Annotated in this window: 78 protein-coding genes and 3 pseudogenes; 41 read left to right on the top strand and 40 right to left on the bottom strand. The window is 70.7% G+C overall.

The window, feature by feature from the left end; translation table 11 throughout:
• Nucleotides 1-113 precede the first annotated feature (113 nt).
• Both ACWDA7_RS16515 and ACWDA7_RS16520 read right to left on the bottom strand, forming a co-directional pair.
• Nucleotides 114-1,117 (bottom strand): annotated as a pseudogene (locus tag ACWDA7_RS16515) (IS5 family transposase).
• A gap of 73 nt (nt 1,118-1,190) precedes the next feature.
• On the bottom strand, nt 1,191-1,724 hold the full coding sequence (locus tag ACWDA7_RS16520) for a PadR family transcriptional regulator (protein WP_450604920.1): 534 nt from the start codon (nt 1,722-1,724) through the stop codon (nt 1,191-1,193).
• A 106-nt stretch (nt 1,725-1,830) separates the two neighbouring features.
• On the opposite strand from ACWDA7_RS16520, the gene ACWDA7_RS16525 reads away from it, so the two are divergent.
• Entirely contained in the window at nt 1,831-2,586 is a 756-nt protein-coding gene (locus ACWDA7_RS16525; RefSeq protein WP_450604922.1) for an alpha/beta fold hydrolase, read from the top strand.
• A 3-nt stretch (nt 2,587-2,589) separates the two neighbouring features.
• Here the strand turns inward: ACWDA7_RS16525 and ACWDA7_RS16530 are convergent, their stop codons facing one another.
• Nucleotides 2,590-3,189 carry a class I SAM-dependent methyltransferase gene (locus ACWDA7_RS16530; protein WP_450604924.1) on the bottom strand — a complete coding sequence of 200 codons (600 nt, stop codon included), beginning with the start codon at nt 3,187-3,189 and terminating at the stop codon, nt 2,590-2,592.
• Nucleotides 3,190-3,341: 152 nt separating this feature from the next.
• On the opposite strand from ACWDA7_RS16530, the gene ACWDA7_RS16535 reads away from it, so the two are divergent.
• From ACWDA7_RS16535 to ACWDA7_RS16555, 5 genes are all read left to right on the top strand, one after another.
• Nucleotides 3,342-4,115: an MHYT domain-containing protein gene (locus tag ACWDA7_RS16535; RefSeq protein ID WP_450604926.1), complete on the top strand. Its 774-nt coding sequence runs from the start codon at nt 3,342-3,344 to the stop codon at nt 4,113-4,115.
• A 47-nt stretch (nt 4,116-4,162) separates the two neighbouring features.
• On the top strand, nt 4,163-6,691 hold the full coding sequence (locus tag ACWDA7_RS16540) for a sensor histidine kinase (protein ID WP_450604928.1): 2,529 nt from the start codon (nt 4,163-4,165) through the stop codon (nt 6,689-6,691).
• Nucleotides 6,688-7,125 (top strand): roadblock/LC7 domain-containing protein, encoded by a 438-nt coding sequence (locus ACWDA7_RS16545; protein WP_450604930.1) that lies wholly within the window; start codon nt 6,688-6,690, stop codon nt 7,123-7,125. The genes ACWDA7_RS16540 and ACWDA7_RS16545 overlap by 4 nt, the downstream gene beginning before the upstream one ends.
• A 19-nt stretch (nt 7,126-7,144) precedes the next feature.
• Entirely contained in the window at nt 7,145-7,558 is a 414-nt protein-coding gene (locus tag ACWDA7_RS16550; protein WP_450604931.1) for a DUF742 domain-containing protein, read from the top strand.
• 195 nt (nt 7,559-7,753) lie between these two features.
• Nucleotides 7,754-8,359, top strand: a complete 606-nt coding sequence (locus ACWDA7_RS16555) for a GTP-binding protein (protein WP_450604932.1) — start codon at nt 7,754-7,756, stop codon at nt 8,357-8,359.
• Nucleotides 8,360-8,363: 4 nt separating this feature from the next.
• On the opposite strand, the gene ACWDA7_RS16560 is transcribed toward ACWDA7_RS16555, so the two are convergent.
• Complete coding sequence (locus tag ACWDA7_RS16560; RefSeq protein WP_450604933.1) at nt 8,364-8,792, bottom strand: PPOX class F420-dependent oxidoreductase; 429 nt, start codon at nt 8,790-8,792, stop codon at nt 8,364-8,366.
• A 94-nt stretch (nt 8,793-8,886) separates the two neighbouring features.
• On the opposite strand from ACWDA7_RS16560, the gene ACWDA7_RS16565 reads away from it, so the two are divergent.
• Both ACWDA7_RS16565 and ACWDA7_RS16570 read left to right on the top strand, forming a co-directional pair.
• Nucleotides 8,887-9,300, top strand: a complete 414-nt coding sequence (locus ACWDA7_RS16565) for a roadblock/LC7 domain-containing protein (RefSeq protein WP_450604934.1) — start codon at nt 8,887-8,889, stop codon at nt 9,298-9,300.
• Between the two features lie 191 nt (nt 9,301-9,491).
• Nucleotides 9,492-10,433 (top strand): DUF6397 family protein, encoded by a 942-nt coding sequence (locus ACWDA7_RS16570; protein WP_450604935.1) that lies wholly within the window; start codon nt 9,492-9,494, stop codon nt 10,431-10,433.
• A gap of 45 nt (nt 10,434-10,478) precedes the next feature.
• On the opposite strand, the gene ACWDA7_RS16575 is transcribed toward ACWDA7_RS16570, so the two are convergent.
• Nucleotides 10,479-11,351 carry an acyl-CoA thioesterase gene (locus ACWDA7_RS16575; RefSeq protein ID WP_450604936.1) on the bottom strand — a complete coding sequence of 291 codons (873 nt, stop codon included), beginning with the start codon at nt 11,349-11,351 and terminating at the stop codon, nt 10,479-10,481.
• 19 nt (nt 11,352-11,370) lie between these two features.
• On the bottom strand, nt 11,371-13,884 hold the full coding sequence (locus ACWDA7_RS16580; protein WP_450604938.1) for a DUF3516 domain-containing protein: 2,514 nt from the start codon (nt 13,882-13,884) through the stop codon (nt 11,371-11,373).
• A gap of 145 nt (nt 13,885-14,029) precedes the next feature.
• Here ACWDA7_RS16580 and ACWDA7_RS16585 point away from each other — a divergent pair, with 145 nt between their 5' ends.
• Entirely contained in the window at nt 14,030-14,824 is a 795-nt protein-coding gene (locus tag ACWDA7_RS16585; RefSeq protein ID WP_450604940.1) for a metal-dependent hydrolase, read from the top strand.
• 20 nt (nt 14,825-14,844) lie between these two features.
• Here the strand turns inward: ACWDA7_RS16585 and ACWDA7_RS16590 are convergent, their stop codons facing one another.
• The 4 genes from ACWDA7_RS16590 to ACWDA7_RS16605 all read right to left on the bottom strand — a co-directional run bounded on the left by ACWDA7_RS16590 (nt 14,845) and on the right by ACWDA7_RS16605 (nt 19,595).
• Nucleotides 14,845-15,120, bottom strand: coding sequence for a type B 50S ribosomal protein L31 (locus tag ACWDA7_RS16590; RefSeq protein WP_450604941.1), 276 nt, complete (start codon nt 15,118-15,120; stop codon nt 14,845-14,847).
• Between the two features lie 35 nt (nt 15,121-15,155).
• Nucleotides 15,156-15,626, bottom strand: a complete 471-nt coding sequence (locus ACWDA7_RS16595) for a DUF5709 domain-containing protein (RefSeq protein ID WP_359402523.1) — start codon at nt 15,624-15,626, stop codon at nt 15,156-15,158.
• A 262-nt stretch (nt 15,627-15,888) separates the two neighbouring features.
• On the bottom strand, nt 15,889-17,703 hold the full coding sequence (locus tag ACWDA7_RS16600) for an ABC transporter ATP-binding protein (RefSeq protein WP_450604945.1): 1,815 nt from the start codon (nt 17,701-17,703) through the stop codon (nt 15,889-15,891).
• The gene (locus ACWDA7_RS16605; RefSeq protein WP_450604946.1) at nt 17,700-19,595 is read right to left on the bottom strand and encodes an ABC transporter transmembrane domain-containing protein; all 1,896 of its coding nucleotides are present in this window, start codon (nt 19,593-19,595) and stop codon (nt 17,700-17,702) included. The genes ACWDA7_RS16600 and ACWDA7_RS16605 overlap by 4 nt, the downstream gene beginning before the upstream one ends.
• Nucleotides 19,596-19,900: 305 nt before the next feature.
• Between ACWDA7_RS16605 and ACWDA7_RS16610 the strand changes: the two genes are divergently transcribed.
• Complete coding sequence (locus ACWDA7_RS16610) at nt 19,901-20,605, top strand: hypothetical protein (protein ID WP_450604947.1); 705 nt, start codon at nt 19,901-19,903, stop codon at nt 20,603-20,605.
• A gap of 50 nt (nt 20,606-20,655) precedes the next feature.
• Nucleotides 20,656-21,024: pseudogene (locus ACWDA7_RS16615) on the top strand (peptide-N4-asparagine amidase); the annotation flags it as partial.
• Between the two features lie 69 nt (nt 21,025-21,093).
• Here ACWDA7_RS16615 and ACWDA7_RS16620 read toward each other — a convergent pair.
• Nucleotides 21,094-21,564 (bottom strand): MarR family winged helix-turn-helix transcriptional regulator, encoded by a 471-nt coding sequence (locus ACWDA7_RS16620; protein WP_450604949.1) that lies wholly within the window; start codon nt 21,562-21,564, stop codon nt 21,094-21,096.
• A gap of 139 nt (nt 21,565-21,703) precedes the next feature.
• On the opposite strand from ACWDA7_RS16620, the gene ACWDA7_RS16625 reads away from it, so the two are divergent.
• Both ACWDA7_RS16625 and mltG read left to right on the top strand, forming a co-directional pair.
• Complete coding sequence (locus ACWDA7_RS16625; protein WP_450604951.1) at nt 21,704-23,506, top strand: ABC transporter ATP-binding protein; 1,803 nt, start codon at nt 21,704-21,706, stop codon at nt 23,504-23,506.
• A 43-nt stretch (nt 23,507-23,549) separates the two neighbouring features.
• Nucleotides 23,550-24,389: an endolytic transglycosylase MltG gene (mltG, locus tag ACWDA7_RS16630; RefSeq protein ID WP_450604952.1), complete on the top strand. Its 840-nt coding sequence runs from the start codon at nt 23,550-23,552 to the stop codon at nt 24,387-24,389.
• Nucleotides 24,390-24,452: 63 nt separating this feature from the next.
• Here the strand turns inward: mltG and ACWDA7_RS16635 are convergent, their stop codons facing one another.
• Nucleotides 24,453-25,544 carry an NAD(P)-binding domain-containing protein gene (locus ACWDA7_RS16635; RefSeq protein WP_450604953.1) on the bottom strand — a complete coding sequence of 364 codons (1,092 nt, stop codon included), beginning with the start codon at nt 25,542-25,544 and terminating at the stop codon, nt 24,453-24,455.
• Nucleotides 25,545-25,727: 183 nt separating this feature from the next.
• Here ACWDA7_RS16635 and ACWDA7_RS16640 point away from each other — a divergent pair, with 183 nt between their 5' ends.
• Entirely contained in the window at nt 25,728-26,150 is a 423-nt protein-coding gene (locus ACWDA7_RS16640; RefSeq protein WP_450604954.1) for a secondary thiamine-phosphate synthase enzyme YjbQ, read from the top strand.
• Nucleotides 26,151-26,189: 39 nt separating this feature from the next.
• Here ACWDA7_RS16640 and ACWDA7_RS16645 read toward each other — a convergent pair whose 3' ends face one another.
• Nucleotides 26,190-26,930 (bottom strand): class I SAM-dependent DNA methyltransferase, encoded by a 741-nt coding sequence (locus tag ACWDA7_RS16645; RefSeq protein ID WP_450604955.1) that lies wholly within the window; start codon nt 26,928-26,930, stop codon nt 26,190-26,192.
• Between the two features lie 389 nt (nt 26,931-27,319).
• Here ACWDA7_RS16645 and qcrB point away from each other — a divergent pair, with 389 nt between their 5' ends.
• Complete coding sequence (qcrB, locus tag ACWDA7_RS16650) at nt 27,320-28,828, top strand: cytochrome bc1 complex cytochrome b subunit (RefSeq protein WP_450605038.1); 1,509 nt, start codon at nt 27,320-27,322, stop codon at nt 28,826-28,828.
• Here qcrB and ctaF read toward each other — a convergent pair.
• Together ctaF and ctaD are read right to left on the bottom strand one after the other, a co-directional pair.
• Nucleotides 28,758-29,147, bottom strand: a complete 390-nt coding sequence (ctaF, locus tag ACWDA7_RS16655) for an aa3-type cytochrome oxidase subunit IV (protein ID WP_359402493.1) — start codon at nt 29,145-29,147, stop codon at nt 28,758-28,760. The two genes, qcrB and ctaF, sit on opposite strands and share 71 nt — an antisense overlap.
• Nucleotides 29,144-30,817, bottom strand: a complete 1,674-nt coding sequence (gene ctaD, locus ACWDA7_RS16660) for an aa3-type cytochrome oxidase subunit I (protein WP_450604957.1) — start codon at nt 30,815-30,817, stop codon at nt 29,144-29,146. The genes ctaF and ctaD overlap by 4 nt, the downstream gene beginning before the upstream one ends.
• A 360-nt stretch (nt 30,818-31,177) precedes the next feature.
• Between ctaD and ACWDA7_RS16665 the strand changes: the two genes are divergently transcribed.
• Entirely contained in the window at nt 31,178-31,525 is a 348-nt protein-coding gene (locus ACWDA7_RS16665) for a DUF6479 family protein (RefSeq protein WP_450604958.1), read from the top strand.
• A 110-nt stretch (nt 31,526-31,635) separates the two neighbouring features.
• Here ACWDA7_RS16665 and ACWDA7_RS16670 read toward each other — a convergent pair whose 3' ends face one another.
• Nucleotides 31,636-32,049 (bottom strand): DUF5997 family protein, encoded by a 414-nt coding sequence (locus ACWDA7_RS16670; protein WP_359402484.1) that lies wholly within the window; start codon nt 32,047-32,049, stop codon nt 31,636-31,638.
• Between the two features lie 58 nt (nt 32,050-32,107).
• On the opposite strand from ACWDA7_RS16670, the gene ACWDA7_RS16675 reads away from it, so the two are divergent.
• Nucleotides 32,108-32,869 carry a LysR family substrate-binding domain-containing protein gene (locus ACWDA7_RS16675; RefSeq protein ID WP_450604960.1) on the top strand — a complete coding sequence of 254 codons (762 nt, stop codon included), beginning with the start codon at nt 32,108-32,110 and terminating at the stop codon, nt 32,867-32,869.
• A gap of 119 nt (nt 32,870-32,988) precedes the next feature.
• On the opposite strand, the gene ACWDA7_RS16680 is transcribed toward ACWDA7_RS16675, so the two are convergent.
• Nucleotides 32,989-33,687: an HAD family hydrolase gene (locus ACWDA7_RS16680; RefSeq protein WP_450604962.1), complete on the bottom strand. Its 699-nt coding sequence runs from the start codon at nt 33,685-33,687 to the stop codon at nt 32,989-32,991.
• A 67-nt stretch (nt 33,688-33,754) separates the two neighbouring features.
• Nucleotides 33,755-34,231, bottom strand: a complete 477-nt coding sequence (locus ACWDA7_RS16685) for an Lrp/AsnC family transcriptional regulator (protein ID WP_450604963.1) — start codon at nt 34,229-34,231, stop codon at nt 33,755-33,757.
• A 242-nt stretch (nt 34,232-34,473) separates the two neighbouring features.
• Here ACWDA7_RS16685 and ACWDA7_RS16690 point away from each other — a divergent pair, with 242 nt between their 5' ends.
• Together ACWDA7_RS16690 and ACWDA7_RS16695 are read left to right on the top strand one after the other, a co-directional pair.
• Nucleotides 34,474-35,961, top strand: a complete 1,488-nt coding sequence (locus ACWDA7_RS16690; RefSeq protein ID WP_450604965.1) for an FUSC family protein — start codon at nt 34,474-34,476, stop codon at nt 35,959-35,961.
• A gap of 86 nt (nt 35,962-36,047) precedes the next feature.
• Nucleotides 36,048-37,073 carry a lactonase family protein gene (locus ACWDA7_RS16695; RefSeq protein ID WP_450604966.1) on the top strand — a complete coding sequence of 342 codons (1,026 nt, stop codon included), beginning with the start codon at nt 36,048-36,050 and terminating at the stop codon, nt 37,071-37,073.
• 160 nt (nt 37,074-37,233) lie between these two features.
• Here ACWDA7_RS16695 and ACWDA7_RS16700 read toward each other — a convergent pair whose 3' ends face one another.
• The 3 genes from ACWDA7_RS16700 to ACWDA7_RS16710 all read right to left on the bottom strand — a co-directional run bounded on the left by ACWDA7_RS16700 (nt 37,234) and on the right by ACWDA7_RS16710 (nt 41,275).
• Entirely contained in the window at nt 37,234-38,157 is a 924-nt protein-coding gene (locus tag ACWDA7_RS16700) for a sirohydrochlorin chelatase (RefSeq protein ID WP_450604968.1), read from the bottom strand.
• Between the two features lie 1,168 nt (nt 38,158-39,325).
• Nucleotides 39,326-40,003 carry a uracil-DNA glycosylase gene (locus tag ACWDA7_RS16705; protein ID WP_450604969.1) on the bottom strand — a complete coding sequence of 226 codons (678 nt, stop codon included), beginning with the start codon at nt 40,001-40,003 and terminating at the stop codon, nt 39,326-39,328.
• Between the two features lie 186 nt (nt 40,004-40,189).
• A complete protein-coding gene (locus ACWDA7_RS16710) occupies nt 40,190-41,275 on the bottom strand; it encodes a WD40/YVTN/BNR-like repeat-containing protein (protein WP_450604970.1) in 1,086 nt (361 codons plus the stop codon).
• A gap of 285 nt (nt 41,276-41,560) precedes the next feature.
• Here ACWDA7_RS16710 and ACWDA7_RS16715 point away from each other — a divergent pair, with 285 nt between their 5' ends.
• Complete coding sequence (locus ACWDA7_RS16715) at nt 41,561-42,160, top strand: Rv1733c family protein (protein ID WP_450604971.1); 600 nt, start codon at nt 41,561-41,563, stop codon at nt 42,158-42,160.
• 159 nt (nt 42,161-42,319) lie between these two features.
• Here the strand turns inward: ACWDA7_RS16715 and ACWDA7_RS16720 are convergent, their stop codons facing one another.
• Together ACWDA7_RS16720 and ACWDA7_RS16725 are read right to left on the bottom strand one after the other, a co-directional pair.
• Entirely contained in the window at nt 42,320-43,705 is a 1,386-nt protein-coding gene (locus ACWDA7_RS16720) for a nucleobase:cation symporter-2 family protein (protein WP_450604973.1), read from the bottom strand.
• Nucleotides 43,706-43,795: 90 nt separating this feature from the next.
• Entirely contained in the window at nt 43,796-45,160 is a 1,365-nt protein-coding gene (locus ACWDA7_RS16725) for an FAD-dependent oxidoreductase (RefSeq protein WP_450604975.1), read from the bottom strand.
• A 167-nt stretch (nt 45,161-45,327) separates the two neighbouring features.
• Here ACWDA7_RS16725 and ACWDA7_RS16730 point away from each other — a divergent pair, with 167 nt between their 5' ends.
• On the top strand, nt 45,328-45,846 hold the full coding sequence (locus tag ACWDA7_RS16730) for a DUF6214 family protein (RefSeq protein ID WP_450604977.1): 519 nt from the start codon (nt 45,328-45,330) through the stop codon (nt 45,844-45,846).
• Between the two features lie 47 nt (nt 45,847-45,893).
• Here ACWDA7_RS16730 and ACWDA7_RS16735 read toward each other — a convergent pair whose 3' ends face one another.
• Complete coding sequence (locus ACWDA7_RS16735; protein WP_450604979.1) at nt 45,894-46,577, bottom strand: TetR/AcrR family transcriptional regulator; 684 nt, start codon at nt 46,575-46,577, stop codon at nt 45,894-45,896.
• Nucleotides 46,578-46,708: 131 nt separating this feature from the next.
• The gene (locus ACWDA7_RS16740) at nt 46,709-47,401 is read right to left on the bottom strand and encodes an NAD(P)-dependent oxidoreductase (protein WP_450604981.1); all 693 of its coding nucleotides are present in this window, start codon (nt 47,399-47,401) and stop codon (nt 46,709-46,711) included.
• Nucleotides 47,402-47,471: 70 nt separating this feature from the next.
• Between ACWDA7_RS16740 and ACWDA7_RS16745 the strand changes: the two genes are divergently transcribed.
• Both ACWDA7_RS16745 and ACWDA7_RS16750 read left to right on the top strand, forming a co-directional pair.
• Nucleotides 47,472-48,134, top strand: coding sequence for a TetR/AcrR family transcriptional regulator (locus ACWDA7_RS16745; RefSeq protein WP_450604983.1), 663 nt, complete (start codon nt 47,472-47,474; stop codon nt 48,132-48,134).
• 5 nt (nt 48,135-48,139) lie between these two features.
• Entirely contained in the window at nt 48,140-48,385 is a 246-nt protein-coding gene (locus ACWDA7_RS16750) for a DUF2630 family protein (RefSeq protein ID WP_359402547.1), read from the top strand.
• A gap of 13 nt (nt 48,386-48,398) precedes the next feature.
• Here ACWDA7_RS16750 and ACWDA7_RS16755 read toward each other — a convergent pair whose 3' ends face one another.
• From ACWDA7_RS16755 to ACWDA7_RS16770, 4 genes are all read right to left on the bottom strand, one after another.
• Nucleotides 48,399-49,097: an HAD family hydrolase gene (locus ACWDA7_RS16755; protein ID WP_450604984.1), complete on the bottom strand. Its 699-nt coding sequence runs from the start codon at nt 49,095-49,097 to the stop codon at nt 48,399-48,401.
• A gap of 33 nt (nt 49,098-49,130) precedes the next feature.
• Nucleotides 49,131-49,838, bottom strand: a complete 708-nt coding sequence (locus ACWDA7_RS16760; RefSeq protein ID WP_450604986.1) for a phosphatase PAP2 family protein — start codon at nt 49,836-49,838, stop codon at nt 49,131-49,133.
• 71 nt (nt 49,839-49,909) lie between these two features.
• Nucleotides 49,910-50,845, bottom strand: coding sequence for a M56 family metallopeptidase (locus ACWDA7_RS16765; RefSeq protein WP_450604988.1), 936 nt, complete (start codon nt 50,843-50,845; stop codon nt 49,910-49,912).
• 227 nt (nt 50,846-51,072) lie between these two features.
• Complete coding sequence (locus tag ACWDA7_RS16770; protein WP_450604990.1) at nt 51,073-51,618, bottom strand: DUF5134 domain-containing protein; 546 nt, start codon at nt 51,616-51,618, stop codon at nt 51,073-51,075.
• A gap of 170 nt (nt 51,619-51,788) precedes the next feature.
• Between ACWDA7_RS16770 and ACWDA7_RS16775 the strand changes: the two genes are divergently transcribed.
• Nucleotides 51,789-53,426, top strand: coding sequence for an FUSC family protein (locus ACWDA7_RS16775; RefSeq protein ID WP_450604992.1), 1,638 nt, complete (start codon nt 51,789-51,791; stop codon nt 53,424-53,426).
• Nucleotides 53,423-54,022 (top strand): MarR family winged helix-turn-helix transcriptional regulator, encoded by a 600-nt coding sequence (locus tag ACWDA7_RS16780; RefSeq protein WP_450604994.1) that lies wholly within the window; start codon nt 53,423-53,425, stop codon nt 54,020-54,022. The genes ACWDA7_RS16775 and ACWDA7_RS16780 overlap by 4 nt, the downstream gene beginning before the upstream one ends.
• Before the next feature lie 31 nt (nt 54,023-54,053).
• Here the strand turns inward: ACWDA7_RS16780 and ACWDA7_RS16785 are convergent, their stop codons facing one another.
• Together ACWDA7_RS16785 and ACWDA7_RS16790 are read right to left on the bottom strand one after the other, a co-directional pair.
• Nucleotides 54,054-54,824 (bottom strand): VOC family protein, encoded by a 771-nt coding sequence (locus tag ACWDA7_RS16785; RefSeq protein ID WP_450604996.1) that lies wholly within the window; start codon nt 54,822-54,824, stop codon nt 54,054-54,056.
• 60 nt (nt 54,825-54,884) lie between these two features.
• Nucleotides 54,885-55,277, bottom strand: a complete 393-nt coding sequence (locus ACWDA7_RS16790) for a VOC family protein (RefSeq protein ID WP_450604998.1) — start codon at nt 55,275-55,277, stop codon at nt 54,885-54,887.
• Between the two features lie 72 nt (nt 55,278-55,349).
• Here ACWDA7_RS16790 and ACWDA7_RS16795 point away from each other — a divergent pair, with 72 nt between their 5' ends.
• Nucleotides 55,350-55,910, top strand: a complete 561-nt coding sequence (locus ACWDA7_RS16795) for a GNAT family N-acetyltransferase (protein ID WP_450604999.1) — start codon at nt 55,350-55,352, stop codon at nt 55,908-55,910.
• A gap of 27 nt (nt 55,911-55,937) precedes the next feature.
• On the opposite strand, the gene ACWDA7_RS16800 is transcribed toward ACWDA7_RS16795, so the two are convergent.
• The gene (locus tag ACWDA7_RS16800) at nt 55,938-56,621 is read right to left on the bottom strand and encodes a glycerophosphodiester phosphodiesterase (protein ID WP_450605001.1); all 684 of its coding nucleotides are present in this window, start codon (nt 56,619-56,621) and stop codon (nt 55,938-55,940) included.
• 500 nt (nt 56,622-57,121) lie between these two features.
• On the opposite strand from ACWDA7_RS16800, the gene ACWDA7_RS16805 reads away from it, so the two are divergent.
• The 5 genes from ACWDA7_RS16805 (at nt 57,122) to ACWDA7_RS16825 (ending at nt 61,758) form a co-directional block, all read left to right on the top strand.
• Nucleotides 57,122-58,519, top strand: coding sequence for a DUF6421 family protein (locus ACWDA7_RS16805; protein WP_450605003.1), 1,398 nt, complete (start codon nt 57,122-57,124; stop codon nt 58,517-58,519).
• A 35-nt stretch (nt 58,520-58,554) separates the two neighbouring features.
• On the top strand, nt 58,555-59,307 hold the full coding sequence (locus ACWDA7_RS16810) for an SDR family NAD(P)-dependent oxidoreductase (protein WP_450605040.1): 753 nt from the start codon (nt 58,555-58,557) through the stop codon (nt 59,305-59,307).
• Entirely contained in the window at nt 59,304-60,374 is a 1,071-nt protein-coding gene (locus ACWDA7_RS16815; RefSeq protein ID WP_450605005.1) for a threonine aldolase family protein, read from the top strand. The genes ACWDA7_RS16810 and ACWDA7_RS16815 overlap by 4 nt, the downstream gene beginning before the upstream one ends.
• Before the next feature lie 89 nt (nt 60,375-60,463).
• Entirely contained in the window at nt 60,464-61,057 is a 594-nt protein-coding gene (locus ACWDA7_RS16820; RefSeq protein WP_450605007.1) for a transglutaminase domain-containing protein, read from the top strand.
• A gap of 8 nt (nt 61,058-61,065) precedes the next feature.
• The gene (locus ACWDA7_RS16825; protein ID WP_450605009.1) at nt 61,066-61,758 is read left to right on the top strand and encodes a B3/B4 domain-containing protein; all 693 of its coding nucleotides are present in this window, start codon (nt 61,066-61,068) and stop codon (nt 61,756-61,758) included.
• Between the two features lie 6 nt (nt 61,759-61,764).
• Here the strand turns inward: ACWDA7_RS16825 and ACWDA7_RS16830 are convergent, their stop codons facing one another.
• Nucleotides 61,765-62,493 (bottom strand): lysophospholipid acyltransferase family protein, encoded by a 729-nt coding sequence (locus tag ACWDA7_RS16830; protein ID WP_450605011.1) that lies wholly within the window; start codon nt 62,491-62,493, stop codon nt 61,765-61,767.
• A gap of 201 nt (nt 62,494-62,694) precedes the next feature.
• On the bottom strand, nt 62,695-63,111 hold the full coding sequence (locus ACWDA7_RS16835; protein ID WP_450605013.1) for a DUF4395 domain-containing protein: 417 nt from the start codon (nt 63,109-63,111) through the stop codon (nt 62,695-62,697).
• Between the two features lie 75 nt (nt 63,112-63,186).
• Between ACWDA7_RS16835 and ACWDA7_RS16840 the strand changes: the two genes are divergently transcribed.
• The 4 genes from ACWDA7_RS16840 (at nt 63,187) to ACWDA7_RS16855 (ending at nt 66,562) form a co-directional block, all read left to right on the top strand.
• Nucleotides 63,187-63,600, top strand: a complete 414-nt coding sequence (locus tag ACWDA7_RS16840; protein WP_450605042.1) for a TlpA family protein disulfide reductase — start codon at nt 63,187-63,189, stop codon at nt 63,598-63,600.
• Nucleotides 63,601-63,919: 319 nt separating this feature from the next.
• Entirely contained in the window at nt 63,920-64,429 is a 510-nt protein-coding gene (locus tag ACWDA7_RS16845) for a flavin reductase family protein (protein ID WP_450605015.1), read from the top strand.
• 328 nt (nt 64,430-64,757) lie between these two features.
• Nucleotides 64,758-65,543, top strand: coding sequence for an electron transfer flavoprotein subunit beta/FixA family protein (locus ACWDA7_RS16850; RefSeq protein ID WP_450605017.1), 786 nt, complete (start codon nt 64,758-64,760; stop codon nt 65,541-65,543).
• A 56-nt stretch (nt 65,544-65,599) separates the two neighbouring features.
• On the top strand, nt 65,600-66,562 hold the full coding sequence (locus ACWDA7_RS16855; protein ID WP_450605019.1) for an electron transfer flavoprotein subunit alpha/FixB family protein: 963 nt from the start codon (nt 65,600-65,602) through the stop codon (nt 66,560-66,562).
• 55 nt (nt 66,563-66,617) lie between these two features.
• On the opposite strand, the gene ACWDA7_RS16860 is transcribed toward ACWDA7_RS16855, so the two are convergent.
• On the bottom strand, nt 66,618-67,523 hold the full coding sequence (locus tag ACWDA7_RS16860) for an endonuclease/exonuclease/phosphatase family protein (RefSeq protein WP_450605021.1): 906 nt from the start codon (nt 67,521-67,523) through the stop codon (nt 66,618-66,620).
• A 218-nt stretch (nt 67,524-67,741) separates the two neighbouring features.
• Between ACWDA7_RS16860 and ACWDA7_RS16865 the strand changes: the two genes are divergently transcribed.
• Entirely contained in the window at nt 67,742-69,046 is a 1,305-nt protein-coding gene (locus ACWDA7_RS16865) for a DUF6986 family protein (protein WP_450605023.1), read from the top strand.
• A gap of 239 nt (nt 69,047-69,285) precedes the next feature.
• Here ACWDA7_RS16865 and ACWDA7_RS16870 read toward each other — a convergent pair whose 3' ends face one another.
• Nucleotides 69,286-70,350 (bottom strand): LacI family DNA-binding transcriptional regulator, encoded by a 1,065-nt coding sequence (locus tag ACWDA7_RS16870; protein WP_450605044.1) that lies wholly within the window; start codon nt 70,348-70,350, stop codon nt 69,286-69,288.
• A 221-nt stretch (nt 70,351-70,571) separates the two neighbouring features.
• On the opposite strand from ACWDA7_RS16870, the gene ACWDA7_RS16875 reads away from it, so the two are divergent.
• Nucleotides 70,572-71,531: an ROK family protein gene (locus ACWDA7_RS16875; protein WP_450605025.1), complete on the top strand. Its 960-nt coding sequence runs from the start codon at nt 70,572-70,574 to the stop codon at nt 71,529-71,531.
• A 316-nt stretch (nt 71,532-71,847) separates the two neighbouring features.
• On the opposite strand, the gene ACWDA7_RS16880 is transcribed toward ACWDA7_RS16875, so the two are convergent.
• Nucleotides 71,848-73,389, bottom strand: a complete 1,542-nt coding sequence (locus tag ACWDA7_RS16880) for an NPCBM/NEW2 domain-containing protein (protein ID WP_450605027.1) — start codon at nt 73,387-73,389, stop codon at nt 71,848-71,850.
• Between the two features lie 170 nt (nt 73,390-73,559).
• Nucleotides 73,560-74,195 (bottom strand): annotated as a pseudogene (locus tag ACWDA7_RS16885) (glycoside hydrolase family 27 protein); the annotation flags it as partial.
• Nucleotides 74,196-74,622: 427 nt separating this feature from the next.
• Here ACWDA7_RS16885 and ACWDA7_RS16890 point away from each other — a divergent pair.
• A complete protein-coding gene (locus ACWDA7_RS16890; protein ID WP_359396557.1) occupies nt 74,623-74,817 on the top strand; it encodes a hypothetical protein in 195 nt (64 codons plus the stop codon).
• A gap of 151 nt (nt 74,818-74,968) precedes the next feature.
• On the top strand, nt 74,969-76,009 hold the full coding sequence (locus ACWDA7_RS16895; RefSeq protein WP_450605029.1) for an NUDIX hydrolase: 1,041 nt from the start codon (nt 74,969-74,971) through the stop codon (nt 76,007-76,009).
• A gap of 206 nt (nt 76,010-76,215) precedes the next feature.
• Here ACWDA7_RS16895 and ACWDA7_RS16900 read toward each other — a convergent pair whose 3' ends face one another.
• The gene (locus ACWDA7_RS16900; RefSeq protein ID WP_450605030.1) at nt 76,216-77,571 is read right to left on the bottom strand and encodes a M20/M25/M40 family metallo-hydrolase; all 1,356 of its coding nucleotides are present in this window, start codon (nt 77,569-77,571) and stop codon (nt 76,216-76,218) included.
• A 183-nt stretch (nt 77,572-77,754) separates the two neighbouring features.
• Here ACWDA7_RS16900 and ACWDA7_RS16905 point away from each other — a divergent pair, with 183 nt between their 5' ends.
• Complete coding sequence (locus tag ACWDA7_RS16905; protein WP_450605032.1) at nt 77,755-78,987, top strand: geranylgeranyl reductase family protein; 1,233 nt, start codon at nt 77,755-77,757, stop codon at nt 78,985-78,987.
• Nucleotides 78,988-78,999: 12 nt separating this feature from the next.
• Here ACWDA7_RS16905 and ACWDA7_RS16910 read toward each other — a convergent pair whose 3' ends face one another.
• Entirely contained in the window at nt 79,000-79,449 is a 450-nt protein-coding gene (locus tag ACWDA7_RS16910; RefSeq protein WP_450605034.1) for a nitroreductase family deazaflavin-dependent oxidoreductase, read from the bottom strand.
• A 341-nt stretch (nt 79,450-79,790) separates the two neighbouring features.
• Here ACWDA7_RS16910 and ACWDA7_RS16915 point away from each other — a divergent pair, with 341 nt between their 5' ends.
• Nucleotides 79,791-80,483 carry a TetR/AcrR family transcriptional regulator gene (locus ACWDA7_RS16915; RefSeq protein ID WP_450605036.1) on the top strand — a complete coding sequence of 231 codons (693 nt, stop codon included), beginning with the start codon at nt 79,791-79,793 and terminating at the stop codon, nt 80,481-80,483.
• The last annotated feature ends 277 nt before the right edge of the window (nt 80,484-80,760 follow it).

Below are 80,760 nucleotides of genomic sequence, written 5' to 3' on the forward strand. Positions count from 1 at the left end.
CTGGTCATGGTGGAGACGTCTCAGCCAGACCCGGGCCCGCAGCAGCCACTACAAACGCCGAGGCCACATCCTGCAACTGTGATTGCAGTACTAGGGCGCGTATTGAGTCGTGATCAATAGGTGGTCCGGGTGAGGTCTTTGATCCAGATCATCGAGGCGCGCAGGTGGAGGCCGGCGAGGTAGCTGTGCGGGGTCTTGTCATAGCGCGTGGCGATGCCTCGCCAGGCCTTGAGCTTGTTGATCAGCCGCTCGACGGTGTTCCGCTCCTTGTAGAGGTCTGCGTCGTGGCCGACGGGCCGGCCACCCCTGGAGCCCTTCTTCTTCCGGTTGGCGGCCTGGTCCTTCTTCTCCGGGATGACTGCCTTGATGCGGCGTTTCCGCAGGTGGGCCCGGTTGCCACGGGACGAGTAGGCCTTGTCCCCAGCAACCGCGTCAGGGCGGGTGCGGGGGCGGCCGACGGGCCCGCGGACCCGTATCTTCTTGAGCACGGGGATGAACTGCGGGCTGTCCGCGGCCTGTCCCGCGGTGAGGACGAACGCCAGCGGGCGGCACTTTCGGTCGGCGGCGAGGTGGACCTTGCTGGTCTGCCCGCCCCTCGACCGGCCGAGCAGGGCGGCCTTCAGCCGGAGTTTCCGCCGACGCCGGATGCGTCGTCGTTCTTCCCGCTCGGGATCGACTTCGACGTGCTGCCCGGTTTGTTCGTCGCAGCCGCCCCCTTTGACCTGGCCTTCTCCTCCTCGGTAGCGGCCTTCTCCAGAGCGGTGACAACGTCCTGGCCCAGGTGCATCCCGGCAGCGTCGTGGTGTGCCCGCGCAGTAGTGGAGTCGATGCTGACCAGAGACAGGTCCACCTCACCCCGCTTTGCGGCTTCCGCGATCAGGCCCTCCAGCAGGGCCTCGAAGACGCCTGCATCGCGCCACTGCCGGAAGCGGTTGTGGACGGTCGACCAGGCACCGAACTCCTGCGGCATCTCCCGCCACTGCCCGCCCGTCTTGAACCGCCAGATCACGCCCTCGAACTGTTGTCGCAGCCGCTCGGGGTACGGGCCGTACTGGCCGATCGGCAGGTACGGCCCGATGAACTCCCACTCTGCATCCGTCAGTTGCACTCGCGTCACACAAGACGGTCTATCGGTTCAGGCCTCGCCACAAGGCCGATTCCCACAGATTGATCACAACCGGATACGCGCCCTAGCCCCCTGTTTCCTCGAGCGAGTCGAGCGTCGCGCGCAGCCACGTCAGTTCGGCCCTGCTGGTGGCCCGCGCGATGGTGAGGATGCCGCGCCGGAAGGGGTCGTCCACCTCCTCGGCGCGCAGCGGGCGATCGCCCTCGTAGAAGAAGCTCGTGGGCTGCTGGAGGAAGGCGAGCCTGCGCCGCAGCACGGCTGCCTGTGCCGCCGGGTCCTGCAGGTGCCTGAGGAAGGCCAGCACCGTGAACCAGCGGTTCTCGTCGGTGATGTCGCGTTGCGCGGGTTCCGCGAGCCTGCGGCGCAGTTCCTCCCGGCCCTCGTCGGTGAGGGTCAGGACATGCCGCGGAGCCGCCACCGAGCCGGGCTGGGTGGTCCGTGCCAGCAGTCCCGCCTTCTCCAGCCGCTTGATCGCGGGGTACAGCGTGCTTTCCGCGACGGGCCGCACATGCCCGGTCAACGCGGTGATGCGTTTGCGCAGCTCATAGCCGTGCAGCGGAGCGTTGTGGAGAAAGCCGAGGATGGCGAGATCCAGCATGCGTGCATTCTGTCCTACGGGCGTGGTACATCGGCTTCGCAATACATCGTATCCGAGGTATCTTCCTGGGCAAGAGGACGGCGGCGAGAGCGCGAAGGGGAGGCCGATGAGGCAGGCGGAGTTCGACGGCAGCGGAAGCGCGATCCGCTGGACGGAGACGCCCGGGGCCGAACCCGCGCGTGTCTACGTGCACGGACTGGGTGCGTCCTCGGCGGTCTACAACGCACACATAGCGGCACGGCCCGAACTCGCGGGTCGCCGTACTCTCTTCGTCGACCTGCCCGGGCACGGCATCAGTGACCGCCCCGCGGCCTTCGGCTACACGCTGGAGGACCATGCCGACGCGCTGGCCGTCGCACTGGACGCGGCGGCGGTGACCGGGGTCGAAGTCGTCGCGCACAGCATGGGTGGCTCCGTGGCCATCGTGCTGGGCCACCGGCGACCCGACCTCGTCTCACGGCTGGTACTCGTCGAGGCCAACCTCGATCCCGACCCGCCGGTCGGCTCCGGCAGCAGCGGTATCGCCACATACACGGAGGAGGAGTACGTAGAAAACGGTGGCCACGCGCGCGTGCTCGAGAAGGTCGGTCCCGACTGGGCCGCCACCATGCGACTCGCCGACCCGCGCGCCCTCCACCGCACGGCGACACACCTCGTGCGGGGCACGAACCCCACGATGCGCCGCCTGCTCGAGGCGATCACGGTCGACCGGGTCTATCTCCAGGGCGAGCTGAGCGGTGAACTGGAGGGCAGGGAAGGCCTGGAGGCCGCGGGCGTGCGCGTGGTGACCGTGCCGGGCGCGGGCCATAACGTCATGTTCGACAACCCGGACGCGTTCGCGGCCGAAGTCGCTGGGGGGTGAGACTCAGACCTCGCGGACGGCCAAGGCGAGAAATCGCGCGTCCTCGTCGGCGTAGGACGTCATCCGCCAGCCGGAACCGGCCAGCACTGGGCCGAGATTGGGCTCGGCGCGCAGATCGTCGGGGGTGATCTGCCGGCCCTGCCGGGCCGCGAGGGCGGCCCGGCCGATGGGATGGAACAGCGCGAGAAGTCCGCCGGGCCGTACCACGCGCGCCAACTCCCGCAGGTTCTCGGCAGGGTGGGGGAGATGTGCGATCAGGCCCGCTGCGAAGACCGCGTCGAGGGACTCCGTGCGGAGGGGCAGCGTCGCCACGTCGGCGAGCAGCAACACGCCGTCACGGTTCCTTCCCGCCCGCACAGCGGCCTCGAGCATCGCCGGGGTCAGATCGGCCCCCAGGACCACCCCGGAGCGCCCCACGGCCGCACGCAGCGGCGTGAGGGCCCGCCCTGTTCCGCAGCCCGCGTCGAGCACGTGGTCGCCCTCGCGCAGCCCGAGAGCGTCCACAGCGGCGGCGTATGCCGGGCCGTCGTCGGGAAACCGGGTGTCCCAGTCGGCTGCGCGCGCCCCGAAGAACTCCTGAACGTGCGTGTGGTCATCGCTCATGCTTCGCATGATCCCTCACCTCCACGAACGACGCCGCAGTGCACATGTTCGAGCGTGACGTGATCCTTCCTAGTTCTTTCTGTGTCAGATTCCAACAGCTTTCGAACTGCGCGTCCGTCGCGCGCCCCCGTCGCGACTAGCGTCCCGGAGCCATGGGACACCTGGACCACGCCGCGTTCGGCTGGCTTACCCCCGTGCTGTCGTATGTGATGGCGTGCATAGGCGCCGCCCTCGGGCTGCGCTGTACGGTCCGCGCGCTGGGCACCACGGGCAGATCGCGTCGCAACTGGCTCATCACCGGGGCCTCGGCGATCGGCACCGGTATCTGGACCATGCACTTCGTTGCCATGCTCGGCTTCGGCGTCTCCGGAACCGAGATCCGCTACGACGTGCCACTGACCATCCTGAGCCTGCTGGTCGTCATGGTCATGGTCGGCGCCGGCGTCTTCGCCGTCGGCTACGGCAGGGACCGCGCCAGGGCGCTCGTCCTCGGCGGGCTGACGACCGGCCTCGGCGTCGCGAGCATGCACTACCTCGGTATGGCGGCACTGCGGCTGCACGGGGCGGTGCGCTACGACCCTATGTTCGTCGGGGTCTCCGTCCTGATCGCCGTGGTCGCGGCGACGGCGGCCCTGTGGGCGGGACTGAACATCAAGTCGCCCGTCGCGGTCACCGTCGCCTCGCTCGTCATGGGCGCGGCGGTCAGCAGCATGCACTACACCGGGATGTTGGCGGTGAGCGTTCACGTCGCGCCGTCCGGCGCGGCCCTGCCCGGGGCCACGGCGATGCAGTTCATCTTCCCCCTCGCCGTCGGCCTCGGGTCCTACCTGTTCCTGACCTCGGCATTCGTCGCGCTGTCGCCGACCGTCGGCGAACGGGAGGCGTTTGCTTCGGCCCAGCGACCCGTCGAGAGTGTGGCCCGCTGACCGCGGGCCCGGACGTCACGACCCGACATCTTCCGAGCGAGGAGTCCATGCGAACACCCCGTAGGACCCCCGGGGCCGGCGCCGAGTCGCCGTCCAGGCCGCAGGTCCGCGGTCGCCGGGCGCACGCCGCCCGCCCGGCCGGCGAGCGAACCGATATCGACGAGATCGGCAGCACCGAGCCCGCCCCACCCTTGCGGGCGAGAGGGTGGCGCATACGCCCGCGCACCGTCAGGGCCAAGGTCGTCTGCCTTCTGATGGTGCCCGTGGTCTCCCTGCTCGCCCTCTGGGCGTACGCCACCGTCAGTACCGCTCAGGACATCGCAGGGCTGCGTCAGTTGCAGCGCGTGGAGTCCACCGTGCGTGCCCCGGTCGCCGACGCCGTGGCCGCCCTCCAGACCGAACGCGCGGCCGCTGTGCGCTATGCGACCGACCCGGGGGCCGAGCAGGCGGACGACTTGAGGACACTGGCCGGACGCACCGACCGGGCCGTGTCCAAGCTGCGGCTGGGCGATCATCTCACCGTCGCCGATGGCACCGATCTGCCCGGCAACGTCCCCGGCCGCCTCGAAGCATTCGTCACTGGGGCCGAAGGCCTGCGGTCACTGCGCGACGACGTGCTCGCCCGCCGGGTTGGTTGGGACGAGACGTACGCCCAGTACACCAGGGCGATCGCCGCGGCCTTCGTAGTGGACGGCGCGCTGTCCGGGGTGCAGGACGCCGACCTCGGCTCCGACGCGCGCGTGCTGCTCGAGTTCTCACGCGCGGGAGAGTCGCTCGCCCAGGAGGACACGGTCCTCTCCAGCGCCCGCCTAGCAGGCACCCTCGACGGCGAGCGCCTGAGACTGTTCACCGGCGCCGTTGACACTCGCCGCGCCCTGACCGCGTCCGCCGTAGCCGATCTGCGCGGTTCTCAACAGGCCGCCTGGCAGCGGCTCGCGAAGGACACCGCGTACGCCGACATCGGCGCCGTCGAGGACAGGGTGCTGGGCGGCCGGCCCGGTGCTCAGGCCGTCCGCTCCGCCCCGGCCGTCACCTGGAACCCGGCACACGCGCGTGTGCAGGACGGTATGCGGGCCATCGAGGCGGACGCCGGCCGTGGCGTCGCGCACCGGGCCGATGCCTTCACCCGCGTCGTGCTCACCCCCGCCGGCGCCGCTGTCCTCCTGGGCCTGGCCGCCGTCGCCGCATCCCTCGTCATCTCCGTGCGCATCGGACGCGGACTGGTCGTCGAACTGGTCAGCCTGCGCAACAGCGCCCTGGAGATCGCCCGTCACAAACTCCCGCAGGCCATGCGAAAGCTGCGTGCCGGGGAGGAGATCGACGTCGACTCCGAGGCACCTCTCGGGCCGCCGGCCGAGGACGAGGCCGGACAGGTCGCCGAGGCTCTGAGCACGGTGCATCAGGCCGCCCTGCACGCCGCTGTCGAACGTGCGGAACTCGTCAGCGGAATCTCCGGGGTGTTCGTCAATCTGGCCCGGCGCAGCCAGGTCCTGGTACACCGGCAGCTGAACCTGCTCGACAGCATGGAGCGCCGTTCCGACGACCCGAACCAGCTGAGCGACCTCTTCCGGCTCGACCACCTCACCACGCGCATGCGCCGCCACGCGGAGAGCCTGATCATCCTCTCCGGAGCCGCACCCGGCCGTGCCTGGCGCACGCCCGTGTCGCTGACCAACGTCGTACGCGCAGCGGTCTCCGAGGTCGAGGACTACGCGCGCGTGGAGGTACGGCAACTCCCCGAGGCCTTGGTGATCGGCGCCGCGGTCGCCGACCTCACCCACCTCCTCGCCGAACTCATCGAGAACGCCGCGCAGTTCTCGCCGCCGCACACGCGCGTGCGTGTCAGCGGAGAACCGGTCGGCAACGGCTATGCCGTGGAGGTCGAGGATCGCGGCCTCGGCATGGGCAGGGAGACCCTCGCCGACGCCAACCGGCGCATCGAGCAGTCCGAGGTACTCGACCTGTGCGACAGCGACCGGCTCGGCCTCTTCGTGGTCAGCAGGCTCGCCTCCAGGCACGGCGTCAAGGTGCACCTGCAGACCTCCCCTTACGGCGGCACGACCGTGGTCGTCCTCCTGCCGACGGCTCTGTTGCACACCAGCGCGGAGGAACGTCCACCTCGGACGGCGGAGGCCGAACGGCACGAAACCCACGAGTACGCGCGCGTGGCCGCGGCCGCGGAAGGCAAGGAGCCCGTGGAGCAGACCGCGGAACGGCTCGCGCCTGCCGGGTCGGCTCCCGCCGGGACTCATGCGTCCGCCGACGCCTCGGCAGAGGGCCCGCCGTCGGTGGTCACCACGCTGAGGCTGCACCGCCCCGCGGACGACTCGGAGGGATCCGAGAGCCTGCCCCGGCGCGTACGGCAGGCGAACCTGGCCCCCCAACTGCGGGCTGAGCGCCCGCAGGAGCCTGCGACGGGCACCCCGGGCCCGGCGCGCGACGACAAACGCACCCCCGAACTGGTAAGGGACCGTATGGCGGCATACCGCGACGGCTGGACACGTGGTGGTGGCCGCGCCCCTGGCAGCGCGACGGGGCCCGTCGGCGACAGCAGCGAAGAAGGAGACCTCACGTGATCCAGGACCCGAGCATGAGGACCGCCCAGCGGTCGGGGGAACTCGATTGGTTGCTGGACGACTTGGTGGTACGTGTGAGCGAAGTGCGGCACGCCGTGGTGCTGTCCAACGACGGCCTTGCCGTGGGCGCGTCGACCGACATCAGCCGAGAGGACGCCGAGCACCTGGCGGCGGTCGCCTCCGGCTTCCACAGTCTCGCCAAGGGCGTGGGCCGCCACTTCGGTGTCGGCGGGGTGCGACAGACCATGGTCGAGATGGACGACGGATTCCTGTTCGTGGCGGCCGCCGGCGACGGGTCCTGCCTCGCGCTCCTCACGGCTGTCACGGCTGACATCGGCCTGGTGGCCTACGAGATGGCCCGCTTGGTGAAGCGCGTGGGTGAGCACCTCTACACCCCGCCCCGTGTGGGCGCGCGTCCGCCGGCCGCCGGTTGAGAGCCGGAGGCGGTTGCGGATGACCGAGGAACCGACAGGCGCGCCGTACTTGCCGGGCGGCCGGTGGTATGATCAGGAAGCGGGCCCGCTGGTCCGCCCCTATGCGATGACGGGTGGCCGCACCAGACCGGGCCCCAGCGGGGTCCGGTTCGACCTGATCGCACTCGTCTCGCTCCAGACTGGCGCGCCGAACGCGGACGACGACACCTCCCTGGGCCCGGAACACCTCGCTCTCATCGACCTGTGCCGTATCGAGACGCAGTCCGTCGCCGAACTCTCCGCAGGCGCCGACCTGCCCGTCGGCGTCGTCCGCGTGCTCCTGGGCGATCTTCTGGAACTGGGCTGTGTGACGGTCAGCCGCCCCGTACCCCCGGCTCAACTGCCCGACGAACGGATTCTGCGCGAAGTCATCGAGGGACTGAGGGCGCTTTAGGCGATGGACCGGAACCAACGTCAGCCGGACTCGCGCCAAGTTGTGCGCCCGTTCAGGTATCGAACGGGCGAGAGGTGCTCAGATCGGGCAACTAACGATCCAACTCCTGGGAGAGCGACGGAAGTTGCCATGATGCTGACTCCGCACGGATGTACCGATGTCGACCGTTGCCGGCACTCCCGAGAGAAGTGATCGATGGTCTCCGAGCACTCCGACGCCTCCGCGGACGAGACGACCGCCCTGGCGTTGAAGATACTTGTCGCCGGCGGATTCGGCGTGGGCAAGACCACCTTGGTGGGCGCGGTCAGTGAGATCAGGCCGCTGCGCACCGAGGAACTGCTCAGCGAAGCGGGCCAGTCCGTGGACGACATCGACGGCGTGGACCAGAAGGTCACGACGACCGTCGCCATGGACTTCGGGCGTATCACCATCCGGTCCGGTCTCTCGCTCTACCTCTTCGGCACGCCCGGCCAGGACCGATTCTGGTTCCTGTGGGACGAGCTCTCGCAGGGAGCCCTCGGTGCGGTCGTCCTGGCGGACACCCGACGGCTCGAGGACTGCTTCCCTGCCGTGGACTATTTCGAGCACCGGCACATCCCGTTCGTGGTGGCCGTCAACTGCTTCGTGGGCGCCCGCACCTACGGCGCCCACGATGTGTCGCGCGCCCTCGACCTCGACCAGGGCACACCTGTGGTGCTGTGCGACGCACGGGACCGCGACTCCGGCAAGGAGGTGCTGATCCGTCTGGTCGAGTACGCCGGGCGCATGCACACCGCCCGGCTGCTCGACTCCGTGAGCTGACGCGCTAATCGGCGACGGACGAGAAGGCCAGCACCGTCTCGATCCGCACCCGGACGAGGAGTTCCCCTGGGACGCCGTTGCGGGCGCCGAACTCCTCGGCCCGCTCCTCGCCCATGTACCGGGCGCCGATCCGGGCAGCCCAGAGCCGCAGCTCGTCGAGGTCCTCCGACAGCTCCGCCCGTCCTTGCAGTACGACGAAGTCGAACGGAGGCCGGTCGTCGTCCACGCACAGGGCGACGCGGCCGTCCCTGGCCAGATTCCGGCCCTTCACGGTCTCCTTCCCGGTGTTGAAGACCAGGTCGCCCCTGTCCAGCAGGAACCAGATCGGCGCCACATGCGGACTGCCGTCGGCCCGGACGGTGGAGAGCTTCGCGGTGCGGGTGCCGTGCGAGACGAAGGCTCGCCATTCCTCGTCGGTCATCTTGTGTGCCATGCCTCCATCCTGCTTGCCGGGAAGGCGGCAGTGGGGAAGGCTGGCTGATCGGATCCTCCGGCCAGGAGGAACGACGTCACGGGGAGAGAGGACCATGGCGCAGAACACCGAGCTCGGCTGGCTCCTGGACGACCTGACCGAGCGCGTGGACCACATACGGCACGCATTGGTGCTGTCCAATGACGGACTGGTGACCGGAGCTAGCACGGGGCTGCGGCGCGAGGACGCGGAGCACCTCGCGGCGGTCTCGTCCGGGCTGCAGAGCCTGGCCAAGGGCTCGGGCCGCCACTTCGGTGCCGGCCAGGCGCGTCAGACGATGATCGAATTCGACGATGCGATCCTGTTCGTCACCGCGGCCGGTTCGGGCAGCTGCCTGTGCGTGCTCAGTGCCGCGGAGGCCGACATCGGCCAGATCGGGTACGAGATGACACTGCTCGTGAACCGGGTCGGGGAGCACCTCGCCGTGGAGTCGCGGGACCGGGAGCGCACGCCGACCGTGGACCTGTGACAGTGAGGCGCACAAGCCTCCTGGATCTCCCGACGTGAGGCCCAGGCCCTCGCGGATGGTCCTCTGACCTGCGGAAACGGTGGCCGCGAGAGTTATCCACAGGTAGAAACCGGGATCCGGCGATCCGGCTACGGTTTTTCCGAGGCGGGCGTAGACCACGCTCGCAAGGGACTCCACGGGGGAGAACTGCCATGTCCGGGAAGACCATGACGTCCACCGTCGCCGACGCCACCGACAGCGCCGCAGCATCCGCGTCGCGGCGCAGGTCGCTCGCTCTGAACGGTGCCGCACGAGAACTGGACCTGAGGCGCGGGGAGTTCGATCTCGCGGTACAACTCGGGTATGTGCGGACCGTCTCCGGGGAGCTGGGAGGGGGACGCCGTGTCAAGCGTGCGGAGATCGATCGCGTGCGGCGCGAAGCCGGTTTCCCCGAGGCGCTGCGGGAGCGGGTCAAGGTGCTGGGCACTCGGGACGGAGCGGCCCTGATGGGGGTGACACCGGCCAGGTTCACCCGGTTCGCACGTCTTGGCTTGGTGGTTCCCGTCAAGTGGTATCTGAACCGCTACCGCGCGGTGGTCTGGCTGTACTTGGCCGAGGAGCTCAAGCAGTTCGCATCGGGCGAGGCGAACGCGAACCTGCTCACCGGCCGGACGCCGGAAGGGCTGCGCGACCAACTGGAGGCGGGCCTGGATCTGCGCCCCAGGAACTGGCGAGGGCGCCACCTCGGATTCCAGCTGCGTCAGTTGGAGGATCCATGGGCGAGGGCCGCAGTGGTGGCATCCCTTCTCGATCGGGCACGGGTGGAGGAGGTCGTCCGTGATCCGTACGAGCGGGCCGAGCTGTATCGCCTCCGGCCCGCGCGACCCGTGCAGGGCCCGCCCGACTCGCCTGCGGTCCGGGTCACCGCGCGGATCATGACGGCAGAGGATCCCGATGAGATCGGATGGCTCCTGGCCGATTTGGGACTGGCCCTCATCGAGGCGCGCGGGTACCGGCCCGCGCCGGGGCCATTGTCGGTGGGCCCGGACGAAGGTCCATCCGGGAGTCCGGCCGGCTCTCAGGAGCCGCAGCCCCAGCAGGAGCCGACACCGTCACGAGGCATGTTCGGGTGGCTGCGGCGCAGAAACCCGTGACCGGCGCGGCATCCGGGCAGTGACCCGGATGCCGGGCGCCCTGCGTCAGCGCTGGAGACTGCGGAACAGTCCCTCCTGGACGACCGAGACGAGCAGACGTCCCTCGATGTCGTAGATGCGGCCCCGGGCGAGGCCGCGGCCACCCACCGCGATCGGCGACTCCTGGTCGTAAAGGAACCACTCGTCCGCGCGGAACGGCCGGTGGAACCACATGGCGTGATCCAGCGACGCCATGTCGAAGCCGCGCGGTCCCCACAGCGGCTCCACGGGGATGCGGACGGCGTCCAGGAGTGTCATGTCGCTCGCGTAGGTGAGAGCGCAGGTGTGCACCAAGGGGTCGTCCCCCAACGGGCCCACGGCGCGCATCCATACGGCGCTGCGCGGCTCGGCGTCCTTGATCTCCTCGGCGCTCCAGCGCAGCCGGTCCACGTAACGGATGTCGAAAGGCTGACGCCGCGCCATCCGCTCCAGGGCATCGGGCAGTGCACCGAGGTGTTCCTCGACCTCCTGCGCCACCGTCGGCAGGGTTTCGGGGTTCGGAACCTTGCGGGCCGGAGGCAACTGGTGATCGAAGCTCCCCTCTTCAGGCTTGTGGAAGGAAGCGGTCAGATTGAAGATCGTGCGGCCTCGTTGTACGGCCGTGACCCGCCGGGTCGTGAAGGACCTTCCGTCACGCACCCGTTCGACCTGGTACACGATGGGCATTCCGGGGATGCCGGGGCGCAGGAAGTACGCGTGCAGCGAGTGCACCGGCCGTTCGCCGTCCGTGGTCCGGCCGGCGGCGACCAGCGCCTGCCCGGCCACCTGGCCGCCGAAGACCCGCTGCAGGGACTCCTGCGGGCTGCGGCCACGGAAGATGTTGACCTCGATCTGCTCCAGGTCGAGCAGATCGACAAGCCTCTCGGCTGGGTTCGTCATGAAAGCGTTTCTCCTGTGCTCACAGCTGGCCGACGTCGGTGACCCGGACGACGGCGCGGCCCTCCGCATCGGAGGCCGCAAGGTCGATCTCGGCACTGATGCCCCAGTCGTGGTCGCCGTTGGGGTCGGCGAAGGCCTGCCGGACGCGCCACAGCCCGTTCTGCGGCTCCTCCTCGATCATCAGCAGCTTCGGGCCGCGAGCGTCAGGGCCGGTGCCGAGCTCCTCGTACTCGTCCCAGTACTTATCCATCGCGGTGCCCCACGCATCGGCGTCCCAACCGGCCTCGGCGTCCATCTCGCCCAGTTCCTCGACCTGGTCGAGGGCGGCGAGTTCCACCCGGCGGAACATGGCGTTGCGGACCAGGACGCGGAAGGCGCGGGCGTTCGCGGTGACGGGCTTGACCTCGTCGGCCTTTTCCTGCGCCTCCTCGGCCGTCAGCTCCTCCGGGTTGGCCAGCTGCTCCCACTCGTCCAGCAGGCTGGAGTCGACCTGGCGCACCATCTCGCCGAGCCAGGCGATCAGGTCCTCCAGGTCTTCCGACTTCAGGTCGTCCGGGACCGTGTGATCGAGGGCCTTGTAGGCGCTGGCCAGGTAGCGCAGCACGATGCCCTCGGTGCGGGCGAGTTCGTAGTAGGAGACGAACTCCGTGAAGGAGAGCGCCCGTTCGTACATGTCACGGATGACCGCCTTCGGCGACAGCGGATGGTCGCCCACCCACGGGTGGCTCTTGCGGTAGGTGTTGTACGCCTGGAAGAGCAACTCCTCGAGCGGCTTGGGGTACGTGACGTCCTGGAGCCGCTCCATGCGCTCCTCGTACTCGAGGCCGTCCGCCTTCATCGCCGCCACGGCCTCGCCGCGCGCCTTGTTCTGCTGGGCGGCCAGGATCTGGCGCGGGTCGTCCAGTGTGGACTCGACGACCGAGACCATGTCGAGGGCGTAGGAGGGGGACTCCGGGTCGAGGAGTTCGAATGCGGCCAGTGCGAACGTCGACAGCGGCTGGTTGAGCGCGAAGTCCTGCTGAAGATCGACGGTGAGGCGCACGATGCGGCCGGTGGGGTCCGGCTCGTCGAGCTTCTCGACGATCCCGCCGTCCAGCAGCGAGCGGTAGATCGCGATCGCGCGCCGGATGTGCCGCAACTGCTGCTTGCGCGGCTCGTGGTTGTCCTCCAGCAGATGACGCATCGCCTCGAAGGCGTTCCCCGGCCGGGCGATCACAGACAGCAGCATTGTGTGGGTGACCCGGAAGCGGGAGGTGAGCGGCTCGGGCTCGGCGGCGATCAGCTTCTCGAAGGTGTTCTCCGTCCAGCCGACGAAGCCCTCCGGTGCCTTCTTGCGCACCACCTTGCGGCGCTTCTTCGGGTCGTCGCCGGCCTTGGCGAGCGCCTTCTCGTTCTCGATGACGTGCTCGGGCGCCTGCGCCACGACCAAGCCCGCCGTGTCGAAACCCGCGCGTCCCGCGCGGCCCGCGATCTGGTGGAACTCCCGGGCGCGCAGCGTGCGTACCCGGTTGCCGTCGTACTTGGTCAGTGCCGTGAACAGCACGGTGCGGATGGGAACGTTGACGCCGACGCCCAGTGTGTCCGTGCCGCAGATCACCTTCAGCAGGCCTGCCTGGGCCAGCTTCTCCACCAGACGCCGGTACTTGGGGAGCATGCCGGCGTGATGGACGCCGATGCCGTGCCGTACGTAGCGGGAGAGGTTGCGGCCGAACTTGGTGGTGAAGCGGAAATTGCCAATCAGTGCGGCGATCTCGTCCTTCTCCTCACGCGAGCACATGTTGATGCTCATCAGCGCCTGCGCCCGCTCCACGGCCTGGGCCTGCGTGAAGTGCACGATGTAGACCGGGGCCTGGCGGGAGTCCAGGAGGTCGGTGAGCGTATCGGTGAGGGGGGTGAACCGGTACTCGTAGGAGAGCGGTACCGGACGGGTCGCCGAGCGGACCACCGCGGTCGGGCGTCCGGTGCGGCGGGTCAGGTCCTTCTCGAACATCGAGACATCGCCGAGCGTCGCCGACATCAGGATGAACTGCGCCTGAGGCAGTTCCAGGATCGGGATCTGCCACGCCCAGCCGCGGTCGCCCTCGGCGTAGAAGTGGAACTCGTCCATGACGACCTGGCCGACGTCGGCCTGCCTGCCGTCGCGCAGCGCGATGGACGCGAGAACCTCGGCTGTGCAGCAGATCACAGGGGCGTCCGCGTTGACGGAGGCGTCGCCGGTCAGCATGCCGACGTTCTCGGTGCCGAAGAGCTTGCACAGCTCGAAGAACTTCTCCGAGACCAGAGCCTTGATCGGCGCCGTGTAGAAGGTGACCTCGTCCCGGGCGAGCGCGGCGAAGTGCGCCCCCGCGGCGATCATGCTCTTGCCGGAGCCGGTGGGAGTCGACACGATCACGTTCGCTCCCGAGACGGCCTCGATCAGCGCCTCCTCCTGGTGGGGATAGAGGGTGAGGCCGCGATCCCCGACCCACGCCTCGAAGGCTTCGTAGAGGGCGTCGGGGTCTGCGGTCCTGGGGAGCTGATCGATGAGGGTCACGTCCCCATCTTGCCTGCCCCGCGACCGGATGGGGGAATCGGATGCCGGTCCGAAGATCGTCAACGCTACGCTGTGGCGCCGACAACACGTCAGTGCACATCGACAACTGAGCAGTGCGACAAGAAGAATGGGGCGGGAAGCGGCGATGATGGGACCAGCACACTCACTGTCGGGGGCCGCGGCCTGGCTCGGGGTGGGGGCGGCCGCTGCCGCGGCGGGCCACCCGATGCCCTGGCCGGTGCTCCTGGTCGGTGCTCTGATCTGCGCGGGAGCCGCGCTGGCCCCGGATCTGGACCACAAGGCGGCCACCATCTCGCGGGCCTTCGGACCCATCTCCCGCGGGGTGTGCGAGATCGTCGACAAGCTCTCCTACGCCGTCTACAAGGCGACCCGGAAGCCGGGCGACGCCCGTCGCTCGGGTGGCCATCGCACGCTGACCCACACCTGGCTGTGGGCGGTGCTGATTGGTGCGGGCACCGCGGCCGCGGCCGTCGCGGGCGGCCGGTGGACGGTGCTGGGCATCCTGTTCGTCCACATGGTGCTCGCGATCGAGGGACTGCTGTGGCGGGCGGCCCGCGGTTCGAGCAGCGATGTGCTGGTCTGGCTGCTCGCCGGTACCAGTGCCTGGATTCTGGCGGGCGTGCTCGACAAACCCGGCAATGGTTCGGACTGGCTGTTCACCGCGCCGGGACAGCAGTACCTGTGGCTCGGCCTACCGATCATCCTGGGTGCTCTGGTGCACGACATCGGGGACGCGCTGACCGTCTCGGGCTGCCCGATCCTGTGGCCCATACCGCTGGGCCGCAGGCGCTGGTACCCGGTCGGCCCGCCCAAGGTGATGCGATTCCGGGCGGGCAGCTGGGTGGAGCTGAAGGTGCTGATGCCCGTGTTCATGCTGCTCGGCGGCGTGGGCTGTGCCGCGGCTCTCAACTTGATCTGAGCGCGGGCCGGGGCGGCGGCCTACCGATCTCCCTCAGCGCCCGCCGTCTGCCCCGCCCCGCCGTACCGGCGCTCGAACTGGGCGATGCGCCCCTCCGAGTCCACCGTCCGTGCCTTGCCGGTGTAGAAGGGGTGGCTCTCGGACGAGATCTCCACGTCCACAACCGGATACGTCTCGCCGTCGTCCCAGTCGATGGTCTGGTCGCTGGTCGCGGTGGACCGGGTCAGGAAGGCGTAGCCGGCGGCGCGGTCGCGGAAGACGACGGAGTGGTAGTCGGGGTGCTTGTCCTGCTGCATGACTGCTCCTGGCGGGGGTGCGGGGACCAGCGGCATCAGCCGGACGAGGGCTCCTCGTCGACGATGTGCACGGCGGCTTCCTCGGCCGAGGCAGCCGCGCCGTCGATGCCGACGTCGCTGGCGATCAGCCCGCTCTCCTCGTCCTCGTGCGCTCCTTCGCTGGGGGCGACAAGGCGGCCGGAGCGGACGTCGCCCACCTCGTTGTCCAGGGGCTCCCCCTCGCCGTCCGGCCAGTCCCCGATGTCGTCGCCGTCCGGGGTCGCGATGTCCGGGAGTTCCTCGGCGAGGCGTTCGTCCAGGGTCTCGCCGTGGTGCCGTTCGGACGCGGTCACGCCCACGTGCTCTACCGCCCAGGGCCGCTCCGGCGGTGACCAGCCGCGGTCGAGAGGGTCGCCGACCCCGTCGGAGAGCAGGGTGTCCTCGGCGTCGAGCAGCCCCGCGTCGTCCTGCACCTCGGATCCGTCGGGCTGGTAGACGTCGTCTCCCCAACCGTCGGTGCTGTCCACGGGTACCTCCAGGTGATGGGCGGAACCGGGCGCCGCCAAACACGACGCCGGACGCGGGGGTCGCCGGGCGTGGGCCACGCCCTTCCGACCGATGACTGTGGCACATCCCCCGCGCTGTTCCACCTCCAGACTTTCACTTTGCGATGCCCCTGCGCAACGGCAGCCGTGGTGGCGCCGCGCCACGGGGGGCATCGTGCGTGGAAGGGGTGCGGGGCAGGCCGCCGACTGCCCGGTCCCGGACCTGCCCCGGCCCGGCGCCGCGTCAGCCGTGCCAGGACCGCCACAGCGCGGCGTACGCCCCGTCCGCGGCGACCAGCTCGTCATGGCTGCCCAGCTCGCTGATCCGCCCGTTCTCCACGACGGCGATGACATCGGCGTCGTGCGCGGTGTGCAGCCGGTGCGCGATGGCGACGACCGTGCGCCCGTCCAGCACGCGGGAGAGCGAGCGCTCCAGATGGCGGGCCGCACGCGGGTCCAGGAGCGAGGTGGCCTCGTCCAGGACCAGCGTGTGCGGGTCAGCGAGCACCAGCCGGGCCAGCGCGATCTGCTGCGCCTGTGCCGGAGTGAGCGCGAGCCCGCCTGAGCCCACCTCGGTGTCCAGGCCCTCGTCCAGGGCACGGGCCCAGCCGTCCGCGTCGACCGCGGCCAGCGCGGCCCACAGCTGGGCGTCGACGGCGTCGGCGGAGTCCCCGCTGGAGGGGAGGCGGGAGTGCGGGAGGGCCAGCAGGAGGTTGTCGCGCAGGGAGCCCACGAAGACGTGGTGCTCCTGGTTGACCAGGGCCACGTGCGAGCGCACGCGCTCGGCGGGCATCTGCGACAGTTCCGCGCCGCCGAGGGTGATCCGGCCGTCCCGCGGTGCGTAGATCCCGGCGAGCAGTCGGCCGAGCGTGGACTTGCCCGCCCCGGAGGGACCCACCAGAGCGAGCCGGGTGCCGGGCGCCACCTTCAGGGAGATCCGGTGCAGCACATCGACTCCGGCACGGTAGCCGAAGCGCACCTCGTCGGCCTCGACGTCCAGCCCGTCGGGGCTGAGTGAGGTGTCGCCCGCGTCCGGCTCGATGTCCCGGACCCCGACCAGCCGGGCCAGCGACACCTGGGCGACCTGCAGCTCGTCATACCACCGCAGGATCAGGCCCACAGGATCGACGAGCATCTGCGCGATCAGCGCGCTCGTGGTGAGCTGGCCGACCCCGATCCAGCCGTGCAGGACGAACACCCCGCCGATCATCAGCACCGAGGCCAGGACCGTGACGTGCGTGATGTTGATGAACGGGAAGAGCACCGAGCGCAGCCACAGCGTGTACCGCTCCCAGGCGGTCCACTCCTTGACCCGCCGGTCGGAGAGGGCGATGCGCCGGTCGCCGAGACGATGCGCCTCGATCGTGTGCCCCGCGTCAACGGTCTCGGCGAGGACGGCGGCCACCGCGGCATAGCCGGCGGCCTCGGAGCGGTAGGCCGAGGGAGCCCGCTTGAAGTACCAGCGGCAGCCGATCACCAGCAGCGGTACGGCGAGCAGCACGGCCGGGGCGAGCTGCGGAGCCGTGACCGTCAGGCCGCCGAGCAGCAACAGCACCCACACCACGCCGATCGCCAGCTGCGGCACAGCCTCCCGCATCGCGTTGGCGAGCCGGTCGATGTCAGTGGTGATCCGGGACAGCAGATCACCGGTACCGGCCCGCTCCAGCACGCCCGGCGGCAGCCCCACCGCCCGTACGAGGAAGTCCTCCCGCAGGTCGGCGAGCATCCGCTCGCCGAGTACGGCACCGTTCAGCCGCACCAGCCGCACGAACACGGCCTGAACGGCGAGCGCGAGGACGAACAGGGCGGCGGTGCGTTCCAGGTGGAGCTCCCGCGTACCGTCCGAAACGCGTTCCACGAGTCCGCCGAGCAGGTAGGGGCCCGTCATCGAGGCGATGACGGAGACCGTGTTCACGCCGATGAGCAGCAGGAAGGCCCGGCGGTGCCGGCGGAACAGTTCGGCCACGTAGGAGCGGACGGTCTCCGGGGCGCCGACGGGCAGCGTATGCGCCACTGTCGGGGCCGCCGGGTCGTACACCGGTGGCGCCACGCCGGTCATGCGGTCTCCTCGATCTCTTCCAGTTCGGCCAGCATGTGTTCGGCCCGTGCCTCTTCGGCCCGTGCCCCTCCGATCCGTGCTTCGTCAGCCAGCACGTCATCGGCCATTACGTCGACGGCCGGTTCTTCGTCGGCCGGTAGGGCGTTCCGTGCCGCGGCCTCTTCGTCGGTCTCGCGGGTCACCACCGCTCGGTACCGGGGGTCGCCGTGCACCAGGTCGCGATGCAGGCCCACGGCCGCGACCTGGCCTTCGTGCACCAGCACGACGCGGTCGGCACGGTCCAGGACCAGGGGCGACGAGGTGAACACCACCGTCGTCCGGCCTGCCCGCAGCTCCCGGAGCCCCTCGGCGATCCGGGCCTCGGTGTGCGAGTCGACCGCGGACGTCGGTTCGTCCAGGACCAGCACCTGGGGGTCCGTGATCAGTGACCGGGCAAGGGCGAGCCGCTGGCGCTGGCCGCCGGACAGGGACCGGCCGCGCTCGGTGATCCGCGCGTCCATCGGGTCGGCAGCGGTCGGCGAGCCCTGCGTGAGTGCCTCCAGGACGTCGCCGCACTGCGCCGCGGTGAGCGCCTCCTCGGCGCCGACCTTGCCCGAGGCGGGCACATCGAGCAGTTCCCGCAGCGAACCGGACAGCAGCACCGGGTCCTTGTCCTGGACGAGGACGGAGGTCCGAGCCGAGTCGAGCGGGAGTTCGTCCAGCGGGACGCCGCCCAGAATCACCGAGGCGCCCTCCTCGGCGGAGTGCCCGCCCAGCCGTTCGGCGAGCACGCCCGCCGCGTCCGGGTCGCCGCAGACCACGGCGGTCAGCTGCTTGGCGGGCGCGAGCAGCCCGGTGACCGGGTCGTACAGATCCCCTGTCGGCTGGCACGCCTCGCGGGAGCCCGCCGAGTCCATGGCGCGTTCCAGTGAGAGCACCCGGGCCGCGCGCCGGGCCGACGGCCGTGAGAAGGAGTACGCCATGGCGATCTCCTGGAAGTGCTGCAGGGGATAGGTGAGCAGCATGACTGCGCTGTACACGGTGACCAGCTCACCGACGGCGATCCGGCCCTCCTGCGCCAGGTGCACACCGCGCCAGACGACCGCGATCATCAGCAGCCCTGGCAGCAGCACCTGGACCGCCGCGATCAGCGACCACATCCGGGCGCTGCGCACCGCTGCGGTTCGCACGTCCTGCGAGGCCCTCCGGTAGCGGTCGAGGAAGAGCTCCTCGCCACCGATGCCGCGCAGTACACGGAGGCCCGCGACGGTGTCCGAGGCCAGTTCGGTGGCGCGTCCCGCCTTCTCCCGCTGGGTGTCGGCACGCCGGGTCGCCCGGGGCAGCAGCGGCAGGACGGCCAGTGCCAGCGCGGGTACGCCCACCGCGACCACCACGCCGAGCGCGGGCTGGTAGACCACGAGCGCGACGCAGACCGCCACGACGGTGAGCGCGGCGGCGCTGAAGCGCGAGACGGCCTCGACGAACCAGCCGATCTTCTCGACGTCCCCGGTGGACACTGCGACGACCTCGCCGGCCGCGACGCGGCGGGTCAGCGCGGAGCCGAGTTCCGCCGTCCTGCGGGCCAGGAGCTGCTGGACCCGTGCGGCCGCGGTGATCCAGTTGGTGACCGCGGTGCGGTGCAACATCAGGTCGCCCACCGCGATACCCACCCCGCACAACAGGAGCAGCCCGCCAGTCTGGACGAGCCGCGCGCCCGAGCGATCGACCACGGCTTGGACGGCGAGGCCGACGCAGAACGGCAGCCCGCACACGGACAGGAAGTGCAGCAGCCCCCACGCGAGGGACTTGAGCTGCCCGCCCAGTTGGTTGCGGCCGAGCCACCACAGGAACCGGGGACCCGAGCGTGCGTCCGGCACACCTGGGTCGGGATACGGAAGGTCTCGAATCTGCATGACGTCCCAGTGGCTCGTGTCACGGATGGATCGGGCCAGGGTGCGGAGGCGGGGGCAGCGCCTACGAGCGTCCGCGAATGGCCGTACAAACCGTGAAAGGGTCGCCCGTGTTGCGGCCGGAGGCAAACGGTTTTCTGGCCCGACAGGTGAGTACCGGCCCCCCGGGGCGCGACACGCAGGCGGGACAGCCGTTAGGGATACGTGATTTGACATCAAATAGTGTGACTATATTCGTTATGTGAAGGGATGGTGTGCACGGTGCGGGGCGCTCGCGAGTTGTGGGCGCGGCCTGTGGTGTGCTCCTGATGTCCCTGTCGGCGTGCGGGGGTTCGGGTGCGGAGGGGGACCGGCAGCACGGCGGACGACTGCCGAACAGGGCCGCGGGGCCGCCGGCCGCCACGGCGGAACCGCCTGCTCCAGTCGACCGAGGACGCATCCCAGGCGTCGGCGACCACCTGTACCGGCGTATCCCGGACGGCAGCCGCCAGGCGCTGGTGGTCTACGGAGACGGCAGGGAGTCGCCGGACTCCACGATCGTGTACTACGTGAAAGACGGTGACGCCTGGTCCGAGGTCGATCGCTGGGCGGGGCACAACGGCAGGGAGGGGTGGACCACGGACCACTATGAGGGCGACCTGCGCAGCCCCGTCGGTGTGTTCACCCTCAGCGACGCCGGCGGTGTTCGCGACGATCCCGGCGCAACGCTGCCGTACGACCAGAACTCGGTGTCCTACGCGGTTCCGGCGAACTGGGGCGAGGCGCACCGGAGCGACTTCGACTACGTCATCGCCATCGACTACAACCGGCGCCCGGGTACCCCGCCGTCCGATCCGATCCGCCCCGGCGGATCCGACAGGGGCGGTGGCATCTGGCTCCATGTGGACCACGGCGACGGGACGGCGGCCTGTATCACCCTGCCCGAGTCTGGTATGGAGTACCTGTTGCAGACCCTCGACCCGGACCGGCGTCCCGTGGTGGTGATGGGGGACAGGGCGAACCTGCGGGCCTAGGCGCTTTGCGGGAGCGCCGGGTACCGCGACGGTGCGGTCCCGGCCGCGCATCCGCCTGGACGGACGACGAGTCGCTTCGCGTCGACGGGCGTGGCCCGGTCCGGACGACCCGCACCCATGGCATCTACACGATGAACGGCACCACGACACTGGGCGCCGATGACCGGCTGCGCACCGTTCTGACGTTCGGTGACCTGGCAACGGTCGCCGAGGCCCGCGGCAACGGGCGCACGACGTGGTCGCGGCTCAAGGACACCTACACCGGGGACGCGACGTACGCGGCCAACGTGCCGCGCGATCAGCGGCACGCGGTCGGTACGACGAGCGAGCGCTACCGGCTGTACGGCTCGGACGGCTGCTACTCCCGGATACTGACGACAGTTCAGGGAGCGCTCACCGAGGACCGCGACGGCTGCTGAACCCTGCGTCCAGGCGCCCCGCGGGGCGTGGTGCAGATGAATGCCCTGTTGACGACGGCGTCACCGCCGTCAGCAGGGCGGCTTCAGAGAGGACGTGGTCGGGGCGTCGCCGCCGTCGATCAGGGTGGTGAGCAGACCGCCGAGCACCTCACGCTGCTCCTCGGTCAGTGGAGCCAGGATCTCCTGAGCCGCGGACCTGCGCGCCCCGCGCAGTTCCCGCAGCGCCTGGCGGCCCGCGTCCGTGACCTCGATCCGGATCACCCGTCGATTGGAGGGGTCGGGCACCCGGCGCACCATGCCGTTCGCCTCCAGCCCGTCGACCAGCGACGTCACCGCGCGGGGCACCACCTCGAGGCGCTCGGCGAGATCGGCCATGCGCGGCGGGGAGCCGAAGTGCGCCAGGGTGCGCAGAAGCCGGGACTGGGCCGGTGTGATGCCCAGGTCGCACTGCTCCAGATGGCGTTTCTGGATCCGGTGCACCCGGCGGGTGAGCCGCAGCAGCTGCTCGGCGAGGAGGCCGTCGGGATCTGGGGTGGTCATGCGAAAACAATATCAGGACGCCGCTCATTATGAGCATAGGTAACAATGAGCTAGGATCCGTAAGCCGCTGGTTTCTCCACGCTCTCCGACAGCCCTCGCGCCCGCTTCCCCGGACGCCACCTCACCACCGTAGGAGCCCATGCATCCCGATCGACCCACCTGGACCCCGTCACCCGGCGGCCGCCCGGATCAGCCCCGGCAGGTTCGCCGCATCCTGAAGCTGTTCAAGCCGTACCGAGGCAGGCTCGCGATCGTCGGCCTGCTGGTCGGCGCCGCGTCGCTGGTCTCCGTCGCCACGCCGTTTCTACTCAAGGCGACCCTCGACACCGCGATCCCTCAGGGCCGCACCGGCCTGCTGAGCCTGCTCGCGCTCGGCATGATCGCGAGCGCCGTCGTCACCAGCGTCTTCGGTGTGCTGCAGACCCTGATCTCCACGACGGTCGGCCAGCGCGTCATGCACGACCTGCGCACCGCCGTCTACGGGCGACTGCAGCGCATGTCGCTGGCCTTCTTCACCCGCACCCGCACCGGGGAGGTCCAGTCCCGCATCGCCAACGACATCGGCGGCATGCAGGCGACCGTCACCTCCACCGCGACCTCCCTGGTCTCCAACCTCACCAGCGTGGTCGCCACGATCGTCGCGATGGTCGCGCTCGACTGGCGGCTCACCGTGGTGTCGCTGTTCCTGCTCCCGGTGTTCGTGTGGATCAGCCGTCGCGTCGGCAACGAACGCAAGAAGATCGCCACCCAGCGCCAGAAGCAGATGGCCGCCATGGCCGCCACTGTCACCGAGTCGCTCTCCGTCAGCGGCATCCTGCTCGGTCGCACCATGGGCCGGGCCGACTCGCTCACCAAGTCCTTCGAGGACGAGTCCGAGAGCCTCGTCGACCTCGAGGTGAAGTCGAGCATGGCGGGCCGGTGGCGTATGGCCGTCATCACCATCGTCATGGCCGCGATGCCCGCCGTCATCTACTGGACCGCGGGCGTGGCGCTCCAACTCGGCGGCCCGTCCATCTCGATCGGTACGCTGGTCGCGTTCGTCTCGCTCCAGCAGGGGTTGTTCCGGCCGACCGTGAGCCTGCTGTCCACCGGCGTGCAGATCCAGACCTCGCTCGCGCTGTTCCAGCGCATCTTCGAGTACCTCGACCTGCCCATCGACATCAACGAACCGGCCGACCCCGTCCGTCTCGACCGAGTCAAGGGCGAGATCCGCTTCGAGGGAGTCGAGTTCCACTACGACGACAAGAGCGGTCCGATACTCGAGGACATCGACATCACCGTCCCGGCGGGCGGCAGTCTCGCCGTGGTCGGGCCCACCGGCTCCGGGAAGTCGACGCTCAGCTATCTCGTGCCCCGGCTGTACGACGTGACGGGCGGACGGGTCACGCTCGACGGAGTCGACGTGCGGGACCTGGCCTTCGACACGCTGGCCCGCGGGGTCGGCGTGGTCTCCCAGGAGACCTACCTCTTCCACGCCTCGGTCGCCGACAATCTGCGCTTCGCCAAGCCCGACGCCACCGACGAGGAGCTGTACGCGGCAGCGAAGGCGGCCCAGATCCACGACCACATCGCCGCTCTTCCCGACGGGTACGACACGGTGGTCGGCGAACGGGGCCACCGCTTCTCCGGCGGTGAGAAGCAGCGGCTCGCCATCGCCCGGACCATCCTGCGGGACCCGCCCGTCCTCATCCTGGACGAGGCGACCAGCGCGCTGGACACACGTACCGAGCACGCGGTGCAGGAGGCCATCGACGCGCTGTCGGCCGACCGGACGACCATCACCATCGCCCACCGGCTGTCCACCGTCCGGGGTGCCGACCAGATTGTTGTTCTCGACTCCGGGCGCACGGTCGAAAGGGGGACGCACGAGGAGCTGCTGGAGCTGGACGGACGCTACGCGGCCCTGGTCCGCCGGGACGCCCAATTGGAGACGACAAGATGACGATATGTCGGGTTTCGGGCTTCTGTCGGGTTACCGTGCCCGCATGGACGCGAACACTCCGTCAGGGAAGCCGAACCGACTGAAGCGCCACCGCCTGGCCATCCTGGTCGCGAGCGCGGCCGTCCTCGTTGCCGCCGGCGTAGCGGTGCCGCTGCTGATTCTGCAGAGCGACGAGGAGAGCCGGAGCACCTCCCTCGTCATCCCGGAGGGCTGGCGTGCCGGCCAGGTCTTCCGAGCGGTGGACAAGGCTCTCGGGCTGCCTCCGGGCTCCACCCGGAAGTCCCTTGCCAAGGCCCACCTCAAGCTGCCGCACGACGCGCAGGGCAACCCGGAGGGGTACCTCTTTCCGGCCACGTATCCGATCCACCGGAACGAGTCTCCCGAGTCCGTTCTGCAGTACATGGTCGACACCGCGAACAAGAGGTTCGGCGGCGGCACGATCGCCGCCGGTGCGCAGAGCAGCGGGATGACCTTCTACCGGACCGTCACCATCGCGAGCATCGTGCAGTCCGAGGCCGCGACTCCGCAGGACATGCGAAAGGTGGCCCGGGTCATCTTCAACCGCCTCGCGCGCGGCATGCCGCTGCAGATGGACTCCACCCTGAACTACGCGATGGACCGCTTCACGCTGAACACCACCACGGCCGACACGAAGATCAACAGTCCCTACAACTCGTACCGGCACATGGGCCTGCCGCCGACGCCGATCGCCAACCCGGGCTCGGAGGCGATCCGCGCGGCGCTCAACCCGACGCCGGGCGACTGGCTGTTCTTCGTCACGGTCAAACCGGGCGACACCCGGTTCACGGCGAGCTACGCGGAGCACCTGCGCAACGTCGAGGAGTTCAACCGTCTGCGCGCCGCAGGTTCCGGGTCGAACTGACGGTACAAAGCCGGGGAACCGCCGCCCGGGCGGTACGAGCGCGGCTTGCGACGGCCGCTGAGGTCACGCCACGCTCTCCCCGACCGGCTCGGACGCCAGAAGCCGCCTGATGTCCCGCACCGCCGCACGACCCGCGCGGTTGGCGCCGATGGTGCTGGCCGAGGGGCCGTATCCGACGAGATGGATCCGCGCGTCGGAAGCCACCCGGGTGCCCTCGACCCGAATGCCGCCGCCCGGTCCGCGCAGGCGCAGCGGCGCGAGGTGGTCGATCGCCGCCCGGAAGCCGGTCGCCCACAGGATCACATCGGCTTCCACGTGCCGACCGTTCTCCCACTCCACGCCGTCCGGCACGATCCGGTCGAACATCGGCTGCCGGTCCAGGACACCGTCCGCGATCGCCTGCCGGATCGCGTCGTTGAGCGGCAGACCGGTCACCGAGACCACACTCCTCGGCGGCAGCCCCTGCCGCACCCGCTCCTCCACTAGCGCCACGGCCGCCCGTCCCAGTTCCTCGTTGAACGGACCCTCGCGGAAAACGGGCGGACGCCGCGTCACCCACGTCGTCGCGGCGGCGTACGGGGCGATCTCCATCAGATGCTGGGTGCCGGACGCGCCGCCGCCGACGACGATCACCCGTTGACCGGCGAACTCCTCGGGCCCCGGGTACTGGGCGGTGTGCAGCTGCCGGCCCCGGAAGGTCTCCTGGCCCGGGTAGCGCGGCCAGAAGGGCCGGTCCCAGGTGCCCGTGGCGTTGATCAGCGCTCGTGTCGACCACGTACCGGCCGAGGTCTCGACGAGCAGCCGCCCGTTCGTACCCTCGCGTACGGCCCGGACGTCGACCGGCCGCCGCACCCGCAGGTCGAACGTGCGCTCATAGGTGTCGAAGTACGCGCTGATGACCTCGGAGGACGGCCGCACCGGGTCGGCGTCCGTCAGCTCCATGCCGGGCAGCGCGTGCATCCCGTGCACCTTGCCGTAGGTCAGCGAGGGCCAGCGGAACTGCCAGGCACCGCCCGGACCGGGGGAGTGGTCGAGGACCACGAAGTCACGGTCCGGCTCAAAACCCGTGCGCCGCAGGTGATAGGCGCTGGACAGTCCGGCCTGACCAGCGCCTATGACGACGACGTCGACGTCGCGTATCCCGGTGTCGTTCACGTTTCCACCAACCGTCCCGGGGCCGCGGATCTTCCCTGCGCTCCGTGGGCGCCCGCGGAGCCGTGGAGTGGGCGCCGTCGGCGCCCACTGGTGACCGCGGGCGGCGCGTCGGCCGGGACCCTCCGTACCTCGGGGCGGACGCCGGCAGGGTGTGAGCGCGTTCGGATGGGTCAGGATGGAGACATGTCCGATGCCTTCAGCACCCGTGTCCTGAACGTTGCCTCCGGTTCCTCGGAAACGGTCGTCGACCTCACCCGAGAGTGTGAGGCCTTCCTCCGCGACGCGGCCCGAGGCAGGGACGGCCTCCTGAACGTCTTCGTCCCGCACGCCACGGCCGGCGTGGCCGTCATCGAAACGGGTTCCGGCAGCGACGACGACCTTCTCGCCGCCCTCCACACGCTGCTCCCGGCCGACGACCGCTGGCAGCACCGTCACGGCAGCTCAGGCCACGGCCGGGACCACGTCGTCCCGGCACTCGTGCCGCCGCACGCGACCCTGCCGGTCATCGGCGGCCGACTGGAACTCGGGACCTGGCAGTCGGTCTGCCTGGTGGACACGAACAGGGACAATCCCAGCCGTCAGGTCCGTTTGTCGTTCTTCGCGTAGCCCGAGTGCCGCCGCGACTCGGGCTGGAGCGGGGCGATCTCAGGCCGGCTTGCGCCACACGGAGATGTGCTTGGCGGAGTCCTGGGTGAACGGCGTCCCGTCCCAGTCCGCGACGCGCCGCTCCAGCTCGAGCCCCGCGATCCGTGCCATCAGATCGAGCTCGGCCGGCCACGCGTACCGGTGCCGGGAGCTGTCGCGGCGGTAGCGGCCGTCGTCGCCGTCGCGGGTGAGGTGATGGGAGACGAGGATCTGCTCGACCAGGTCGAAGGTGTCGAAGCCGAGGTGCCGCTCGGAGACGTCGAACGGCACAGCGGTCTGCCCGGGCGGCAGGAGCCGCAGCGGCGGCACGCCCAGTTCGATGACGAACCGGCCGCCGGGACTCAGGTGACGGGCGGCATTGCGGAAGCACTCGATCTGCTCGTCCTGGGTCAGCAGGTTGGAGATGGTGTTGTAGACGAGATAGACCAGGGTGAAGTCGCCGGGCACGACGGTCTTGGCCATGTCTCCGATGGTGACCGGGAGCGTGTCCTCGTCGATCTTCTGCCGTAGGACCGCCGCCATGTGCTCGGAGAACTCGATGCCCACCACCGGCACGCCCCGTTCCCTGAGCGGGACGCCCACTCGTCCGGTTCCGATGGCGAACTCAAGTGCCCGGCCGTCTTCGGCGAGTTCGGCGAGGAAGGCGAGAGTCGGCCCGAGGACGGCGTCCGAGGACATCTCGTTCTCCTCGGCGTCGTAGCGGTCGGCCGTCGCACGGGTCCACAGCTCACTGCTCGTCACAAGCCAGTACTTTGCCGGGCGCAGCCGGCTGCTGTCGACGCAATTACCTTCCACCGACGCTCCGAATACCCGGCCCGAGGGCCGGGTGCAGATCCCTGGGCGCGCCGTCCGGTCCGGGAGCACGGGTACCGAGGCAGGCCCCCGACGGCGACGTGACGGCCGGTCACCCACACAGGCACGCCCCGTGCCCATCCGAACGAGTGCAGCGCCCGCGGCGCGCGAGTGTTTCACGGCGAGGGGGTACTTGTCCGCCGGACCGAGGGCAATGGATGGCAGGGAGCGGCCGCCGCGCGGCGGCAGAAGGAGGCGTTCGTGGACCCGGACCGCGGTGAGGTGCTCACAGGCGGCGAGACGGAAGCACCGTGAAGAGGGAGCGCCGATCACCGGCCTTGCCGGGCACGCCCCGGGCCGGCCGCCCGGGAGAACGGCTCGCCGACGCGGCGGATGCGCGGCTGCCCGTGCTGGAGGGCGGACGACTGCTGCGCAAGGCCTTCCCGGAGCACTGGTCGTTCCTCCTCGGTGAGATCGCGCTGTACAGCCTGGTGATCCTCGTCCTGACCGGCGTCTGGCTGACGTTCTTCTTCAAGCCGGAGATGCGCGAGGTCGTCTATCACGGCCGGTATGTGCCACTGCGCGGTATCCGTATGTCCGCGGCCTTCGACTCGACCCTGCACATCAGCTTCGACCTGCGGGGCGGGCTCCTCATGCGTCAGATGCACCACTGGGCGGCACTGGTGTTCGTCGCCGCGATCGGAGTGCATCTGTTTCGGATCTTCTTCACCGGTGCCTTCCGCAGGCCCCGGGAGATCAACTGGGTCATCGGCGTCACACTCCTCGTCCTCGCCCTGGCCGAGGGCTTCGCGGGCTACTCACTCCCCGACGACCTGCTCTCCGGTACCGGTCTGCGCATCGCTCAGGGCATCATGCTGTCCCTGCCGGTCGTCGGGACGTATGTGAGCATGCTCGTGTTCGGATCCCAGTTCCCCGGCGAGGACTTCATCTCCCGGCTGTACGGCATGCACATCCTGCTCCTGCCGGGGGCGCTGATCGCTCTGTTGACCGTGCACCTCATCCTCGTCTTCTATCTGAAACACACCCAGTGGCGCGGACCGGGCAGGACCAACCGGAACGTGGTCGGCAAGCCGCTCTTCCCGCAGTTCATGGCGTCCTCGATGGGCCTGTCCTTCACGGTCTCCGGCGTCCTGGCCCTGCTCGGCGGGCTCGCCCAGATCAACCCCGTGTGGGTCTACGGGCCCTACCGCCCCGACCAGGCGTCGACGGGCTCGCAGCCCGACTGGTACGTCGGCTTCCTGGAGGGCGCGCTGCGCCTCGTACCGCCATGGGAGACGAACGTCGCGGGCCACACGATCATGTGGAACGTGCTGCTGCCGGCGGTCGTCCTGCCCGCGCTGCTCTTCCTCGTCCTGTACCTCTACCCGTTCGTCGAGCAGCGCCTGACGGGGGAGTGGCGCGTGGAGCAGCACCTGTGCGACCGGCCCAGGGAGCGTCCCGTGCGCACCGGGCTCGGCGTCGCGGGAATCGTCTTCTACGGTGTCCTGCTGCTGGCCGGCGGCAACGACGTCTCCGCGGCTGTCTTCCGGATCTCACTGAACGCGCTGACGTGGATCCTGCGGATCGCCCTGGTGGTGGGGCCCGTCGTCGCCTTCCTCCTCACCCGGTGGCTGTGCCACGCCCTGCTGGAGGCGGAGCAGCAGCGTCTGACCGAAGGCGTGGCAACCGGGGAGGTGCGCCAGACCGTGGAAGGCGGCTACGAGAGCGATCACCGGCCGGCGCGACGGTTCCGGCCCGGAGCGCCTCGCAGGCCGCTCAGTCCTCCCGGATCGCGTACTGGAACACCAGACCAAGAACACCCCGCGCCAGCACCCCGACGCCGATGAGGAACAGCCACAGCCCGTAGACCACGCCCAGGGCGGTGACGGCGAAGCCGAGCGCCGTGACCACGGGCCACGGACTGTGGGCCGGGAAGAACTCCACAGGGCCCGCCGCGTCCGCCACCTCGGCCTCCTTGCGGTCCTGAGGGCGGGTCCCGCGGCGCCGGTACTGCACCGCGCAGAAGAAGGAGACCACCGCGGCCATACCGAAGGCGACGATCAGCACCGCGGTGCCGGCCGGTTCGCCCGACCATGCGCCGTAGAGTGCGGCGGCCGCAGCGAAGAACACGGCGACGCCAGCGAACAGCAGTGCCTCGACCTTCATCGCAGTTCCTCCTGCGCCGCCTGACGGACGATCTCGGGATGGTGCAGGTCGAAGGCGGGAGAGTTGGACCGTACCCGGGGCAGGGCCACGAAGTTGTGCCGCGGCGGCGGGCAGGATGTCACCCACTCGAGCCCGCGTCCGTACCCCCAGGGGTCGTCCTCCGTGACCTGCTCGCCGTACCGGGCGGTGTGCCAGACGTTGTACAGGAACGGCAGCGTGGAGATGCCGAGCAGGAACGCCCCCGAGGACGACAGCGTGTTGAGCAGGGTGAAGCCGTCGGCGGGCAGATAGTCGGCATAGCGGCGGGGCATGCCCTCCGCGCCGAGCCAGTGCTGCACCAGGAAGGTCAGCTGGAAGCCGGGGAACAGCAGCCAGAAGTGCAGCTTGCCCAGGCGTTCGTCGAGCATCCGCCCGGTGAACTTGGGCCACCAGAAGTAGAACCCGGCGAACATTGCGAAGACCACGGTGCCGAAGAGCACATAGTGCAGGTGCGCCACGATGAAATACGAGTCGGTGACGTGGAAGTCGAGCGGCGGGGACGCGATTATCACACCGCTCAGACCGCCGAGCAGGAACGAGACCAGGAAACCGAACGCCCACAGCATCGGCGTCTCGAACGACAGCGACCCCCGGTGCATCGTGCCGATCCAGGCGAAGAACTTGATCCCGGTGGGGACCGCGATCAGGAACGACATCAGGGAGAAGAACGGCAGCAGCACGGCACCGGTGGCGAACATGTGGTGGGCCCATACGACCGCGGAGAGCATCGTGATCGCGATGGTCGCGCCGATCAGCGGCACATAGCCGAACAACGGCTTGCGCGAGAACACCGGGATGATCTCCGTGACGATCCCGAAGAACGGCAGCGCGACGATGTAGACCTCGGGATGCCCGAAGAACCAGAACAGGTGCTGCCACAGGATGGCGCCGCCGTTCGTCGCGTCGAAGATGTGCGCGCCGAACTTGCGGTCGGCCTCAAGGGCCAGCAGCGCGGCGGTGAGTACGGGGAACGCCGGCAGCACCAGGATCGAGGTGAACAGGATGTTCCAGGTGAAGATCGGCAGCCGGAACATCGTCATGCCCGGTGCGCGCAGACACATGATGGTGGCGATGAAGTTGACCGCGCCGAGCGTCGTCGACACGCCCGTCACCACGAGTCCCATCACCCACAGATCGCCGCCGGCGCCGGGGGTGCGGTAGGCGCTGTTGAGCGGGGCGTAGGCGAACCACCCGAACGACGCGGCGCCGCCGGGCACCACGAAACCGGAGACGACCATCAGCCCGCCGAACAGGTACATCCAGTACGACAGGGCGTTCAGACGTGGGAAGGCCACGTCCGGGGCGCCGATCTGCAGGGGCATGACGGCGTTGGCGAATCCGGCGAACATGGGCGTCGCGAACAGCAGCATCATCACCGTGCCGTGCACGGTGAAAAGCTGGTTGTAGGTCTCCTCGGACATGAACTGCAGTCCCGGACGGGCGAGTTCGGCCCGCATGGCCATGGCCAGGAGTCCCGCGAAGAGGAAGAAGCAGAACGCGGTGACCATGTACAGCCTGCCGATCACCTTGTGATCGGTCGTCGTGGTCCAGCGCAGCAGCGCCCGTCCGAGAGAGGACGTGGCGGTGGCTCCGCGTCGGGTGGCGGCGGTGCGTTCCGACAGTTCCGTCATCGTCCTCCTCCACGGGCCCCCGCCGTGTCACTCCCCGTGACGTGTCAGGGCGGCGCGTGAGCGCCCCACGGGTGCCCGGTCGCACCGGCCGGAAACCGGTCGTGATGACGCAGGGGTTCTGGTGCGGGGCCGCCCGGGCATCAGGCCGCGCGGTTCGACCGCCCGCTGCGATCATGCCCGCCCGTCGCGAGGCTATCGCCGCGAGTGCCGGGGACACCGCCGCGCCACGCCCGCCGTGCGGGCGTTCACCGTGGAGGGCCGGGCCGAGCACGCCCAGCGGGACGTCCGGGCCGGACGGCGGCGGCGTGTTCGTTTGCCGGGCCTGGGTACCTGGGAGAAATGGTTACGATCTCTCTGGAAATGGCGGCCTCGGATGCGGCATGGGCAGTGACCGGCGCCTTCATCGGCGGCCTTGTCATCGCCGGTGTCCTGGTCTGGGCCATCCGGCTCGGCATCAAGGTGCGCGGTCGCGAACAGGGCCCCCAGCGGACCTCCCCGCAGCCCGCCCGGCCGGCCCCGGGGCCCGTAACGGAGTCCCGCGAGATGAGGGAGCCGGACGAGATGCCGCGCGCGGGGGACAAGGGCAAGCGCCTCACTCCCCATGAACTGCACGCCGGCGGCGGCAAGCGCAGCGAGGACCAGAGGCGCCCGCGCTGGAATTCGGGCTCCAGCGGCTCCTTCGGCAGCGGCGGTTCCGGCGCGAGCTGACGCCGAGGCGGCGCGTCGGCGCCTGGCGCGGCCGAGCGCCGGTGATCACCACCGGGACTGTGCGGACACCTTCCGCGGCCGCCGGACTGCCGGGGCGGGCCTCGGTGTCGTCACGGACCCGTCCGATGCGGCCGGTCTGCCTGCTCCGCGCGTTCGGCGTCCCTCTGCTTGATGCGTGCCGTTTCCTTGCGGACCTCGGCCTGAGTGGCGCGCTCCTTCTCGAGCCAGTCGGGCCGGTCCTGCTTCAGCGCCTCGATCTGCTCGGTCGTGAGAGGTTCCGTGACCCCGCCGCGCGCGAGACCCGAGATGGAGACCCCCAGCTTCGCCGCGACCACCGGGCGCGGGTGCGGTCCGTCGCGTCGCAGCTCGCGCAGCCACTCGGGCGGATCGGCCTGAAGTGCGTCCAGTTCGGCGCGCGAGACGACCCCCTCCTGGAATTCGGCGGGGGTGGCGGGCAGGTACACACCCAGCTTCTTCGCCGCGGTCGCGGGTTTCATCGTCTGGGTGGTCTGGTGCGACTTCATGGCCTCCAGAATATCCGCCGTGTGGGGGACGTCCGACCACGCCCGGTAACCTGGCGGCGTGACAGGCTCGGAAGTACCCCCTTTGTTCCGGCTCGCGTACGTACCCGGGGTGACGCCCGCCAAGTGGGTGCGGATCTGGGACGAGCGCCTGCCCGATGTCCCGTTGACCCTGGTCCAGGTGCCGGCCGCCGAAGCGTCAGATGTGCTGCGCGCCGGCGAAGCGGATGCGGGGCTCCTGCGGCTGCCGGTCGACCGTACGGTCTTCAGCGCGATCCCCCTGTACACCGAGACGACCGTGGTCGTGATCCCCAAGGACCACCTCTTCGCGGCGGCGGACGAGGTGTCCCTCGAGGACCTGGCCGACGAGGTGGTGGTCCATCCTCTCGACGACGTCCTCGGCTGGGACCGGCCGCCCGGCGAGCCCGCCTTCGAACGCCCCGCCACGACGGAGGACGCCGTCGAGCTCGTGGCCGCCGGGGTGGGCCTCCTCGTCGTCCCGCAGTCCCTGGCGCGTCTGCACCATCGCCGGGATCTCACCTACCGGCCGCTTGCCGACGCCCCGCAGTCGAGCGTTGCCCTGTCCTGGCCGGAGGCGGCGACCACCGATCTCGTGGAGGACTTCATCGGAATCGTCCGCGGCCGGACAGTCAACAGCACACGAGGCCGCAACGCTCCGGCGGCACAGCCGAAGCGCCAGCAGTCCGACACGGGCGCGGCCCGGCCGAAGCCTGCGGCGAAGAAGTCGACGGGCCGGAGCCCACGCACCGGGGCCAAGAGCTCGAAGGGCGCCAGAGGCGGCAAGCCCCGTCGCCGCTCCTGAGGCGCTCCGCGGCACTTCTCCGGTAGCCCTTCGGCTCGGCGGACGCCGGTCTGTCTCCGGCACGGATCCTCGTCGTCGGCGTACCTGGCGGCCGTCCGCGGTGACGGCTCGGACGGCCGCTACGAGGACGCCGCGGCCGAGCCCATCAGCCATTCGTACGCCGCCCGTGCCGTGAACTCCGCCTGTCCGCCGCGCACCAGCAGCCCCGCCCTCGCGAACGCCGGATCGTCGGCCTGGGCGGGGACGGAGGGGACGGCGACGCACCGCATTCCGGCGACGTGCGCGGCTTCGGCGCCCGGCACGGCGTCCTCGACGACCACGCAGTCGCCGGGTGACACACCGAGGCGGCGGGCGGCCTCCAGGAAGACGTCCGGGGCCGGTTTGCCGTTCGCGACCTCGTCCGCCGAGACGGCCGTGCCGAACCAGGAATCCAGTCCCGTGCCCGACAGGACGGCCGCGATGGCCTCCGGTGACGAACCCGAGGCCACGGCCATCGGAACCCGGTCTCCGGCCAGCAGCTCCACAAGCTTCCGCATCTCCGGGTGGACCCGAGTGGATGTGCGGGCCAGCTCCAGATAGCGGTCGTTGGTCTCGGTGAGCAGCTCGTCCAGCGGGGCACCGAGGCCGTAGCGCTGCTTGAACAGATCCAGCGTCTCCCGGGTGCTGATCCCGACGTACCGCTCGTGATCGGCCCAGGTGTAGTCGGTGACACCCCGTGCGGCGAGGAGACGCCGGGCGGCCTCGAAATAGTTCGGCTCGCTGTCGACGAGGGTTCCATCGAGGTCGAAGACGACCGCGAGGCCGTCGGGAGTGCTCATGGGGTCCAGCATGGCAAGGCGCGCTTCCGGGCCACTGCGCGGGGCCGGGGTTCCCGCTACCGGGCCGTCACGGTGCGGCGGCGCGGCCGATCGACTCCACCAGGGGCAGCAGCCGGTGCGGAACCCGCTCACGCAGAGCCACCTCCGTGCGCGTGCGGACGACGCCGGGCAGGCTGATCAGTTTCTGGATGACGTCCTCCAAATGTTCGTTGTCCCGCGCCACCACCCTGGTCATCAGATCGCCGCCCCCGGTGATCGAGAACGCCTCGACGATCTCGGGGACGGCCGCGAGGGCATCGCCCACGTCGTCCAGGTGGCCCTGGGTGACCTCGATGTGCACGAAGGCCAGCACCGGATGGCCGAGGGCCGCCGGGGACAGCGAAGGGATCGTGCCGGTGATCACGCCGTCCCGTTCGAGACGGTCCAGCCGGGCCTGCAGCGTGCCGCGGGCGATGCCCAGGATGCGCGCGTACTCGCGCACGCTGGTGCGCGGCTGCTCGAGCAGCAGGCGCAGGATGCGGGTGTCGAGCGCGTCCACGGCCATGGTCCGTTGGCCTCCCTGTCACACGAGTCGATCTTCCAAGAGTGTACCAATGGCACAGCAATAGACGACTCACTTGAGCCAATGCCGTCCTGATGTTTTTCTTGTGGCTATCAATGGCGCCGCGCAGCGCAGGACCGGTGACGTAGCCGGAATCCGTGCCCGCGGCGCCATTTCCACGTTCCGACGGTGGCGTCGGCATGCAGGCCGACATGGGATGGGGCGGACCTCCAAGGGTGAAGAAGATGTTCACGGCTCCGGACCCGGGGCTGTTCCGGCTGCGGATCTCGCTGCGCGCGGTGCTCGGCATCGGCCTGGCCGTAGCGGTCTGCGAGGCGGCCGGGCTGACGCTGCCGGCCTCGATCACCGGTGGGCTCGCGGCCCTGCTCGCGCTGTTCACGGTCGCCGATCCCACCGTGCGGGGCCAGGCGGTCACCACCGCGCTGCTGCCGGTCGTCGGGCTCCCCGTCCTCGCGCTGGCGAGCGCCCTGCACGGGATGCCGGCGGTGCGGGACGCAGTCTGGCTCGCGGTCGTCTTCGCCGGTGTGTACGCCCGCCGCTGGGGACCGCGGGGCCAGTCGCTGGGCACCTTCGCCTTCATGTCGTTCTTCACGGCCCAGTTCCTGCACGCGGTCCCGGGCCGGATCCCGGAGCTGTACGCGGCGGTGGCGCTGTCGCTCGTCACCGCGTCCGTGGTGCGGTTCGGCGTCTGGTGCGTCGAGCGCCGTACGCCGCTGCCCGCCGCGCCCGCCCCGCTCGACGGGCTGGGACTGGACCGGCCCACGACCCGCCTGGCGTTCCAGGCCACGGCCGCCTGTGCCTTCGCGGTCGCCGTGGGCCAGGTGCTGTCGCACGAGCGCTGGTACTGGGCCGTCGGCACGGCCTGGTGGATCTTCGTGAACACCGCCTCGCGCGGAGAGACGCTGGTGCGCGGCTTCCGGCGTGTCGTCGGCACGGTGGCCGGCATCGTCGCGGGACTGGTGGCCGCCGTTCCGCTGCACGGTGCCCCCGTGCCCACGGCCGCGCTCATCGCCGTCTGCGTGTTCGGCATCTTCTACACGGCGGCGCCGTCGTACAGCTGGATGATGTTCTTCGTCACCGTGATGGCGGGTCTGCTCTACGGCCTGCTCGGCGTCCTGCACCCTGGGCTGCTCGGCCTGCGCCTTGCGGAGACCGGTGCCGGCGCCCTGGGCGCCGCACTGGCCGTCGCCCTCGTCCTGCCGATCACCACCCACGCGGTCACCGACCGGTGGGTGCGCCGCGCTGTCCATGCCGTGCACGACTGCACCGCGGCGGCGGCACGGCGGCTCGCGGGCGAGGCGCAGACAGACCTCGCGTCCCACATGGCGGAGCTCGAAGCACTGCTGGGGCGTATGCGCCTTTCCCTCGCGCCCCTGGTGCATCCGCTCAATCCCCTGCGGGCGCGCAAGGCGCGAGCCCTTCAGGTGCTCGCCCTGCTCGATGAGTGCGCCCGGCGCACACGTGGCCTCGTCGCCGTCGCCGCCGACCCGGACGCCTCCCACGACGCCCGCCTGACGGCCGCGTGCCGACGCGTCGAGGCCGCGGTGGAGGCGCTGCTCGGCGCGGTCCCCGAAAGCGCCCTGACGACCCACGCGGGCGTCCCCGGCCACCACCTGGGTGCTGAACAGGCGCTCGGCCATCTGCACGGCCTGGAACGAGCCCTCGTGGCCCTGGCCGCACCGCTGTCCGGCTCGTCCCCGGCCCGGGCGTGACGTCCGTCGTCGTGCCGAGGCTCCGGAGTTTGGTCTAGACCTACTGCTACCGTCGTCCCGCAGGACGTCGGCGAGAGGGGACGGCAGTGGTGGACGGCGGCGGGTGGCGACGGGCCTACATCGGCTCGTTCACGACAGGGGGAGGGCGCGGCATCCTCGCGGCGGCCGCGGATCCGGACAGCGGCGCGCTGAGCGTCCTGAGCGCCATGGGCGAGGTGACCGACCCGTCCTACCTCGCGGTGTCCGGCGACATGCTGTACGCCGTCAGCGAGTCGCCCGAGGGTGCGGTCGCCGCGTACCGACTGGACGGCGGCAGGCCCGAACTCACCGGTCCTCCGGTCCCCGTCGGCGGCAGCGGCCCCACGCATCTGAGTCTGCACGCCGGTCACGTCCTGACCGCCAACTATGGCTCCGGCAGCGTCACCGCCGTCCCGTTGCGCGATGACGGAACCCCGGACGACGGCGCCGTCACCGTTTTCCGGCATGAGGGGTCGGGTCCGGTCCCGCAGCGGCAGCTCTCCGCGCACGCCCACCAGGTACAGCCCGACCCGAGCGGCCGGTGGGTCGTCAGCGTCGACCTCGGCACGGACTCCGTGCGCGTGTGCGCCCTGGAGCCGGGCACGGTCACGCTGTACCGCGAGATCCTGCTGCGTCCCGGGTCAGGTCCACGCCACCTGGCCTTCCACCCGGACGGGACGCGCGCATACGTCCTCAACGAGCTGGCGCCGACCGTCACCGTGTGCCGCTGGGACGCCGGAGCCGGAGTACTGGAGCCGGTCGCCGAGACGTTCGTGCTGCCGGACGAACCCGCCGGCGACGCCTACCCGTCGGGGATCGTCGCTTCGCCCGACGGACGCTTCGTGTGGACCGCGACGCGCGGACAGGACGTGCTGTCCGTGTTCGCCGTGGAGGACAACGGACTGAGGCTGGTGACCACGGTGCCGTGCGGGGGTGCGTGGCCGCGCGCGCTCGCCCTGTGGCAGGGGTTCTTGTACGTCGCCAACGAAGGGTCCGGGGACGTCACCTGGTTCGCCGTGGATCCCGCGACGGGGCTGCCGCGGCGGTGCGGCTCGGTCGAGGCGCCTGCCGCGTCCTGCGTCGTCTTCGGCTGAACCAGAGAGGCGCGCCATCCCCGAGGCGGTCCGGGCGGCGAGAGCCGCCCTCTCCGACCGGCTGTCACGGCGCCTCGTCTCACCGGGCCCGGCAGCGCGAAGGGCCCCCTCCATCATGGAGGCGGGGCCCCTCGTCGTCCGGATGCGCGCCCGGCGGGGCTCAGCGGACCGGAGCGCCCTGCGCCTGCTGCGGGGCGATGCCCAGTGCCATCGTGTACTTGGCCAGCGCCAGCTTGCCGATGGCCGGGTACGGGCCGAGCGCCTCGGCGGCGGGGCAGCCCGCTTCCTTGGCGGCCGCGTCCAGCAGCCCGGCCTCGAGCTCCGGGCCGATCAGGTACGGGGCGAGCGCCAGCTGCTGGGAGCCCGAGGACCGCAGCTGCTCGGCCACGGACGTGATCGAGCCTTCCTGGTCCAGGGCCGCCGCCATCACCGGCACGGCGAGCCGCGCGGCGAGCAGCATGCCCGTGATCCCGGCCGCCTGCACGGCCTCCTCGCCGCCCACGGAGGCGAGGATGATGCCGTCCGCCGCGGTCGCCACGGTGAACAGCCGGGCACGGTCGGCGCGGGCCAGGCCGGCCTCGGACAGGCGCACGTGCAGTGCCTCGGCAAGCAGCGGGTGCGGGCCGAGGGCATCGGTCAGATCGGCCGCGACACGGCTGTCCATGACCGCCTGGCGGACCCGGCGCAGCAGCGCGCTGTCCGGACCGGCCAGCAGGGGCACCACCACGGCCACGGGGCCGTCGGGCTCCTTGGCCTCCGCACCGGCCGCGACGGCCTGCTCGTAGCGCGCGGTGCGCTCCTCGGCCGTGCGGGCGAGGACGGACTGCAGCGTGGGGAACTCGGAGTCGTCCCCGTCCAGGTAGCCGATCCGGGCGTCAAGACCGGGCAGCTCGGAACGCGCGATGCTCACGACCTCCTCGGCGAGGCTGCGCGTGGCGGCGCTGGGCGTGCCGGGCACCGCGAGGACGAGCGCGGGCGCGCCCTCGGGAGCCGCCAGCGGTTCCGGACGGCGGTGCCGGCCGGGCTGGCGGGGTCGCGGCATTCGTACAGGCAGGCCGGATGCGGGGCCAGTGGGGGAGCTCATGGCGCCGCATGCTACTCACTTTGTGGGCTCCCCTGTTCGGGGAGGGTGCAGGTGAGCGGTTTCCGTCCGGTTTTGTCTGATGAGTTACGTACGGATGAGAAACGAACGATACGGTCTGACTTTTTTCACCGCACACCGGGAACAACTTCCCTCTCCCGGCAAGGGGAATCAGTCGGCCTTTTCGGTAGCGAGACGCAGCGGATGTTCGTCGCGCGCCAGTTCGAGTGTGGTGTCCGTGGGAGCGAGTGCGATGCGTGCGGCTGTGTCCAGCGGGTCGCCTGCCGCGGGGACCGGGCGCCGGAGGCAGGTGCCGCGCCAACTCCACGCGCATCGGCCCGAGAGGCGGGTCGCCCAGCCGGAAGTGGCCTCCGGCCAGGGTGACGTTGGGCCCGCCGGCAGGGGGACTCACGGCGGTTGCGCTCAGGTGCCCGGGCCCCGCCGCGCCGGCTGCCCGCTGCCACCGGGTCGTCGGCGGCACGGACGGCGACGTCGGGCGCGAACGAAGCCAGGACCGCCGGCCGGTCGGTACGGGGCTGGAGCACGTCAGGCGGCCCGGTGACCCGGCCGAACGCCGCCCCTGGCCGTGCCGGCAGGCACGCCGAGGCGCCCGGGCGGCTTGTCGAGGCCGCGCAGGACCGTCTCGAGCCCGGCCCGGCCGATCCATGCGCCGCCGACAGCGTCGCCCGGCAGACGCCCCAACTCTCCGCCCGGCGACGGATCTTCAGGTCCGTGGCGAGCACGTTCACACCGGTGACGGGCGCGATCACGGCCTCCGGCTGTGCGCCGAGCGCACCCGCGCAGGCGGTGACGGCGTCCGCGGCCCGCACGACTCTGCGGACGCCCGGTTTCCGGGGCAGGCGTGCGGCACGCAGATCGTCGTCGAGGCCGGCCGGACCGGCGGCCCCGATCACGGCGGTGCGCACCTCGGTGCCTCCTGCGGCAACATGCACCTGCCATGTCCGCAGCAGGAGTCGGGCCGGAGGATGCCCGGCGCCCTGCCCGAGCGGACCGGTACGGACCGGCTCCCGTGAGACGAGCCGGGCGGGCGCCGCCGAGGCCCGACCACCGTGCGGGACGAGGACGACCCGCGGGCCGGGACCTCCGGAGTCCACCGCGAGAACGGCCTCGGGATCGCCCGCCGCCGGGTCGTCCGCGGGACCCGGCGGTGTCACGGCAGGCGCCAGTCCACCGGTTGTCCGCCCTGCCTGATCAGGAGGTCATTGGCCCGGCTGAACGGGCGAGAGCCGAAGAAGCCCCGGTCCGCCGACATCGGGGACGGGTGCGCCGACTCGACCGACGGCAGTTCACCCAGCAACGGCCGCAGATTTCGGGCGTCACGGCCCCACAGGACGGACACCAGCGGCTTTCCGCGCCCGGCGAGGGCCCTGATGGCTTGCTCGGTGACCTCCTCCCAGCCCTTGCCCCGATGTGCCGCCGGGCGGCGCGGGGCCGTGGTGAGCGCCCTGTTGAGCAACAGCACGCCCTGTCGGGTCCATGGGGTGAGATCGCCGCTGGACGGCTGGGGCAGGCCGAGGTCGGCGTTGAGCTCCCGGAAGATGTTGATCAGGCTGCCCGGGAGCGGCCGTACCTCAGGAGCCACCGAGAAGGACAGCCCCACCGCGTGCCCCGGTGTGGGGTACGGGTCCTGGCCGACGATCAGGACGCGGACCTCGTCGAAGGGCTGCTGAAAGGCCCGCAGCACATGCGGGCCCGCCGGGAGGTAGGTACGTCCCGCGGCGATCTCGGAGCGTAGGAAGTCCCCCATCTCGGCGATCCGCCCGGCGACGGGCTCCAGTGCTTTCGCCCAGCCCGGTTCGACGATCTCATGCAACGGTCGTGGTGCCACGGGCGTCACCCTACTGCCGGGCACACACCGGCGATCAACCGGTGGCCCGACGGCGACCGGGAATGATCGCACGATTGACGAACAGTGCCCGGTCTGGGCGGCCTTGACCGCGTGCTGTCGCCCTTTGGCGACGAGATCGCGTCCGTCCCGCGGAGGTTGGGCGTGGGCGGGCGACGGATCACCGGATCAAGCGATCACCGCCGCCCGGACACACAGCACGTCCGGCAGATGCGACGCCAACTGCTGCCAGCTGTCGCCGTCGTCCGCCGACGCGTACACCTCGCCGTTGCGGTTGCCGAAGTAGACGCCCGCCGGGTCGCCGTCGTCCGTGCACAGGGCGTCGCGCAGCACCGTGCCGTAGTGGTCCTCGCCGGGCAGCCCCCTTGTGAGCGGCTCCCAGCTTCTGCCCGCGTCCGCGGTACGGAAGACGCGACAGCGGCGGTCGGCCGGGACGCGGTCCGCGTCCGCGTTGATCGGGAAGACGTAGGCCATGTCCCCGCGGTGCGGATGGGCGGCCGTGGCGAACCCGAACGTCGAGGGCAGACCTTCGCCGATGTCGGTCCAGTGGGCGCCCGCGTCGTCGCTTCGGTAGACCCCCCAGTGGTTCTGCAGATAGAGCCGGTCCGGGACCGCCGCGTCCTGTGCGATCTTGTGCACGCACTGGCCGAACTCCGGGTTGGGATCGGGCAGGAACACCGCCGAGACACCGGAGTTGGACGGCTCCCAGCTCACGCCGCCGTCCCGGGTCCGGAAGACTCCGGCCGTCGACACGGCGACCGTCACCGCCTTCGGGTCCCGCTTGTCGGTGATCACGGTGTGCAGGCCCTCGCCGCCACCGCCGGGCACCCACTTGTCGCGCGTCGGGTGCTCCCACAGCGGACGCACGAGGTCGAAGCTCTCGCCCCGGTCTTCGGATCGGTACAGCGCGGCCGGTTCCGTGCCCGCGTAGACCACGTCCGGTTCGGCGGCCGCCGGGTGCAGCTGCCATACGCGCTCGAGCGAAGCGCCCGTGTCCTTCGGGAACTTGACTGCGGGTTGCTTCGGCTCGGTCCAGGTGCGGCCCAAGTCGTCCGAGTGGAAGACGGACGGTCCCCAGTGCGAGCTGTCCCCTCCGGCCAGCAGGCGCGGGATGTCGCCGCGGGTGTCGATGGCGACCGAATACACGGCCTGTGCGTTGAAGTACGGACTCTCGTCGAACTCCCAGGCGCCGCCTCGCCGCCGTCCGATGAACAGTCCTTTTCGCGTGCCTACGGTGAGCAGTACGTCGGTCATGCCGACCACCTCCGAAACGCCGGTGTTCCAGACAGGGGCCAGTCTGCACCCCGGCACTGACAGCCACCCCCGGGACGATCGTCCACGCAGGTCAACCGCCGTGTTGCCGAGGAGCGCAGGGACAGTTGGCCGCGACGCGGAGCCCGCGGACCGGGCTCTCGGCAGCGGGGCCGGCCGCCGGAGGGCCACGCGCCGCCGGATGCCCCGACTGAGCACCGGAGCGCCCCGGCCCGTATGGGAGTGCGGTCGGGGGGTGTCCGTGTGTGCGTGAGGAGGATGCCATCGATGAGGTGGCTGCCATCGATGACGGCGTTCCGTGGTCCCGCGGTGTGGCTGTGGCGGTGGCGCCGCAATCCACTGCGGCGTCGCAGCGATGCGCTGGAGGCCTGGATCCTGCTCGGGGTCTGGTCCGTGACCGTGATCGGGGGAGTGCTGGCGGGGCTTGCGGCGGCGCACTCGGTGGAGCGCGGCATGAACAGGGAGCGGGCCGAATGGCGCCCTGTCATGGCGCTGCTGACCCAGGACGCGCCGAAGTCGGCCGCCGCGAGCGCGGCGGGCGCGGAACGGGTGTGGGCGAAGGTGCGCTGGACGGGGCCGGACGGCTCCTCCCACGCCGGCCGGGTGCGCGTGGCTGCGGGCAGTGCGACGGGTACCGCGGTCACCGTCTGGACGGACCGTGACGGCTCCCTGGTGACCGAGCCCGCCACCGCGTCGCAGGCTCAGGTGCGGGCGGCCATGGTCGGCGTGCTGGTGGGGATGGGCGTGGCCACGGTCCCGTTCGTAGGCGGGCGCATGGCCCGGGAACGTCTCGAACGGCGCCGCATGGCGCAGTGGGACGAGGCCTGGGCGCGGTTCGGGTCGACCTGGGGACGGATGACCGGCTGACCCGGCCGGCCGAGCCCGGAGCGGTCGTACTTGGCCCGCCGGCCCCTGGGGCACGCACCGGTGGCCTACGACGTCCCGGGCGGCCCTCTCCAAAGGCCAATCCAGGTGGCCGGGTTCGAAGTGAACCGGGCCCGGCGCAAGGACCCGCCCTGGGACGATCTAGATGATCCCGTCCCCGGGCTTGTCCGCGCCCTCCTCGCCACCACCCCCCGCCCGGCCGCCCGCCTCGGGGACGCCTGAACCGGCCTTCGAGGGACCGTGGTTGAAGAGCAGGTTCAGCACGACCGCCGTCACGCAGCCCGCGCTGATCCCGCTGTTCATCACCGTCTGGAACCAGTCCGGGAACTTCTCGTACACCGTCGGCACGCCGACCGGCAGCATGCCGACCGCCAACGAGATGGCCACCACCGTCAGGTTGTGGTCGCCCTTGAAGTCCATCGTGGCCAGCGTGCGCAGCCCGCTCGCGGCGACCGTGCCGAACATCACCAGACCTGCGCCGCCAAGAACCGGCTCCGGTACGGCCGCGACCACAGCGCCCAGCTTGGGCAGCAGGCCAAGCAGCACGAGCAAACAGCCGGACGCCGCGACCACCCAGCGGCTGCGCACCCGGGTCATTCCCACCAGGCCGACGTTCTGCGCGTACGCCGTGTACGGGAAGGTGTTGAACACCCCGCCGACGACCGTGGAGAGGCCGTCGGCCCGCAGACCGTCCGCGAGCGATCGCGAGTCTGCCTTCCGTCCGGTCATCTCGCCGACCGCGATGAGGTCGCCGGTCGTCTCGGTCATCGTCACGAGCGCCACCACGAGCATCGACACGACGGCGGAGGCGCGGAAGGCGGGCGTGCCGAAGTGGAAGGGGGTGCTGATCCCGATCCAGTCGGCGTCCCCGATGCCGCCGAAGTCGGTGAAACCGAAAGGCACCGCGACCGCGAGTCCCACCACGATGCCGATCAGCACCGCGATCCGGCTCAGGAACGGGGGCGCGAAACGCTGCACCCCGATCACCACGGCCAGCACGAAGGCCGCGAGTGCCAGGTTCTTCGGCTCCCCGAAGTCCTTCGAGCCCTGCCCGCCCGCGGCCCAGTTGCCCGCCACCGGCAGCAGCGAGATGCCGATGACCAGGATCACGGTGCCGGTGACGAGCGGTGGGAAGAAGCGCAGCAGCCTGCCGAAGACCGGCGCGAGCAGCATGATGGCGATTCCCGCCACGATCACCGACCCGTAGACGGCGGGCAGTCCGCCACCCGTCGTCCCGATCAGCACCATCGGGGAGACGGCGGCGAAGGTGCAGCCCTGCATGATCGGCAGCCGTGCGCCGAAGCGCCAGAAGCCGACGCACTGGATGAGAGTCGCGATGCCGCACACGAGCAGATCGGCGGTGATCAGATACGCCAGGTCGGCGGCCGACAGCTTCATGGCGCCGCCCACGATCAGGGGGACGGCCACGGCGCCGGCGTACATCGCGAGGACGTGCTGGAGGGCCAGGCTCGCGAGTTGGCGTACAGGTGGAACCTCGTCGACGGGGTGCACGGGGGTGGTTGCCATGGGGGGAGAACGTAAGCCCCTTGAACAGGTTGCTGATTGCCGGCCGGTTGCCGCTCTGTGTCGTGACGGACGGACGTCCGGGTCCGCCGCTCAGCGCCCTGTGCCGTGTCCTTCGAGAGCGGTGGAGCCGGCGGCGGCCATCAGCGACGCCCAGTCCGGGAGCTTGACGACTCCCCGCCCCAGCGACGCGCCGAGCTCCGCCTCCGCCCGCTCGATCGCCAGCCACCCCGCCCACTGGACCGGGGAGAGTCCGTCCGCCCGAAGGGCCGGCAGCGCGTCCTCGGGGACCTCACGCCCCGCGAGGCCGGGCGCGTCTTCGAGCAACGAGGTCACCGTCTCCTTGGCGCACGGCCGGTTCGTGCCGATGACACCCGTGGGACCGCGCTTGATCCACCCGGCCACGTACTCCCCCGGAGAGACCTCCCCCTCGCGCAGGACCCGTCCTGCCAGATGCGGCACGGTGCTGGTCACCGCGTCGAACGGCAGCCCCTGAAGCGGGACTCCGCGATAGCCGACCGAGCGCAGCACCAGTTGTGCCTCGATGTCCTCGTACCGCCCGCTGCCCGTCACCCGGCCGGCTCCGTCGGGGACCGTCCGCTCGAAGCGCACGGCGCCCACCCGGCCCCCGTCGGCGAGGAGTTCGACCGGACGCAGGAAGAAGCGCAGCCGGATACGGCGCGGGGCGCCCCGTGGCGGTGCCGCGGCCCAACCGCGCAGCACCTCGATGTTGCGGCGCAGGGCGGCGGGCAGTCCTGAGGGATCGGTGTAGGCCGGGTCGAGCGCCATTTCCGCCTCGTCGACGACCACCTCGGTGTCGGGCAGGGCGCCCAGTTCGCGCAGTTCCTTGGTGGTGAAGCGGGCCTGCGAGGGGCCGCGCCGCCCCACCATGTGGATCTCGGTGATCTTGCTCTCGGCCAGCGCGGCCAGCGCCGCCTGCGGCATGTCGGTGGGGATCAGCTCGTTCACCCCGCGAGCGAGGATCCGGGTCACGTCGACCGCGACGTTCCCCACACCGATCACCACCGCGGTGCGGGCGCCGAGCACGAAACCGTCGGCGACGCAGTCCGGGTGTGCGCTGTACCAGGACACGAACTCGGTCGCCGACCAGCTGCCAGGCAGCTCTTCGCCCGGGATGCCGAGATGACGGTCGGTCGCGGCGCCCACGCAGTAGACCACCGCGTGATACAGCTCGCGCAGTCGTTCCGGCCGTACTCCGTCCGCGCCGACCTGGACACCGCCGAGGAACCGGATCCGCTCGTCCTCCATGACCGCGCGGAGATTGTTCTGCAGCGACTTGATCTTCTCGTGGTCGGGTGCCACCCCGTACCGCACCAGGCCGTACGGGCAGGGCAGCCGGTCGAGGACGTCGACGCGCACCTCTGGATCCTGCTGGACAAGGCTCTGGGCGGCGTACACCCCGCTCGGCCCGGAGCCGACGACGGCGACATGCAGCACGGCGGAACTCCCTCGTTGAGGAGATCGCTGGTGGCTCCAGCATTGCACCGCGCACGGCAGGACGGGAGAGGGCTGGCGGATGCGGCGCTGGGCCGACGGGGTGCGGTGCCCACCCCTGCCGTGCGTGGCTTTGGCATGGTATGCGATCAGTCGCTTACGTTGCGTTTATGCCCGAAGTGTCCCTTCAGGATTTTTCCGATCACTTCGGATCGGATGGGGCGGTGTCGGTGTGGCCCGCGTGGGAAGTGCGGGAGCGCGAGAACACCATGACCTGGTTCGCCGTCCGGCTCGACCTGCCGGACGGGGGTTGTGTCGACGTCCTTGCCGTGGTGGCCGGCGGATGTGTGGCGATCGAAGAGGTGCGGGCCCAGCCCGGCCTCACACTGGACGACCTGTCGGCTCTCGCCGACTGGATCGAGGAACCGCTGCTCGAGGCATGCGGCATGGAGCCGGACCGTTCCCCCGTGCCCACCGGACCGCCGACGTGCGGTGAGGGGCCGGCCTGGCCGCGCGGCGTCGAGGGGTGGCGCCTGGTCGCCGAGGAGTACCTCGCGGCCCAGGACGCGGATGCCGATCCGGTGTTCGCGGTGATGCGTGCGACGGGACGCAGCCGCCGCAGAGCGCTGAAGCTGATCGCCGAGGCACGCGACGCAGGGCTTCTGGCGCCACGTCACGCCCGCTCCTGATCCGGTCGGTTGAGCATGAGCGCGGAGCAACGCCAGGACACCTGCGGCTATTTTGACGCCTTGTTCGTCTCCGGCTGACGGTTCTCCGTCGCGAAGAACCGCGACAGATCGGTGTCGTAGGCCGTGCCCACACCTTCGGGTTCCGGAGGGCTGCCCATCTCCCAGTCGAGGCCGTACCGCTGGAACAACTCGGCCCGCAGTACCGGCAGCGGCATCGGCGCACCCGGCACCAGGGCCGCGTAGACCGCGCCCATCAACAGGGCGCGCAGCATCGGGTAGTCGGCGTCCGTGTCCGTCGAGCCGCGCCGCGTCACCGTGTCCCGCAGCAGCTCCGCCAGTCGCTGCTGCTCGGGGCACTGCACGAATCCCTCGGCCTGCAGGATGCCCGCCATGTGCTGACGCATCAGAACGGTGTGGTGGACGGTGAGGCCCAGGACGGCGTCGACGGCCCGCGCCATCCGCTCCCGGCCGTCCTCGGTACGCGGCTCGCGCTCCAGGGCTTCTTCGAGGGTGCGGTGCATCAACCGGTGCACGGCCGACTGGAGGAGTTGCCGTTTGCCCGGGAAGTAGTACGACACCAGGCCCCGCGCGGAGCCGGCGCGGTCCGCGATGTCGGCGAGTGTCGTCGAGTCGTAACCGCGCTCGCTGACCAGTTCGATCGCGGCGTGCAGGAGCCGTTCGCGGGAACGCCGCCGCAATTCTTCATTGACCGAGGGGCTGCGCGGCGACATCCTGGACTCCTGCGTTGACTGGCTATCAGCCAACTATACTCAGCGCATCCTGGTCCCGTTGCCCTCGGGTCGGTTCCGGGGTGGCGTCTGCCCTGGGCCACACGGGGGATGGTCCAGGGCGGACGCCGGAACTATCGCCCGCGCACCGCCTCACGCCAGATCAGCCGCGGAATGCTCGGCTTCACATCCCGTGTGACCACGCCCATCGCCCTGCGCACATACCGCCCGTCCACCAGTTCCCGCAGCATGGCCGCCGCGAGATCGGCCCGGGCCGTGAACACGCCGTCCGCACTGCTCTCCGCGACCACGTAGCGTGTGGGCTCGGGATGGTCGAAGAGACCGGACGGGCGTGCGACGGTCCAGTCCAGCGGGGTGCCACGCAGCACCCCCTCCATGCGGCGCATGTCCTCGTGCGCGGTGCGGGCGATGACCCGGTTCACATACGGGTCCAGCACGTGGTTGAAGAAGAAGGCCCCGCTGGGCCGCCAGGCCGGGTCGAGGACGCTGGAGCTCACCGCGACCAGCCGCTTCACACCGTGCCGCCCCATCGCGTCGGCGATGTTCCGGGCCGCCGCCGAATAGAGGGTGACCGGTGCCCGCCCGGGCCGCACCCCCAGCGCGGACAGTACGGCGTCGGCGCCCTCGATCACCGTGTCGACCGCATCCGCGTCGGTGGCGTCGGCATCGGCCATGGTCAGCCCCGCGCGCCCGGCCATCGGATGCGGCCGGCGGGTCACCGCCGTGACCTCGTTCCCGTCCGCCAGTGCCTGGGCGACCAGTTGGTGGCCTGTGGGTCCGCCCGCTCCGAAAACGACGATGCGCATGACGTGTTTCCTCTCGATGGTCGGTTCGTGCCTTGACAGTGGCGATCGAGGGCGGGGATATTCAACGCTGATGAATAAATCCCGCGGTCGGCCACCGGGCCGCCCCGCCACCAGAGCCCGTATCACCGGGGTCGCCCGCACCCTCTTCCTGGAGCGGGGCTACCAGGGCACGACGCTGCGCGCGATCGCCGCCGAGGCCGAGGTGGACGTGGCGCTCATCGGCTACCACTTCGGTTCGAAGCAGGGTCTGTTCGGCGAGTCGATGAATTTGCGCTGCGGACAGTCGAACGCGATCGTGGTCGCCCTGGACGGTGATCAGGCGGGGCTCGCCGACCGCCTCCTGGATGCCGTCACCGCCCTGTGGGAGGACCCGTCCGGCAGCGGATTCGCGGCGATGGACGGCACAGCGCTGCGGGACGAGGACGTGATGCGGGTGTTCCGCGAGTTCCTGGAGCGTGAGATCCTCGGCCGGATCGCGAGCCATCTCGGCGGCCGGGACGCCACGGACCGGGCCACGGCAGCCGTCGCCGTGCTCGGCGGCCTGATCTTCACCCGCTATCTGAACCCGCTCGGCCCGGTCCAGGCACTGGACGCCGCGGATGTACGACGGATCCTGGGTCCGCCCCTGCGCGCCGCCCTGAGCGGCCACCGGCGCAGGACGAGGCCTGCGGCACAGCTGTCGCAGAGGAGCCGGACCGTCCCTAGAGTGGGCACGAGTCCCAAGGAGGCATGACGCACATGGGTGAAGACCAGATCCTGGCAAGGATCACGGCGATGGTGGACGAGGAACGCGGCCTGCGTGAGGCGGTGTCGTCCGGCCGGATCGACAGCTCCACCGAGCACGCACGGCTCGTCGAGCTGGAACAAGCGTTGGACCAGTGCTGGGACCTGCTGCGCCAGCGTCGCGCGAAGGCCGAGTTCGGCGAGAACCCGGACGAGGCGCGTGTCCGGCCGGCGTCCGAGGTCGAGGGCTACCAGGGCTGAGACGGGGGCGGGGTCAGCCGATCAGGTCCAGCGCGGGCCGGAGCCCGTCCGGGCGCTCGGTCACCGGGCGATGGTCGACGAAGTGCACCGCACAGCCGAGCGCCGCGGCCCCGCCGTCCGCCCGTCGGTTGTCGCCGACCATGAGCGTGTCCTGCGGGGCGACACCGAGCGCGTCGCAGGCCAGTGCGAACAGCCGGGGGTCAGGCTTCTGGATGCCGTGCTCGTATGACAGCACGTATGTGTGGACGTACGGGTCGACGCCGTGCTCCCGGAAGACCGGCCGCAGGTCCCAGCCGATGTTGCTGACCACGCCGACGGCCACTCCGCGTCCGTGTAGGGCGCCGAGCACCTCGGCGGCGTCAGGGTAGAGCCGCCAGGCGGCAGGACTCATATGGCGGTCGTACAGCACGTCATGGAGTCGCGGGTCCGGCAACGGCACCCGACGGGACAGGCCGGTGTACGCGGCCCGGTGCGCCTCCGCGCTGCGGTCCCGGTCGGCCCACAGCGTGGCGAGGTCGTCCGGCAGCGGCCCTTCGGGGAAGGAACCACCGGCCAGTGCGCCCGCCGACTCCAGCAGCTCGGCCGTGCGCACCAACTCGGCCTCGGGCAGCGTGACACCGGCTTCCGCCAGTGCCGCGCGCAGCCAGGATTCGGCCGACTCGATACGGAACAACGTTCCGGAGAAGTCGAAGAGCACGCCTTTGATCGCCATGGGGACGATGTTTCGCGACCCGCTGTGCACGCGTCAAGAACGCCCCACCCGCCTGGTCGTGTTCTTCTCCGCTCCGCCCCACCGCTCGTAGGACGCCATGGCGAGCACGACCAGCAGCGCCCCGAACAGCCAGCCGCCCAGCACGTCCGACGGCCAGTGCACGCCGAGCCAGACCCGGGTCAGGCCGACCCCGATGACGGAGACCACCGCCACGGTCAGCGCCGTGCACCACAGCACGCCCCTGGCGCCGTACCGGCGAAGAACCCACAGCAGCAGCCCGCACACGAGAGCCGCCGTCATCGCGTGACCGGAGGGGAAGGCCCCGTTGTGCACCACGTCGAGTGGGTCGGGCCACTCGGGGCGTGCTCGGCCGATGGCCGCCTTGGCGACGTTCTGCGCGACCGCGCCCAGCGCGCAGGTGGCCGCCACCCACAGGGCGAGCCGGCGGTCCCGCTGCCGCCACAGGAGCCAGAACACCGCGACCGCGCACAGGATGCGCATGGTCGCCGGGTCCCACACCCAGTCCGTGAGGAAGCGGGCCGTGCGGGTGAGGCCCGGGTTGTCGAGCGCCCAGCCGTGCATCGTGCGCGCGATGTCCGCGTCCAGCGCCACGAGCGGGTGCCAGGGGATGGTCACCAGCACCAGAAGCAGCAGCGACGCGCAGCCCAGGGCCGTGGCGGCGACTTCCGCACCTCGCGGGGCCGGGCGCCGGATCGGCGAGTCGACGGGCAGGGGCTGCATACCCTGATCCTCGCCCCTGTGCGGGCCTTCCGGTCAACGGACACGGCGCCCGTGTGACCCGGGCGGCCGGTTCACCCCAGTGCCCGCAGCCCCGGTATGAACGCCACCAGCACGGGGATCACCGGAACCAGTGCCGCGGTCGCCGTCAGCCGCAGCCGCTGTGCCGCCGGCAGCCGGTCCGGGGGCGTGAGGAGACGGTGGACACGATGCGGAACATGGGCCTGCGGGGTGGGACAGGGCCCGAAGACGCCCCGGTCCTCGTTGAGTTCGACCAGGGCGAGAGCCGTGGTGAGGCGGCCGTGGCGGCGCGAGGCCATGTCGTCGGCGGCCAGTTCGACCAGCCGGTGCATCTCGTCGCGGAACGCTGCGAAGACCGGCACCTGGGGAAATCCGTTGGCCAGCGCGGCCGAGGAGTGCAGCAGCCAGTCGTGGCGGGCCCGCGCGTGCCCCTGCTCATGGGCGAGCACCGCGTCCAGCTGCTTGCCCTTCAGCCGGCGCAACGCCTCCGTGGTGACGACCAGTTGGGGAGTGGCGCCGGACAGCCACCAGGCCTCCGCACGATCTCCCTCCAGGACCACCAGCCGGTCCCTGCGGGTCTCCTCGCCGGGCAACAGCGGGGCCCGTACGAGCAGTTCGGCCCTGCTCTGCCGACGCCGGGCCCGCGCCCTGGCGACCTCACGGACCAGCATCGCCGCGCTCCACGCCCCGCCGCACGCCAGTGCCACGGCGGTGGTAGCGGCCCACGTGCTCCCGGAACCCAGCGCGTAGGCGTCCACGACCGAGTTCGGCGCGGTGGCGAACACATGGCCCCTCACGGCCGCCCAGGCGGCGGCCGCGCTCAGCGTCATCGACAGCGCGCAGCACACCAGAACCGCCGCCACCACGCACTGCCACACCCACAGGGCGACCACCGGTTCTCGGTCCGGCCAGTCCGCCCGGGCGAGCAGCCGCGGAGCGAGAACGGCGGTCAGGGCGCCGAGCAGCAGCAGTGCCGCGGGGACCATCATGGGCCGAAGCCTATGAGCCGGGTGTCGTCATGGGGTACGTACTGTCGCGGCAAAGTGACGTACGCCACCGTCGGCGACGGGACCGGGGGAGTTCACCACGGCACCAGAGGCGGTTCGCCCGGGCGCCGGAAGCAGTTCGCCACGGCACCGGCCGACAGTCCGCCTCGGCGCCGGGGAAGGGCGGGTCCTCTTCGCGTGTGGCGCCGTCAGAGCGCGATGCGCCCTGGTCAGAGCGTGAGGAGCATCGCCAGCATCGCGATGGCCATCGACAGCCGGCAGGCGCGTGCCAGTTCCGGTCGGTCGCCCCAGCCGACGAGGCGTGCGCCCCCGGCCCCGGCCGTCGCCGCGACCGGCACCAACCGCGCTCCGGACCACAGCACGTACATCGCGAAGTAGAGCAGGAGAGCCGCGGTGACCGGGGCGATGCCGCTGTGGCCGTGGTGCCCCGGAGAGGAGACCATCGCCGCCGCCATGTACGCCATGGCGAACGCTCCCACCAGGTGGTGCAGGTGGTGGCCTCCGCTACGCGCGGCCCACAGGGTGCGCACGGCCGCGCCGCCGAAGACCACGACGTAGGCGATCAGGGCCCAGCGGGGCGGCGCGGCCACCGCCGTCGGCACGGCCATCGCGGCCATGCCGAACCCCATCAGTGCCTCGCCGCCCGCGGCCCGGCGCTGTTCCTCGACGGCGCTGCGCATGCGCAGCAGACAGTAGGCCCCGGTCGCCGTACACAGCGCGACGAGCAGCCAGCCGGGTGACGACGGTCCGTGCACCGCGCACCTCCCCCGTTCGACGGTCTCGGACAGTCGCTGGAGGCATTCCCGTCACGGATGGTGCGCAAGCGAGCGCACAGGGGTACAAGGGGGAGCGCGGGAGGCTCGAGCCGCAGGCCGGGGCCGCGGTCCAATTATTTACGAGTAAAACACCTGCTAAACTTATCGTCATGAGCAGTGCGAACCGCCGATCCTCCCGAGTGCGTCCGCTTCCCTTGTCCGGTCTCCTACGCCTCGGCAGGCCCTCCGACATCTGGTTCAAGCCCGCGCTGAGCGTGGTCGCCGGAGTCGCACCTCCGAACCTCACCCTGCTCGCCCTGGGCCGCCTCGATCTCGCGGCGTACACGATGGCGGGCTCGCTTTGCGCCCTCTATGCGCACAACCGCCCGTACTCGGCCAGGGCGGGGATCCTCCTCCGGGTCGTCCTCGCCATGGTGAGCGGCCTGGCCGTCTCCCTGGTCGCGGCGTCGCTGACCACGAACCCGGTGGTGCTGGTCACCGTCGGCGCCCTGCTCGCGGCGGTCCACAAGGCGCTGTGCGACGCGACCCGTCTCGGCCCCCCGGGCAATGTGATCTTCACCTTCGTCACCTCGGCGGCCCTGTTCATGCCGCAGTCCCTCGGCCAGGTGCCCGGCCATGTCGCCCTCGCCACAGCGGCGGGCGCCTGGTCCTGGATCGTGGGCATGGCCCCCGGTCTGCTGCGGCCCCACGGCCCCGAGCGCCGGGCCACCGCCCACGCCCTGAGCGCCGCCGCCGCGTTCGCGGCGACCGGTGAAACCGCCGCCCGGGCCGGTGCCGCGGCCGCCGTGCACACCGCCTGGCAGTCACTGCTGTCCACCGGCGCCCGCTCCGCGCCCCGGAGTGCCCTGGAACGGCTCCTCGTCCGGGCCGAGGTGGCGCTCGCGGCGCCCGCGGACACCGACCCCGAGCGACTGCGTGCCTGGGCCCGCACACTGCGGGGCACGGGGCCCGTTCCGCGGCCGGACGACCTCGGCGAGGCGGCCGACGAACTCCTCGGCGTGGAACTCGAACTCGACAGCTCGCCGCGCCCGCTGCACCACAGGCTCGCCCCGCTCGCCCCCCTCGTCCTGCGCACCGCGCTCGGCTGTGCCCTCGCCGGATACGTCTCGCTCGCACTCGGCGTCGGCCGCCCGTACTGGGCGCTGGTCACCGCCGCCTCGATTTACCAGGCCAACGTCACCCTCACCTGGCGCCGCGGCATCCAGCGGGTCGTCGGCAACCTCGTCGGGGTCCTGCTGTTCGCCGCCGTCGCCCCGGTCGCCCATCTGAGCCAGCTGGCCCTGGTGCTGTGCGGTCTCGCCTTCAACTTCGGCGCCGAGGCGCTGATCAGCCGGAACTACTGGATCGGCAGCGTCTGCGTGACGCCGATGGCCCTGCTCATCACCGAGTTCGGCCACCACCAGGAGCCGGGCGCGCTGATGACCGATCGGGTCGTGGACACCCTCATCGGGGCGCTGGTCGGCTTCGCCGCCGCGATCGCCGTCACCAACAGGCGCGCCGGTGACCGTATCGAAGACGCCCTCGCCGCAGTGGAGCAGAGCCGTGAGCGCGCCGCCCGCGTCCTTGTGGCGGACCGCCCCGGGCCGGCGGACCTGGAGGGGGCGCGCCGCGCTCTGGCCGCCGCCGTCGTGGACCTGCGCGCCGCGGCCGACGCCGCCTCCGGCGAATGGTGGCAGCGCGCCCTGCCGGAGGAGCGGGTGCTGCGCGCCGAGCAGGACGGGCACCGTACGCTCGCCGCGACGGTACGACGGCAGGGACTGCACACCTCGGAAGGCGTACGGGCATGACGGCAGGAAACGGAGGGCCGGGGACCGGAGCCGCCGGGCGGAAGGACACGGGTGACGGCGCGGACGTCGGGCAGTCGCCCGGGCGTGCCCCTGCGGACGACATCGTCGCGGCCGTGGTGCGCCAGTGGCACGCGGTACGGCCCGACGTCGACACCGGGCCCATGGAGATCATCGGCCGCGTCAATCGGTGTGCCGCCCTGCTCCAGCAGGCGGAGGACGCGCCGCTGCGCCGGGTGGGGCTGACCCGGCCCGAGTTCGACGTACTCGGCACCCTGCGGCGCACCGGCCACGAGCTGACGCCCGGTGAGATCGCCCGCGAGACCTTCTCCTCCGGTGCCGCCGTCACCAAACGCCTCAAGCAGCTGACCGAACGCGGCCTGGTCGAGCGGCGCGGCGACACCCGGGACCGCCGGGTGGCCCGTGTCCACCTCACCGACGCGGGCCGCGACCTCGTGGACGGCATCCTGCCCGAGCAGCTCTCCTACGAGAGAGCCGTGCTGTCCGGTCTCGACGTCGGCGGACAGCGCGAACTGGCTTCTCTGCTCGGTGAGTTGCTCGTCCAGCTGGAGGGCCGGCTCGGCGCTGCGCGCGGCTGACCGCACACGCCGCCGGGGCGCCCGACAGCGCCTAGTCCTCGGCCTCCGGGCCTTCCGTGTACACGCCGAACACGGCGCCCTGCGGGTCCTTCAGGACGGCGATGCGGGGACCGTCGGGGACCGATACCGGTTTCGTCTGGACGCTCGCACCCGCCTGCGTCGCCGCGGACACCGTGCTGTCCACGTCCTCCACCGCGAAGTAGGGCAACCAGTGTGGCGGCACCTCGGCCGCGAACCGGTCGTCCATCGGCAGCATGCCGCCGAAGTCGGCGTCGTCGATCCCCCACTGCGTGTATTCCTCGGAGGCGTTCACGCTCCAGCCGAAGACCGTGGTGTAGAAGTCGGTGACCCTGTCGGGTTCCCGGGTCAGCAGCTCCACCCAGCCGAGCGAGCCGGGCGCGTTGAACAGCCCCGCACCGGGAAAGGTCCGCTGCTGCCACATCTGGAAGGCCGCGCCGCCCGGGTCGCGCGCAACCGTGAAGCGGCCGGCGTCGAACACGTCGATCGGCCCGAGGATCACCGTGCCGCCGGCCGCCCGCACCGCTTCCGCCGCCGCTTCCGCGTCGGTCACCGCGAACGACACGTTCCAGGCGACCGGCTGTGACTCCTGGTACAGCGGCGAGAGGGCCGCGACCGCCGCGTCGCCGAGATGCGCGACCGTGTACCCGCCCGCCTCCTGGCGGGGATCCGTCTCCGGCCGCCAGCCGAACAGGTCGGCGTAGAACCGCTTGGCCGCCTCCATGTCGCTGGTACCGAGCTCGGTCCAGCAGGGTCCTCCGGGCACCGGTTTCTCGAGCCTCATGGCGTGCCTCCCACCGCTCGCGTCCCCTTCAGAGGCTAGTCCCGCACCCGGCCGGAGGCATCAGATTCCCGGGCGGTACCGCAGGGGGTGGTCGGCCGGGATCTCCACGAGCACGATCTGTGTGCCGTCCGGGTCCTCGATCCACATCTCGATCAGGCCCCAGGGCTCCTTCACGGGCGGCCGCACGATCTCGACCCCTGCCTCGGCCAGTTCCCGGTGTGCGACCGCTACATCCGGCACCTGCAGCCAGAGCTTCAGAGCGGGGGAGGGCCGCGCCTCGTCGCGGCCCGCCACTTCCAGGAAGCCGCCGCCGAGGAAGTACACCACTCCGCGCTCCGGCCCCGTGCCGAACTCCCGGTAGACCGGGAGCCCGAGTTTCCCGCCGTAGAAGGCCCGGGAGCGCTCCGGGTCGGAGGGGCGCAAGAGGATGCGGCTGCTCAGTACGTGGACCATGCGTCCGGAGCCTAGTGCGAGGACTACTCTCGTCCGTGCCCGCGCCGCGCCACCGAAACGGAGAAGCAGTCCATGGACTCCGCCGCCACAGCAGCCACCGCCGCCACGACCGGCCTGATCTTCCGCGACGCCACCGACGCCGACGTCGACGCGCTGGTCGCGCTGATCGAGTCGGCCTACCGCGGCGACTCCAGCCGGGCCGGCTGGACGACCGAGGCGGACATCCTGCAGGGGCAGCGCACCGACCCCGAGGGCGTGCTCGAGGTCATCGGCGCGGCGGACAGCCGGCTACTCATGGTCGAGCGGGGCGGGGCGCTCGTCGCCTGCTGCCAGCTCGAGCGCCGGGACGACCACGCCTACTTCGGCATGTTCGCGGTCAGCCCGGCGCTTCAGGGCGCGGGCCTCGGCAAGGTCGTCATCGCCGAGGCGGAGCGCACGGCCCTCGAGGACTGGGGCGTCTCACAGATGCATATGACCGTGATCTCCGTCCGCGAGGACCTCATCGCCTGGTACGAGCGGCGCGGCTACCGCCGTACCGGACGGATGACCCCCTTTCCGTACGGCGACGAGCGCTTCGGCATCCCGCAGCGCGCCGACCTGCAGTTCGAGCTGCTGGTCAAGCCGCTGGTCTGACTCCGGGCGCGGCGCCCGGAGCGACGCTCACGCGGTGAACCGGCCGGTGCGCTTGATCTCCGGGTAGTCGGTGGTCGCGCCGTCCAGTTCCAGGGCGCGGACCAGCCGCAGGTGGTCCAGGGTGTTGACGACCCAGGCGATGATCCTCAGGTCCGCCTCGCGGGCGTGCTCGACGACCTCGAGGGTGAGCCGGCGGATGTTGAGGCAGACCGTTCCGGCGCCGGCCTCGACGGCGCGCTCCACCACATCGGGTCCGTAGCGGCCGGCGATCAGGGCGGTGCGCACGCCCGGTACCAGCCGGGCGATCTCGGCGACGGCCTCGTCGTGGAACGACGACACCTCCACCCGGCCCACCAGGTCCCGGCGGTGCATGACCTCGGCCAGCGCCCGCGCGGCCGCCACGTCCTTGATCTCCGCCTGGACCGGCGTCCGGACCGCGTCCAGGACCTCCTCGAAGACTGGCACGCGCTCACCACGACCGGCGTCCAGGGTCCGCAGCTCGGCGAGGGTCTTCTCCGCGATCGGTCCGGTGCCGTCGGTCGTACGGTCCACGTCGGCGTCGTGCATGATCACGAGGGCGCCGTCCTTGCTCAGATGCAGATCGAGTTCGATCAGGTCCAGGCCCGCGTGCTCGGCGGCGACGAAGGACCGGAGGGTGTTCTCGGGCTCGACACCCATGACTCCGCGGTGACCGATGGTGAGGAAGTTCAAGGTTCAACTCGCTTCCGTCGACGGCGGCTCGGCTGCCGCGCACGGCGTCCCGACACCGGCACGGCAAGGCCGCAGCCTAATGGCCCGGCTCTCCGCTGAACCCGCTCGTGCACGGCCAATGGGTACGCGGCGCGGCGTGAATCCGGACGGTCCCGCCGACCGTGTGTCGCTCTATGGTGGGCGTGTCGCTAGGGCGTTGACTCATGCCGTGTCCGCCCGTCCGGCCGGACTTCGCCCCTCTCGTCTCAGATGTCCCGCGGCCGCCGTCCGCTCTGAGCGTCACCCGGTGATGGGTGTTCCCGAGGCCTGGCCGGCTCGCCGGCGGCCTTCGCGCAGTCGGGTGATGGTTCGAGGAACTCATCGACCTGTGGGCGTCCGACAGGAAAAAGAGCGGTGAAGCCGGGGGGAGGGCAGGATAATTTCCCGAGGGCCCTCTTGCTGGAAGAAACCTCGTATGCATACGGTGTCCTTACGCGAGGTTCTCCCGTGGAGGTTGGGTCATGACGGAAATTCTTGTGCAGCTGGGTCCGGAGGGGCAGGTTCCTCCGCAGGGCAGGGTGGTGGACCATCCGGCTTGGCCCGTGCTCAAGAGTGCCGTGGAACAGATCCGGCCATGGCAGTCCAAGGACGGCTCCATCGACTTCGACGCCGAGGCCGCGCCGGCCCCGGCTGACGCCGTCCTCGCGGTGCGCCGTGTGGCGGACGCCGTCGCGGAGCTCTCCCTGCTGCTGCCGCACGACAACGCCTACCACGAGGCGCTGGTGAAGGACCTGCACCGCTGGGCCGACGACGGCTTCAAGGTGCCGGACTTCCTTGACTCGCTGCTGGCCTTCCAGCCCGCCGCGGACCGCAGGGACGGGCTCCAGCACCTGGTCGTCTTCCCGATGTACACGCAGAACGGGAACCCCGACCGCAACCTCGAAGCGGTCGTCCTGCGCATGGTCTGGCCCGACTGGCTCGCCGAGCTGGAGGCCACCCGCTACGACAACCCGCTGTTCTGCGGCATCACCTTCGAGGACTTCACCGCCGGTTACGACACCAACTCGGCTGTCCTCTTCCCGGAGACCATCGCCGTGCGCGAGGCCCCGGAGCGGTTCTCCTGGGGCGGCATCTTCTGCGACCGCGAGGCGGCCCGCTTCCGCCGTGTCACCGCGGCCGCCGTCGACCTCCTGGGCCTGGAGCTGCCCGAGGACATCGCCGCCATGGTCCACGACCAGGAGCGCTGTCAGCAGGCCTTCGTGCTGTGGGACATGGTCCACGACCGCACCCACAGCCACGGTGACCTGCCGTTCGACCCCTTCATGATCAAGCAGCGCCAGCCGTTCTGGATGTACGGCCTGGAGGAGCTGCGGTGCGACCTCACTGCCTTCAAGGAGGCCGTGAAGCTGGATGCCGACGGCTTCCCGCAGGGTCGTGACGTGCAGTACGCGGTGCTCTTCGACCGTATGTTCCGGTTCCCGGTGACGGGCGAGCGTGTGCGCAACTACGACGGTCTCGGCGGCCAGCTGCTTTTCGCCTACCTGCACAAGCACGACGTGGTCCGCTGGACGGACAACAAGCTGTCCATCGACTGGCAGCGCGCCCCGCAGATCACCAACCAGCTGTGCACGGAGATCGAGACGCTGTACCGGGAGGGCATCGACCGCCCGAAGCTCGTCCACTGGTTCAAGGCCTACGAACTGGTCTCCACCTATCTCGCCCCGCACCCGGGCTCCACGTGGGCCAAGGGTCCCGACGCCCTCGACCTGTCCCTGCCGCCGCGCAAGCTCGTCGATGACGTGCTTCCGGACGAGTTTCCGCTGAGCATGTTCTACGAGGCACTGTCCAAGAAGCTGAAGAATGTGATCGCCTCCACCAAGGGCATCACGGCGGACGGCGCCGAGCGGATCGCCGCGTGAGCGACCGCACCAACACTGCTCAGCAGGAGGCGAAGATGGGGAACGGGAACGGGCCACTGAGCGGTGCGGTGATCGCGGTGGCCGGCGCGGGCGGACCCGCCGGCCGGGCGACACTGCAGCGCCTGGCCGATGCGGGAGCGACCGTCGTCGCGGCGGACAACGACCCCGAGCGGCTCTCGGAGGCCGTGGACGCGGCCCGCTACGCCCACGGCGGCGCCACGGTCGTCGGGGACACCGTGGACCTCCTGGACCTGCAGTCCACCCATGCCTGGGCCACCCACATCGAGAAGGACTTCGGCCGCGTCGACGGCGTCGTGCACCTCGTCGGCGGCTGGCGGGGCAGCGAGACCTTCACCAAGACCAGCCTCGACGACTGGGACTTCCTGGAGCTGCTGCTCATCCGCACCGTGCAGCACACCACGCTCGCCTTCCACGAGGCGCTGCAGCGCAGCGACCGCGGCCGGTACGTCCTGATCAGTGCCGCGGGCGCCAGCAATCCCTCCGCGGGCAACGCCGCCTATGCGGCCGCCAAGGCCGCCGCCGAGGCGTGGACGCTGGCCATGGCCGACTTCTTCCGCAAGGCCGGGGGCGCCGAGGGACCGCGTGCGGCGGCTACGATCCTGGTGGTGAAGGCGTTGGTGCACGACGCGATGCGCGCCGAGCGTCCCAACGCGAAGTTCGCGGGCTTCACCGACGTGAAGGACCTGGCCGAGGCCATCGCCGGGGTCTGGGAGAAGCCCGCAGCCGAAGTGAACGGAAACCGTCTGTGGCTGACCGAGAAGCCGTGAACCCTCCCAGGACCGACGCGCGTCGCCACCACGACCCGCAGGTCCGCGGTTTCGCAAGCGACAACTACGCCGGGGCGCACCCGGAGGTGCTCGCCGCCCTGGCCGTGGCCAACGGCGGCCATCAGGTCGCCTACGGCGAGGACGCGTACACCGAGAACCTGCAGGGGATCGTCCGCGGTCACTTCGGGGCGACGGCCGAGGCCTTCCCGGTCTTCAACGGCACCGGTGCGAACGTCGTCGCCCTCCAGGCGGTCACCGACCGCTGGGGCGCGGTCATCTGCGCGGAGAGCGCGCACATCAACGTCGACGAGGGCGGCGCCCCCGAGCGCATGGGCGGGCTGAAGCTGCTCACCGTGCCCACGCCGGACGGCAAGCTCACGCCCGAGCTCATCGACCGGCAGGCGTACGGCTGGGACGACGAGCACCGCGCCATGCCGCAGGTCGTCTCGATCACCCAGAGCACCGAGCTCGGCACCCTCTACACGCCGGAGGAGATCCGCGCGATCTGCGAGCACGCCCATGCGCACGGGATGAGGGTGCACCTGGACGGCTCGCGGATAGCCAACGCGGCCGCTTCCCTGAACGTGCCGATGCGGACCTTCACCAACGCCGTGGGCGTCGACATCCTCTCCCTCGGTGGCACGAAGAACGGCGCGCTGTTCGGCGAGGCGGTCGTCGTCATCAACCAGGACGCCGTCCGCCACATGAAGCACCTGCGCAAGCTGTCCATGCAGCTCGCCTCAAAGATGCGCTTCGTGTCAGTGCAGTTGGAGGCCCTGCTCGCCAAGGACCTGTGGCTGCGTAATGCCCGTCACTCCAATGAGATGGCGCAGCGGCTGGCGGAGGGCGCGCGTGCGGTCCACGGCGTGGAGATCCTCTACCCGGTGCAGGCCAATGGCGTCTTCGCCCGTCTGCCGCACGATGTGAGCGAGCGGTTGCAGAAGCGCTTCCGCTTCTACTTCTGGGACGAGGCCGCGGGCGTCGTGCGCTGGATGTGCGCCTTCGACACGACCGAAGAGGACGTGGACCGGTTCGTGGCGGCCCTCAAGGAGGAGATGGCGCGGTAGCGCCCGGCCGAGGTCAGATTCTGCATAGCTATGCGGCCGATCGAAAATCAATTGCTCGATGATCGGCCGCATTCCTATGCTCTGCGGGCATGGAGCTGATCCAGCAGACCCCTGACCTTTACGCCTGCCTGGTCGCCGACGAGGTCATCGACCATCATCATCCGGTGGTTCGCAGCACCACCGCACGCCTCGCGAGCCGTGCGGTGGACTCGTATACCTATGCGCAGGCAGCGTACGAGTTAGTACGCGACTCCATTCCGCACTCCGGCGACAGCGGCGATCCGCGGGTCACCTGGCGCGCCTCCGACGTGCTCGAGCAGCGCACTGGCATCTGTCATGCCAAGGCGCACGCGCTGGCCGCCCTGCCGCGCGCCGAGGACATCCCGACCGCGCTCTGCTACCAGCGGCTTCGGTGCGACGACGGCGACGGCCACATCGTCCATGGGCTGGTCGCCGTGCGGTTCGGCGGCGCCTGGCACCGGCAGGACCCTCGCGGCAACAAACCGGGCGTCGACGCCCGGTTCTCCCTCGACGGGGAGCGGCTGGCCTGGGTACCCGAGAAGGAGTGCAATGAAGCGGACTATCCAGTCCTGTATGCTGTACCTCATCCGGTCGTGCTGAACGCCCTCCAGGCCGCGCCCGGCCGAGAGACCCTCGGGAAGACGCTCCCCACCGCACTCTGAGGCAGGCGATGACTCCCAACCTGACCGTGTCCGACGCGGTGCGCACCCTGGCGCCCGGCTTCACGCACATCGCGATCGAGGCCCACGCCCTCGTCAACGGGCCGAGCACCGAAGGCACTGCGGCCCTGCTCGACGACGCGGCCCGTCGGCTGGCGGTACGCCTGGACGGCCGCGCACCGCACGAGGATCCCCACATGGCGGCCTGGCGTGCGACGTACACGGCCTTCGGCGCCAAGCCCTCGCGGACCCGCAACTCGGCCGAGGCGCTGGCGAAGCGCGCTCTGTCCGACGCCGGCCTGCCCCGGATCAATGTGCTCGTCGACATCTACAACGCGATCAGCGTCGCCCATCTGATCCCGGTCGGCGGAGAGGACCTCTACCTCATCGAGGGTTCCATGCACCTCGTACGAGCCACGGGCGAGGAGGAGTTCGTGACCGTGGCGGAGGGCGAGGAAGCGGTCGAGCACCCGGACGCCGGCGAGGTGGTCTGGCGCGACGAGAGGGCCGTGACCTGCCGCCGCTGGAACTGGCGCCAGGGACCGCGCACCCGGCTCACGGAGAATTCCACCTCGGCACTCTTCCTGCTGGAGGGCCTGGCTCCGATGCCGGTGTCCGAGATGGAGCAGGCCGGAGCCGAACTCGCCGAACTGCTCGAGAAGTTCAGCCCTGGGGCGCGGATCACCGTCCACGCCCCTGCCTGACCTGGGTCAGTGCGCCTCGGCGGCGCGCAGCTGCTCGGGGGTGGGTGCCGTGCCGCCGAGGTGGGCGGGCATCCACCAGGTGTCGTCCAGGCTCTTCGGGCGCACGGGGTAGGCGCGCTGCGCGGCCTCCAGCAGTTCCTGGACGCGCTCGCGCATCTGGCGTGTGAGCGCACCCGCGTAGGTGTCGCGCGAGGCTTCGACTGCCTCGCCGACCCGGATCGTGATCGGGGTGTGGCTGCGCCGGAAGTTGCGTGGGTGCCCCTTGGTCCACAGCCGCTGCGTACCCCACACGGCCATCGGGATCAGCGGGACACCTGCCTCCTGGGCCAGGCGCACGGCGCCCGACTTGAAGCTCTTCAGCGTGAAGGACTGCGAGATCGTGGCCTCCGGGAAGACCCCGACGACCTCGCCCGCCTTGAGCGAGCCCAACGCGTGCTCGTACGCCGCCTCACCCTGCTTGCGGTCCACCGGGATGTGCTTCATCGCGCGCATCAGCGGGCCGGAGACCTTGTGCCGGAAGACGGACTCCTTGGCCATGAAGCGCACCAGACGCTTCTGGGGGAGTGCCGCGAGGCCGTTGAAGATGAAGTCCAGATAGCTGATGTGATTGCTCACCAGCACCGCGCCGCCCGACCGGGGGATGTTCTCCGACCCCTTGCAGTCGATCTTGAGGTCCCATGCCTTGAACATCGTGAGGGCGAGACCGATGACGGGACGGTAGACGAGCTCAGCCATGGACGGGACAGACCCTTCTCTATGCCTGGGAAGGGACTCCCGGCGGAAGTTACGCTGCCGTAGGTTTGCGGCATCTCGCAGATCGTGCCCGAAGAACGGACGCGGGGCCAGTTCTGGTGCCGGTGCGCGGCGAGATCCTCGTCACGTCACCCGTCCGCAGCACTTGTCGGCGCGCCTGCGCAGCGCCCTGCCGCCGTCCGGCTACTCCGCACGCATCACCGCCCGGCGTACCAGCAGATACAACTCGCACCCCAGGCAGTACCCGAACGCGGCATTGAGGAAGGCGGCGGCGAGCGCGGCCCCGGTCGCCGCGAATGCGAGCCACTGCCACCCGGCGACATAGCCCACGAGCCCGAGGGCGGCGAAGACGAGGCCGACCGCCTGTGCGAACTGCGGTGGTTGCGGGGCCTCGAACTCCGTCGGCGGCCCGATCCGGGGCCGTACGAACCTCCGGAACAGCCACCCGTAGGGAGCTCGCGTCACACCCCCGGCCGCGCCCAGGGCGAACACCAGGAGCTGCCAGGCCAGTAGCCAGGCGCTGCCGGTGACCAGGACGACGGCCAGCACCACGGTCGTCACGGCCGCCCCGAAACGCGGCCCCCTCGTATCGATGTCCATGAATCAAGCATTCCGCAGCGGCAACGATTCCTGGAGTCGGGAATCTTTGCAGTCTTGTGAATGCTGGAGCTGATGATGAGCGGACTCGTGGTGTGTGTGACCGTGCTCGTACTGGCGAGTGCGTTCGGAGTGCTGCACCGGTGGCGGAGCGGGAGAGTGAGAGTGCGCGTGCGGGACGGCGGAAAGCGGCTCGGTGCCGCCGAGTTGGGCCAGGGGCTCGGCGAGCGGGCGACGCTCGTCCAGTTCTCCAGTGCCTTCTGCGCCCCTTGCCGGGCGACCCGGCGGGTCCTCGTCGAGGTGGCAGACATGGTGCCCGGTGTCGCCCATGTGGAGATCGACGCCGAGCAGCGGCTCGAACTCGTCCGAGCGCTCGACATCCTCAAGACGCCCACCGTGCTCGTCCTGGACGCGGACGGGCGGATCGTTCGACGGGCCACGGGGCAGCCGCGCAAGGCGGATGTGATCGCCGCGCTCGGCGAGGCGGTCTGACACCTCCTCGGCCGCACGGCCAGGCCCTCCGAAGCATGTGAGGTGACTGTGAGGCAGCGGATGACGTATCTCCCAGATACCGGAACCGACTTGACTGCACCCACCATCTATCGTCAGCCTGACCCCATGCCCCCGGAACTCCATCTCTTCGAACGGGTCCACGTGGACCTGGCCCGCACCGCGAGTGCGCGCTGTCCGGACTGCTGAGTAGCCACGGATCATCCCCCGCCGGCGGCCCTTCCCCCACTCTCGGCTCTGCTCGAGCGGGGGTCCCATGAGCGGGGAGCCCTCCACGTCACCGTCGCAGAAGGACAGTTCCATGACGGCCACGCCCGGCCTCGGTACCCCTCAGCTCGCCTCGCCCGACTTGCTGCGCTCCGTTTTCCGGCGGCACGCGGCCGGAGTGGCCGTGATCACCGCCCAAGGGAGCGGCAGGCCGGTCGGCTTCACCGCCACCTCCCTCACTTCCGTCTCCGCCGAGCCCCCGCTCATCTCGTTCGGCATCCGGGCCGGCTCCTCCAGCTGGGCCGTCATCTCCGAGGCCGACCACGTCGGCGTGCACATACTCGGCGAACACCAGGAAGCCCTGGCCCATACGTTCGCCAGGAGCGGCGCCGACCGCTTCGGCGCGCCCACACGGTGGCGCCAGGGGCCCGAGGGGGTTCCCGTGCTGGACGACGTGCTCGCCTGGCTCGTGTGCCGTGTCGTCGCGCGCGTCCCCGCGGGGGACCATCGCATCGTGCTCGCCGAGGTCGTCCTGGGCGACCCCTCGGGAGCCGGGCGCCCGCTGCTCTATCACCAGGGACGCTTCAACGGCCTGAGGGACTGAGCACCCGCCGCCCGGGACGGGGGCGCCTCGACCGCCTGTCGGTCTGGGCGCGCACCGGGACGCTGGGAGCGCCTGTCGGTCCGGGCGCGTGCCGCCGGAGGAAGCCACAGCCCGCTCCGCCGGCTTGAGGGCCGGTCGTCCGGCTGGTTACGCAGCGTTGTCAAGGTCACAGTTCAAAGCGCTTGCTTAGCGGGCATTCACTGGATGTACTGGTGAGTAATATTTCGTTCGGAGCGCGGGGTCGCCCCGACCGGGATCGGCCGCTTCAGGCGCCTATGCTGCCTGGAAGAAGGCAGCCCAGAAATGACGATGCAGTAGGAGAGCCGGCGTGAGCTTGAGGATCGTTGTCACTGTGAAGTATGTGCCCGACGCCACTGGCGACCGGCACTTCGCCGATGACCTGACCGTCGACCGGGACGACGTGGACGGTCTGCTCTCCGAGCTCGACGAATACGCGGTCGAGCAGGCGCTGCAGATCGCGGAGGGCGCCGACGACGCCGAGGTGACCGTCCTGACGGTGGGTCCGGAGGACGCCAAGGACGCGCTGCGCAAGGCCCTGTCGATGGGTGCCGACAAGGCGATCCACGTCGAGGACGACGACCTGCACGGCACGGACATCATCGGCACCTCGCTGGTGCTCGCCAAGGCGATCGAGAAGGCCGGGTACGACCTGGTGATCTCGGGCATGGCGTCCACCGACGGCACCGCCGGTGTGGTCCCCGCGCTGCTGGCCGAGCGTCTGGGCGTCCCGCAGGTCACGCTGCTGTCCGAGGTGTCCGTGGAGGACGGCGTGGTCAAGGGCCGCCGCGACGGCGACACGGCCTCCGAGCAGCTTCAGGCGCAGCTGCCGGCCGTCGTCTCGGTCACCGACCAGTCGGGTGAGGCGCGTTACCCCTCCTTCAAGGGCATCATGGCGGCCAAGAAGAAGCCGGTTCAGTCCTGGGACCTGTCCGACCTGGAGATCGAGGCCGATCAGGTCGGTCTCGAGGGTGCCTGGACGAAGGTCGAGGCCGCGGCCGAGCGCCCGGCGCGTACCGCGGGCACCATCGTCAAGGACGAGGGCGAGGGCGGCAAGCAGCTCGCTGAGTTCCTCGCCAGCCAGAAGTTCATCTAAGGCTCCCAGTCTCACCGCCCCTGAAGACTTCGCAATCCGCTAGGAGATCCATTCCCATGGCTGAAGTTCTCGTCTACGTCGACCACGTGGACGGTGCCGTCCGCAAGCCCACCCTGGAGCTGCTCACGCTGGCCCGCCGTATCGGCGAGCCGGTCGCCGTAGCCCTCGGCGCGGGCGCGGAGAACACCGCCGCCGCGCTCGCCGAGCACGGCGCCGTGAAGGTCCTGACGAACGACGCCCCGGAGTACGCCGACTACCTGGTCGTCCCGAAGGTGGACGCGCTGCAGGCCGCCTACGAGGCCGTCTCCCCGGCCGCGGTCCTGGTGCCGTCCTCCGCCGAGGGCAAGGAGATCGCCGCCCGTCTTGCCCTGCGCATCGGCTCGGGCATCATCACCGACGCCGTCGACCTGGAGGCCGGCGACGAGGGCCCGGTGGCGACCCAGTCGGTGTTCGCCGCCTCCTTCACCACCAAGTCCCGTGTCAGCAAGGGCGCCCCGGTCATCACCGTCAAGCCGAACTCGGCCGCGGTGCAGGCCGCCCCGGCCGCCGGTGCGGTCGAGGCGCTGACCGTGTCCTTCTCCGACAAGGCCACCGGCACCAAGGTCACCGCCCGTACGCCGCGTGAGTCGACGGGCCGTCCGGAGCTGACCGAGGCCGCGATCGTGGTCTCCGGTGGCCGCGGTGTGGGCGGCGCGGAGAACTTCGCGGTCATCGAGGCGCTCGCCGACTCCCTCGGCGCGGCCGTCGGCGCCTCGCGTGCCGCGGTGGACGCGGGCTGGTACCCGCACACCAACCAGGTCGGCCAGACTGGTAAGAGCGTGTCCCCGCAGCTGTACATCGCCTCCGGTATCTCCGGTGCGATCCAGCACCGCGCCGGTATGCAGACCTCGAAGACGATCGTCGCGATCAACAAGGACTCCGAGGCTCCGATCTTCGACCTGGTCGACTACGGCGTGGTGGGTGACCTCTTCGAGGTCGTCCCGCAGCTGACCGAGGAGATCAAGTCCCGCAAGGGCTGAGCGGCTTTACGGGCACGAGGCCCCGCTACCGCCGGTGCGGTAGCGGGGCCTCTTGTCATCCCAGGGTGAGCGACGCCTGCACGGGCAGGTGGTCGCTGGCGAACTGGCCGTTGTGCGAGAAGGTGTTCACCGAGGCCCGGTGCGCCGAAACGCCGGGTGTGGCCAGGATCCAGTCGATGCGGTCGCCGTTCGGCTTCAGCGGCCGGTAGCCGTGGAAGGTGCCGTACAGCGCGGAGTGCTCCTCTGCCGTATCCCAGGTGTCGACGAGTCCGGCGCCGAGAAGTGTGTCGTAGACGGGATTCCTGTGGGCCGCCGTGTTGAAGTCGCCCGTCACCACGACCGGCAGTGAGCGGTCGAGTCCAGCGATGCGGTCGGTGATCAGAGAGGCGGCGCGCGAGCGCGCATACTGACTGGCGTTGTCCAGGTGGGTGTTGAGGAGGTAGAACTCCCGTCCGCCCTGGCGCACGTCGCGGAAGCGGACCCAGGTGACCATGCGGATGCAGGCACCGCCCCAGGTGTTGGATCCGATTACCTCCGGGGTGTCGGAGAGCCAGAAGTGGTCGTACTCCATCGGAGTGAGCCGCAGGGTGTCGTAGAAGACGGCCACGAACTCGTCACGGCTGCCGCCCGCGCGGCCCGTGCCGATCCATGCGTGGTCCGCTCCGAGGTCGGCCGCGATGTCGCGGACCTGTTGGTAGAGGCCCTCCTGGGTCCCGAGGACGTGCGGCCGCTCTCTGTGCAGCAGTTCGCGCATCACCGGTCGTCGGACGGCCCAGCTGTTGGGTTCGGTGGTGCTCGCGAAGCGCAGGTTGAACGACATGACCTCCAGACGGCTGTCCTGCGGATCGGTGGCCGAGGCGTGCTGAAGGGACAGAGCCGTACTCGACAGCGGGAGGGTGACCGCGGCCGCCGCGACGCTCTTGAGGCCCAGGCGGCGCGTGACTCGGCTGAGGTGGGGCACGAGGGGCTCCTTGCGAGGCGGGTGCCGGACGAGCCGGGCGCACCGTAGTGTGACAGAGCCGTATCAGGCGGGCGTGAACATGGCAAAGGTGGGCGTGTCTCCCATGGAAGGCGAGGAAGGCCCGGCACGCAAGAGGGTGTTGACCGGCGCCGAGAGCCGCGGATAGCTTCGTTCTACGGATTGTTGATTCCGTGGAGCGGAAAACGGGAGGGTGTGGGATGGGCGAGGGCCAGCAGGAGCGGGTGGCGACGAGCCTTGCGGGATCCGTCAGCGAGGAGATCAGCGCCTCTCTCGCACCGGTCGACCGAGAGCTGGAGCTCCGCTATCCCGGTGACCGCGGCACGCGCCAGCCCGTCCACACGGTCTACGTCCCCGCGGACGCATTCACCGCCGGAACCATCCGCTCCTGGGGTGACCAGGCCCTCGCCTCCCTGGACGAACACGCCCCGGACGCCGAGTCGTTGGCCGCCGTCCTGGGGCTCGCCGACGAGTTGGCCGGGCCCGTCCACGACCGTGTGCGCGCGAAACTGCGGCGCGAGCCGGTGGAAGACCTGAGGGTGGACTTCGAGGACGGCTACGGCCACCGCCCGGACGCCGAGGAGGACGAGGCAGCGGCCCGCGCAGCCCGGCTGATCGCCGGGGCGTATGCGAACGGCACGGCAGCGCCGTACATGGGCATCCGGATGAAGTGCATGGAGGCGGCGGTACGGGAGCGCGGGATCCGCACGCTGGACATCTTCCTGACGGGCCTTGTGGAGGCCGGCGGTCTGCCCGACGGGCTGGTGCTGACGCTGCCCAAGGTCACCTACGCCGAGCAGGTCACCGCCATGGTGCGGCTGCTGGAGGCGTTCGAGAAGGCGCGCGGCCTCCGGCCCGGGCGGCTCGGTTTCGAGATCCAGATCGAGACCAGCCAGGCCATCCTCGCCGCCGACGGCACCGCGACGGTCGCCCGGATGATCCACGCCGCCGGGGGCCGCGCCACCGGACTGCACTACGGCACCTTCGACTACAGCGCCTGCCTCGGGGTGTCCGCGGCCTACCAGGCGAGCGACCACCCGGCCGCCGACCACGCCAAGGCGGTCATGCAGGTGGCGGCCGCCGGCACCGGCGTACGCGTCTGCGACGGCTCAACGAACGTCCTGCCGGTCGGCCCCACGGAGAAGGTCCACGAAGGCTGGCGGCTGCACTACGGGCTCACCCGGCGGGCGCTGGCCCGCGCCTACTACCAGGGCTGGGACATGCACCCCGGACACCTGCCGACCCGGTACGCCGCCGTGTTCGCCTTCTACCGCGAGGGCTTCGAACAGGCCGCGGCACGGCTCACCCGCTACGTCCATCGCACCACCGGCGACGTCATGGACGAGCCCGCGACCGCCAAGGCGCTCAGCGGCTATCTGCTGCGGGGGCTGGACTGCGGCGCGCTGGACGTCGAGGAGGTGGCGAAGACCACCGGCCTGACCCGGGCGGACCTGGAGGGCTTCGCTGCGCCCAGGCGAGGCGATCTCACGATCTCGGGGACCTGAGAGCAGCCTGCGTTCGAGGCAGGGCTCCCAGACGGGTGTCGGCACCCACGGCCTGCACGGCGGCACGGGATCCGAGCGCCCGGCCCTGCACCCGGGAAGGGCCGCGGCACGGATGCGGCCGGCGGTGGACGGCCCGCACTTCACCTACGGCGGCCGTGCGGGTGCTCCGCCCCGAGCCTTCAGCCACGTGCGGCCTCACAGGGTTCCCGGGTGCCCGGGAACCCGGCGAGCGTCATCCCTCAGTCGGCGGGCGGGAGTTCGCCGGAGCCGCGGGTGATCAGCCGGGTCGGGAGTTCGATGCGCTCAGGGGCGATCAGAGTGCCGTCGAGCTGGCGGAACAGCCGCTCGGCGGCGGTGCGGCCGAGGGCGGCGGCGTCCTGGGCGACGACCGTGACGCCGGGCTTGAGGAGGTCGGCCAGCTCGAAGTCGTCGAAGCCGACCAGGGCGACCGGGCGGTCGTGCTCGGCGAGGACACGGACGACGGTGACCGTCACACGGTTGTTGCCCGCGAAGACGGCGGTCACGGGGGAGGGACCCGACAGCATCTCCTCCGCGGCGGTGCGCACCCGATCCGGATCGGTGACGCCGAGGGACATCCAGGAGTCCTCCACGGATATGTCCGCGTCCTCCATGGCGGCGCGGTAGCCGCGCAGTCGCTCGGCCGCGGTGTGGATACGCGGCATGTCACCGATGAAACCGATGCGGCGGTGGCCGTGGGCGATGAGGTGGGCGACCCCGTTCCGGGCCCCGCCGAAGCTGTCGGACAGCACCACGTCGGCGTCGATCCGGCCGGCGGGGCGGTCCACGAACACCGTGGCGACGCCGGCCTTCATTTCCGGCTCCAGATAGCGGTGATCGTCGCCGGCCGGGATGACGACCAGTCCGTCCACGCGACGCGCGCACAGCGCAAGCGCCAGCTCCTGCTCGCGGTCCGGGTCCTCCGCGCTGGAACCGTTGATCAGCAGGGCGCCATGGGCGCGGGCGACTTCCTCGACCGCGCGGCTCAGCGGGCCGTAGAACGGGTCCGCGAGGTCCTCGAGGACCAGGCCGATGCTCGCGGTGCGGCCCTTGCGGAGCACCCGCGCACTGTCGTTGCGGCGGAAGCCCAGTGCCTCGATGGCCTCCTGGACGCGGCGTTCGGTGTCGGGGGTGACCCCGGGCTCGCCGTTGACCACGCGCGAGACCGTCTTCAGGCCGACTCCGGCTCGTGCGGCCACGTCCTTCATGGTCGGACGATTGCCGTAGCGGTTCTCGGGTCGTCGGGCGGTGTCGGGCACGATGCGCTGTCCTGTCCTGTCGTCCACGGGGGTGCGGCGGGCCCATGGGTGGTATGAGGATGTGGCGTCGAGCATAGAGCCTGGACAACGTTGTCAGATCCAGGAGACACTGTCCACCGCAATCTCCGGCCTGCGCCTTCCCTCACAGGCGCCTCCTGCCAGCGCCCGGCCGGGGGAAACCGGACCCATGGCGGCGGCCCGCCGTCCGCCGGGCCGGTACGACTGAAGCATTGGGAGATCTGACCAGGATGCACACCGACCTCGTGGCCGCACTCGACATCGGCGGCACCAAGATCGCCGGAGCGCTGGTGGACGGCCATGGCCGGATCCTGCTGCGTGCGCAGCGTGCGACGCCCGCGCAGGAGCACGGCGACACCGTCATGGGGGCCGTGGAGGAGGTCGTGGCGGAACTGGCGGTCTCGCCGTTGTGGAGCAGGGCGCAGGCCGTCGGCATCGGCAGCGCGGGTCCGGTGGACGCCTCCGCAGGAACGGTCAGTCCGGTCAACGTTCCGGGATGGCGCGGGTATCCGCTGGTGGAGCGGGTCCGGGCCGCGACGGGCGGACTGCCCGTCGAGCTGATCGGCGACGGCGTGGCCATCACGGCCGCCGAGCACTGGCAGGGCGCGGCCCGCGGCCACGACAACGCGCTGTGCATGGTGGTTTCGACGGGCGTCGGTGGAGGCCTGGTCCTGAACGGGCGCCTGCACCCCGGTCCGACCGGGAACGCGGGCCACATCGGGCACATCAGCGTCGACCTCGACGGCGATCCGTGCCCGTGCGGATCGCGGGGCTGTGTGGAGCGCATCGCGAGCGGGCCGAACATCGCCCGCCGCGCCCTGGAGGGCGGCTGGCAGCCGGGTCCGGACGGCGACGCCTCAGCGGCCGCGGTGGCGGCCGCGGCGCGTGCGGGCGACCCAGTGGCCGTGGCCTCCTTCGAGCGGGCCGCTCAGGCGCTGGCCGCGGGGATCGCCGCCACCGCGACCCTCGTGGAGATCGACATCGCGGTGATCGGCGGGGGAGTGGGCAAGGCGGGCGACGTCCTCTTCGCACCCCTGCGCAAGGCCCTGACCAATTACGCGACCCTCTCGTTCGTGCAGCGCCTGACCGTGACGCCCGCCCAGATGGGCACGGACGCGGGTCTCGTGGGCGCGGCAGCCGCGGCGCTTCGCGGCAGGGAGAACGCGGCGACGGTGGGCCTCCCGATCTGATCGCGGACGGAGACGACCGGCGCGCGGCAACGCGGAGAGCCGGGCGGGGAGCACGGGTACCGGGGCGGCGTGTACGGCTGCGCCCGGTGGACGGTGCCGCCTGCGCTTCCCGCGACGACATGGTGCGGGGCCGGTGCCGCTGCGGCTGCTGAGGTGAGTGGCGAGCGTCCCGGCAGGGGCCGCCGCATGTGCGCGAGGGGCCGGTAAGGCTCGTCCTGCCGTCGATGGCCGGCTCTGGGCCCCTCCCGCGCGAATCGGGAAGGCGCCCCCGTCGCTGGTTCATCGGGGGCGCCACGCGCGGCTCGGCGACTCGAGCTCAGCAACTCAGCTTCGCGTCCGCCCAGTCCGCATGGTCCGAGTCGATCCCGTCGCCGCCATCGGTGACGACGAGATGGACGACCCGGGCGCCCGTCACCTTCGCGGTGAGCGGCTGGGCGGCCGCCGCGTTGGTCAGCACCCCCGTCGAGGCGACCGTGGTGCCGTCCGCCGTGATCTCGAAGGCGACCGTGCCTTTGCTGCCCTTCTCGTCGTCCACGCCGACCTCCGCGGTCACCGTCTCGCACGCCCCGCCGGTGTAGTAGGCGATGTCGCTCGCGGCGTGTGCGCCGAGCCCCTTGGCGTATGTGACCCCGCCGATGGTGAGCGGATGGCCGTCACCCGCGGCACTCTCCCCGTTGCTGGTGTCGCGTTCCACCGGCCCGTACCCGTTGGTCGCCGACAACCACGGCAGATCGCTCAGATACGAGACCCCCGAGGGCGGTGGCACGACCACGGTCGCCGTCACCGGCACCACGCTGGCGACCCGCGCGCCCGTCGGCGACCGGTAGGCCGCCCTCAGCGTCAGGCCGTACGAGCCCGTCGCCGTGCCCGGGGGAGCGGTCACCTGCCACACCGTGTGCAGCGAACGTCCCGTCGGCAGCGCGCGAGCGGTCGCCCGCGAGGCCGCCGTCACCGTCCAGCCGTCGGGCCCGGTCAGCGTCACCGACACATCTCCGGCCGGTGTGCGGCCGAGGTCGGTGACCGTCGAAGTGACGGCAGCCGTCCGGCCGGATTCGACCAACGGACTTCCGTCCAGACCGAGTTCGACGGCCGGCGGATGCTGCGCCCAGTGCCGGTCCGCGGCGACGCGGACGAGGACCGTGCCGTGCGCAGGTACTGTCGCCGAGATCGTGCCGGCGGTGTTGTAACTGCGGTGCTGCCACAGATCGCGCAGCGTGTACGCGCTCGCCTCCGGTAGACCGACGGCCCCGGCGGTCGTGCTGATCCGCTGGGCGTCGCCCGTCTCGTTGAAGAGGGCCACCGCCCGGCTGCCGTCCTTCATCTCCTTGGCGACCACCCAGCGCCCGCCCTCCGAGGAGACCACCGTGCCCTGCTTGCCCAGCGGGTCCTGGTCGACGGCGATGACCTCCTTGTTGCCGAGGATCTCGAACGTCGCCGGGGAGGCCTTGCGCAGATCGGATCCGATGAGCAGCGGAGCGGCCATCACCGACCGCAGGGAGAAGTGGGTGCGGTACTCGGTGTCGGTCATACCGCCGTTGCCGACCTCCAGCATGTCCGGGTCGTTCCAGTGCCCGGGGCCCGCGTACGGCGCCAGTGGCAGGTTCTGCTTGAGGATCGACAGCATCGAGCCCCAGTTGTCGCTGATGTCGCCGGTGGTGCGCCACAGATGACCGACGTCCGAGGCCCATTCCCACGGCTTGTTCTGGCCCCATTCACCAAATGCCTCCGAGGACGCCCCGGCCTTCAGGCCGGGGAGGAATCGGACCCCTGCGGAGCAGGGCAGGAAACGGGGTTTCGCCCCCAGGGCGAAATACCGCCCACATGATCGGGTAAGGTGTGGGTGCGTTGCGAGAACCAAGCGCGCACCGTGCCGATCGAGAACCAAGACGGCACGCGCACCTCCAAGCTTTGCCGTACAAAACCGGGCTGGTTTCAACCCGGCTGGTGTTGATCGTGTAAGAGCTGCTGGTCGCTGACCCGCAGCCAACGTGAGCCAGGAATCCCCCTGCTTCAGCTGGGGGAGGATTCAAAGATGCTGTAGACGATGGGGCGGCCTGTTGTCCGTGTGGCGGCCTTGAGTGCGTCACGCATCGTGGTGTAGCGCAGTTTGGCGTCCACGCCCTGGTTGTTGCAGTTGTCGTACTTCAGGTAGTCCACGCCCCAGTCGGCGAACTGCTGCGCGTCGCTGTACTCGTGGCCGAGCGCGCCGGGGAAGCCCGCGCTGTTGCACGTCTTCGTGCCCGCGCTCGTGTAGATCCCGAGCTTCGGGCCCTTGGAGTGGACATAGTCCGCGACGGCCTTGATCCCGTTGGGGAAGCGCGCTGGGTCGGGCACGAGCTTGCCGTCCGTGTCGCGCGAGGGCAGCGCCCAGCAGTCGTCGAGGTTGACGTACTGGTACCCGGCGTCCTTGAGGCCCTTCTCGACGAACAGGTCCGCGATCCCCTTGACCATCGACTCGTTGAACTCGGCGCGGCAGTGCGTGGAGTTCCAGTTGTTGAAGCCCATGGGCGGGGTGAGGGCGAGGCCGTCGGCGAGCGCGGGCGTGACGGGGGCGGCGGCGGGTGCGGCCAGGGCCGGAGCGGCGAGCCCGGTCGTACACAACAGGACCGCGCCGAGCGCTCCGACCACTCTTCGGCGGGTTGTGCGGGTGAGAAGGTGACGCATCGTTACGTTCCTCTCTCTCGCGTTAGAGATGGGATGTCTGCATGCTCGCGTCAATCGTGTTCGCTTACGGTAGGCCGTGTTGGACTGTGGTGGAAGGGGGCCGGTAGAGCCTCGCCGATATGCGTCAGAATCCCGATGGTGGCCCTACATAGGAGCGAGATTCCGAACCTCGCGTTCGATTGTGATGTGACACTCCGGGAGAGGTGCGTGCCACAGTCACCGCTGATGGGTCTCGGCGTGCCCGGCGGTGTGGCAGGACATCGGATGTCAAGGAGGCAATCTCTTGCGCGGTGTGCGGTCGAGGCCGGCGCCGCCGCCATCGAACGGGGTGCCACCCGCGAAGTCCCGGGCCGGGCCGGACACTCGACTCCCGACGGCGCGTCAGCTCGTGCGTGACCCCTGCCCCGGCTCCGCAGTTGAACAGGGCATGAAGAAGCGCAGCATGCTCGCCATCGCCTCCCTCGCCACCGGATTCGTCGTGGCCGCCATCACTCCCTCGCCCGCCGCCGACCACGACGGGCTCGGCGACCTCAACGTGAAGGACACGTTCACCACCGTCGATCACACCATCGGCCACGACAGCCTGGCCGTGGACGAGGGCACCCTGGGCGAGAACAGCTGACGAGACCCTCGACGCGGTGCCGGTGCCTGTGGACGGCAGGGGGTGCCGGCGCCGCGGCACGCCGGTCGCCGGATGCGCCCTCATCAGCGTCGGGTTTCCGTGGCAGGGTGGAGCGGGCAAGCCACAGGGGGCCAACAGAAGAGGGGGAACCGTGATCGTCTGGATCAACGGTGCGTTCGGTGCGGGGAAGACGACCACCGCACGGGAACTGATCGAACTGATCCCGAACAGCACGCTCTTCGACCCTGAGGTCATCGGCGGAGCGCTCACGCACCTGCTGCCGGCGAAACACCTCGCCGAGGTCGGCGACTTCCAGGACCTGCCGATCTGGCGGCGGCTGGTGATCGACACGGCGGCCGCGATGCTCGCGGAACTCGGCGGTGTGCTCGTGGTTCCGATGACCCTTCTCCGCCAGGAGTACCGCGACGAGATCTTCGGTGGGCTCGCCGCCCGCCGCATCCCCGTGCGCCATATTCTCCTCGCTCCGGCTGAAACGATACTGCGGGAGCGAATAGCCGGTCGGGAGGTCCCACCGGACCTGCCCGACGGCGACATGCGGGTCCGGCAGTGGGCGTACGACCACATCGAGCCCTATCGCGCAGCCCTCGGCGCCTGGCTCACCGCCGACGCGTACCCCGTCGACACCGGCGCCCTCACCCCGCACGAGACCGCCGTGCGGATCGCCGAGGCCGTCCGTTCCGGCTCCGCGTCCGTGTGCGACATCGTGCAGACGCCCGAGCCGACCGCCGAAACCGTCGCCGCGGGCGTGCTGTTGTTCGACGAGCAGGACCGTGTGCTGCTCGTCGACCCCACCTACAAAGCCGGCTGGGAGTTCCCGGGCGGCGTCGTCGAACCCGGTGAGGCCCCCGCCCGCGCCGGCATCCGCGAGGTCGCCGAGGAGACCGGCATCACGCTGGACGAGGTCCCGCGGCTGCTGGTCGTCGACTGGGAACCCCCCATGCCGCCCGGCTACGGCGGACTGCGCCTCCTCTTCGACGGCGGCCGCCTCGACAGCGCCGAAGCCGGCCGTCTCCTGCTGCCCGGCCCTGAGCTTCGCGACTGGCGGTTCGTCACCGAGACCGAGGCGGGGGATCTGCTTCCGCCGGTGCGCTACGAGCGGCTGAGCTGGGCGCTGCGAGCACGCAAACGCGGCGCGGCGCTCTACTTGGAGGCCGGCGTCCCGGTCGGCTGAACCGCGCGCTGCCTGCCGACGGGGACGTTCGGACCGGCTCAACTGCGCTCTGCCCGCAGGCGGGACTGCCCACCGAGAAGCGGGGCGGAGACGCGAAAGGGGTGCGCCGACATCCGTGGGACGGGAGTGGACGGACCTCCGGCCCGCAGCGAAGTTCATTCGCCGCGGGCCGGAGCCATGGAGTTCGCCGCGTGGACCGGAGCCGGTCAGCTCGCCGCGTAGTTCTGCAGGAACAGCGCCTCGGTGACCGACAGACGCTCCAGCTCCTCGGGAGAGACGCTCTCGTTGACCGCGTGGATCTGCGCCTCCGGCTCGCTCAGGCCGATGAGGAGGATCTCCGCCTTCGGATACAGCGACGCGAGGGTGTTGCACAGCGGGATGGAGCCGCCCTGGCCGGCGTACTGCATCTCCTGACCCGGGTAGGCGACCGCCATCGCCTCGGCCATGGCCGTGTAGGCCGGGCTGGAGGTGTCCGCGCGGAACGGCTGCCCCTGCCCGATCTGCTCGGTCCGCACCCGTGCGCCCCACGGAGTGCGCGCCTCCACATGGGCCTGGAGCAGCTTCGTCGCCTCCACCGCGTCCACACCCGGCGGCACCCGCAGGCTGATCAGCGCCCGGGCGCTCGCCTGGACCGACGGGGTCGCGCCCACCACCGGCGGGCAGTCGATGCCGAGGACGGTCACGGCCGGACGCGCCCAGATACGGTCGGCGACCGACCCCGAGCCGATCAGCCCGACGCCCTCGAGCACCTTCGCGTCCGTGCGGAACTGCTCCTCGGCGTACTCGACGCCGGACCAGCCGGAATCCGACGCCAGCCCCTCGACCGTCGTCGACCCGTCCTCGGCCCGCAGCGAGTCCAGGACGCGGATCAGGGCGGCCAGCGCGTCAGGAGCGGCCCCGCCGAACTGGCCCGAGTGCAGATTCCCTTCGAGGGTGTCCACCTGGACCCGGACCAGGGTCATGCCACGCAGCGTCGAGGTCACCGTCGGCAGGCCGACGCGGAAGTTGCCCGTGTCGCCGATGACGATGGTGTCGGCGGTGAGCAGGTCCGGGTGCTCCTCGGCGTACCGCTCCAGACCGCCGGTGCCCTGCTCCTCGGAACCCTCGGCGATCACCTTGACGTGCACGGGCACGCCGCCGTTCGCCTTCAGGGCGCGCAGCGCGAGCAGATGCATGATGAGACCGCCCTTGCAGTCGGCGGTGCCGCGGCCGTACCAGCGGCCGTCGCGCTCCGTCAGCTCGAAGGGCGGAGTGGTCCAGCCGGCCGGGTCGAGCGGCGGCTGCACGTCGTAGTGCGCGTACAGCAGCACCGTCTTCGCGCCCTCGGGGCCGGGCAGGTAGCCGTACACCGACTGCGTGCCGTCCGGGGTGTCGAGCAGCGCCACGTCCTCGAAGCCCTCGGTGCGCAGCGCGTCGGCGATCCACCGGGCGGCGCCCTCGCTCTCGCTCTTCGGGAACTGGTCGAAGTCCGCCACCGACTTGAAGGCCACCAGTTCGGTGAGCTCTTCCTTCGCCTTGGGCATCAGCGAGGCAACGGCCTCGGCGACCGGATTCGACGACATGGGCACGCTCCTTGTAGGTGCGACGTTGTACCGATGAGTACGTCCTGTACGGGTATGCGTAGGCGCGTACTGGTGTGCAGTGCGCATACGCTGCCGATCCTCCCACAGTGGCCTGTGACGACGCCGCCGTAGGATGCGGGAGGCAGGTGCGGCAGTCGGTTGGATCGGAGGCAGTGGACCATCGTGAGCGGCGAGAACTCTTCAGCGGACGGCGTACAGCGGGTGTGGGACGTCGTCGTGGTGGGCGCGGGACCCGCGGGTGCCTCGGCCGCCTACGCGGCGGCCGTCGCGGGGCGCGGCGTGCTGATGCTGGAGAAGGCGGAGCTGCCCCGCTACAAGACGTGCGGAGGCGGCATCATCGGCCCCTCCCGCGACGCCCTGCCGCCCGGGTTCGAGCTGCCGCTGCGCGACCGCGTGCATGCGATCACCTTCTCCAACAACGCACGTTTCACCCGCACCCGCCGCTCCAAGAACATGCTGTTCGGGCTGATCAACCGCCCCGAGTTCGACCAGCAGCTCGTCGAGCACGCGATGAAGGCGGGTGCCGAACTGCGGACGGGCGTGACCGTTTCACGGGTCGAGCAGCATGGCTCGGCGGTGCCCGACCGGCGCACGGTCGCCGTTGTCCTGCAGGGCGGCGAAACGGTGCTGGCGCGCGCCGTCGTGGGTGCGGACGGCAGCGCCAGCCGCATAGGGGCCCACGTCGGAGTCAAGCTCGACCAGGTGGATCTGGGCCTGGAAGCGGAGATCCCGGTGCCGGAGACCGTGGCCGAGGACTGGAAGGGCCGGGTGCTCCTCGACTGGGGCCCGATGCCCGGAAGCTACGGCTGGGTCTTCCCGAAGGGCGACACGCTGACGGTCGGCGTGATCTCCGCGCGCGGTGAAGGCGCCGCGACCAAGCGGTACTTGGAGGACTTCATCGCCCGGCTGGGGCTCGCCGGCTTCGAACCGAGCATTTCGTCCGGGCACTTGACCCGCTGCCGCGCCGACGACTCGCCGCTGTCGCGCGGGCGGGTGCTGGTGTGCGGGGACGCGGCGGGGCTGCTGGAGCCGTGGACCCGTGAGGGCATCTCGTTCGCATTGCGGTCGGGGCGGCTCGCGGGGGAGTGGGCGGTGCGCATCGCGGAGGCCCACGACGCGGTGGACACGCGCCGGCAGGCTCTGAACTACGCGTTCGCGATCAAGGCGGGACTGGGCGTCGAGATGAGCGTCGGCAAGCGACTGCTGGCCGCGTTCGAGCGTCGTCCCGGTCTGTTCCACGCGGCTCTGACCGGGTTCCGTCCCGCCTGGAACGCGTTCAAGGACATCACTCAGGGGGCCACGTCGCTGGCCGAGATCGTCCGCAGCCGCCCGATCGCCCAGCGCGCGCTGACCGTACTGGACCCTCGGCCCGCGGGCGAGAGCGCCGGCTCCTGACCCCGGTGCGGGTCAGCTCTTGACCGTGATGTGGAAGACAGGGTGGTCCGGGGCGATGCGGCGCAGGTCCGCGTCCGGGGAGTCGGGCCCTACGCCCTTGAAGAAGACGCCGACCTCGGCCTTCCAGCGCTTGAGGTAGGCGCGCAGGAGCGGAACCTTGTCGTCGTCGGCGACTTCGGTCGCGGTGAACGCCTCCACGTTCTTCCCGAGGTGCAGTTCGCCGCCGCCGGCCGCGCGCATGTTGTGGGTCCACTGGACGTGACCGCGGGGGGCGAGCAGGTACTGCCGGCCGTCCACGGTCAGCAGGTTCACGGGAGTGGTGCGCCACTCACCGCTCTTGCGCCCGCGGACCGCGAGGACGCGGGACCCCCAGATGCTGATGCCGCGGCGGGTCAGCCAGGCCACCGCATTGTTGAAAACGTTGACGGTGAACCAGCCGGGCTTCTGCACGTGCGTGGACATGGCCGCATCCTCCTGGACGGAAAAGTGTGAGCAGTGCTCTCGCTTGGATGAGTATGGGTGCGATCGGCGCTCCAATGCAAGAGCGGTGCTCTCGTTGGTGTGCGGTGCTCTCGTTTTTGGGCGTCGCTTTACTTGGAGAGCGGTGCTCTGTCTGGCGGGACGCTCCCGGAGCGGCGTTGGCGGGTGCGCGGCGGGTGCGTGCGCGGCGGATCTGTGGTGGGTGCGGCGGCGAGTTCCTGCCTGCGGGGCCGTAGTCGAAGCGCACCGCATGATGTCCGGATCGGCACAGAGCACCGCTCTCGTTTGTGTGCACTGCTCCGCATCCGTGCAACACTGCCTGTATGAGCACTGCACAAGGGGCTCGCGCCCGTGCCCGGATCGAAGTCACCGCCGCCATCAAAGAAGAGGCGCGCCGACAGCTCGCCTCGGAAGGCGCCTCCAGACTGTCGCTGCGCGCGGTCGCCCGAGAACTCGGCATGGTCTCCTCCGCGCTCTACCGCTACTTCCCGAGCCGCGACGACCTGCTCACTGCCCTCATCATCGACGCCTACGACTCCCTGGGTGAGACCGCGGAGGCCGCCGACGCCAAGGCAGGCGATATCGCCCCCGCGCAGCGCTGGGTCACCGTGTGCGAGGCGGTGCGGGGCTGGGCGCTCGCGAATCCGCATGAGTACGCGCTCATCTACGGCTCGCCCGTGCCCGGTTACGCCGCGCCCGAGACGACCATCCCGCCCGCCTCCCGGGTCGGCCTCCTGCTCCTCGGCATCGTGCGTGACGCGTATCGGCAGCGCGGTGTGGCGCGCCCGCGGGTGCCCGCCGAACTCGAGCCCGAGGCCCGCCGTATGACCGCCGAGCTGGCGCCCGACCTCCCGCCGGAGGTCGTCACGGCCATGGTGGCCGCCTGGGCGCAGCTGTACGGGCTGGTCGGGTTCGAGTTGTTCGGGCAGTTCCACAACGTGGTGGAGGACCGGGGCGCGTTCTTCCGGCACGCGGTGGCTCAACTCGCCCATGGGGTGGGCCTGGTGTTCCCCTAAGAGTCATCCCGTGATGGGATGCCGTGCGACCAGTTCCTGTTCGGGTGCGCTGCCTGTGGGCGGTGCGTTCCCTAATAAGGCGGCTGTTTCGACGTGGGCCTTGTGCCGCTTGTGTGCGGGTCGGGTCTCATTCGGGGTGGGCCGGTACCGGTCGGTGGTGTTTTGCCGAGCAGAGGCCCGCTGCCCCGGAAGTCCGGGGGTGTGGGCTGCCGCGTGGGTGCGGCCCCTGCGGGGGCGGGCACCGCGCTGCGGTTGACTCGACAGGGCTTCTTGCAGC

Source organism: Streptomyces sp. NPDC001156 (assembly GCF_053598275.1).

What these genes read in the sequence shown, in the direction of transcription:
- ACWDA7_RS16520 (WP_450604920.1), bottom strand. Translation starts at nt 1,724, where the DNA reads ATGCTGGATCTCGCCATCCTCGGCTTTCTCCACAACGCTCCGCTGCAC.
- ACWDA7_RS16525 (WP_450604922.1), top strand. Translation starts at nt 1,831, where the DNA reads ATGAGGCAGGCGGAGTTCGACGGCAGCGGAAGCGCGATCCGCTGGACG.
- ACWDA7_RS16530 (WP_450604924.1), bottom strand. Translation starts at nt 3,189, where the DNA reads ATGAGCGATGACCACACGCACGTTCAGGAGTTCTTCGGGGCGCGCGCA.
- ACWDA7_RS16535 (WP_450604926.1), top strand. Translation starts at nt 3,342, where the DNA reads ATGGGACACCTGGACCACGCCGCGTTCGGCTGGCTTACCCCCGTGCTG.
- ACWDA7_RS16540 (WP_450604928.1), top strand. Translation starts at nt 4,163, where the DNA reads ATGCGAACACCCCGTAGGACCCCCGGGGCCGGCGCCGAGTCGCCGTCC.
- ACWDA7_RS16550 (WP_450604931.1), top strand. Translation starts at nt 7,145, where the DNA reads ATGACCGAGGAACCGACAGGCGCGCCGTACTTGCCGGGCGGCCGGTGG.
- ACWDA7_RS16555 (WP_450604932.1), top strand. Translation starts at nt 7,754, where the DNA reads ATGGTCTCCGAGCACTCCGACGCCTCCGCGGACGAGACGACCGCCCTG.
- ACWDA7_RS16560 (WP_450604933.1), bottom strand. Translation starts at nt 8,792, where the DNA reads ATGGCACACAAGATGACCGACGAGGAATGGCGAGCCTTCGTCTCGCAC.
- ACWDA7_RS16565 (WP_450604934.1), top strand. Translation starts at nt 8,887, where the DNA reads ATGGCGCAGAACACCGAGCTCGGCTGGCTCCTGGACGACCTGACCGAG.
- ACWDA7_RS16570 (WP_450604935.1), top strand. Translation starts at nt 9,492, where the DNA reads ATGTCCGGGAAGACCATGACGTCCACCGTCGCCGACGCCACCGACAGC.
- ACWDA7_RS16575 (WP_450604936.1), bottom strand. Translation starts at nt 11,351, where the DNA reads ATGACGAACCCAGCCGAGAGGCTTGTCGATCTGCTCGACCTGGAGCAG.
- ACWDA7_RS16585 (WP_450604940.1), top strand. Translation starts at nt 14,030, where the DNA reads ATGATGGGACCAGCACACTCACTGTCGGGGGCCGCGGCCTGGCTCGGG.
- ACWDA7_RS16590 (WP_450604941.1), bottom strand. Translation starts at nt 15,120, where the DNA reads ATGCAGCAGGACAAGCACCCCGACTACCACTCCGTCGTCTTCCGCGAC.
- ACWDA7_RS16600 (WP_450604945.1), bottom strand. Translation starts at nt 17,703, where the DNA reads ATGACCGGCGTGGCGCCACCGGTGTACGACCCGGCGGCCCCGACAGTG.
- ACWDA7_RS16605 (WP_450604946.1), bottom strand. Translation starts at nt 19,595, where the DNA reads ATGCAGATTCGAGACCTTCCGTATCCCGACCCAGGTGTGCCGGACGCA.
- ACWDA7_RS16610 (WP_450604947.1), top strand. Translation starts at nt 19,901, where the DNA reads ATGTCCCTGTCGGCGTGCGGGGGTTCGGGTGCGGAGGGGGACCGGCAG.
- ACWDA7_RS16620 (WP_450604949.1), bottom strand. Translation starts at nt 21,564, where the DNA reads ATGACCACCCCAGATCCCGACGGCCTCCTCGCCGAGCAGCTGCTGCGG.
- ACWDA7_RS16625 (WP_450604951.1), top strand. Translation starts at nt 21,704, where the DNA reads ATGCATCCCGATCGACCCACCTGGACCCCGTCACCCGGCGGCCGCCCG.
- mltG (WP_450604952.1), top strand. Translation starts at nt 23,550, where the DNA reads ATGGACGCGAACACTCCGTCAGGGAAGCCGAACCGACTGAAGCGCCAC.
- ACWDA7_RS16640 (WP_450604954.1), top strand. Translation starts at nt 25,728, where the DNA reads ATGTCCGATGCCTTCAGCACCCGTGTCCTGAACGTTGCCTCCGGTTCC.
- ctaF (WP_359402493.1), bottom strand. Translation starts at nt 29,147, where the DNA reads ATGAAGGTCGAGGCACTGCTGTTCGCTGGCGTCGCCGTGTTCTTCGCT.
- ctaD (WP_450604957.1), bottom strand. Translation starts at nt 30,817, where the DNA reads ATGACGGAACTGTCGGAACGCACCGCCGCCACCCGACGCGGAGCCACC.
- ACWDA7_RS16665 (WP_450604958.1), top strand. Translation starts at nt 31,178, where the DNA reads ATGGCGGCCTCGGATGCGGCATGGGCAGTGACCGGCGCCTTCATCGGC.
- ACWDA7_RS16670 (WP_359402484.1), bottom strand. Translation starts at nt 32,049, where the DNA reads ATGAAGTCGCACCAGACCACCCAGACGATGAAACCCGCGACCGCGGCG.
- ACWDA7_RS16680 (WP_450604962.1), bottom strand. Translation starts at nt 33,687, where the DNA reads ATGAGCACTCCCGACGGCCTCGCGGTCGTCTTCGACCTCGATGGAACC.
- ACWDA7_RS16685 (WP_450604963.1), bottom strand. Translation starts at nt 34,231, where the DNA reads ATGGCCGTGGACGCGCTCGACACCCGCATCCTGCGCCTGCTGCTCGAG.
- ACWDA7_RS16690 (WP_450604965.1), top strand. Translation starts at nt 34,474, where the DNA reads ATGTTCACGGCTCCGGACCCGGGGCTGTTCCGGCTGCGGATCTCGCTG.
- ACWDA7_RS16700 (WP_450604968.1), bottom strand. Translation starts at nt 38,157, where the DNA reads ATGAGCTCCCCCACTGGCCCCGCATCCGGCCTGCCTGTACGAATGCCG.
- ACWDA7_RS16710 (WP_450604970.1), bottom strand. Translation starts at nt 41,275, where the DNA reads ATGACCGACGTACTGCTCACCGTAGGCACGCGAAAAGGACTGTTCATC.
- ACWDA7_RS16715 (WP_450604971.1), top strand. Translation starts at nt 41,561, where the DNA reads ATGAGGTGGCTGCCATCGATGACGGCGTTCCGTGGTCCCGCGGTGTGG.
- ACWDA7_RS16720 (WP_450604973.1), bottom strand. Translation starts at nt 43,705, where the DNA reads ATGGCAACCACCCCCGTGCACCCCGTCGACGAGGTTCCACCTGTACGC.
- ACWDA7_RS16730 (WP_450604977.1), top strand. Translation starts at nt 45,328, where the DNA reads ATGCCCGAAGTGTCCCTTCAGGATTTTTCCGATCACTTCGGATCGGAT.
- ACWDA7_RS16735 (WP_450604979.1), bottom strand. Translation starts at nt 46,577, where the DNA reads ATGTCGCCGCGCAGCCCCTCGGTCAATGAAGAATTGCGGCGGCGTTCC.
- ACWDA7_RS16740 (WP_450604981.1), bottom strand. Translation starts at nt 47,401, where the DNA reads ATGCGCATCGTCGTTTTCGGAGCGGGCGGACCCACAGGCCACCAACTG.
- ACWDA7_RS16745 (WP_450604983.1), top strand. Translation starts at nt 47,472, where the DNA reads ATGAATAAATCCCGCGGTCGGCCACCGGGCCGCCCCGCCACCAGAGCC.
- ACWDA7_RS16750 (WP_359402547.1), top strand. Translation starts at nt 48,140, where the DNA reads ATGGGTGAAGACCAGATCCTGGCAAGGATCACGGCGATGGTGGACGAG.
- ACWDA7_RS16755 (WP_450604984.1), bottom strand. Translation starts at nt 49,097, where the DNA reads ATGGCGATCAAAGGCGTGCTCTTCGACTTCTCCGGAACGTTGTTCCGT.
- ACWDA7_RS16760 (WP_450604986.1), bottom strand. Translation starts at nt 49,838, where the DNA reads ATGCAGCCCCTGCCCGTCGACTCGCCGATCCGGCGCCCGGCCCCGCGA.
- ACWDA7_RS16765 (WP_450604988.1), bottom strand. Translation starts at nt 50,845, where the DNA reads ATGATGGTCCCCGCGGCACTGCTGCTGCTCGGCGCCCTGACCGCCGTT.
- ACWDA7_RS16775 (WP_450604992.1), top strand. Translation starts at nt 51,789, where the DNA reads ATGAGCAGTGCGAACCGCCGATCCTCCCGAGTGCGTCCGCTTCCCTTG.
- ACWDA7_RS16780 (WP_450604994.1), top strand. Translation starts at nt 53,423, where the DNA reads ATGACGGCAGGAAACGGAGGGCCGGGGACCGGAGCCGCCGGGCGGAAG.
- ACWDA7_RS16785 (WP_450604996.1), bottom strand. Translation starts at nt 54,824, where the DNA reads ATGAGGCTCGAGAAACCGGTGCCCGGAGGACCCTGCTGGACCGAGCTC.
- ACWDA7_RS16790 (WP_450604998.1), bottom strand. Translation starts at nt 55,277, where the DNA reads ATGGTCCACGTACTGAGCAGCCGCATCCTCTTGCGCCCCTCCGACCCG.
- ACWDA7_RS16795 (WP_450604999.1), top strand. Translation starts at nt 55,350, where the DNA reads ATGGACTCCGCCGCCACAGCAGCCACCGCCGCCACGACCGGCCTGATC.
- ACWDA7_RS16805 (WP_450605003.1), top strand. Translation starts at nt 57,122, where the DNA reads ATGACGGAAATTCTTGTGCAGCTGGGTCCGGAGGGGCAGGTTCCTCCG.
- ACWDA7_RS16810 (WP_450605040.1), top strand. Translation starts at nt 58,555, where the DNA reads ATGGGGAACGGGAACGGGCCACTGAGCGGTGCGGTGATCGCGGTGGCC.
- ACWDA7_RS16820 (WP_450605007.1), top strand. Translation starts at nt 60,464, where the DNA reads ATGGAGCTGATCCAGCAGACCCCTGACCTTTACGCCTGCCTGGTCGCC.
- ACWDA7_RS16825 (WP_450605009.1), top strand. Translation starts at nt 61,066, where the DNA reads ATGACTCCCAACCTGACCGTGTCCGACGCGGTGCGCACCCTGGCGCCC.
- ACWDA7_RS16830 (WP_450605011.1), bottom strand. Translation starts at nt 62,493, where the DNA reads ATGGCTGAGCTCGTCTACCGTCCCGTCATCGGTCTCGCCCTCACGATG.
- ACWDA7_RS16835 (WP_450605013.1), bottom strand. Translation starts at nt 63,111, where the DNA reads ATGGACATCGATACGAGGGGGCCGCGTTTCGGGGCGGCCGTGACGACC.
- ACWDA7_RS16840 (WP_450605042.1), top strand. Translation starts at nt 63,187, where the DNA reads ATGAGCGGACTCGTGGTGTGTGTGACCGTGCTCGTACTGGCGAGTGCG.
- ACWDA7_RS16845 (WP_450605015.1), top strand. Translation starts at nt 63,920, where the DNA reads ATGACGGCCACGCCCGGCCTCGGTACCCCTCAGCTCGCCTCGCCCGAC.
- ACWDA7_RS16855 (WP_450605019.1), top strand. Translation starts at nt 65,600, where the DNA reads ATGGCTGAAGTTCTCGTCTACGTCGACCACGTGGACGGTGCCGTCCGC.
- ACWDA7_RS16865 (WP_450605023.1), top strand. Translation starts at nt 67,742, where the DNA reads ATGGGCGAGGGCCAGCAGGAGCGGGTGGCGACGAGCCTTGCGGGATCC.
- ACWDA7_RS16875 (WP_450605025.1), top strand. Translation starts at nt 70,572, where the DNA reads ATGCACACCGACCTCGTGGCCGCACTCGACATCGGCGGCACCAAGATC.
- ACWDA7_RS16890 (WP_359396557.1), top strand. Translation starts at nt 74,623, where the DNA reads ATGAAGAAGCGCAGCATGCTCGCCATCGCCTCCCTCGCCACCGGATTC.
- ACWDA7_RS16900 (WP_450605030.1), bottom strand. Translation starts at nt 77,571, where the DNA reads ATGTCGTCGAATCCGGTCGCCGAGGCCGTTGCCTCGCTGATGCCCAAG.
- ACWDA7_RS16910 (WP_450605034.1), bottom strand. Translation starts at nt 79,449, where the DNA reads ATGTCCACGCACGTGCAGAAGCCCGGCTGGTTCACCGTCAACGTTTTC.
- ACWDA7_RS16915 (WP_450605036.1), top strand. Translation starts at nt 79,791, where the DNA reads ATGAGCACTGCACAAGGGGCTCGCGCCCGTGCCCGGATCGAAGTCACC.